Annotated in this window: 130 protein-coding genes, 2 tRNA genes and 1 pseudogene (2 of these 133 running past the window's edge); 48 read left to right on the top strand and 85 right to left on the bottom strand. The window is 72.3% G+C overall.

The window, feature by feature from the left end; all coding sequences use genetic code 11:
* The 5 genes in view from AB0F01_RS04175 to AB0F01_RS04155 are tightly spaced (at most 9 nt apart) and all read left to right on the top strand, a layout consistent with a single transcriptional unit that may run on beyond the window.
* Positions 1 to 1047: the 3' portion of a DegT/DnrJ/EryC1/StrS family aminotransferase gene (locus AB0F01_RS04175; RefSeq protein WP_362089714.1), read on the top strand. Its footprint begins 66 nt before the window's first position; 1047 of the gene's 1113 nt are visible here — the last part of the coding sequence; its start codon lies beyond the left edge, outside the window; the stop codon is at positions 1045 to 1047.
* Complete coding sequence (locus AB0F01_RS04170) at positions 1044 to 2069, top strand: Gfo/Idh/MocA family oxidoreductase (protein WP_362089712.1); 1026 nt, start codon at positions 1044 to 1046, stop codon at positions 2067 to 2069. Before AB0F01_RS04175 ends, AB0F01_RS04170 begins: the two co-directional genes overlap by 4 nt.
* Complete coding sequence (locus tag AB0F01_RS04165) at positions 2059 to 3645, top strand: glycosyltransferase family 4 protein (RefSeq protein ID WP_362089710.1); 1587 nt, start codon at positions 2059 to 2061, stop codon at positions 3643 to 3645. The genes AB0F01_RS04170 and AB0F01_RS04165 overlap by 11 nt, the downstream gene beginning before the upstream one ends.
* Positions 3642 to 5270 (top strand): glycosyltransferase, encoded by a 1629-nt coding sequence (locus AB0F01_RS04160; RefSeq protein ID WP_362089708.1) that lies wholly within the window; start codon positions 3642 to 3644, stop codon positions 5268 to 5270. The genes AB0F01_RS04165 and AB0F01_RS04160 overlap by 4 nt, the downstream gene beginning before the upstream one ends.
* Before the next feature lie 9 nt (positions 5271 to 5279).
* Complete coding sequence (locus AB0F01_RS04155) at positions 5280 to 6578, top strand: nucleotide sugar dehydrogenase (RefSeq protein WP_362089707.1); 1299 nt, start codon at positions 5280 to 5282, stop codon at positions 6576 to 6578.
* Positions 6579 to 6610: 32 nt separating this feature from the next.
* On the opposite strand, the gene AB0F01_RS04150 is transcribed toward AB0F01_RS04155, so the two are convergent.
* Together AB0F01_RS04150 and AB0F01_RS04145 are read right to left on the bottom strand one after the other, a co-directional pair.
* A complete protein-coding gene (locus tag AB0F01_RS04150) occupies positions 6611 to 7228 on the bottom strand; it encodes an acyltransferase (RefSeq protein ID WP_362089705.1) in 618 nt (205 codons plus the stop codon).
* Between the two features lie 179 nt (positions 7229 to 7407).
* The gene (locus AB0F01_RS04145) at positions 7408 to 7821 is read right to left on the bottom strand and encodes a Fur family transcriptional regulator (protein WP_362089704.1); all 414 of its coding nucleotides are present in this window, start codon (positions 7819 to 7821) and stop codon (positions 7408 to 7410) included.
* A 195-nt stretch (positions 7822 to 8016) separates the two neighbouring features.
* Between AB0F01_RS04145 and AB0F01_RS04140 the strand changes: the two genes are divergently transcribed.
* The 8 genes from AB0F01_RS04140 (at position 8017) to AB0F01_RS04105 (ending at position 19084) form a co-directional block, all read left to right on the top strand.
* On the top strand, positions 8017 to 9480 hold the full coding sequence (locus AB0F01_RS04140) for a catalase (protein WP_362089702.1): 1464 nt from the start codon (positions 8017 to 8019) through the stop codon (positions 9478 to 9480).
* Between the two features lie 145 nt (positions 9481 to 9625).
* Entirely contained in the window at positions 9626 to 10012 is a 387-nt protein-coding gene (locus tag AB0F01_RS04135; RefSeq protein ID WP_362089701.1) for an ankyrin repeat domain-containing protein, read from the top strand.
* A gap of 287 nt (positions 10013 to 10299) precedes the next feature.
* Positions 10300 to 10620, top strand: coding sequence for a 50S ribosomal protein L21 (gene rplU, locus AB0F01_RS04130; RefSeq protein ID WP_006132815.1), 321 nt, complete (start codon positions 10300 to 10302; stop codon positions 10618 to 10620).
* 14 nt (positions 10621 to 10634) lie between these two features.
* Entirely contained in the window at positions 10635 to 10889 is a 255-nt protein-coding gene (gene rpmA, locus AB0F01_RS04125; protein ID WP_362089699.1) for a 50S ribosomal protein L27, read from the top strand.
* 108 nt (positions 10890 to 10997) lie between these two features.
* Entirely contained in the window at positions 10998 to 12443 is a 1446-nt protein-coding gene (obgE, locus tag AB0F01_RS04120; protein ID WP_362089698.1) for a GTPase ObgE, read from the top strand.
* 1395 nt (positions 12444 to 13838) lie between these two features.
* Positions 13839 to 15335 carry a bifunctional cytidylyltransferase/SDR family oxidoreductase gene (locus tag AB0F01_RS04115; RefSeq protein WP_362089697.1) on the top strand — a complete coding sequence of 499 codons (1497 nt, stop codon included), beginning with the start codon at positions 13839 to 13841 and terminating at the stop codon, positions 15333 to 15335.
* Between the two features lie 175 nt (positions 15336 to 15510).
* Positions 15511 to 17586, top strand: a complete 2076-nt coding sequence (locus tag AB0F01_RS04110; RefSeq protein WP_362089695.1) for a hypothetical protein — start codon at positions 15511 to 15513, stop codon at positions 17584 to 17586.
* Positions 17587 to 17857: 271 nt separating this feature from the next.
* Positions 17858 to 19084: a glycosyltransferase family 2 protein gene (locus AB0F01_RS04105; protein WP_362089693.1), complete on the top strand. Its 1227-nt coding sequence runs from the start codon at positions 17858 to 17860 to the stop codon at positions 19082 to 19084.
* A gap of 291 nt (positions 19085 to 19375) precedes the next feature.
* Here the strand turns inward: AB0F01_RS04105 and AB0F01_RS04100 are convergent, their stop codons facing one another.
* Both AB0F01_RS04100 and AB0F01_RS04095 read right to left on the bottom strand, forming a co-directional pair.
* A complete protein-coding gene (locus tag AB0F01_RS04100) occupies positions 19376 to 21421 on the bottom strand; it encodes a hypothetical protein (protein WP_362089691.1) in 2046 nt (681 codons plus the stop codon).
* Between the two features lie 40 nt (positions 21422 to 21461).
* Positions 21462 to 22538, bottom strand: coding sequence for a polysaccharide pyruvyl transferase family protein (locus AB0F01_RS04095; RefSeq protein WP_362089689.1), 1077 nt, complete (start codon positions 22536 to 22538; stop codon positions 21462 to 21464).
* Between the two features lie 246 nt (positions 22539 to 22784).
* On the opposite strand from AB0F01_RS04095, the gene proB reads away from it, so the two are divergent.
* From proB to AB0F01_RS04070, 5 genes are all read left to right on the top strand, one after another.
* Positions 22785 to 23966: a glutamate 5-kinase gene (proB, locus tag AB0F01_RS04090; RefSeq protein ID WP_362089687.1), complete on the top strand. Its 1182-nt coding sequence runs from the start codon at positions 22785 to 22787 to the stop codon at positions 23964 to 23966.
* A 133-nt stretch (positions 23967 to 24099) separates the two neighbouring features.
* Positions 24100 to 24567, top strand: coding sequence for a hypothetical protein (locus AB0F01_RS04085; protein ID WP_362089685.1), 468 nt, complete (start codon positions 24100 to 24102; stop codon positions 24565 to 24567).
* Between the two features lie 292 nt (positions 24568 to 24859).
* Positions 24860 to 26146 carry a glutamate-5-semialdehyde dehydrogenase gene (locus AB0F01_RS04080; RefSeq protein ID WP_362089683.1) on the top strand — a complete coding sequence of 429 codons (1287 nt, stop codon included), beginning with the start codon at positions 24860 to 24862 and terminating at the stop codon, positions 26144 to 26146.
* Between the two features lie 97 nt (positions 26147 to 26243).
* Entirely contained in the window at positions 26244 to 26816 is a 573-nt protein-coding gene (locus AB0F01_RS04075) for a hypothetical protein (RefSeq protein WP_362089681.1), read from the top strand.
* Positions 26817 to 26903: 87 nt separating this feature from the next.
* Positions 26904 to 27980, top strand: coding sequence for a hypothetical protein (locus tag AB0F01_RS04070; protein WP_362089679.1), 1077 nt, complete (start codon positions 26904 to 26906; stop codon positions 27978 to 27980).
* 302 nt (positions 27981 to 28282) lie between these two features.
* Here AB0F01_RS04070 and AB0F01_RS04065 read toward each other — a convergent pair whose 3' ends face one another.
* Entirely contained in the window at positions 28283 to 29437 is a 1155-nt protein-coding gene (locus tag AB0F01_RS04065) for a M48 family metallopeptidase (protein ID WP_362089677.1), read from the bottom strand.
* 332 nt (positions 29438 to 29769) lie between these two features.
* Here AB0F01_RS04065 and AB0F01_RS04060 point away from each other — a divergent pair, with 332 nt between their 5' ends.
* The 9 genes from AB0F01_RS04060 to AB0F01_RS04020 all read left to right on the top strand — a co-directional run bounded on the left by AB0F01_RS04060 (position 29770) and on the right by AB0F01_RS04020 (position 34892).
* Positions 29770 to 29934: a hypothetical protein gene (locus AB0F01_RS04060; protein WP_362089675.1), complete on the top strand. Its 165-nt coding sequence runs from the start codon at positions 29770 to 29772 to the stop codon at positions 29932 to 29934.
* 69 nt (positions 29935 to 30003) lie between these two features.
* Entirely contained in the window at positions 30004 to 30717 is a 714-nt protein-coding gene (nadD, locus tag AB0F01_RS04055; RefSeq protein WP_362089673.1) for a nicotinate-nucleotide adenylyltransferase, read from the top strand.
* Positions 30718 to 30733: 16 nt separating this feature from the next.
* Positions 30734 to 32566 (top strand): LytR C-terminal domain-containing protein, encoded by a 1833-nt coding sequence (locus AB0F01_RS04050; protein ID WP_362089671.1) that lies wholly within the window; start codon positions 30734 to 30736, stop codon positions 32564 to 32566.
* A 188-nt stretch (positions 32567 to 32754) separates the two neighbouring features.
* Complete coding sequence (rsfS, locus tag AB0F01_RS04045; protein ID WP_362089669.1) at positions 32755 to 33207, top strand: ribosome silencing factor; 453 nt, start codon at positions 32755 to 32757, stop codon at positions 33205 to 33207.
* Complete coding sequence (locus tag AB0F01_RS04040; protein WP_362089668.1) at positions 33204 to 33869, top strand: histidine phosphatase family protein; 666 nt, start codon at positions 33204 to 33206, stop codon at positions 33867 to 33869. The genes rsfS and AB0F01_RS04040 overlap by 4 nt, the downstream gene beginning before the upstream one ends.
* A gap of 130 nt (positions 33870 to 33999) precedes the next feature.
* Positions 34000 to 34072, top strand: a tRNA-Ala gene (locus AB0F01_RS04035).
* A 200-nt stretch (positions 34073 to 34272) separates the two neighbouring features.
* Complete coding sequence (locus AB0F01_RS04030) at positions 34273 to 34446, top strand: hypothetical protein (protein ID WP_362089666.1); 174 nt, start codon at positions 34273 to 34275, stop codon at positions 34444 to 34446.
* A gap of 3 nt (positions 34447 to 34449) precedes the next feature.
* Complete coding sequence (locus AB0F01_RS04025; protein ID WP_004988233.1) at positions 34450 to 34683, top strand: hypothetical protein; 234 nt, start codon at positions 34450 to 34452, stop codon at positions 34681 to 34683.
* Between the two features lie 136 nt (positions 34684 to 34819).
* A tRNA-Ala gene (locus AB0F01_RS04020) sits at positions 34820 to 34892 on the top strand.
* Between the two features lie 110 nt (positions 34893 to 35002).
* Here the strand turns inward: AB0F01_RS04020 and AB0F01_RS04015 are convergent.
* Both AB0F01_RS04015 and AB0F01_RS04010 read right to left on the bottom strand, forming a co-directional pair.
* Positions 35003 to 36613, bottom strand: coding sequence for an NADH-ubiquinone oxidoreductase-F iron-sulfur binding region domain-containing protein (locus AB0F01_RS04015; protein WP_362089664.1), 1611 nt, complete (start codon positions 36611 to 36613; stop codon positions 35003 to 35005).
* On the bottom strand, positions 36610 to 37893 hold the full coding sequence (locus tag AB0F01_RS04010) for a cytochrome b/b6 domain-containing protein (protein WP_362089662.1): 1284 nt from the start codon (positions 37891 to 37893) through the stop codon (positions 36610 to 36612). The genes AB0F01_RS04015 and AB0F01_RS04010 overlap by 4 nt, the downstream gene beginning before the upstream one ends.
* A gap of 536 nt (positions 37894 to 38429) precedes the next feature.
* On the opposite strand from AB0F01_RS04010, the gene leuS reads away from it, so the two are divergent.
* The 3 genes from leuS to AB0F01_RS03995 all read left to right on the top strand — a co-directional run bounded on the left by leuS (position 38430) and on the right by AB0F01_RS03995 (position 43419).
* A complete protein-coding gene (leuS, locus tag AB0F01_RS04005; RefSeq protein ID WP_362089661.1) occupies positions 38430 to 41303 on the top strand; it encodes a leucine--tRNA ligase in 2874 nt (957 codons plus the stop codon).
* A 212-nt stretch (positions 41304 to 41515) separates the two neighbouring features.
* Complete coding sequence (locus AB0F01_RS04000) at positions 41516 to 42268, top strand: hypothetical protein (protein ID WP_362089659.1); 753 nt, start codon at positions 41516 to 41518, stop codon at positions 42266 to 42268.
* 305 nt (positions 42269 to 42573) lie between these two features.
* The gene (locus AB0F01_RS03995; RefSeq protein WP_362089657.1) at positions 42574 to 43419 is read left to right on the top strand and encodes a DegV family protein; all 846 of its coding nucleotides are present in this window, start codon (positions 42574 to 42576) and stop codon (positions 43417 to 43419) included.
* Positions 43420 to 43542: 123 nt separating this feature from the next.
* Here AB0F01_RS03995 and AB0F01_RS03990 read toward each other — a convergent pair whose 3' ends face one another.
* The gene (locus tag AB0F01_RS03990) at positions 43543 to 44007 is read right to left on the bottom strand and encodes a hypothetical protein (RefSeq protein ID WP_362089655.1); all 465 of its coding nucleotides are present in this window, start codon (positions 44005 to 44007) and stop codon (positions 43543 to 43545) included.
* A gap of 53 nt (positions 44008 to 44060) precedes the next feature.
* Between AB0F01_RS03990 and AB0F01_RS03985 the strand changes: the two genes are divergently transcribed.
* The 3 genes from AB0F01_RS03985 to AB0F01_RS03975 all read left to right on the top strand — a co-directional run bounded on the left by AB0F01_RS03985 (position 44061) and on the right by AB0F01_RS03975 (position 47312).
* On the top strand, positions 44061 to 44534 hold the full coding sequence (locus AB0F01_RS03985; RefSeq protein WP_362089653.1) for a MarR family winged helix-turn-helix transcriptional regulator: 474 nt from the start codon (positions 44061 to 44063) through the stop codon (positions 44532 to 44534).
* A gap of 559 nt (positions 44535 to 45093) precedes the next feature.
* Positions 45094 to 46188 carry a ComEA family DNA-binding protein gene (locus AB0F01_RS03980; RefSeq protein ID WP_362090226.1) on the top strand — a complete coding sequence of 365 codons (1095 nt, stop codon included), beginning with the start codon at positions 45094 to 45096 and terminating at the stop codon, positions 46186 to 46188.
* Positions 46185 to 47312: a ComEC/Rec2 family competence protein gene (locus tag AB0F01_RS03975; RefSeq protein WP_362089651.1), complete on the top strand. Its 1128-nt coding sequence runs from the start codon at positions 46185 to 46187 to the stop codon at positions 47310 to 47312. The genes AB0F01_RS03980 and AB0F01_RS03975 overlap by 4 nt, the downstream gene beginning before the upstream one ends.
* Before the next feature lie 7 nt (positions 47313 to 47319).
* Here the strand turns inward: AB0F01_RS03975 and AB0F01_RS03970 are convergent, their stop codons facing one another.
* Positions 47320 to 47523: a hypothetical protein gene (locus tag AB0F01_RS03970; RefSeq protein WP_362089649.1), complete on the bottom strand. Its 204-nt coding sequence runs from the start codon at positions 47521 to 47523 to the stop codon at positions 47320 to 47322.
* A 203-nt stretch (positions 47524 to 47726) separates the two neighbouring features.
* Between AB0F01_RS03970 and AB0F01_RS03965 the strand changes: the two genes are divergently transcribed.
* A complete protein-coding gene (locus AB0F01_RS03965) occupies positions 47727 to 47960 on the top strand; it encodes a helix-turn-helix transcriptional regulator (protein WP_362089648.1) in 234 nt (77 codons plus the stop codon).
* Positions 47961 to 48041: 81 nt separating this feature from the next.
* Here the strand turns inward: AB0F01_RS03965 and AB0F01_RS03960 are convergent, their stop codons facing one another.
* The gene (locus AB0F01_RS03960) at positions 48042 to 48605 is read right to left on the bottom strand and encodes a hypothetical protein (RefSeq protein WP_362089646.1); all 564 of its coding nucleotides are present in this window, start codon (positions 48603 to 48605) and stop codon (positions 48042 to 48044) included.
* A 164-nt stretch (positions 48606 to 48769) separates the two neighbouring features.
* Here AB0F01_RS03960 and AB0F01_RS03955 point away from each other — a divergent pair, with 164 nt between their 5' ends.
* The gene (locus AB0F01_RS03955) at positions 48770 to 49009 is read left to right on the top strand and encodes a winged helix-turn-helix domain-containing protein (RefSeq protein WP_362089644.1); all 240 of its coding nucleotides are present in this window, start codon (positions 48770 to 48772) and stop codon (positions 49007 to 49009) included.
* Positions 49010 to 49049: 40 nt separating this feature from the next.
* Here AB0F01_RS03955 and AB0F01_RS03950 read toward each other — a convergent pair whose 3' ends face one another.
* From AB0F01_RS03950 to AB0F01_RS03775, 36 genes and pseudogenes are all read right to left on the bottom strand, one after another.
* Complete coding sequence (locus tag AB0F01_RS03950) at positions 49050 to 49310, bottom strand: hypothetical protein (protein WP_362089642.1); 261 nt, start codon at positions 49308 to 49310, stop codon at positions 49050 to 49052.
* Positions 49310 to 49561: a hypothetical protein gene (locus tag AB0F01_RS03945; protein ID WP_362089640.1), complete on the bottom strand. Its 252-nt coding sequence runs from the start codon at positions 49559 to 49561 to the stop codon at positions 49310 to 49312. Before AB0F01_RS03945 ends, AB0F01_RS03950 begins: the two co-directional genes overlap by 1 nt.
* An 11-nt stretch (positions 49562 to 49572) precedes the next feature.
* Positions 49573 to 50493: a LysM peptidoglycan-binding domain-containing protein gene (locus AB0F01_RS03940; RefSeq protein ID WP_362089639.1), complete on the bottom strand. Its 921-nt coding sequence runs from the start codon at positions 50491 to 50493 to the stop codon at positions 49573 to 49575.
* Positions 50494 to 50556: 63 nt separating this feature from the next.
* Positions 50557 to 51057 carry a hypothetical protein gene (locus AB0F01_RS03935; RefSeq protein ID WP_362089637.1) on the bottom strand — a complete coding sequence of 167 codons (501 nt, stop codon included), beginning with the start codon at positions 51055 to 51057 and terminating at the stop codon, positions 50557 to 50559.
* Positions 51058 to 51069: 12 nt separating this feature from the next.
* Positions 51070 to 53796, bottom strand: a complete 2727-nt coding sequence (locus tag AB0F01_RS03930) for a hypothetical protein (RefSeq protein ID WP_362089636.1) — start codon at positions 53794 to 53796, stop codon at positions 51070 to 51072.
* Positions 53793 to 57008: a phage tail tape measure protein gene (locus AB0F01_RS03925; protein ID WP_362089634.1), complete on the bottom strand. Its 3216-nt coding sequence runs from the start codon at positions 57006 to 57008 to the stop codon at positions 53793 to 53795. Before AB0F01_RS03925 ends, AB0F01_RS03930 begins: the two co-directional genes overlap by 4 nt.
* 214 nt (positions 57009 to 57222) lie before the next feature.
* Positions 57223 to 57753, bottom strand: coding sequence for a hypothetical protein (locus AB0F01_RS03920; protein ID WP_362089633.1), 531 nt, complete (start codon positions 57751 to 57753; stop codon positions 57223 to 57225).
* Positions 57753 to 58229, bottom strand: a complete 477-nt coding sequence (locus AB0F01_RS03915) for a phage tail tube protein (protein ID WP_362089631.1) — start codon at positions 58227 to 58229, stop codon at positions 57753 to 57755. Before AB0F01_RS03915 ends, AB0F01_RS03920 begins: the two co-directional genes overlap by 1 nt.
* A 9-nt stretch (positions 58230 to 58238) precedes the next feature.
* Positions 58239 to 58670 carry a minor capsid protein gene (locus AB0F01_RS03910; RefSeq protein ID WP_362089629.1) on the bottom strand — a complete coding sequence of 144 codons (432 nt, stop codon included), beginning with the start codon at positions 58668 to 58670 and terminating at the stop codon, positions 58239 to 58241.
* Complete coding sequence (locus tag AB0F01_RS03905; RefSeq protein ID WP_362089628.1) at positions 58667 to 59017, bottom strand: hypothetical protein; 351 nt, start codon at positions 59015 to 59017, stop codon at positions 58667 to 58669. Before AB0F01_RS03905 ends, AB0F01_RS03910 begins: the two co-directional genes overlap by 4 nt.
* A 10-nt stretch (positions 59018 to 59027) precedes the next feature.
* Positions 59028 to 59345, bottom strand: a complete 318-nt coding sequence (locus AB0F01_RS03900; protein WP_362089626.1) for a hypothetical protein — start codon at positions 59343 to 59345, stop codon at positions 59028 to 59030.
* Entirely contained in the window at positions 59342 to 60025 is a 684-nt protein-coding gene (locus AB0F01_RS03895) for a hypothetical protein (RefSeq protein WP_362089624.1), read from the bottom strand. Before AB0F01_RS03895 ends, AB0F01_RS03900 begins: the two co-directional genes overlap by 4 nt.
* 2 nt (positions 60026 to 60027) lie before the next feature.
* A complete protein-coding gene (locus tag AB0F01_RS03890) occupies positions 60028 to 63471 on the bottom strand; it encodes a hypothetical protein (protein ID WP_362089622.1) in 3444 nt (1147 codons plus the stop codon).
* 16 nt (positions 63472 to 63487) lie between these two features.
* Entirely contained in the window at positions 63488 to 63934 is a 447-nt protein-coding gene (locus AB0F01_RS03885) for a hypothetical protein (protein ID WP_362089620.1), read from the bottom strand.
* Positions 63935 to 63936: 2 nt separating this feature from the next.
* On the bottom strand, positions 63937 to 64947 hold the full coding sequence (locus tag AB0F01_RS03880; RefSeq protein WP_362089618.1) for a hypothetical protein: 1011 nt from the start codon (positions 64945 to 64947) through the stop codon (positions 63937 to 63939).
* Positions 64944 to 65579 (bottom strand): FkbM family methyltransferase, encoded by a 636-nt coding sequence (locus AB0F01_RS03875; protein ID WP_362089616.1) that lies wholly within the window; start codon positions 65577 to 65579, stop codon positions 64944 to 64946. The genes AB0F01_RS03880 and AB0F01_RS03875 overlap by 4 nt, the downstream gene beginning before the upstream one ends.
* Positions 65564 to 66235, bottom strand: coding sequence for a hypothetical protein (locus AB0F01_RS03870; protein ID WP_362089614.1), 672 nt, complete (start codon positions 66233 to 66235; stop codon positions 65564 to 65566). The genes AB0F01_RS03875 and AB0F01_RS03870 overlap by 16 nt, the downstream gene beginning before the upstream one ends.
* The gene (locus tag AB0F01_RS03865) at positions 66226 to 67152 is read right to left on the bottom strand and encodes a glycosyltransferase (protein WP_362089612.1); all 927 of its coding nucleotides are present in this window, start codon (positions 67150 to 67152) and stop codon (positions 66226 to 66228) included. The genes AB0F01_RS03870 and AB0F01_RS03865 overlap by 10 nt, the downstream gene beginning before the upstream one ends.
* Before the next feature lie 49 nt (positions 67153 to 67201).
* Positions 67202 to 68077: a P22 phage major capsid protein family protein gene (locus AB0F01_RS03860; RefSeq protein ID WP_362089610.1), complete on the bottom strand. Its 876-nt coding sequence runs from the start codon at positions 68075 to 68077 to the stop codon at positions 67202 to 67204.
* A gap of 25 nt (positions 68078 to 68102) precedes the next feature.
* Complete coding sequence (locus tag AB0F01_RS03855) at positions 68103 to 68888, bottom strand: hypothetical protein (protein WP_362089608.1); 786 nt, start codon at positions 68886 to 68888, stop codon at positions 68103 to 68105.
* A 96-nt stretch (positions 68889 to 68984) separates the two neighbouring features.
* Positions 68985 to 70100, bottom strand: coding sequence for a phage minor capsid protein (locus AB0F01_RS03850; RefSeq protein WP_362089607.1), 1116 nt, complete (start codon positions 70098 to 70100; stop codon positions 68985 to 68987).
* Positions 70101 to 70104: 4 nt separating this feature from the next.
* Entirely contained in the window at positions 70105 to 70485 is a 381-nt protein-coding gene (locus AB0F01_RS03845) for a hypothetical protein (protein WP_362089605.1), read from the bottom strand.
* Positions 70482 to 71993 (bottom strand): phage portal protein, encoded by a 1512-nt coding sequence (locus tag AB0F01_RS03840; RefSeq protein ID WP_362089603.1) that lies wholly within the window; start codon positions 71991 to 71993, stop codon positions 70482 to 70484. The genes AB0F01_RS03845 and AB0F01_RS03840 overlap by 4 nt, the downstream gene beginning before the upstream one ends.
* Positions 71974 to 72210, bottom strand: coding sequence for a hypothetical protein (locus tag AB0F01_RS03835; protein ID WP_362089602.1), 237 nt, complete (start codon positions 72208 to 72210; stop codon positions 71974 to 71976). Before AB0F01_RS03835 ends, AB0F01_RS03840 begins: the two co-directional genes overlap by 20 nt.
* 123 nt (positions 72211 to 72333) lie before the next feature.
* Positions 72334 to 73008 carry an HNH endonuclease signature motif containing protein gene (locus AB0F01_RS03830; RefSeq protein WP_362090225.1) on the bottom strand — a complete coding sequence of 225 codons (675 nt, stop codon included), beginning with the start codon at positions 73006 to 73008 and terminating at the stop codon, positions 72334 to 72336.
* A 137-nt stretch (positions 73009 to 73145) separates the two neighbouring features.
* Positions 73146 to 74456, bottom strand: a pseudogene (locus AB0F01_RS03825) (PBSX family phage terminase large subunit); the annotation flags it as partial.
* Positions 74456 to 74932, bottom strand: a complete 477-nt coding sequence (locus tag AB0F01_RS03820) for a helix-turn-helix domain-containing protein (RefSeq protein ID WP_362090223.1) — start codon at positions 74930 to 74932, stop codon at positions 74456 to 74458. The pseudogene AB0F01_RS03825 and the gene AB0F01_RS03820, both read right to left, overlap by 1 nt.
* Before the next feature lie 122 nt (positions 74933 to 75054).
* Positions 75055 to 75564, bottom strand: coding sequence for a hypothetical protein (locus tag AB0F01_RS03815; RefSeq protein WP_362089600.1), 510 nt, complete (start codon positions 75562 to 75564; stop codon positions 75055 to 75057).
* A 123-nt stretch (positions 75565 to 75687) separates the two neighbouring features.
* Positions 75688 to 75867, bottom strand: a complete 180-nt coding sequence (locus AB0F01_RS03810; protein ID WP_362089598.1) for a hypothetical protein — start codon at positions 75865 to 75867, stop codon at positions 75688 to 75690.
* Positions 75868 to 75971: 104 nt separating this feature from the next.
* A complete protein-coding gene (locus AB0F01_RS03805) occupies positions 75972 to 76151 on the bottom strand; it encodes a hypothetical protein (RefSeq protein WP_362089597.1) in 180 nt (59 codons plus the stop codon).
* Positions 76152 to 76285: 134 nt separating this feature from the next.
* A complete protein-coding gene (locus AB0F01_RS03800; protein ID WP_362089595.1) occupies positions 76286 to 76888 on the bottom strand; it encodes a hypothetical protein in 603 nt (200 codons plus the stop codon).
* On the bottom strand, positions 76885 to 77397 hold the full coding sequence (locus AB0F01_RS03795) for a hypothetical protein (RefSeq protein WP_362089593.1): 513 nt from the start codon (positions 77395 to 77397) through the stop codon (positions 76885 to 76887). Before AB0F01_RS03795 ends, AB0F01_RS03800 begins: the two co-directional genes overlap by 4 nt.
* Entirely contained in the window at positions 77394 to 78044 is a 651-nt protein-coding gene (locus tag AB0F01_RS03790) for a hypothetical protein (RefSeq protein WP_362089592.1), read from the bottom strand. Before AB0F01_RS03790 ends, AB0F01_RS03795 begins: the two co-directional genes overlap by 4 nt.
* 168 nt (positions 78045 to 78212) lie before the next feature.
* Positions 78213 to 79313 carry a hypothetical protein gene (locus AB0F01_RS03785; protein ID WP_362089590.1) on the bottom strand — a complete coding sequence of 367 codons (1101 nt, stop codon included), beginning with the start codon at positions 79311 to 79313 and terminating at the stop codon, positions 78213 to 78215.
* Positions 79314 to 79333: 20 nt separating this feature from the next.
* Positions 79334 to 79711 (bottom strand): hypothetical protein, encoded by a 378-nt coding sequence (locus tag AB0F01_RS03780; RefSeq protein ID WP_362089589.1) that lies wholly within the window; start codon positions 79709 to 79711, stop codon positions 79334 to 79336.
* A gap of 286 nt (positions 79712 to 79997) precedes the next feature.
* Entirely contained in the window at positions 79998 to 80156 is a 159-nt protein-coding gene (locus tag AB0F01_RS03775; protein ID WP_362089587.1) for a hypothetical protein, read from the bottom strand.
* Positions 80157 to 80329: 173 nt separating this feature from the next.
* On the opposite strand from AB0F01_RS03775, the gene AB0F01_RS03770 reads away from it, so the two are divergent.
* The 3 genes from AB0F01_RS03770 (at position 80330) to AB0F01_RS03760 (ending at position 81307) form a co-directional block, all read left to right on the top strand.
* Positions 80330 to 80728, top strand: a complete 399-nt coding sequence (locus AB0F01_RS03770) for an AlpA family phage regulatory protein (protein ID WP_362089585.1) — start codon at positions 80330 to 80332, stop codon at positions 80726 to 80728.
* Entirely contained in the window at positions 80721 to 80852 is a 132-nt protein-coding gene (locus AB0F01_RS03765; protein WP_362089583.1) for a hypothetical protein, read from the top strand. Before AB0F01_RS03770 ends, AB0F01_RS03765 begins: the two co-directional genes overlap by 8 nt.
* Before the next feature lie 239 nt (positions 80853 to 81091).
* A complete protein-coding gene (locus AB0F01_RS03760; RefSeq protein WP_362089581.1) occupies positions 81092 to 81307 on the top strand; it encodes a hypothetical protein in 216 nt (71 codons plus the stop codon).
* Between the two features lie 94 nt (positions 81308 to 81401).
* Here the strand turns inward: AB0F01_RS03760 and AB0F01_RS03755 are convergent, their stop codons facing one another.
* From AB0F01_RS03755 to AB0F01_RS03680, 16 genes are all read right to left on the bottom strand, one after another.
* A complete protein-coding gene (locus AB0F01_RS03755) occupies positions 81402 to 81800 on the bottom strand; it encodes a helix-turn-helix domain-containing protein (RefSeq protein WP_362089579.1) in 399 nt (132 codons plus the stop codon).
* Positions 81797 to 82546: a hypothetical protein gene (locus tag AB0F01_RS03750; protein WP_362089577.1), complete on the bottom strand. Its 750-nt coding sequence runs from the start codon at positions 82544 to 82546 to the stop codon at positions 81797 to 81799. The genes AB0F01_RS03755 and AB0F01_RS03750 overlap by 4 nt, the downstream gene beginning before the upstream one ends.
* 97 nt (positions 82547 to 82643) lie before the next feature.
* Positions 82644 to 83021 carry a hypothetical protein gene (locus AB0F01_RS03745; RefSeq protein ID WP_362089575.1) on the bottom strand — a complete coding sequence of 126 codons (378 nt, stop codon included), beginning with the start codon at positions 83019 to 83021 and terminating at the stop codon, positions 82644 to 82646.
* Positions 83022 to 83024: 3 nt separating this feature from the next.
* Complete coding sequence (locus AB0F01_RS03740; protein WP_362089573.1) at positions 83025 to 83414, bottom strand: hypothetical protein; 390 nt, start codon at positions 83412 to 83414, stop codon at positions 83025 to 83027.
* The gene (locus AB0F01_RS03735; protein WP_362089571.1) at positions 83411 to 83731 is read right to left on the bottom strand and encodes a hypothetical protein; all 321 of its coding nucleotides are present in this window, start codon (positions 83729 to 83731) and stop codon (positions 83411 to 83413) included. The genes AB0F01_RS03740 and AB0F01_RS03735 overlap by 4 nt, the downstream gene beginning before the upstream one ends.
* Positions 83728 to 83850 (bottom strand): hypothetical protein, encoded by a 123-nt coding sequence (locus AB0F01_RS03730; RefSeq protein ID WP_362089569.1) that lies wholly within the window; start codon positions 83848 to 83850, stop codon positions 83728 to 83730. The genes AB0F01_RS03735 and AB0F01_RS03730 overlap by 4 nt, the downstream gene beginning before the upstream one ends.
* Complete coding sequence (locus tag AB0F01_RS03725) at positions 83847 to 84164, bottom strand: hypothetical protein (RefSeq protein WP_362089567.1); 318 nt, start codon at positions 84162 to 84164, stop codon at positions 83847 to 83849. Before AB0F01_RS03725 ends, AB0F01_RS03730 begins: the two co-directional genes overlap by 4 nt.
* The gene (locus AB0F01_RS03720) at positions 84161 to 84385 is read right to left on the bottom strand and encodes a hypothetical protein (protein WP_362089565.1); all 225 of its coding nucleotides are present in this window, start codon (positions 84383 to 84385) and stop codon (positions 84161 to 84163) included. The genes AB0F01_RS03725 and AB0F01_RS03720 overlap by 4 nt, the downstream gene beginning before the upstream one ends.
* Complete coding sequence (locus AB0F01_RS03715; protein WP_362089564.1) at positions 84382 to 85467, bottom strand: hypothetical protein; 1086 nt, start codon at positions 85465 to 85467, stop codon at positions 84382 to 84384. Before AB0F01_RS03715 ends, AB0F01_RS03720 begins: the two co-directional genes overlap by 4 nt.
* A 53-nt stretch (positions 85468 to 85520) precedes the next feature.
* The gene (locus AB0F01_RS03710; RefSeq protein ID WP_362089562.1) at positions 85521 to 85886 is read right to left on the bottom strand and encodes a hypothetical protein; all 366 of its coding nucleotides are present in this window, start codon (positions 85884 to 85886) and stop codon (positions 85521 to 85523) included.
* A gap of 74 nt (positions 85887 to 85960) precedes the next feature.
* Positions 85961 to 86308, bottom strand: coding sequence for a hypothetical protein (locus AB0F01_RS03705; protein WP_362089560.1), 348 nt, complete (start codon positions 86306 to 86308; stop codon positions 85961 to 85963).
* A 118-nt stretch (positions 86309 to 86426) separates the two neighbouring features.
* Positions 86427 to 86606 carry a hypothetical protein gene (locus AB0F01_RS03700; protein ID WP_362089558.1) on the bottom strand — a complete coding sequence of 60 codons (180 nt, stop codon included), beginning with the start codon at positions 86604 to 86606 and terminating at the stop codon, positions 86427 to 86429.
* Positions 86603 to 86980 (bottom strand): hypothetical protein, encoded by a 378-nt coding sequence (locus AB0F01_RS03695; protein WP_362089557.1) that lies wholly within the window; start codon positions 86978 to 86980, stop codon positions 86603 to 86605. Before AB0F01_RS03695 ends, AB0F01_RS03700 begins: the two co-directional genes overlap by 4 nt.
* Positions 86981 to 87134: 154 nt before the next feature.
* Positions 87135 to 87665 carry a hypothetical protein gene (locus AB0F01_RS03690; RefSeq protein WP_362089555.1) on the bottom strand — a complete coding sequence of 177 codons (531 nt, stop codon included), beginning with the start codon at positions 87663 to 87665 and terminating at the stop codon, positions 87135 to 87137.
* On the bottom strand, positions 87662 to 88504 hold the full coding sequence (locus AB0F01_RS03685; protein WP_362089553.1) for a hypothetical protein: 843 nt from the start codon (positions 88502 to 88504) through the stop codon (positions 87662 to 87664). Before AB0F01_RS03685 ends, AB0F01_RS03690 begins: the two co-directional genes overlap by 4 nt.
* Positions 88504 to 89019 carry an HNH endonuclease gene (locus AB0F01_RS03680; protein WP_362089551.1) on the bottom strand — a complete coding sequence of 172 codons (516 nt, stop codon included), beginning with the start codon at positions 89017 to 89019 and terminating at the stop codon, positions 88504 to 88506. Before AB0F01_RS03680 ends, AB0F01_RS03685 begins: the two co-directional genes overlap by 1 nt.
* 168 nt (positions 89020 to 89187) lie before the next feature.
* On the opposite strand from AB0F01_RS03680, the gene AB0F01_RS03675 reads away from it, so the two are divergent.
* Positions 89188 to 89361, top strand: coding sequence for a hypothetical protein (locus AB0F01_RS03675; protein ID WP_362089550.1), 174 nt, complete (start codon positions 89188 to 89190; stop codon positions 89359 to 89361).
* Positions 89362 to 89503: 142 nt separating this feature from the next.
* On the opposite strand, the gene AB0F01_RS03670 is transcribed toward AB0F01_RS03675, so the two are convergent.
* The 22 genes from AB0F01_RS03670 to AB0F01_RS03565 all read right to left on the bottom strand — a co-directional run bounded on the left by AB0F01_RS03670 (position 89504) and on the right by AB0F01_RS03565 (position 98992).
* The gene (locus tag AB0F01_RS03670) at positions 89504 to 89716 is read right to left on the bottom strand and encodes a helix-turn-helix domain-containing protein (RefSeq protein ID WP_362089548.1); all 213 of its coding nucleotides are present in this window, start codon (positions 89714 to 89716) and stop codon (positions 89504 to 89506) included.
* Positions 89713 to 89913, bottom strand: coding sequence for a hypothetical protein (locus AB0F01_RS03665; RefSeq protein WP_362089546.1), 201 nt, complete (start codon positions 89911 to 89913; stop codon positions 89713 to 89715). Before AB0F01_RS03665 ends, AB0F01_RS03670 begins: the two co-directional genes overlap by 4 nt.
* Positions 89910 to 90200, bottom strand: coding sequence for a WhiB family transcriptional regulator (locus AB0F01_RS03660; protein WP_362089544.1), 291 nt, complete (start codon positions 90198 to 90200; stop codon positions 89910 to 89912). The genes AB0F01_RS03665 and AB0F01_RS03660 overlap by 4 nt, the downstream gene beginning before the upstream one ends.
* Entirely contained in the window at positions 90197 to 91048 is an 852-nt protein-coding gene (locus AB0F01_RS03655; RefSeq protein ID WP_362089542.1) for a hypothetical protein, read from the bottom strand. The genes AB0F01_RS03660 and AB0F01_RS03655 overlap by 4 nt, the downstream gene beginning before the upstream one ends.
* Complete coding sequence (locus tag AB0F01_RS03650) at positions 91045 to 91683, bottom strand: hypothetical protein (protein ID WP_362089540.1); 639 nt, start codon at positions 91681 to 91683, stop codon at positions 91045 to 91047. The genes AB0F01_RS03655 and AB0F01_RS03650 overlap by 4 nt, the downstream gene beginning before the upstream one ends.
* Complete coding sequence (locus AB0F01_RS03645) at positions 91680 to 91922, bottom strand: hypothetical protein (RefSeq protein ID WP_362089539.1); 243 nt, start codon at positions 91920 to 91922, stop codon at positions 91680 to 91682. Before AB0F01_RS03645 ends, AB0F01_RS03650 begins: the two co-directional genes overlap by 4 nt.
* On the bottom strand, positions 91919 to 92200 hold the full coding sequence (locus tag AB0F01_RS03640; protein WP_362089537.1) for a hypothetical protein: 282 nt from the start codon (positions 92198 to 92200) through the stop codon (positions 91919 to 91921). The genes AB0F01_RS03645 and AB0F01_RS03640 overlap by 4 nt, the downstream gene beginning before the upstream one ends.
* Entirely contained in the window at positions 92197 to 92472 is a 276-nt protein-coding gene (locus tag AB0F01_RS03635; protein ID WP_362089536.1) for a hypothetical protein, read from the bottom strand. The genes AB0F01_RS03640 and AB0F01_RS03635 overlap by 4 nt, the downstream gene beginning before the upstream one ends.
* On the bottom strand, positions 92472 to 93224 hold the full coding sequence (locus tag AB0F01_RS03630; RefSeq protein WP_362089534.1) for an exonuclease domain-containing protein: 753 nt from the start codon (positions 93222 to 93224) through the stop codon (positions 92472 to 92474). The genes AB0F01_RS03635 and AB0F01_RS03630 overlap by 1 nt, the downstream gene beginning before the upstream one ends.
* A complete protein-coding gene (locus tag AB0F01_RS03625; protein WP_362089533.1) occupies positions 93221 to 94093 on the bottom strand; it encodes a recombinase RecT in 873 nt (290 codons plus the stop codon). Before AB0F01_RS03625 ends, AB0F01_RS03630 begins: the two co-directional genes overlap by 4 nt.
* Positions 94090 to 95016, bottom strand: coding sequence for a lambda-exonuclease family protein (locus AB0F01_RS03620; protein ID WP_362089531.1), 927 nt, complete (start codon positions 95014 to 95016; stop codon positions 94090 to 94092). The genes AB0F01_RS03625 and AB0F01_RS03620 overlap by 4 nt, the downstream gene beginning before the upstream one ends.
* Complete coding sequence (locus AB0F01_RS03615; RefSeq protein WP_362089529.1) at positions 95016 to 95315, bottom strand: hypothetical protein; 300 nt, start codon at positions 95313 to 95315, stop codon at positions 95016 to 95018. The genes AB0F01_RS03620 and AB0F01_RS03615 overlap by 1 nt, the downstream gene beginning before the upstream one ends.
* Positions 95312 to 95590 (bottom strand): hypothetical protein, encoded by a 279-nt coding sequence (locus AB0F01_RS03610; protein WP_362089527.1) that lies wholly within the window; start codon positions 95588 to 95590, stop codon positions 95312 to 95314. Before AB0F01_RS03610 ends, AB0F01_RS03615 begins: the two co-directional genes overlap by 4 nt.
* The gene (locus AB0F01_RS03605; RefSeq protein ID WP_362089526.1) at positions 95587 to 95943 is read right to left on the bottom strand and encodes a LuxR C-terminal-related transcriptional regulator; all 357 of its coding nucleotides are present in this window, start codon (positions 95941 to 95943) and stop codon (positions 95587 to 95589) included. Before AB0F01_RS03605 ends, AB0F01_RS03610 begins: the two co-directional genes overlap by 4 nt.
* Complete coding sequence (locus tag AB0F01_RS03600; protein ID WP_362089524.1) at positions 95940 to 96329, bottom strand: hypothetical protein; 390 nt, start codon at positions 96327 to 96329, stop codon at positions 95940 to 95942. The genes AB0F01_RS03605 and AB0F01_RS03600 overlap by 4 nt, the downstream gene beginning before the upstream one ends.
* The gene (locus AB0F01_RS03595; RefSeq protein ID WP_362089522.1) at positions 96326 to 96784 is read right to left on the bottom strand and encodes a hypothetical protein; all 459 of its coding nucleotides are present in this window, start codon (positions 96782 to 96784) and stop codon (positions 96326 to 96328) included. The genes AB0F01_RS03600 and AB0F01_RS03595 overlap by 4 nt, the downstream gene beginning before the upstream one ends.
* Positions 96781 to 97152, bottom strand: coding sequence for a hypothetical protein (locus tag AB0F01_RS03590; RefSeq protein WP_362089521.1), 372 nt, complete (start codon positions 97150 to 97152; stop codon positions 96781 to 96783). The genes AB0F01_RS03595 and AB0F01_RS03590 overlap by 4 nt, the downstream gene beginning before the upstream one ends.
* Positions 97149 to 97343, bottom strand: coding sequence for a hypothetical protein (locus AB0F01_RS03585; protein WP_362089519.1), 195 nt, complete (start codon positions 97341 to 97343; stop codon positions 97149 to 97151). Before AB0F01_RS03585 ends, AB0F01_RS03590 begins: the two co-directional genes overlap by 4 nt.
* Positions 97343 to 98053 carry a hypothetical protein gene (locus AB0F01_RS03580; protein ID WP_362089517.1) on the bottom strand — a complete coding sequence of 237 codons (711 nt, stop codon included), beginning with the start codon at positions 98051 to 98053 and terminating at the stop codon, positions 97343 to 97345. Before AB0F01_RS03580 ends, AB0F01_RS03585 begins: the two co-directional genes overlap by 1 nt.
* Complete coding sequence (locus tag AB0F01_RS03575) at positions 98050 to 98442, bottom strand: hypothetical protein (protein WP_362089516.1); 393 nt, start codon at positions 98440 to 98442, stop codon at positions 98050 to 98052. The genes AB0F01_RS03580 and AB0F01_RS03575 overlap by 4 nt, the downstream gene beginning before the upstream one ends.
* A gap of 92 nt (positions 98443 to 98534) precedes the next feature.
* The gene (locus tag AB0F01_RS03570) at positions 98535 to 98714 is read right to left on the bottom strand and encodes a hypothetical protein (RefSeq protein ID WP_362089514.1); all 180 of its coding nucleotides are present in this window, start codon (positions 98712 to 98714) and stop codon (positions 98535 to 98537) included.
* Positions 98711 to 98992: a helix-turn-helix transcriptional regulator gene (locus AB0F01_RS03565; RefSeq protein WP_362089512.1), complete on the bottom strand. Its 282-nt coding sequence runs from the start codon at positions 98990 to 98992 to the stop codon at positions 98711 to 98713. The genes AB0F01_RS03570 and AB0F01_RS03565 overlap by 4 nt, the downstream gene beginning before the upstream one ends.
* Before the next feature lie 193 nt (positions 98993 to 99185).
* Here AB0F01_RS03565 and AB0F01_RS03560 point away from each other — a divergent pair, with 193 nt between their 5' ends.
* Together AB0F01_RS03560 and AB0F01_RS03555 are read left to right on the top strand one after the other, a co-directional pair.
* Positions 99186 to 99644 carry a hypothetical protein gene (locus AB0F01_RS03560; RefSeq protein ID WP_362089510.1) on the top strand — a complete coding sequence of 153 codons (459 nt, stop codon included), beginning with the start codon at positions 99186 to 99188 and terminating at the stop codon, positions 99642 to 99644.
* A 15-nt stretch (positions 99645 to 99659) separates the two neighbouring features.
* Positions 99660 to 100202, top strand: coding sequence for a hypothetical protein (locus AB0F01_RS03555; RefSeq protein ID WP_362089508.1), 543 nt, complete (start codon positions 99660 to 99662; stop codon positions 100200 to 100202).
* Here the strand turns inward: AB0F01_RS03555 and AB0F01_RS03550 are convergent.
* Complete coding sequence (locus AB0F01_RS03550; RefSeq protein WP_362089506.1) at positions 100132 to 101673, bottom strand: recombinase family protein; 1542 nt, start codon at positions 101671 to 101673, stop codon at positions 100132 to 100134. The two genes, AB0F01_RS03555 and AB0F01_RS03550, sit on opposite strands and share 71 nt — an antisense overlap.
* 36 nt (positions 101674 to 101709) lie before the next feature.
* Between AB0F01_RS03550 and AB0F01_RS03545 the strand changes: the two genes are divergently transcribed.
* The 7 genes from AB0F01_RS03545 to tgmC all read left to right on the top strand — a co-directional run.
* Positions 101710 to 103371, top strand: coding sequence for a ComEC/Rec2 family competence protein (locus AB0F01_RS03545; protein WP_362089505.1), 1662 nt, complete (start codon positions 101710 to 101712; stop codon positions 103369 to 103371).
* 291 nt (positions 103372 to 103662) lie between these two features.
* On the top strand, positions 103663 to 104913 hold the full coding sequence (locus AB0F01_RS03540) for a helix-turn-helix transcriptional regulator (RefSeq protein WP_362090221.1): 1251 nt from the start codon (positions 103663 to 103665) through the stop codon (positions 104911 to 104913).
* A 122-nt stretch (positions 104914 to 105035) separates the two neighbouring features.
* Entirely contained in the window at positions 105036 to 105227 is a 192-nt protein-coding gene (locus AB0F01_RS03535) for a hypothetical protein (protein WP_362089503.1), read from the top strand.
* Positions 105224 to 105721 carry a DUF6415 family natural product biosynthesis protein gene (locus AB0F01_RS03530; protein ID WP_362089501.1) on the top strand — a complete coding sequence of 166 codons (498 nt, stop codon included), beginning with the start codon at positions 105224 to 105226 and terminating at the stop codon, positions 105719 to 105721. Before AB0F01_RS03535 ends, AB0F01_RS03530 begins: the two co-directional genes overlap by 4 nt.
* Positions 105722 to 106050: 329 nt before the next feature.
* Positions 106051 to 106260, top strand: a complete 210-nt coding sequence (gene tgmA / locus AB0F01_RS03525) for a putative ATP-grasp-modified RiPP (protein WP_362089499.1) — start codon at positions 106051 to 106053, stop codon at positions 106258 to 106260.
* Positions 106257 to 107207, top strand: a complete 951-nt coding sequence (gene tgmB, locus AB0F01_RS03520) for an ATP-grasp ribosomal peptide maturase (RefSeq protein ID WP_362089497.1) — start codon at positions 106257 to 106259, stop codon at positions 107205 to 107207. The genes tgmA and tgmB overlap by 4 nt, the downstream gene beginning before the upstream one ends.
* A protein-coding gene (tgmC, locus tag AB0F01_RS03515; protein ID WP_362089495.1) for an ATP-grasp peptide maturase system methyltransferase crosses the window boundary here: on the top strand, positions 107207 to 108227 show its 5' portion. It continues 101 nt past the right edge of the window; 1021 of the gene's 1122 nt are visible here — the first part of the coding sequence; it begins with the start codon at positions 107207 to 107209; its stop codon lies beyond the right edge, outside the window. Before tgmB ends, tgmC begins: the two co-directional genes overlap by 1 nt.

Raw genomic sequence — 108227 nt, 5'->3', positions numbered from 1 at the left:
GCGGTGCGCGTGCTGCGCAGCGGCCGGGTGGTGCAGGGGCCCGAGGTGGCCGCCTTCGAGGAGGAGTTCGGCGAGGTCGTCGCCGGCCGTCACTGCGTCGCGGTCAACTCCGGCACGTCCGCGCTGCACCTGGCCCTGCTCGCGCTGGGCATCGGCCCGGGCGACGAGGTCGTGGTGCCGTCGTTCTCCTTCGCCGCCTCCGCCAACGCGGTCCGGCTCGCCGGGGCCGACGTCGTGTTCGCCGACATCGAGGCGGACGGCTTCTGCCTGGACCCGGCGGCCGTCGAAGCGGCCCTGACCCCGCGCACCGCCGCGGTCCTGCCGGTCCACCTCTACGGGCACCCGGCCGCCATGGACCGGATCACCCGGCTGGCGGACCGGCACGGCCTGGCCGTCGTCGAGGACGCCTGCCAGGCCCACGCGGCCACCCTGCACGGCACCCCGGTCGGCGCCTTCGGCGACGCCGGCGCCTTCAGCTTCTACCCGACCAAGAACATGCACAGCCTCGAGGGCGGCATGATCAGCACCGCCGACCCGGCGCTGGCCCGCACCCTGCGCCTGCTGCGCAACCAGGGCATGGAACAGCGCTACGCCCACGAGCTCGTCGGCGCCAACCTGCGCATGACCGACGTCTGTGCCGCCGTCGGCCGGGTGCAGCGCTCCAGGCTGGCCGGCTGGACCGAACGGCGCATCGCCCACGCGGCGTACCTCACCGGGCACATCACCGCGGCGAACGTGGTCACGCCGGCCGTCGCCGAGGGGGCCCGGCACGTCTACCACCAGTACACCGTGCGGATCCGCGGTGACCGCGACGCCGCCGCGGCCCGCCTGGCCGGGGCCGGCATCGGCACCGCCGTGTACTACCCGACGCCGGTCCACCGGCTGAAGCCGTACTGGGAACCGGACCAGGAGGCGGGCCGGACCTGGGACCTGCCCCGGACCGACCGCGCCGCCGCCGAGGTCCTCTCGCTGCCCGTCCACCCCGGCCTGTCGCGGCGGGACCTGGAGCGCATCGTGGCGGCCGTGAACGCGCTGGAGGAACTGTGAGCACCGGACGACGCCTGCGGGCCGGACTGGTCGGCCTCGGTTCCATGGGGCGTCACCACGCCCGCGTCCTGTCCGGCCTGGAGGGCGTCGACCTCGTCGCCGTCGTCGACCCCCTGGGCGACAAGCACGGCGCCGCGCAGGGCGTGCCCGTCCTGGACACCGTCGAGGACCTCCTCGGCCTGGGCATCGACTACGCGGTGGTGGCCTGCCCCACCGCCCGGCACGAGGAGGTCGGCCTGCAGCTCGCCGGGGCCGGTGTCTGCGCGCTGATGGAGAAGCCGCTCGCCGACACGGTGGCCGGTGCGCGCCGTCTCGTCGACGCCTTCGAGTCGCGCTCTCTGGTCGCCGGTGTCGGCCACATCGAGCGCTGCAACCCGGCGCTGCGCTCGCTGCGCGCCCGGCTGGAGGCCGACGAGCTCGGTGACGTCTTCCAGGTGGTCACCCGCCGCCAGGGCCCCTTGCCGCACCGCGTCGCGGACGTCGGCGTGGTCAAGGACCTGGCGACCCACGACATCGACCTGACCAGCTGGGTCGCGGGCCGGGAGTACGTCTCCATCGCGGCGCACACCGTCTCCAAGAGCGGGCGCGCGCACGAGGACATGGTCTCCGCCGTCGGACGCCTCGACGACGGCACCATGGTCAACCACCTCGTCAACTGGCTGAGCCCGCTCAAGGAGCGCTTCACCTCGGTCACCGGCGAGCGCGGCTGCTTCGTCGCCGACACCCTCACGGCCGACCTGACCTTCCACTCCAACTCCGCCGTGGCCACCGAGTGGGAGGCCCTGCGGGCCTTCCGCGGCGTCGCCGAGGGCGACATGATCCGGTACGCCATCCCCAAGCGGGAGCCGCTCCTCGTCGAGCACGAGCTGTTCCGGGACGCGGTCCTCGGCGTGCCCGCCGACATCTGCACCCTGCGCCAGGGGCTGCGGACGGTGGAGGTCGCGGCGGCGGTGCTCGCCTCCGCGGCGGGCAACCGCAGCGTCTCGCTCACCCCGGAGGGGCTGACCAGCCATGACAGCTGAGAACCGCACAACGCGACGGTCCCGCAGGGGCCGGATCGTGATGCTCGTCGACAACGGGGTCACCGGCGACTCACGGGTGCAGAAGGAGGCCCGGTCGGCCGCCGCCGCGGGCTGGGACGTCGTCCTGCTGGGCCGGGCCCGCAGCCGGAAGGACGTGGACCGGACCTGGCGCCTCGGTGACGCCGAGGTCCGGCTGCTGGCCGTGCCGACGCCGCTGTTCCGGCGCCGTCACGAGTACCGCCGGGCGCCGCTGCGCTCACCGCTGGCCTACCGTCCCGGGCCGCTGGCCGCGTACCGCAGGCAGAAGGTCAAGGCGTGGCGCGCCGACCTCCACGTCCGCTCGGCCCTCGCCCGGCGCGAGGGCTCGGCGCTCGGCCGGCTGCGCCTGCTGCCGCCGCGCGTCCTCGCCCGGCTGCTGCACCCCTGGGTGGGCCTGCGGTACCGCGCGACGCAGCAGCTGGCCAGGCGGCGCAGGACCATGGACTCGGCGCTCGACCGCCTCACCACCGCGTTCTGGCGGACGACGATGGGGGTCAGGGCCTGGCGCCGGCTCGACCCGCACCTGTGGGACTTCGAGCTGGCCTACGGCAGGGTCGTGGACCGGCTGGACCCGGACCTGATCCACGCCAACGACTTCCGCATGCTCGGCGTCGGGGCCCGCGCGGCGCTGCGGGCCCGCGCCCGCGGCCGGGACGTCAAGCTGGTCTGGGACGCCCACGAGTTCCTGCCCGGAATCAGGCCGTGGGACCCGCACCCGCGCTGGCACGTCGCCCAGTGCGCGCACGAGAGCGAGTACGCCCGCTTCGCGGACGCCGTGGTGACCGTCTCCGACACCCTCGCCGGCCTGCTCCAGGAACGGCACGGCCTCGCCGAGCGCCCCACGGTCGTGCTCAACGCCCCCGAGGGCACGCCCTCCGCCGAGCGGACGGCGGAGCCGGTGCCGGACCTGCGAGGGCTGTGCGGTGTCGGCGACGACGTGCCGCTGGCCGTGTACAGCGGTTCCGCCGCCCCGCAGCGCGGGCTGGACATCATGGTGGAGGCCCTGGCGCTGGTGCCGGACGTGCACACCGTCCTCGTCGTCCCCGACACCGGGTCCGGGTACGTCAGGACGCTGCGGGCGCGGGCCGAGGCGCTGGGAGTCGCCGGCCGGCTGCACGTCCTGCCCTACGTGCCGCACCACCAGGTGACGCGTTTCCTCGCCGCGGCCGACGTCGGCGTCATCCCGATCCACCACTGGCCGAACCACGAGATCGCCCTGATCACCAAGTTCTTCGAGTACGCGCACGCCCGGCTGCCGCTGGTCGTCAGCGACGTGCGCACGATGGGCGCGACGGTCCAGCGGACCGGGCAGGGCGAGGTGTTCCGCGCCGAGGACCTGGAGGACTACACCCGCGCCCTGAAGTCGGTGCTGGGCGACGCCGGCCGGTACCGGGCCGCATATGAGGTGCCCGGACTTCTGGACACCTGGACCTGGGAGGCCCAGGCTGAGCGGCTGAACGGGATCTACTCGAAGCTGCTGACGGGTTCCGGCGCCCGGTCCGGCGCCGGCCGGAGAGAGGCGGGGACACGGGCATGAGCGGGGTACCGGATGTCAGCGTGGTCGTCGCGGTCTACAACACGATGCCGTACCTCACGGAGTGCCTGAACTCCCTGGTGGGCCAGAGCATCGGACGCGACCGGCTGGAGGTCGTCGCCGTCGACGACGGCTCCACCGACGGCAGCGGCGCCGAGCTCGACCGCTTCGCCGAGCGGTACCCGGACACCGTCCGGGTGATCCACCAGGAGAACTCCGGCGGCCCGGCCGCGCCCAGCAACCGGGCCCTGGACCTCGCCACCGGCCGCTACGTCTTCTTCGTCGGCGCCGACGACCACCTGGGCGAGGAGGCCCTGGAGCGCCTGGTGGCCTACGCCGACGCGCACGGCTCGGACGTCGTGGCCGGCCGGATGGCCGGCACCAACGGCCGGTACGTCCACCAGGCGCTGTACAAGGAGAACGCCCCGGACGTCCGCCTGGACGGCTCCGCCCTGCCGTTCACCCTGTCCAACACCAAGCTGTTCCGCCGCGAGCTGGTCGAACAGCACAAGCTGCGCTTCCCCGAGCACCTGCCGGTGGGCAGCGACCAGCCGTTCACCATCGAGGCGTGCGTGCGCGCCCGGAGGATATCCGTGCTGGCCGACTACACCTGCTACTACGCGGTCAGGCGCGGCGACGCCGGCAACATCACCTACCGGGCGGACCACCTGGCCCGGCTGCGGTGCACGGCGGAGATCATGGACTTCACCGCCGGGCTGATCGAGCCGGGACAGGAACGCGACGCCGTGCTGCGCCGGCACTTCACCTGGGAGCTGGCCAAACTCGTCCAGGACGACTTCCCCGGTCTGGACCGCGCCCTCCAGCGGGACCTCTGCGCGGGCATCGCCCGGCTCGCGGACGCCTACTTCACCGACGGCATCCGCGACGCGATGGACGTCCGGCGCCGGGTGCGGATCTGCCTGGCCCGTGCCGGCGCGGTCGACGAGCTGTGCGAGGCGATCACCTCCGAGAAGCTGCACGGCGCCCCGCCCTTCGTGCTGGACGGGGACCGCGCCTACGCCCGCTACCCGGGCTTCCGCGACCCCCGCACCGGGCTGGCCGACCGGTGCTTCGAACTGGTCGGGGAGGCCGTACCCGGCCGCCTCGCGCAGGGCACCGAGCTGCTCGCCTCCGGCTGGGAGCAGTCGGACGGGGGCATCGCCTACACGGCCTCGGTGCGGCTGCCCGTCCTCGGTGACGTGGACGGCGCGGTGCTGCGGCTGGTCCCCGGGCAGGTGCCGCCGTCCGCCGACCGGCCGGGGGCGCGGCGGCTGCCCGCCGGCCACCCGCTGCCCGAACCCGTGGGCGAGCATCGCCCGGAGCCCGCCGAGGGCGGCGCCGCCACCGTGCTGCACGCCCGCGTCCCGCTGGAGCGGCGGGACGCCGAGCTGGGCGTGCGGGTGTACCTGGACGTGGCCGGGTCGACGTACGAGATACCCGTGCGGGGCAGGGGCAAGCCCATGCCGCTGTCCCGCCGCTGGGGAGGCACCGGCGAGCCGCGGCGTGCCTCCGCCATCGTCGACGCCAAGGGCCGTGTGGTGGTCTCCACCGCCCGGATGCACCCGCCGAAGACGTCCAGGGCCTCCCGGGTGCGGGCCGCCTTCTCCCGTGCCGTCAAGAGGAAGTGACCCCCGGTCATGAACATCTGTGTCGTGGCGCTCGGCAAGATCGGGCTTCCGCTGGCCGTGCAGTTCGCCGCCAAGGGCCACCGGGTCGTCGGCGCGGACGTCGACGAGCGGGTCGTCGAGCGGGTCGGCGCCGGCACCGAGCCCTTCCCGGGCGAGCACGACCTGGACGTCCGGCTGAAGGCGGCCATCGACGCCGGGCTGCTGAGCGCCACCACCGACACGGCCGCCGCGGTGGCCGCCTCGGAGGCGGTCGTCGTGGTCGTCCCGCTGTTCGTCGACGCGGACGGCGTACCGGACTTCGGCGGGATGGACTCCGCGACCAAGGCGATCGCCCAGGGTCTGAGGCCGGGCACGCTCGTCTCGTACGAGACCACGCTGCCGGTCGGCACCACCCGCACCCGCTGGGCGCCGATGCTCGCCGAGGGCTCCGGACTGACCCCGGGGGAGGACTTCCACCTGGTCTTCTCGCCCGAGCGGGTCCTCACCGGCCGGGTCTTCGCGGACCTGCGCCGCTACCCGAAGCTGGTCGGCGGCATCGACGCGGCGTCCACCGCCCGGGGCGTCGCCTTCTACCGGGCGGTCCTCGACTTCGACGCCCGCGACGACCTGCCCCGCCCGAACGGCGTCTGGGACCTGGGCACGGCCGAGGCGGCCGAGCTGGCCAAGCTGGCCGAGACCACCTACCGGGACGTCAACATCGGCCTGGCCAACCAGTTCGCGCGCTTCGCCGACAGCCACGGCATCGACGTCCGGAAGGTCGTCGAGGCCTGCAACTCGCAGCCCTACAGCCACATCCACCAGCCGGGCATCGCGGTCGGCGGCCACTGCATCCCGGTCTACCCGCGGATGTACCTGTGGAACGACCCGGCCGCGACCGTGGTGCGCTCCGCCCGCGAGGCGAACGCCGCGATGCCCGGCTACGCCGTCGACCTGCTGGCCGCCGCCTACGGCGACCTGACCGGGGCCGCGGTGCTGGTGCTGGGCGCGGCCTACCGCGGGGGAGTGAAGGAGACGGCGTTCTCCGGGGTCTTCCCGACGGTGCGGGCGCTTCAGGACCGGGGGGCCGTCCCGTACGTCTCGGACCCCCTCTACACCGCCGCCGAACTGTCCGCCCTGGGCCTGACCCCGCACGCCGGTGAGGAGGTCACTGCGGCCGTCCTGCAGGCCGACCACCCGGAGTACCGCACGCTGACCCCCGCCGATCTGCCCGGCGTCCGGGTCCTGGTCGACGGCCGGCGCACGACCGACCCGGAGGCGTGGAAGGGCGTCCGCCGGGTGGTCATCGGCGGAGGGGGCGCCGACGCCTGAGGCCGGGGAGCGGCGGGCCGGTGGCCGGCGCGTCAGGGCCGTGGGTCCACGGGCGGTGCGGTGCGCTCGGTGAGGGCGCCGTCCGCCTCGTCGTACAGGGCGCCGGTCCCCGGGCACTCCCACACGCCGGGCTCCCGCTCGGTCAGCCGCACCCCGGCGCGCCCCACCCAGCCCGTCCGCCGGGCCGGGACACCGGCCACCAGGGCGAAGTCGGGCACGTCCCGGGTGACCACCGCCCCGGCGGCGACCATCGCCCAGCGCCCGACGCGCACCGGGGCCACGCACACCGACCGGGCGCCGACCGAGGCGCCCTCCGCGATCCGCACGCCGACCGCCGCCCAGTCCCCGGCCCGCTTCTGCCGGCCGCCGGGGTCCACGGACCGCGGGTTGCGGTCGTTGGTGAGGACCACGGCCGGGCCGATGAAGACACCGTCGCCGAGTTCGGCCGGCTCGTAGACGAGGGCGTGGTTCTGGAGCTTGCAGTCGTCACCCATGCGCACGCCCGGGCCGACGTAGGCGCCGCGGCCGATCACGCAGCGCTCGCCGAGGCGTGCGTCCTCCCGGATCTGCGCGAGGTCCCAGACACTGCTGCCCGCTCCGATCACCGCGCTGTCGTCGACCTGCGCGCTGGGCTGGATCCTGTGGTTCACGTCGCCGCCTTCCGCCGTCCCCCGCGCGGTGAGCATAAGGGGCGAAACGTGCGGGGTCGCGCCGCCGGGCGGTGTCGGCGGGGCGGCAGGGCGCGGCGCGGGCGGGGTGGTGCGGCGCGGGTGACGCGGGCCGTGCGGCGCGGCGTCGGCGGGAGGCCGCGGGCGGGTGGTGGACCGTCTCAGGCGGCGCAGTCCGGGCAGACGCCGTGGTACGTCAGTTCGACCTCGGAGACGGTGTAGCCGAAGCGCTCCGACTCCGGGAGGTCGGCCAGCGGGTCGCCGGTGGGGTGCACGTCGCGGATGGTGCCGCAGCCGTCGCACAGCAGGTGCTGGTGGCTCCGGTGGGCGTTCGGGTCGTAGCGGATGGCGCGCTGGTCGGTGGAGACCTCGACGAGTTCGCCGATCGAGACCAGCTCGCCCAGGGTGTTGTAGACCGTCGCGCGGGATATCTCCGGCAGCCGTTGCGAGGCGCGGGCGTGCACCTCGTCGGCGGTCAGGTGGACGTGCTCCCCGCCGAGGACCTCGGCCACGACGCGGCGCTGGGCGGTCAGGCGCCAGCCGCGGTCGCGCAGCCTCTGCAGAAGATCAGTCATGGGTCCAGCCTAAGCCGCGATCGGTCCCAGCTCAAGAGTCGATATGATTCTGAAAACGGCCTTGACTTAGACTGAGTCCAACATAGGGTGGGACCGACGGCGGGCCGCGCAGCAGCCCGCGCGGAGACTTCGGACGGCCGCCGGCCCTGCCGGGCCCGGCCCACCCGCGACGCATCACACGCCGAGGAGCGAGCTTTGACCGAGAACAACCAGAAGCCGTTGACCACCGCCGCCGGCGCGCCGGTCGCCGACAACCAGAACTCGCTGACGGCCGGTCCGCGCGGCCCGATGCTGCTGCAGGACGTGTGGTTCCTCGAGAAGCTCGCGCACTTCGACCGCGAGGTCATCCCGGAGCGCCGGATGCACGCCAAGGGTTCGGGCGCCTTCGGCACCTTCACGGTCACGCACGACATCACGCGCTACACCAGCGCGAAGATCTTCTCCGAGATCGGCAAGAAGACCGACCTCTTCGTCCGCTTCTCCACCGTGGCAGGCGAGCGCGGCGCGGCCGACGCCGAGCGCGACATCCGCGGCTTCGCCGTGAAGTTCTACACGGAGGAGGGCAACTGGGACCTGGTCGGCAACAACACCCCGGTCTTCTTCTTCCGCGACCCGCTGAAGTTCCCGGACCTCAACCGCGCCGTGAAGCGCGACCCGCGCACCAACATGCGCGACCCCGAGAACAACTGGGACTTCTGGACCAACCTCCCCGAGGCACTGCACCAGATCACCATCGTCATGTCCGACCGCGGCATCCCCGCCTCGTACCGGCACATGCACGGCTTCGGCTCGCACACCTACAGCTTCATCAACGCCGAGGGCGAGCGGTTCTGGGTCAAGTTCCACCACCGCACCCAGCAGGGCATCAAGAACCTCACGGACGCCGAGGCCGAGGCCCTGGTCGGCAAGGACCGCGAGTCGCACCAGCGCGACCTCTACGAGGCGATCGAGAACGGCGACTTCCCGAAGTGGAAGCTGTACGTCCAGATCATGCCGGAGGCGGACGCGGAGAACTACCGCTTCCACCCCTTCGACCTGACCAAGGTCTGGTCGAAGAAGGACTACCCGCTGATCGAGGTCGGCGAGTGGGAGCTCAACCGCAACCCGGCGAACTACTTCGCCGACGTCGAGCAGGCCGCCTTCACCCCGGCCAACGTGGTCCCGGGCATCAGCTACTCGCCCGACAAGATGCTCCAGGGCCGCCTCTTCTCCTACGGTGACGCCCAGCGCTACCGCCTCGGTGTCAACCACCACCAGATCCCGGTCAACGCCGCCAAGGCCCCGGTGAACACCTACCACCGCGACGGCGCCATGCGGGTCGACGGCAACCAGGGCTCCGTCCCCGGCATCGAGCCCAACTCCTACGGGCGCTGGCAGGAGCAGCCGGCCTACCGCGAGCCGGCCCTGGCCGTGGGTGCCGTCGCCGACCGGTTCAACTACCGCGAGGACGACGACAACTACTTCGAGCAGCCCGGCAACCTGTTCCGCCTGATGACGGCCGAGCAGCAGCAGGCGCTCTTCGAGAACACCGCGCGCGCCATCAACGGCGCCTCGGAGCAGACGGTCGCGCGCCACATCGCCAACTGCACCAAGGCCGACCCGGCCTACGGCGAGGGCGTGCGCAAGGCGATCGAGGCCCTGGCCGCCGGCACCCTCTGAGCCGCGCCCTCCGGGCCGGCCGCGGCACGCACGTGACCGCAACGCGCCCGGGCGCGGACCACCGCACGGTGGCCCGCGCCCGGGCGCGGACCCGTTTCCCCCACGGGCACGACCCCGACCAGCACCCCATCCGAAGGGACCCCCCATGAGCACCGGTGGCCTGACCGCCGAACAGACCGAGCGCGTGGTGGCCATCGCCATGGACCTGGCACGCGCCGGCGAGACCGAGGAACTGTCCGGGTTCGTCGAGCACGGGCTGCCCGTCGACGTCACCGACGCGGCCGGCAACACCCTGCTCATGCTCGCCGCCTACCACGGCCACGCCGACACCGTGCGCGCCCTGCTCCGCCTCGGCGCCGACCCCGACCTGCGCAACGACCGGGACCAGAGCCCGATCGCGGGCGCCCTGTTCAAGGGCGCGGACGAGGTCGTGCGGGTGCTGCTCGCCGCCGGCGCCGACCTGGACGCCGGCACCCCGAGCGCGCGGGCCGCGGCGCAGATGTTCGGTCGCGCCCACCTGCTGGCGGCCTGAGCCGCCGGCCACGGGCCGGGGCCGGGCGGGCGCGCCGCACGGCGTGGCCGTCGAGGGGCAGGGGCCGTCCACGCGCCACGGACCGTACGCCCGTCCGGGGCCCCGCGGCCCGGTTTGACCCGCCCAGCCCCGCCCCGTAACCTTGACCGTCGGCGTGTCGCCTGACCCGCCACATCCCCGTAAACCTCTTCCTTCCGGGTGCCGCGGTGCCCGGAAGAGGTCGTCCGTGTCCATGCCGGGCGGCTGGCCTGCGGGGGTGCCGTTCTTCGAGCGAAAGAGAGATCCGCGTGTACGCCATCGTGCGCAGCGGTGGTCGCCAGCACAAGGTTGCTGTCGGCGACATCGTTGAGGTTGACAAGATTTCCACCGCCAAGGTGGGCGACACGGTCGAGCTCTCGACCCTGCTCGTCGTCGACGGCGACTCCGTGACCAGCGACCCCTGGGTGCTGGCCGGCATCAAGGTCCAGGCCGAGGTCGTGGACCACCACAAGGGCCAGAAGATCGACATTCTGCGCTACAAGAACAAGACCGGCTACCGCCGTCGTCAGGGCCACCGCCAGCAGTACACGGCGATCAAGGTCACTGAGATCCCCGCGGCTGCGAAGTAAGGGACTGAGGAGAGATGGCACACAAGAAGGGCGCATCGTCCACCCGGAACGGCCGCGACTCGAACGCCCAGCGGCTCGGCGTGAAGCGCTTCGGCGGTCAGGTCGTCAGCGCGGGTGAGATCCTGGTCCGTCAGCGCGGCACCCACTTCCACCCCGGCGCCGGCGTCGGCCGTGGCGGCGACGACACCCTGTTCGCGCTGCAGCCGGGTGCCGTGGAGTTCGGCACCAGCCGCGGCCGCAAGGTCGTGAACATCGTTCCGGTCGCCTGATCGGACAGCTTGCGCGAGGCGGACCTCACTTCCCCCGGCGGGAAGGCGGGTCCGCCTTTCGCGTGTTAAGACAAGACACTCACCGGACGTCTCTGGAGGCACCCCACCATGACCACCTTCGTGGACCGCGTCGAGCTCCATGTCGCCGCGGGTAACGGAGGCCACGGCTGTGCCTCCGTCCACCGTGAGAAGTTCAAGCCGCTCGGCGGACCCGACGGCGGGAACGGCGGACGCGGCGGCGACGTGATCCTCACCGTCGACCAGTCCGTGACGACCCTCCTGGACTACCACCACTCCCCGCACCGCAAGGCCACCAACGGCAAGCCCGGCGAGGGCGGCAACCGCAGCGGCAAGGACGGCCAGGACCTGGTGCTGACGGTGCCGGACGGCACCGTCGTCCTCGACAAGGCGGGCAACGTCCTCGCCGACCTGGTCGGGCAGGGCACCTCCTACGTCGCCGCCCAGGGCGGACGCGGCGGACTCGGCAACGCGGCCCTCGCCTCCGCGCGGCGCAAGGCCCCCGGCTTCGCCCTGCTCGGTGAGCCGGGCGACCTGCGGGACATCGTCCTGGAGCTCAAGACCGTCGCCGACGTGGCCCTGGTCGGGTATCCCAGCGCGGGCAAGTCCTCCCTCATCTCGGTGCTGTCGGCCGCCAAGCCCAAGATCGCCGACTACCCGTTCACCACGCTGGTGCCCAACCTCGGGGTCGTCACCGCCGGGTCGACGGTCTACACGATCGCCGACGTGCCCGGCCTGATCCCCGGTGCCAGCCAGGGCCGCGGGCTGGGGCTGGAGTTCCTGCGCCACGTCGAACGGTGCAGCGTGCTCGTGCACGTCCTGGACACGGCCACCCTGGAGTCCGACCGCGACCCCGTCTCCGACCTGGACGTGATCGAGGAGGAGCTGCGCCAGTACGGCGGCCTCGGCGACCGGCCCCGGATCGTGGTCCTCAACAAGATCGACGTCCCCGACGGCCAGGACCTCGCCGACATGGTCCGGCCGGACCTGGAGGAGCGCGGCTACCGGGTGTTCGAGGTCTCCGCGGTCGCCCACAAGGGCCTCAAGGAGCTGTCCTTCGCCCTGGCCGACCTGGTCGCGCAGGCGCGTGCCGCCCGGCCCGTGGAGGAGGCGACCCGGATCGTCATCCGGCCCAAGGCCGTGGACGACGCCGGGTTCACCGTCACCCGCGAGGAGGTCGGCGGCGAGCCGCTGTTCCGGGTGCGCGGCGAGAAGCCCGAACGCTGGGTGCGGCAGACCGACTTCAACAACGACGAGGCCGTCGGCTACCTCGCCGACCGGCTCAACCGCCTCGGAGTGGAAGAGGCGTTGATGAAGGCCGGCGCCCGCTCCGGCGACGGTGTGGCCATCGGCCCCGAGGAGAACGCGGTCGTCTTCGACTGGGAGCCGACGGTGATGGCCGGCGCCGAGATGCTCGGCCGCCGCGGCGAGGACCACCGCCTGGAGGCGCCCCGCCCGGCCGCCCAGCGCCGGCGCGACCGCCAGGCCGAACGGGACGAGGCCGAGCGGGAGTACGACGGCTTCGAGCCCTTCTAGGGCGGCTCTCCCGGCCCTCCGGGAGACCCTGGGGGTTGCCCCTCCGGGGTCTCCCGGGGTTGCCGGGTGTCGCCCGCCGCTGACTCCGGTGACCCGTCGTGGCCACGGGCCGTTCCCGTGCCGCGGCGGGTTTCCTTTTGGGCTGCTTCTTGTCATGGACGCGCTCCGCCGCGTTCGTGTGCGGACCGCGCCGGCGGCGACCCACCCCTTGTCCACGAGGCTGACGGGGCAAGGGAGTTCGCCGATGACCGGAGCGCCGCGGCCCGACCGCCGACGCATCCTGACCGCCCGCACCTGACCCTGGTCAGCGACCTCCGGGCCGACTTCGCCGACCCGGGCCCACCGGCCGTCGACGCCGAGTTCGTCGGGGCCTCCGTCCCCGGCAACGGCGACCAGGACCAGGCCGCCCTCCGAGCCGAGCGGCACCCGCGCCGCCCGGACACCCCGCACCGGAAGCTGCTCGACGCCCTCCGCGGGCTACCACCTGTTCGACCTCCGCCCCGACCGGATCGACGCCCGTGTGCGCGTCGTGGACACCCTGCTGCGCCCCCGGGCCCGTTCCCCGCGCCCTGGCCCGGCTCCGGGCCGACGCGGGCAGGCCGGGCGTTTGCGTGGGGCAGCGGTGGCGGCGCAGCGGCGGGGCCGGCCGGACCCGCTCCTGCCCCCGGGCCCGCTCCTGCCCCCGGGCCCGCTCCTGCCCCCGGGCCCGCCGGGCCGGCGCCCCGGCATCCGAAGCCGCCCTCCGCCGCACTTCCGGGCCGCCCCGCCCCGCGCCCGCCCCGCAGGACGCGCCCAGGCCCCGCGCCCGGCGCGCCACCGCGAGCCGTGCCCCGCCCCCGCACACCCCGCACCCGCACCGTCCAGCCACGCCTCCGCCCGCGGTGCCGTGGGCCCGGGACCGTCCGCCCGCGGTCCCGAGCCCACGGCACGGCGGGCGGCCCCCACGCACCCGGCAAGGCTGAAAAGCTGCCGGATGCTAATAAATGAATTGCGCGGCAAAAGAGGCACGCCGCGACTCGCATTCCCCGCCCGAGCCGGACGAGCCGTCGCCAGGGTGTATGAAGATGTGGTGCACCACGTCTTCGCGGGACGTGACGATCCCGCAGCTCGCGCCCCTCGTCCGCCACCGGACGGCTGTCGTCCTCGCTGCTCCGCAGACGTTCCGGAGCATCCCCCTCCGGTGCCCTCACGGACGTCACACGCGTCAATCGAATGACTTGTGTGTACTTACTCACAGTAATTAATCGCAGATTCAGGGAACCATCACCGGCGGCCGGGGGTCTTCAGTGAATGAAGGGTCAGTGCGGATATGCAGAGGAGGACGCCCGCCTTGCACCGCGGTTACCACGAGTGGGACCATTTCGAAGTTCGCTGTCGCCCCGAGGTAGGTCACCTGTGTCCCAGCACATAGCCAAACCCCGTACCACCGCAGTGATCCTGGCCGGCGGTACCGGACAGCGCGTGGGTCTGTCGATCCCCAAGCAATTGCTGAAGATCGCCGGCAAGGCGGTCATCGAGCACACCCTGACCACGTTCGAGAAGGCCGACTCGATCGACGAGATCATCGTGCTGATGGCGCCGGGCTACGTGCCCGACGTCGAGCGGATCGTCGCCAAGGCCGGGTTCACGAAGGTCACCAAGGTCATCGAGGGCGGCTCGACGCGGAACGAGACGACCGAACGCGCCATCGCCGCGCTCGGTGAGGGACTGGCCCAGGGGGAGGACCTCAACGTCCTCTTCCACGACGCGGTGCGCCCGCTGCTGTCGCAGCGCGTCATCGACGACTGCGTGGCGGCGCTGGAGCGCTACCAGGCCGTCGACGTGGCGATCCCGTCCGCGGACACCATCATCGTCACGCGCACGCACGGCGAGGACGGCGAGTTCATCACCGAGATCCCGGACCGCTCCCGGCTGCGCCGCGGCCAGACCCCGCAGGCCTTCAAGCTGTCGACCATCCGCCGCGCCTACGAGGTCGCCTCCGACGACCCCAACTTCCAGGCCACGGACGACTGTTCGGTCGTACTCAAGTACCTGCCCGACGTGCCGATCCACGTCGTCGCGGGCGACGAGTACAACATGAAGGTCACTCAGCCCGTCGACGTCTTCATCGCCGACAAGCTGTTCCAGCTGGCGTCCACCGCCACGCCCGAGCAGAACGGCGAGGAGACCTACCGCAGGCTGCTCACCGGCAAGACCCTGGTCGTCTTCGGCGGTTCCTACGGCATCGGCCAGGACATCGCGCGGATGGCCGAGGGCTACGGAGCCACCGTGTACGCGCTGGGCCGCTCCACCACCGGCACCCACGTCGAGAACCCGGAGGAGGTCGACGACGCGCTGTCCAGGGCGTACGCCGAGACCGGGCGCATCGACTTCGTCGTCAACACGGCGGGCGTGCTGCGCATCGGCAAGCTGGCCGAGACCGACAACGCCACCATCGAGGAGGCGCTGAAGGTCAACTACCTGGCCCCGGTGCAGATCGCCCGGTCCGCGTACAAGTACCTGGCCGAGACCAAGGGACAGTTGCTGCTGTACACCTCCAGCAGTTACACCCGCGGTCGCGCCGAATACAGCCTCTATTCCTCGACCAAGGCCGCCATGGTGAACCTCACCCAGGCCCTGTCCGACGAGTGGGCCGGCGAAGGCGTCCGGGTGAACTGCGTCAACCCGGAGCGCACCGCCACGCCGATGCGGACCAAGGCGTTCGGACAGGAGCCGGCGGACAGTCTGCTCTCGTCCGAGGCGGTGGCCCGCACCTCTCTCGACGTGCTGCTTTCCGAGCTCACCGGCCATGTCATCGACGTGCGCCAGCAGGACCCGACGGCGGGTGCCCAGCGGGCGTCCGGCTTCGAACAGGCCCTGGCCTCGGTGCTGGACCGTCAGGACGGCGTGTAATAATTGCTCGCAAATAGGCTCCGGTAATTCAGGCCCCTGCGGTCTCCCGTAAACACAACGGGGTTTCGCGGGGGCCTGAATCCGTCCTTCATGAAATAACCACAGGCACAGAACCGGAACTCCCCCTCCAAGAGCAGGTTTCCCCGTGATAACCACTGCTATTCGCGTCGCTCGGGTGGGCAGCGCGGCAGAACTGGCCGCCGCGGTCCTCATGCTGCTGGGTTATCCCGGCCTCATGGTGGCCGCACTCGTCCCGAACGTGCCCGCCTTCGCGGCGGCGGCCGCCGTCACGTACCTGGCGGACCACTATCTGCATCTCAAGGGCAGCTATCTGATCAACCGCCTCGGCAAGGTGCGCGCCGGGCTGCCGATCCGCTTCCTGATCAGGCAGTTGCTGCTGGTCCTGCTGCTGGCCCGCCTCGACCTCGCGGACAACCTGATCTACTACGGGGCGATCGCCTGCTTCATCGCCTTCTACGGGCTCCAGGCCGCGCAGGGCGCGCTGACCACGCTGATCCGCAACCGGCGCCGGATGCCCGTCGCCACCCGCAACGTCGACCTGGCCGCCCGCATCCGCATCCCGGACGCGCCGCCGCAGCTGCTGCTGAACCGCTCCGGCGAGAAGATGCTGCACCTCGACCTCCTGGCGGTCGTCGGCATACTGGCCGCGGCCCACCTCGACTCGTCCCTCCTCGGTTTCGCCGGCATCGCCGCCACGGTCGCCCTCAGCACCCTGTACGTGCTGGTGCTGGTGCCGTACCTGCGCAGCGACCGGATCCCGCCGAACGCCGACCGGGTGCTCGAAGCCCTCGACGCCTGGCTGGGCGAGTACCGGCCCGAGACGGTGCTGTACTTCTCCGGCTCCAAGGACTCCGCCTACCAGGTCAACATGTGGCTGGAGACCATGGAGCAGCTGGACACCCGTCCGATGATCATCCTGCGCGAGCGCGTGATACTGGAGAAGCTGGCCCCCACCACGGTCCCCGTCGTCTGCGTGCCCGGAGGGGTGCACCTGATGAACATGGACCTGTCCACGGTGCGGGTGGCGCTGTACGCGGCCAACGTCGGCAAGAACATCCACCTGCTGCGCGTGCCCACCATGAAGCACGTCTTCATCGGCCACGGTGACAGCGACAAGATCGCCAGCGTCAACCCGTACAGCAAGGTCTACGACGAGGTGTGGACCGCCGGCCGGGCCGGCCGGGACCGCTACGCCATCGCCGACGTCGGCGTCCGCGACGACGACATCGTCGAGGTCGGGCGCCCCCAGCTGGCGCCGATCCGGACCTGGCAGGGCCCGCCCGGCGACCGCGTGCCGACGGTCCTGTACGCCCCCACCTGGGAGGGCTGGGACGACAACCCGGGCAACACCTCGATCCTGCTGGCCGGGGAGAACATCGTGCGCCGGCTGGTCCGGGCCGAGCCTCCGGTCCGGGTCCTGTACAAGCCGCACCCCTTCACCGGCACCCGCAGCGCCCAGGCGAAGGCCGCCCACCAGCGGATCACCGAGCTCGTGGAGCAGGCCGCCGCCGAGCGGGCCGCCGACCCGCGCTTCACCACCGACACCGCCGCCCAGGCGGAGGCCCGGGCGGACCTGGCGCGGATCGAGGCCCGGCTGGCGGAGCTGACCGCCGGCGGCGACCGGGGCGACGAGGCCGAGGCCACCCGCGACGGCCTGGCCGACATGGTCCGCCACGAGGAGACCGCCCGGCTGCGCGCCGAGTGGAACGACGCCTACTGGCGCTCCTTCCCCGACTGGGAGCACCGGGTCATCACCGGCCCCGAGCCGCTCCTGTACGACTGCTTCAACGTCTCCGAGGCCATGGTCTCCGACATCTCCAGCGTGGTGTCCGACTTCATCGCCAGCGGCAAGCCGTACGCGGTCACGGACTCCGCCGAGCTGGGTGCGGAGGAGTTCAAGCGGCAGAACACGGCGGTGCGGGCCGCGGTGATCCTCGACAACGACGCGGCCGGGCTGGACGGCCTCCTCGACGCCGTCCGCGACCCGTCCGCCGACCCGCTGGCCGAGGACCGGCGGGAGCTCAAGCGCTACCTGCTGGGCCCGGACGAGCCGCCGTCCCTCACCCAGTTCAACACGGCGGTGGCGCAGCTCGCGCTGAAGGCCGAGACCCGCAACCTCGGTCAGGAGTCCCGGATCAGCACCGGGGGTCCCGACGTCGAGATGGCGGACGCGGTCCCGGTCCAGCGGGCGACCGCGAACGGCGACGCGGACGACATCGCCGCGGGCTGACCGCCCCGACGCGCCCGACAGGGCCCGGTCCGGTAGGAGTTGACCCTCCCCGGACCGGGCCCTTCGTCATGCCCGCCCCCCACTGCCGCGCCCGCGCGGCGCCGCGTCACGCGGACCCGGCCGGACGCCTGTGACGTGGAGCACCCCCGAAGGGGTGCGAGGCAACCGCCCCCTTCGAACTCCCGTCTTGCAGGTAGCGAATGAAGTGATACGGGGGAAATGTTCCATTGATGAGGGGGAAGTCATGAGGGGGAAGTCATGAGGGGGGAACGTGACCGTGGCGCAGCCTGATGTCACCGTGGTCATCGGGGCGTACGAAGCGATGCCGTACCTGGTCGAGTGCCTCGCCTCGGTGGAGGCACAGACCATCGGCCCGGAACGCATCGAGGTCATCGCCGTCGACGACGGATCGACGGACGGCACGGGGGAGTACCTGGAGGAGTTCGCGGACCGGGCGCCCATGCCGGTGACCGTCGTCCGGCAGCGGAACTCGGGCGGTCCGAGCGGCCCGCGCAACGTCGGCCTGGCCCGGGCGACCGGCCGCTACGTCTTCTTCCTGGACGCCGACGACCGGCTCGGCGCCGAGGCCCTGGAACGGATGGTCGCCCTGGCCGACCGGGCGGGCACCGACGTGGTCCTGGGCCGGGTGGAAGGCGTCAACCGCAACGCGCCGAAGTCCATGTGGGGCAGAACCCTGGAGCGCACCGACGTGCACTCCTCGCGCATCAAGTACACGCTCAGCGCACAGAAGTTGTTCCGCCGCGCCCTGCTCGACCGGCACGGCATGCGGTTCGACGAGTCGCTGTTCACCGGCGAGGACGCCCTGTTCACCATGGAGGCGTACCTGCGGGCGGACGGCGTGTCCGTGCTCGCCGACTACACCTGCTACTACCTGGTGGGCCGCGAGGACGGCAAGCACGTGACGAAGAGCGGGAGTTACACCCTGCGCTTCGACTCCGCGCGCATGCTGATGAACCTGATAGCCGAGCTCGTGCCGGAGGGGCCCCGGCGGGACGAGCTGATGCTGCGGCCCTTCACCATCACCCTGCTGCCCCAGTTCGGGCCCCGGTTCCTCAAGGACACCGACCAGGTGCGCCGGCACAAGCTGGAGCTCGCCCGGCCGCTGATGGAGGTCCACTTCACCGAGGGCGTCGCCCGGCGGCTGAAGGTGGAGGAGCGGCTGCGCCTGCACCTGGTGGCCCGGCAGCGGCTCGAACCCCTCCTGGACGTCGTGGAGTTCCTCCGCGCCAAGCGGCACCCGCCGGCCGTGCTGGAGCGGCGTGGACGCCGCGTGTACCTCGCCTACCCGCACTTCCGCGACCGGGCGTCCGGCGTGCCGGACGCCGTCTACCTCGCGGGCCCCCGGGAGGCGCGCGCGGTGCCCGGCTACCGCGAGGACACCGGCGGCACCCCGCTGCGCCGCGTGCTGCGCCGGACCCGCCGCCTGCTGTCCGCCGGGGCGAAGCCCGCCCGGGACCGCACCACGGCGGCGGCGTGAGCGGACCGGGACGCACCGGTCGGGCGGGCCGCGTCTGCCGATCGCGGCCCGCCGCCCCGCTCCCGCGAGCGGTCCCGGGCCGGGCTGCCCCGGCCCCGCACGGCGCGACCGGCCCTCACGGCGCGACCGGCCCTCACGGCGCGGCGGGCACCGCCGGGGCCGGTCCGCCGCGACCGGGATGCGCGCCGGGCCCGTGCGACGGCACGGGCCCGCCCGTCCGGCACCGCCGCGGCCTCCGTCCCGGGGCCGCGGCGCTCCGGTGGCACCCGTCCGGCAGTGGGGCGGGTCGCCTCAGACCGTGGCCTGGGTCTGCGCGGGGGACTGACCGCGCTGGGTGGGGAGTTCCGCGATGAGGCGCTGGACGGTACGGGCGCGGTGCTCCTCGGCGGCCTTGCACAGGACCTGCACGGCGTCGTCGAAACGCTGCTGGGAGCTGGGCTCGGCCGGGCCGAGCAGGCGCACCTTCAGCTCGGCGCGGGCGGCGGCCAGCGTGTCGAGCTCCGGGTTGCGCACCGACTCCAGCAGGGCCGGGATCCCGGCCGCGTCCGGCGTCAGCACCGTCGCCGCCACCACCGTCGGGAACGCCTGCCGGAACGCCTCCTCGGACAGCCCGCTGGTGTTGGCCACGGCGTACGGCTTCTCGCTGGCCAGGAAGTCGCTGATCACGCTGGACACGTCACTGATCAGCAGGTCGGCCACGTCGAAGCAGGAGTACAGCGCGGGGCGGACGTCCGTGACGATCTGGTGCTCCCACTCCGGCAGCGACGCCCAGTACGCCTCCTCCCAGGCCGCCGTCGTCCGCGCGACCGCCTCGGCCCGGCCGGGCTCGGGCGCGGACTGCGCCCGCATCCGCTCCACCTGGTCGGCGGATTCGCGGTACGTGGTGGCGGTCAGCCGGTCCAGTTCGGCGGTCAGCCGGGCGAGCTCGCCCGACGGCGCGGGACGGGGGCCGTTGCGGCGACGGTTCGCGGCCCGGATCAGCTCCCGGATGCGCAGGTCGGCGGCGCCCGCCCGGGGGTCCACCGAGCCGGTCAGCGGGTGCGGCTTGTACAGCAGGCGGACGCCCGGGTCGGCGAGCAGCGCCCGCACCAGGTTCTCCCCGGCCTCGACCACCGACGTGTTGCCCGGGTTGCCGTCCCAGCCCTCCCAGGTGGGCGCGTACAGCACGGTCGTGTACGGCCCGGTGGGCGGGCCCGCGTACGGACGCACGGCGTCCAGCTGCGGGCGGCCGATCTCCACCACGTCCTTGTCCTCCACGCCGACCTCGGCCAGCGCGTACCGCTCGCGGGCCGCCGGACCGGCCACCCACACCTCGTCGTACGCCTTCGCGTACGGGTTGCAGGAGGACAGCTTGTCGCTCTCGCCGTGGTTGACGAAGGTGTTCTTGATCGTCGGGATGCGCAGCACCTGCGAGGTCTTGCCGGAGTTGGACGGGTGGATGAGGACCTGGAGGGTGGACTGCTCCAGCCGCATCAGCGTGGACACCTTGGGCAGGCACACGATGGGGATGTCGGTCGGAGCGATCCGCGGCACCATGAACCGCTCACGGAGGATGATCACCGGCCGGGCGTTCAGCTTGGCGATCGGCTCCAGCCACATGTTCGCCTGGTACGCCGAGGAGGGGCCGCCGGAGAAGTACAGGCCGACCGTCGGCTTGTACTCGGCCAGCCAGGCGTCGAACCAGTCGAGCACCTCCTGCTCGCCCGCCGGCCGCCGCCCGGGCAGCAGCCGGACCAGGAGCACGCCGAGGCCGACGAGTCCCAGCAGCACGGACAGGCCCACACCGGCCTGCGCGATCCATCCGGGGGCGTCACCGACCGCGGTGGAGGCGAGCCCGGCCGTGGCGGGCAGCCCGAAGATCAGCAGCCGGTGGCCGGGGCGGCGCAGCAGGGTGGCCGGGGCGGGCGACAGGCGCAGCGCGGAGGCGTCGATGTTGCGGGTCACGACGGGCAGCGTGCGGGTCCGGCGGACCAGGACCGACACGGCCTGGATGGCGCAGTGCAGGGCGTAGAAGACGAGCAGACCCGCGACCAGCGGCGCGTACGTGCCTTCCTGGTCCTGCGCGTCCAGCCGGAGCAGGCCCACCACGAGCAGCAGGTCGCGCAGCACCTGGCGGACGGTGACGTCCGCGTGGGACTTGGCGAACAGCGTCAGCAGGCCGGGCTGCCAGCGGTGGAGCGCGCCCTCCGCCGCCAGGGACACGGCGGTCGCGCCCAGCAGCAGCGGCGCGTGCGGCAGCAGCGCACCGACTGCCTGCGCGACCACGGCGGCCGCGGGGACGGCGAGCAGGAGGAGTTTGGCGGCGGTGTGCTGCCGTGGGGACGAGGGTTCGGGCACTGCGGTCGCTCCAGGTTTGTCGCAGGACGGGCGCCCCAAGTTAACGCGCGTCGGCCTGTTGACGACACGCAGGTGTCCTGAACACCCCGGAGTGACCGGTCCGTGCTAGGAGGCGTCCGTCACAGACCACCCGCGTCGAGCCTCCCGGTACGCCCCTCCGCGGAGGGGTGTCCCGCCGCGTGGACGCTCCGGTGGCCCGCCGTCGCCGGGGCCGGACGATCGGCCCGGGCGTGCCCGCGAGCAGTGCGGCGATGTTGCCGTGGATGCGCGAGCCGAAGGAGTAGTCGAAGTCCCGCAGGTCGTCGAACCAGGTCTGCGGGTCGATGTACACGCGGACCTTGTCCTCGTGGAACATCGGGTGCTCCGGGTGGGTCGGCATCAGTGTGATGCGGCCCGCCGGGGAGTTGACGTCCCGCCAGTGCAGTTGCTTGGCGTCGGTCAGGTTCTGGCCGATGTAGCGGAGGTTGGGGTACCGCTGGTGGGCCAGGTCGACGATGCGGTGCAGTCCGCCGCCGCGCATCGCCGTGTGGGAGCCGTTCACCGCGATCCGCGCGTCGGGCGTGAGGGTCTCGGCCTTCTTCCGCACGTCGAGCCGGTCGCCGTGCAGGAACATCGACGGGCAGCCGATGACCTCCACGTCACGGAAGCCCATCTCGTTGAGGTACCGCTCGGTGAACTCGCCCCGCACGCCGATGGACGCGCTGTGGTCCAGGACCGCCGAGCAGAAGGCGCGCACCGTGGGCTCCATGGCCTTCAGTCGGGCGGCGTCGTAGTCCACCCCGGTCTGCGCGCCCACGCCGAGGACCACGACAGGGATCCTGAGCTTCTCGATCAGCCGGGTCAGGCGCTGCAGGGCGGCCTCGAACGACGGCCGGAAGGCGTTGGCGAGGGGCACCACGAACACGTCGTACTCGTCGTTGATGCGCCCGGCCGCCGCGGGGTCCGCACGCATGCCGTTGGAGACGACCTCGGTGTCCGGCGTCGTGAGGATCTTGTGTGCCGCGTCACTGAAGATCAGGTTGCCTGAGTTGGTGGCGATGACATCCCGGTGAAGCGCGTCTTCCACGGGGATCACGTCGAACGGGCTCTTGCCCGAACGGAGCAGGATGCGTCTCACGGAGGGCCCTTCACGATCTTGAAATGGCACAGATTTTCACCATAGATTTGTCAGATCTTTAATTTCTAGAGGCAACCGATGACACGTTTTTCACATACGCGGTACGTGAGCTTCCGGTCACCCGCGGCGTACCCTCCGCCGCGGTCCGCCGCCCGTCCCGCGGGATGGACCGACGCGCGACGACGGGTCCCCTTCGCGTAGATTGCCGACCGGTGGCCGTACGCACATGAGGGGCAGTGGAACAGCGTGGCAGGGGCAAGACAGGCCGTGAGCGGAGCCCGCAGGATCGTCGTCAAGGTCGGGTCCTCCTCGCTGACCACCGCCTCGGGCGGACTGGACGCCGACCGCGTCGACGCCCTGGTGGACGTGCTCGCCAAGGTGCGCAGCCAAGGAGGCGCCCGCGGGGCCTCGGCCGACAAGGGCGGCGGGAGCCGGGCGGGCGGCGGCGAGCGGGAGATCGTGCTCGTGTCCTCCGGCGCCATCGCCGCCGGACTCGCCCCGCTCGGGCTGAGCCGCCGCCCCCGCGACCTCGCGCGTCAGCAGGCAGCCGCCAGCGTCGGCCAGGGCCTGCTGGTCGCCCGCTACACCGCCTCCTTCGCCCGGTACGGCGTGCGGGTCGGCCAGGTGCTGCTCACCTCCGACGACATGAGCCGCCGCGCCCACCACCGCAACGCCTCCCGCACCCTCGACAAGCTGCTCGCCATGGGCGCCTTCCCGATCGTGAACGAGAACGACACGGTCGCCACCGACGAGATCCGCTTCGGCGACAACGACCGCCTCGCCGCGCTCGTCGCCCATCTCGTCCACGCCGACCTGCTGGTGCTCCTCTCCGACGTGGACGGCGTCTACGACGGCGACCCCGCCAAGCCCGGCACCTCCCGGATATCGGAGGTGCACGGCCCCGGGGACCTCGCCCACGTCGAGATCGGCAGCGCCGGGAAGGCGGGCGTCGGCACCGGCGGCATGGTCACCAAGGTCGAGGCCGCCCGCATCGCCGCCGCCGCGGGCATCCCGGTGGTCCTCACCAGCACCGTCCACGCCGCCGACGCACTCGCCGGCCACGACACCGGCACCTTCTTCCACCCCACCGGCCGGCGCTTCGCCGACCGGCTGCTGTGGCTGAAGCACGCGTCCACCCCGCAGGGCTCGCTCACCCTCGACGACGGGGCGGTGCGCGCGGTCGTCGACCGCCGCATGTCGCTGCTGCCGGCCGGCATCGCGGGCGTCGACGGCGACTTCAGCGCCGGTGACCCGGTCGAACTGCGGGACACCGCCGGCCGGGCGGTGGCCCGCGGTCTGGTCAACTTCGACGCCAAGGAGATCCCCCGGCTGATCGGCCGCTCGACCCACGAACTCGCCCGGGATCTCGGGCCCGCGTACGAACGGGAAGTCGTACACAGGGACGATCTGGTGCTTCTGCATCCGTAATCGGCCGAAACATCCGCCCTCGGTGGTGGACGTTCCGCAAAACCGCCCCACGAGCACCGGCGGCCTGCTCAACTTTGTCCCAGGGACACATCCGCCCGACCCGCGGGCCGGTCCGTGCGCGAAGGAGGCCGTCGTGAGACGAGTACGCCCTGGGACGACGGCGTCCCGCGGTGGTGCCGGCTCCCGGGCGGCCGGCGAGGAACGCACCCTCACCAGCGTCGCGGCCGGGGACCGCTTCGACGGCGGGGAACCCCGCGACCTCCCGCGCCTGTGGCACGTCACCCTCAGCGTCTCCGGCGCCCGCGCCCCCATCGAGGACGTCCGCAGCGCCCTGGAGCAGCTCGCCCACGACCACCCCTTCCTGCTGACCAGCCGCTACGCCGACGACCACGCGGAGATCCGCTACTGGGAGGAGGCCCGCGACCTGCACGACGCCGCGGCCGTGGCCCTGCGCCTGTGGGGCGAGCACCGGCTGACCGCGGGCCTGCCGCCCTGGGAGATCGTCGGCCTGGAGGTCATCGACCGGACCACCTACCACCAGCGGGTCGCCGAGGGCCACGGCCCGGTCCGGGCACATCCCGTAGGGGTCCACCCCTTCTGACCCCGGCGGTCGGGGGGGACGCGGGGCGCGGTGCGGGACGCGGGGTCCAGGAACCCGCCCGGGGCCTCCGCACGTCGGGCAGGGACCCCTGTCGGCGCCGTCCGGGGAGCCGTCCGGCGGCCCTCCCCGGACCCCTCCGGCGGCCCTCCCCGGACCCCTCCGGTGACCCTCCTCGGACCCCTCCGGTGACCCTCCTCGGTCCCCTCCGGAGGGCCGTCCGGGGGCAGAGACCCGCGTCTCGTCGTGTGGGACAGGGTCCGGATCCGGCCCCCTTCCGCACTACCCTTCCCTCATGACCACGCTCTCGCCGCTCGATTCGATGTCCCCGGTCAATCAGGCCGCCTACCGGGCCAAGGGCGCCGCCGCCACCCTCGCGCCGCTCACGCGCGCCGAGAAGGACGACGCCCTGCTCGCCATCGCGGACGCGCTGGAGGTCCGCTCCGGTGAGATCGTCGAGGCCAACGCCCAGGACGTGGCCAAGGCCCGCGAGGCGGGTGTCGGCGACGGTCTGATCGACCGGCTGACCCTGACCCCGGAGCGGGTCCGCGCCATCGCCTCCGACGTGCGCGACGTCGCCGCGCTGCCCGACCCCGTCGGCGAGGTCGTCCGCGGCTCGGCCCTGCCCAACGGCATCGACCTGCGCCAGGTCCGGGTGCCGCTCGGGGTGGTCGGCATGATCTACGAGGGCCGGCCCAACGTCACGGTGGACGCCGCCGCCCTGTGCCTGAAGTCCGGCAACGCCGTCCTGCTGCGCGGCTCCTCGTCCGCCTACCGGTCGAACACCGCCCTGGTGCGGGTGCTGCGCGACGCCGTGCACGGCGCCGGGCTGCCCGCCGACGCCGTCCAGATGGTGCCGGGCGAGAGCCGCGAGAGCGTCCGCGAGCTGATGCGCGCCCGCGGACTGGTCGACGTGCTCATCCCACGCGGCGGCGCCTCCCTGATCAACACCGTCGTGCAGGAGTCCGTCGTCCCGGTCATCGAGACCGGCACCGGCAACTGCCACGTCTACGTCGACGCCCAGGCCGACCTCGACATGGCCGTCGAGATCCTGGTCAACTCCAAGGCCCAGCGGGTCGGCGTCTGCAACGCCGCCGAGACCCTCCTGGTCCACCAGGACATCGCCGCCGACTTCCTGCCCCGCGCCCTCGACGCCCTGGCCGACGCCGGGGTCACGGTGCACGCCGACGAACGCGTCATGGCGTACGCCAAGGACTCCCGGGCCACCGTCGTGGAGGCCACCACGGAGGACTGGGAGACCGAGTACCTCTCCCTCGACATCGCCGCCGCCGTGGTCGACTCCCTCGACCGGGCGGTCGAGCACATCCGCCTGTGGACCTCCGGGCACACCGAGGCCATCGTCACCGCCTCCCAGCAGTCCGCGCGGCGGTTCACCCAGCTGGTGGATTCCACCACCGTCGCGGTGAACGCCTCCACCCGCTTCACCGACGGCGGCCAGTTCGGCTTCGGCGCGGAGATCGGCATCTCCACCCAGAAGCTGCACGCCCGCGGCCCCATGGGTCTGCCCGAGCTGACCAGCACGAAGTACATCGTCACCGGCGACGGGCACGTGCGGCGCTGACCCGCCCGCGGGCGGCGCACTGGCCGGGCGGCGCGGGCCGGCAGCGGCCCGGACGGCCCGGCCCGGCGCGGACGAATTTCCGTACCGTCTGCCCAAATTGACCCCCCAGGTCTACTCTGGATCCGTGCCGGAGGACGTGGGGGGCACGCCGTTCCCGGACGGCTGGGAGCCCGACGACGACCACGACCGCGGGGTGACGGACGAAGAGTTCGCCTCCGTGGTCTTCGACGAGGACTTCGTCCGCGCGGCCCGGGTGCACGAGCCGAGCGCCGTCGAGCGCCTGCTCGCCGCCGCCCGGGCCAGAGCCGAGGCCGCCGAGGCGGAGGCCGCCCGCGGGGACCGGTACCCCGGCCGGTACGGCCACCGCGGCGCCCACGGCCCCGACGACCCGGACGACGACCCGGACGTCCTGGAGGACCCCTACGGCTCCCGCCCCTACGGAGGCCAGGCCCGCTGGCACCGCTCCGTCGCCTGGGTCCTCGCCCTCGTGATGGGCATCGGCATGGTCGCGCTGGCCTTCTCCGCCGTCTACCGGGGCGGCTCCGCGCACCGCCAGGACCCCGTACCGGCGCCCACCTCGACCGTTCCGGAGCGCGACGGCGCCGCCGCCCCCTCCGCCTCCGCCGACTACTCCCGGCCGACCGTCCCCGTGATCCCGCAGGGCCCCTGAGACCCGCCGCCGGCCCGGTGAGGACACGTCAGGACTTGCGGCCCGGCGGGGCGTTTACCCGGGCGCGCCGGGACCTACCCTGAAGGTATGGCAGGGCCTGCGGACCCACCCGAGGGAACCCCCGAGGGCGCCCCCGGTGGTGGTGAGGACGAGTACCGGTCCGTCGTCTTCGACGAGTCCTTCGTCCGTGCTGCCCGCCTCCAGGAGTTCTCCGCCCGGGAACGCATCACCGACCACGCGCCCGCCGTGCGCGACCGGCCCCCGCCGCGCCGGGCGGCCGGACCGTCCCGGCAGGCCCTGATCCTCGTCGTGCTGATCGCCGTCGCCTTCGGCACGGCCGTCTACATGGGCGTGCGCCACCCGTACCAGTCGCCCGCCGCCCGGCAGCCCGCCGACCCCCTGCGCATGACCGTCGTCCCCCTCGCCCCCCGGGGGACGGTGCCCGGGGCCGCGGACGCCGCGCGGCTCTACGCCCGCAGCCCGGCGGCGGGCTTCGCCGGCGGCGCCGAGGGCGTCACGCTGCCCGCCTCCCGGCGCACCGCGCACTTCTCCGACGGCCAGGTCGTGAGCGCCCTGACCACCGCGAAGGACTACATCGTGCGCTCGGCCCTCGACCCCCGGGTCCTGACCGGCGGCGACACCCGCCCGGTGCGGGTGCTGCTCGACCCCGACCAGCTGTCCCAGTTCGACCGCAGCTTCGCCCGGCCCACCGCGGACGGCCGGCACGCGCCCACCGGATGGCTCGTCCGCTTCGACCCCTCCCGCGCGGAGCTCGCCGACGACCGGGTCCGCGTCCGCGGCACGCTCCAGGCCGCCGAGACCGACGCCGGCACGCTGGAGGTCACCGCCGACCACACCTCCGTCTACGCGCTGCGTCCGGCCGGTGCGGGGGACGGGGCCGAGGTGTCGCTGTTCACCGTCCGGCGCGAGCTGCGCTTCCGCTTCGACCACGACGACCTGCGCGCGCACCAGGCCCAGCTCGTCCTCGCCCACGTCCAGGCGGGCCCGCTGTCCTGCGCCGAGGACACCACCGGCCACCTGCGCCCGCTGCTCGCCGGCCAGAGCGCCGACCCGGAGGGACCCACCGGCACCGACCCCTACGCCGTCGACGCCGTTCCCGCCCTGTGCGGTTCCCTGGCCGCGGCCGCCCAGCCGGGCCCCTGAGCCGACCCGCACGACCGGCACCACGACCCACAACCCCAACCTCGACCCGCCCCACGGCCCACACCACAGCCCGCCCCACGGCCCGCACCCGGGGGACGGCCCTCCAGCCCGCCGGCCCTCGACGGACGCGGATGCCCCGGGGGATGCCTACGGACGCGGGGAAGCCGGGCCGCGACGGACGCGCGGGAAGCCGGGGGTGCCGCCGGACGCGGGTCGCGGGAATGCCCCGACCCCGGACGCGCGAACGCCGGGGGCGGCCAGGCCCCCGGCGTTCCGGGTGTCGCGTCACCGCCCCCGGCGGCTCAGCTGTCGTCGCGCGGCGGACGGCTGCCGTTCGCGCCGCCCGTGCCGTCCGTACCGCCGGTGCCGTCCGACGGTCCCGCGTCCCCGGACTCCCGCGAGGGCTTCGAAGAACCCCCGGAGGCGAAGCCGCCGAAGCCGCGGCGGACGCGTTCGCCCAGGTCACCGGCGCCGCCCGCGATGTCGTTGACCAGCTTCATCAGCGGGTCCTTGGAGTTCCTCACCTCGCCGGCGTAGCTGCTCGCCGACTCCCGCCAGGAGTCCCGGACCGAGGCGTCCCCGTCCTCGTCGCGGCGCGGGTAGTGGCCGTCCATGATCCGCTGGAAGTCCCGGGAGGCATGCCACTTCTTCAGCTCGGCGGCGCGCACCGTGGTGAAGGGGTGCGAGCGGGGCAGCACGTTGAGGATCTTCAGCACCGAGTCGCGCAGGTCGCCCGAGGCCTCGTACTCGTCGGCCTGCTCCAGGAACGCGTCCACGTTCATCTCGTGCAGGTGGTTGCCGCCCGCGATCTTCATCAGGCCGCGCATCGACGCCGTCAGGTCCTGGCCGACCAGCAGCCCCGCCCGGTCCGCGGACAGCTCCGACTTGCGGAACCACTCGCGCAGCGCCGTCACGATCGCCATGATCGCGATGTTGCCGAGCGGGATCCAGGCGACCCGGACCGCCAGCGAGGTCAGGAACAGCAGGATCGTCCGGTACACCGCGTGCCCCGACAGGGCGTGCCCGACCTCGTGGCCGACGACCGCCCGCATCTCCTCCTCGTCGAGCAGCTCGACCAGCCCCGTGGTCACCACGATGATCGGCTCGTCGAGGCCGATGCACATGGCGTTGGGGTTCGGGTCCTGCTTGACGTACATCGGCGGGACCTTCTCCAGGTCCAGGATGTAGCAGGCGTCCCGCAGCATGTCGTTGAGGTGCGCGAACTGCCGGTCGGAGACCCGCACCGAGTCGGACAGGAACAGCAGCCGGAGGCTGCGCTCGGGCAGCAGGCCGCTCAGGGCCTTGAAGACGGTGTCGAAACCGGTCAGCTTGCGCAGCGCCACCAGGGCGGAGCGGTCGGCCGGGTGTTCGTAGGCCCGCGAGGAGATTCCGGGGAAGCGCCTGCGCTGCCTGCTCGGCACGTTCTCGTGCCCGTTGTGCTGATGGCCGTCGGACATCTTTCCCCCAGTGCGTCTGAGTGACCTGTGCGGATCCCGTGCCGCCCGTGTACTCCTCCGAGGCGAACCCCAGCTTAGGGCCTGTCGTCACCTTCCCGTCGTCCGCCGAGGGCGGGCCGTGCGGACGGGCGTCCGGCCGAGGAGACCGCACGCGGAACGCCGCCGGGCTCCAGGCACAAGGACGACACAGCCCCGCGGATGGTTGCCTGTCCCGCCCGTCGCCGAGGCGTCGCCGCACCACAACGGCGGAGTCGGCGTGATCACCGGAAGGGCCCCCGCTTACGATGTCCGGACGTCCTTGTCCCGCCCACAAGCGATAGGTCCTGCCGAAGATGAGCATCCAGAGCACCGCCGCCCAGTTGGTCACTCTCGCCGCCGAGGGCGGGGGCCACGGCGGCAACCACGAGAGCCTCAACCCCTACCTCGCCGGCGGCGGAGCCCTGTTCGTGCTCCTGCTGCTGCTGTTCATCACCACCCGCTTCAACCGCGACCGCTGAGCCCTCGGCGGCCACCGCCGCGACGGGCCCGGACGGGGCATCCGGAACGGGCCGGTAGGGTCTGCTCGCATGGAGCAGGACATGCCTACCGGCCCGGCGGACGGCACGGCCGGTGAGACGACACGCGGCGACGGCGGGCACCGCCCCGCGCCCCGCCGCGCGGCCGACGGCCCGGGCAGCGGCCCGGCCGGGCAGGGCAAGCGCCGTCTGGGTGTCATGGGCGGCACCTTCGACCCCATCCACCACGGCCACCTGGTGGCGGCCAGCGAGGTCGCCGCGCGCTTCCACCTCGACGAGGTGGTCTTCGTGCCCACCGGCCAGCCGTGGCAGAAGAGCCACCGCACGGTCTCCCCGGCGGAGGACCGCTACCTGATGACGGTCGTCGCCACGGTGGAGAACCCGCAGTTCTCGGTGAGCCGCATCGACATCGACCGCGGCGGCCCCACCTACACGGTGGACACCCTGCGCGACCTCAGCGCGCTCAACCCCGACACCGACCTGTTCTTCATCACGGGCGCCGACGCCCTCGCCCAGATCCTCACCTGGCGCGACAGCGAGGAACTGTTCTCCCTGGCGCACTTCATCGGCGTCACCCGGCCCGGACACCACCTGAGCGACGCCGGGCTCCCCGAGGGCGGGGTCTCCCTGATCGAGGTGCCCGCCCTCGCCATCTCCTCCACGGACTGCCGTGCGAGAGTCGCCAAGGGAGACCCCGTCTGGTACCTGGTGCCGGACGGAGTCGTGCGCTACATCGCCAAACGCGAGCTGTATCGCGGCGAGTGAGCCGAGAGGGGCACCGGTGAACGACGGATACGACGCGGGGTACGGGAACGGCGGGGACGGGTCGCAGTACGAGCTGGTCGGCTACGACGCCTACGGACAGCCCGTCTACCGGCAGGTCCATGCCCCGCAGCAGCCGCCCGCCCACGACCCGTACGGCTCCTACGACCCCTACCACCCGCAGCAGGCCCCCGCCCCCAGCGCCCCGTACCAGCGGCAGGACGGGCAGGGCCACGGCTACGACCCGTACGCCACCGGCACCGGACAGCAGCAGCCCTCCCACGACCCGTACGGGAACCGGGAGCACCGGCCCGCCCACGACCCCTACGGCACCCCGCAGCAGCCGCCCGCCCAGGACCCGTACGACCCGTACGGGTCCTACGACCCCTACGGGCAGGCCACGGCCGCCGGCGGCGCCCCGGCCGCCCCCTACACCGACCCCTACGGCCACCCGCAGGGCGCCCCCGGCGGCAGCGGGCAGCAGCCCCGGACCGCCGAGCAGACCGCGCACATCCCGCAGCAGGCCCGCCCGGTCGACGACGAGGACCTCCCGGCCTCAGGCGACGGCGACGGCGAACCGGAGTATCGCACCGAGCAGTTCGCCTTCGTCGAGGAGCCGGACGGCGACTCCGAGGACGTCATCGACTGGCTGAAGTTCACCGAGAACCGCACCGAGCGCCGCGAGGAGGCCAAGCGCCGGGCCCGCAGCCGCATCATCGCCCTGACCGTGGTGTTCGCCCTGGTCGTCGCCGGCGGCGTCGGCTACCTCTGGTACGCCGGGAAGCTGCCCGGCCTGTCCGGCTCCGGCACCGGTACCGGCACCACCACGGCCGCGGGCGCGCAGAAGCGGGACGTGATCGTCGTCCACCTGCACGACACCAAGAAGGGCGGCACCGCCACCGCCCTGCTCGTCGACAACACCACCACCAAGCAGGGCACCACCGTCCTGCTGCCCAACTCCCTCGCCCTCACCGCGGACGACGGCACCACCACCACGCTCGCCAAGTCCGTCGAGGACGACGGCTCCGGCGGCACCCGCGGCGCGCTCGACGCGGTCCTCGGCACCGACATCGAGGGCACCTGGCGCCTGGACACCCCCTACCTGCAGAACCTCGTCGACCTGGTCGGCAACATCGACATCGACACCGACGCGGACGTGCCCGACCCGTCCGCCAAGAAGAAGGGCCAGGCGCCCCTGGTCCGCAAGGGCAGCAGCCAGACCCTCAGCGGCAAGATGGCCGTCGCCTACGCCACGCACCGCGCCTCCGGGGAGGGGCAGAACGCCCAGCTGGAGCGGTTCGGCCAGGTCATGCAGGGCGTGCTGCGCAAGATGACCTCCGACCCGGACGCGGCGACGCTCACCGTCCAGACGCTGGGCCAGATCATCGAGCCGCCGCTGACCGACAAGGACCTCGGCTCCTTCCTGGCCCGGCTCTCCGACCTCGCCAAGGGCGGTGACCACACGACCGCCCTGCTGCCCGTCGAGGACGACGGCACCCTCACCGCCGAGGCGAGCGACGAGGTGGTCAAGAAGGTGCTCGGCGGCACCGCCAAGAGCCCCGACCAGGACGCCGCCGTCAGCGTCTCGGTGCGCAACGCCACCGGTGTGAAGGACCACACGGAGAAGGCCCGCGTGGTGCTCCTCAACGGCGGCTTCACCTTCCTGGAGGGCGGCACCGCGAGCGCCGCGGCGACCTCCGAGGTGGTCTACGCCGACGCCGCCGACAAGGAGAACGCGTCCGAGGTCGCCAAGACCCTGGGGCTGCCCGCCTCGGCCGTCACCAAGGGGGAGATCTCCGCCAACGCCCGCGTCGCGGTGGTCCTCGGCCAGGACTACGACCCCGGGTCGTAGACGGGCGTGCCGCCCCGGGGGCGCGGCGGAGTGCGTCCCCGGGCCGTGGTCGCGGCGGAGTGCGTTCCCGGGCCGTGGTCGCGGCCGGGGGCCCGGTGCACCCGCCGTGGTCACGCGTTATCGCGTGGGGTGCGCTGGGCGGTCCGTGAGACCCTGGGGGCAACCGACCACCGACCGAAAGCCGTGCAGTGACCGCAACCGACCGTTCCCTCCAGCTCGTCACCACCGCCGCCCAGGCGGCCGCCGACAAGCTGGCGCACGACATCGTCGCCTACGACGTCAGTGACGTGCTGTCCATCACCGACGCCTTCGTGCTCGCCTCCGCCCCCAACGACCGTCAGGTCAAGTCGATCGTCGACGAGATCGAGGAGCGGCTCGCCAAGGAACTCGGCGCCAAGCCGGTGCGCCGCGAGGGCGACCGCGAGGCCCGCTGGGTGCTGCTCGACTACGTCGACATCGTCGTCCACGTCCAGCACAGCGAGGAGCGCGTCTTCTACGCCCTGGAGCGGCTGTGGAAGGACTGCCCCGAGCTGGACCTGCCCGCCGACGCGGTGGCCTCCCGGGGCAAGGCCGAGGAGCACGCCCGGCAGCTGGAGGCGGAGGCCGCCGAGGCCACGGAGCCGGGTGGTGAGTGGCGGTGAGCGCCGCCACCGACACGGCCCGGGCCGGCCGGGGCCGTCGCGTCATCCTGTGGCGGCACGGCCAGACCTCCTGGAACGTGGAACGCCGCTTCCAGGGCAGCACCGACGTGGAGCTCACCGGGACCGGTGTCTCCCAGGCCCGCCGTGCGGCCCGGCTGCTGGCGGGCCTGCAACCGGACGCGATCATCGCCTCCGACCTGAAGCGGGCCGCGGCGACCGCGGCCGAGCTGGCCGCGCTCACCGGTCTTCCGGTGACCCACGACGAGGCGCTGCGGGAGACCTACGCGGGCTCCTGGCAGGGGCTGACGCACGACGAGATCATCGCCCGCCACGGCGACGAGTACCGCGCCTGGAAGCGCGGTGAGCCGGTCCGCCGGGGCGGCGGCGAGCTGGAGAGCGAGGTCGCCGACCGCGCCGCTCCCGTGGTGCTGCGGCACGTGGAGAAGCTGCCCGAGGACGGCACGCTCGTCGTGGTCAGCCACGGCGGCACGATCCGCACGACCATCGGCCGCCTGCTCGGTCTCGCCCCGCACGACTGGGAGAGCCTCGGCGGCCTCACCAACTGCTGCTGGTCCGTCCTGGGCCAGGGTGCCCGCGGCTGGCGTCTGCTGGAGCACAACGCCGGCACCCTGCCGGAACCGGTGCTCGGCGACGACGACTGACCGCCCGCGGACCGGCCCCGGCGCGGCCCGGGACCCGGATTTCACTTTCCGGCAGGTCGCAGGCTAAAGTTCTTCTTGTTCGCCCCGCCGAGCGGGGCGAAACACCATGTGAGCCGATCACATGGGGCAAGGGGCTATAGCTCAGTTGGTAGAGCGCCTGCATGGCATGCAGGAGGTCAGGAGTTCAATTCTCCTTAGCTCCACATCACGAAGATCCCGTCCTCCGTCAGAGGGCGGGATTTTTCGTCGCCCGCGCTTGAGCAGGAACGCTCCGCCGGGCGTATACCTCTACGAGGCGCCGGGCCGAGTCCCGAACGTATCCCGGCGTCGCTGACCGTATTGGCCCGGTCGTGGCAGAATCAAACGGCCGGAAGGGGGCGCGGCCCGACGGGAGGGAGTAGCGATGCCTGCGAGCATCTTCGGGGAGGGCGACCGCCTCCTCGGAGCGGTGGTGACCCGACGCACCTCGACCCGACTCGCCTGCCCTTCCTGCGGTTCCGCGCACGTCGCCCAGGTCCTCGGGGACAACGGTGGCATTTCCTACGTGTGCACGGCCTGCGGCCACAGCTGGAGCTGAGCGATGGGTGCACACAGGCGGAAGTGCGACTGGTGCGGCAGCGGGACGCCGATCGTACGGGACATGGAGCCGCTCAACCCCGAGTACCAGTACTGGTGCGAGGAGTGCGCGCGGGCGCTGATCATAAAGGGCGACCCCATCGAGACCTACCGGGAGCTCGAGGGCGAACCGATCTACGGCCGGCTGCTGGAGGAGCACTGCACGCTGAAGCGGTTCTACTCGTTCGTCACGGCCTGAGCGTCCTCGAGCGTCTGCGAGCGCCTTCGAGGGCATTTGGTGCATAGCCGAGCGAAGCGAAACCGATTTGGTGTTGGCCCGGGTGGACCGTGTAAAGTTGGCGTCGCCGCCGGGGAAACCGGGCGGAACACAGCACGGGGCTATAGCTCAGTTGGTAGAGCGCCTGCATGGCATGCAGGAGGTCAGGAGTTCAATTCTCCTTAGCTCCACAGAAGTCGAAGGCGGATCATCCTCCCGGATGATCCGCCTTCGGCGTTGTACGGGCTGGTGTGCGGGGCCGGCCGAGCGGCCCGGGGCGGTCGGGGCCCCGGGCCCGGTCTCAGCGGCCCAGGGCGCGCCGGCCGCGGCCCTGGGACAGCACCGGAAGATTGCGCGAGGGGGCCTTGGCGCGGGGCGCCTCGTCCTCGATGCGCAGCGCCAGCGCCGGGCAACGGCGCACCGCCCGCAGGGCCTTGGCCTCCGCGAACCGCGGGACCTCCGCCTGTGCCACGGTCGGGAAGCCGTCCGCGCCGAGCTGGAACACCTCGGGAAGGATGTCCGCGCACAGGCCGTGGCCCCGGCACAGCGTCCAGTCCACGTAGATCTTCTGGCGGCTGGGGCCGTTCTCCTCGCCTCCGCCGCCGGGGATGCCCGTAGGGGCCCTGCCGCCCTCGAACAGCGGCAGGACGCCCGCCACGGGCCGTCCGCAGCCGTTGCCGAGGACGTGGGCGGCGAGGTCGTCGGTGAACGCCTTGACGGTCGACTCCAGGAACATCGCGGAGCCGTCCGGGTGCGAGCACGCGCCGCGCCGCTTCACGTTCTTGGCGACCTGCTTGACGGCCTCCAGGGCGGCCGGACCGCCCCCGTTGAGGATGTCCTCCAGGCCGCGCGCGGCGGCCGGCAGACCCAGGTAGCAGGGGCCGCACTGGCCGGCGCTCTCCTCCGCCAGCCACTTCGCCACCATCAGCGACTCGCCCAGCGGACAGGTGTCCTGACTGATCGGCAGGATCGCCCCGGCGCCCAGCGAACCGCCCACCGCGTCCAGGGAGTTGCGGGAGACGATCGCCTCGTCGACGGTGGCCGCGTCGATCCACTTGCCGTGGTAGCCGCCGGTCAGCACGCCCTGCGGCACCGGGGGTGCTCCGGCCAGCTGGAGGACGTAGCGCAGCGGCACGCCCGTGGGCACCTCGACCACCATGGGGCGGGCCACCGCCCCGGACACCGTCAGCATGACGGTGCCCGGCTCGTCGTACAGGCCGGTGTTGCCGTAGCGCTCCGGGCCGATGCGGGCCGCGATGGCCAGTTGGGCGAAGGTCTCGGCGTTGGAGAGCAGCGTGGGGGCGCCGCCGACGCCGTTCTTCGAGGCGCTGGTCTTGCGGCCCGGCGGGATGGCCGGGCCGCCGTCGATCGAGCGGATCAGGGAGGCGGCGGCGCCGGTGACCATCCGCACCGGGTTGCGCTGCACGCGGGCGCGCAGCGCCGACCGGCGGCCGTTGTTCAGGCCGCGTTCGGCGAGCGCGGCCTCCATGGAGCGCTGGGTGGACTCCCGGGTGACCCCCACCACGAGCGTGCGGGCCCCCATCGCCTCGGCGCACAGCAGCGCGCCGTCCAGGATCAGGTGCGGGGCACGGTTGATCATCACCGTGTCCTTGCGGCAGGCCGGTTCGTCCTCACTGCCGTTGACGACGACGACCGGCCGGACGCCGCGCTTGATCGCCGTCTCGGCGACCGAGCGCAGCTTCTTGTGGAAGGGGAAGCCCGCGCCGCCGCGCCCCCTGAGGTTGATGCGTTCGGCGAGCTGGGCGAGCTGTTCGCCGCCCATGGGTTCGAGCGGCCCGTGCACCTTGAGGTGCATGGGGAGGTCGAGCCGGTCGACAAGGTCGAAGCCCGACGTGAGCTGGGGAAGGCCGACGACGCGGACTTCGGGGACGTCGGGCAGGGCCTCGTTCACTTAAAGCCTCCGGAAGGCGTGTTCCAAGGTTCGCCCGATCCCGGTGCGTCGAAGTCGTAGGTGGACGACGGCGACGCACCGGGGCGTGTTTCAGTGGCGGGACCGCTGTTGTACGTGTCATCCGGGTTGTACGTGCCGTAGAGGCCGTTCGTCTCACCGGTGTCGTACACGTCACGTGAACCGTACGGCGCCGCGGGCGAATTGTCGTAGGTCGGGATGTTGTATCCGGTGTCCTGGAGCGGGTCGTAGGCCGACGGCGGTGCCTCGCCGACGGGGGGCGGGGACGGGATCGGCCAGTTGCCGGAGGTGCTGGAGGGGCCGTCCATCCGCGGGACGGCCTCCGTCACCTGGAGGTCCGGCGGCAGTTCCATGCGGGCGGTCCGGTCCGCCGCGAAGGGCTGCTGCGGCACCGAGGGCGCGACGGGCGCGGCGGGCGCCGACACCGCGCGGTAGGCGGCGGCGAAGCCGTTCGCCGGTTCCGGTGCGGGCCGTTCCGCCGTCTCGTACAGCGATCCGGGGGAGCCGGTCGAACCGGCGAACGCGGCCGGGCCGCCGGTGCGCTGCTGCCGGGACCCGCGCGGGTCCTCGTACCCGCCGAGGGCGCTCTCGGCGGCCCGGGAGCGGCTCTCCTCCAGCCGGTCCCGGCCGCCCTGCTGGTCGAGGCCGGCGACCAGGCCGGAGAGCCGGTCGGCGATCTTGCGCTTGACCGGGCGCGGGGCGGCGCGCAGGACGAGCGCGGTCAGCACGCCGAGCAGGGACAGGCCGTACAGGATCAGGAAGACCGGCTTGGCCTCCCGGCCTGCGAAGAGTCCGTGCACCAGGGCGGCGCACCAGGCCGGGTAGGCCAGCATGTGCATCGCCCGCCAGCGCGCCGCGACCGGCGCCGGGGTGGCGAAGCGGTTGCGCAGCACACCGGTGATGCCCACGAAGATCATCAGGAAGCCGGCCAGGGTGCCCAGGCCGACCAGGAAGCTTCTCCCCATGACGGCCTCGTCGTCCGTCAGGGCGAGGCCGAACGGGATCACCGCCGCGATCCAGGAGACGTGGTCCTGGCCGATCTTGATGCCGATGTGCACGATCAGGAAGACGATCGAGGCGACCGCGGTCGACCGGTGGACCCCCTGGGCCAGGATCCGCTGGCGGGGGCCGAGCAGGATCCGGTCCTGCGCCACCAGCCCCCAGATCACCGAGCAGCTCAGGCAGACCAGGGACAGGACGCCCACGCCGAAGCTCAGGAACTCGGCGAGCCAGTCGTCCGCGGTGCTGTCGTGCGGATTCATGACGCACCTCCCGGCGTCACGACTCGGAGCGGGCACAGCAAATCCGCAGCCGACCCGCCCCGTGCGGGAGGTGGGCTGCTGTCCGGGCGACGGTTCATGGGGCAACTCCGAGGTATCGGTAAAGCGGTCCCGGGGCGAACTCTAAGCCCGCTCGTACCGATCAGTACGAGGTTTGAGTTATTGCGCTGTTACCAAAGGATCATCGGCTCGTTGTGATGCCCCTTAGCGTCTGTTACGCGAAGTAACCTTTGACTGAACTTCAGTAAATACGGCGGGACACCGGCCCGGGAGGCGGCTTTCCCCGGCTTTCCCCGGCCCTTCCGGCGCCCGGAACGGCGTCGCGACCGCCCGCGGGCCTGCGGTACCCTTGCGCCATGCGTGCCGTACGCCTCCTGCTTAGCGAGCCGCGCTGATCAGTCCCGACCGCCGGTGATGGACGGTCGGAATCGGCGCGGCGTCCCCTCCTGTGCGAGGGGTTTTTTCATTTCCGGCAGCCGCAGGCGCAGGCAGAGACGATCGATGGAGCTTTGAGGATCATGAGCGAGACGAACCCCGCGGCCGCGGAGGCCGCGCCGTACCGCTACACGGCCGCCCTGGCCGCCGAGATCGAGGCACGCTGGCAGGACTTCTGGGACGCCGAGGGCACCTACGCCGCCCCCAACCCCAAGGGCGACCTGGCGGGTGACCCGGAGCTGGCCGCCCGGCCCAAGAAGTTCATCATGGACATGTTCCCGTACCCCTCCGGCGCGGGACTGCACGTCGGCCACCCCCTGGGCTACATCGCCACCGACGTCTACGCCCGCTTCCAGCGCATGACCGGGCACAACGTCCTGCACACCCTGGGCTTCGACGCCTTCGGCCTGCCCGCCGAGCAGTACGCCGTGCAGACCGGCACGCACCCGCGCGTGTCCACCGAGGCCAACATCGAGAACATGACCGCCCAGCTGCGCCGGCTGGGCCTGGGCCACGACAAGCGCCGGTCGTTCGCCACGATCGACCCGGACTACTACAAGTGGACCCAGTGGATCTTCCTGCAGATCTTCAACTCCTGGTACGACCAGGACGCCCGCCGGGCCCGCCCGATCGCCGAACTGGTCGAGCAGTTCGCCTCCGGTGAGCGCCCCGTCCCCGGCACCGACCGCGCCTGGAACGACCTGAGCGAGGCCGAGCGCGCCGAGGTCCTGGGCGAGTACCGGCTGGCCTACGCCTCCGACGCGCCCGTCAACTGGTGCCCCGGACTGGGCACCGTGCTGGCCAACGAGGAGGTCACCGCCGAGGGCCGCTCCGAGCGCGGCAACTTCCCCGTCTTCAAGGCGAAGCTGCGCCAGTGGAACATGCGGATCACGGCCTACGCCGACCGCCTGCTGGACGACCTGGACGCCCTGGACTGGCCCGAGGCCATCAAGCTGCAGCAGCGCAACTGGATCGGCCGCTCCGAGGGCGCCCGCGTCGACTTCCCCATCGACGGGGAGAACATCACCGTCTTCACCACCCGCCCCGACACCCTGTTCGGCGCCACCTACATGGTGCTGGCCCCCGAACACCCGCTGGTGGAGAAGTTCACCCCGGCCGCCTGGCCCGAGGGCACCCGCGAGGCGTGGACCGGCGGCCACGCCACCCCCTCCGAGGCCGTCGCCGCCTACCGCGCGCAGGCCGCCTCCAAGTCCGACGTGGAGCGGCAGGCCGAGGCCAAGGACAAGACCGGCGTCTTCACCGGCGCCTACGCCGTCAACCCGGTCAACGGCGAGCGGGTGCCCGTCTTCATCGCCGACTACGTCCTGATGGGCTACGGCACCGGCGCGATCATGGCCGTCCCCGCGCACGACTCCCGCGACTTCGCCTTCGCGCGCGCCTTCGACCTGCCCATCGTCTGCGTGGTGGAGCCCACCGACGGCCGCGGCACCGACCCGGCCGCCTGGGACGACGCCTTCGCCTCCTACGACGCGAAGGTCGTCAACTCCACCGGCGACGGCGTCACCCTGGACGGCCTGGGCGTCACCGAGGCCAAGGCCCGCATCACCGAGTGGCTGGAACGCGAGGGCCACGGCGAGGGCACCGTCAACTTCCGCCTGCGCGACTGGCTGTTCAGCCGCCAGCGCTACTGGGGCGAGCCCTTCCCCATCGTCTACGACGAGGACGGCGTCGCCCACGCCCTGCCCGAGTCGATGCTGCCGCTGGAACTGCCCGAGGTCGAGGACTACTCGCCGCGCACCTTCGACCCGGACGACGCCGACACCCAGCCCGAGACCCCGCTGTCGCGCAACGAGGACTGGGTGAACGTCACCCTGGACCTGGGCGACGGCCGCGGCCCGCGCCGCTTCCGCCGCGAGACCAACACCATGCCCAACTGGGCCGGTTCCTGCTGGTACGAGCTGCGCTACCTGGACCCGAACAACTCCGAGCAGCTGGTCGACCCGGAGATCGAGCAGTACTGGATGGGCCCGCGCGAGGGCATGCCGCACGGCGGCGTCGACCTGTACGTCGGCGGCGCCGAACACGCCGTGCTGCACCTGCTGTACGCCCGCTTCTGGTCCAAGGTGCTGTACGACCTGGGCCACATCTCCTCGGCCGAGCCGTTCCACAAGCTGTTCAACCAGGGCATGATCCAGGCCTACGTCTACCGCGACAGCCGCGGCATCGCGGTGCCCGCCGCCGAGGTCGAGGAGCGCGACGGCGCCTACTGGTACCAGGGCGAGAAGGTCTCCCGGCTGCTGGGCAAGATGGGCAAGTCCCTGAAGAACGCGGTCACCCCGGACGAGATCTGCGCCGAGTACGGCGCCGACACCCTGCGCCTGTACGAGATGGCGATGGGCCCGCTGGACGTCTCCCGCCCCTGGGACACCCGCGCGGTCGTCGGCCAGTTCCGTCTGCTGCAGCGGCTGTGGCGCAACGTCGTCGACGAGACCACCGGCGAGCCGACCGTGGTCGACGTGGAGCCCGACGAGGACACCCTGCGCGCCCTGCACAAGGCCGTCGACGGGGTCCGCCAGGACCTGGAGGGCCTGCGCTTCAACACCGCCATCGCCAAGGTCACCGAGCTGAACAACCACCTGACCAAGGCGAACGGCCCGATCGCGCGGTCCGTCGCCGAGGCCCTGGTGCTGCTGGCCGCGCCGCTGGCCCCGCACGTCGCCGAGGAACTGTGGCGCAAGCTGGGCCACACCGACTCGGTGGTCCACCAGGACTTCCCGGTCGCCGACCCGGCCTACGTCGTGGACGAGACCGTGACCTGCGTCGTCCAGGTCAAGGGCAAGGTCAAGGCCCGGCTGGAGGTGTCCCCGGGCATCTCCGAGGACGAGCTGGAGAAGGTCGCGCTGGCCGACGAGAAGGTCGTGGCCGCGCTGAACGGCGCCGGCATCCGCAAGGTGATCGTGCGGGCACCGAAGCTGGTGAACATCGTCCCGGCGTGATCGTCGCGGGAGCCCTCCCTAGGGCTGCCGTCCGCGGTCGACCGTGTGCGGGACGCGGGTTGCCGACCGTGTGCGGGACGCGGCTTTTCGGGGTAGTCCCCTACGGGCAGGTTCGGGGTTCGGACGGAACTCCGCACCTGCCCGTTGCGTTTACCGTTGAAGAGCGGCGCGGAGCGTGCCGGAACAGGCCGAAGGGCCGGAGGAGGAGCCCCGTGGAAGCAGTGATCGCAGTGTTCGCCCTGCTTTTCGTGCTCTTCGTGGTACTCGGTGCCTACGCCACCGTGAAGGTGGTGGGCGCGGCCAAGCGCACCGCCGACCGCCACATCACGCAGGCCCGCCGCACGGTCGAGGACCACACCCTCAAGGCCAAGGCCCTCGGCCGTCCCGGCCCCGCCGGTGAGATCGCCCAACTCCGCCTGAAGCTGCGCACCTCCATGCGGGCCACCCAGGAGGCGCTGGAGTCGGCCGCCGCCGAGGACGCGTCCGTCAAGGAGTCCCTCGGCCTCTTCGAGCGGCTCAGCGCGCACGGCCGTGAACTGGACGACGAACTCCGCCGCCTGGAATCCGACCCCGACCGCGCCACGCTCGCCGCCCGCCTGCCCGACCTGCGCGAGCGCACCGAACGCATCACCCACTCCGCCGACTCCCTGCGCTGGGCGGCCCGCGACCGCGCCCGCCGCTTCGCGGACGACGACCTGGAATCGCTGAGCGCCCAGATCGACATGGAGGCCGGCGCGCTACGGCACTGGACCACCGCCGAGGAGCCCACCGCGTCCGCCGACCCGTACCGCGGGACCCCGGACACCGGCAGCACGCCGTCCGCCGGCTCCACGGCGCAGGACCCCGCGCGGCAGGCCCCCGCGCGGGACTCCCGCCCCGAGCCCGCGCGCCCCGCCATCACCCCGCCCGCGCCGCGGCCCACCTACCCGTGGCAGAAGCAGGCCCGCCCGGAGAGCACCACATGACGGGGCCCGCCGCGCGGCGGGGGACGCCAGGTGACCAGGACGATCCTCGCCGGGCCGCGGGGGGACGCCAGGTGACCAGGACGATCCCGAGGACGGGCAGCGGCCACGGGGGAAGTCGATCCGGTGAACCGGCAGCGGCCACGGGTGAGGTCGATCCGGTGAACCGGCAGCGGTGACTGGGAGGGACGCCCCCGGGAACGGGGAGCGGCGCGTTCCGGGGCAGCGGGGCGTGATCCGGACACGGCCGCGCCCGGCGCACGGGGCCGGGCTGCCACGAGCCCACCCCGGCAGGTAACCTCCAGCTCATGTCCCGCCATGTCGCGATCGTCACCGATTCAACGGCCTACCTTCCGGCCCGGACGATGGAGCGGCATCGCATCACGGCGGTCCCCCTGACCGTGGTCCTCGGCGACCGCGCCCTGGAGGAGGGCACGGAGATCTCGACCCGCTCCCTCGCCCAGGCGCTGCAGAAGCGCCGCCCGGTCACCACCTCCCGCCCCGGCCCGGAGGTCTTCGCCGAGACCTACCGCAGGGTCGCCGAGAGCGGCGCCGACGGCATCGTCTCCCTCCACCTGTCCGCCGAGCTGTCCGGCACCCACGACGCGGCCGTCGTCGCGGCCCGCACGGCACCGGTCCCGGTACGGGTGGTGGACACCGGCATGATCGCGATGGCTCTGGGCTTCTGCGCCCTGGCCGCCGCCGAGACCGCCGAGGCCGGCGGCACGGTGGACGAAGCGGTCACGGCCGCCGAGAAGCGCGCGGCCAACACCTCCGCCTACTTCTACGTCGACACCCTCGACTACCTGCGCCGTGGCGGCCGGATCGGCGCGGCCCAGGCCCTGCTCGGGTCGGCCCTCGCCGTGAAGCCGCTGCTGCAGCTGGCGGACGGCCGGATCGAGCCCCTGGAGAAGGTGCGGACCGCCTCCAAGGCCATCGCCCGCCTGGAGGAGATCGCCGCCGAGCGGGCGGGCGGGGCCGAGGTGGACGTCGCCGTCCACCACCTCGCCGCCCAGGAACGCGCGGATGCCCTCGCGGACCGCCTGCGCGCCCGGCTGCCCGGCCTGTCCGACCTGCACGTCAGCGAGGTGGGCGCGGTGATCGGCGCCCACACGGGACCGGGGCTGCTGGGGGTCGTCGTCTCGGCGCGGTGAGCGGGGCCGCCGGCGTAGGGGGCGGTGCCGGAGTTGTGGACCGGGGACCGGCCCACGCCGTATGCCGCAGGCTGCCGGGCGGGACCCCTGGTCACCCTCTCGCGAGGAGAGGCGTGTGGTCGGCTACTGGCCGGGCTCTCCGGCCGCCAGGGCGTCGAGGTGGGTGGCGACGCGCTGGAGCAGTTCCATCAGGACCCCGTACTCCTCGGCCGAGAGGCACTCCATCATCCGCGTCCTCAGAGCTCCGGCCCTCTCGGAGGCCCGCTCGTGGACGCGTCGCCCCTCCTCGGTCAGCGTCATCCGTCCGTCGCCCGTCTGCCCCGCCCAACCGCGCTCGACGAACCGCTCGACCTGCGACCGCATGGTCGGCTCGTCGGCTGACAGGAAGGCCGCCATGGTCTCGTCGAGCGCCGCGACGGTGATCGGACCGTACGACATCGTGTTGAGCACCTGCCAGGCCCTGCGGTCCAGGCCGTCCGCGGCCAACAGCCGGCCCATGGTCTCGGTGAGGGCTCCGTCGATGTGCTTCAGCCAGTAGCCGAGAGGCCGCTGCTCGCGGACGCTGGGCAGGCGGGTCGTGTCGGGCATGCCGATCACCCCTCATATGCATGTCTTATGGCAATAGTTGTAAGCTAACATGCATGTCGCAGAGGGATCAACAGGAAGCCGTCGCCGCGGTCGAGCGGGCGATGGTGGTCATTCGCCGCAGCCAGACCCGCAGATCGCTGGGGCGCCTTGCGCCGCCCGACGGAAGGAAGCCGATCGACCCCACCCTGTTCGGCGTGCTGGATGCCGTCGAGGCCCGTGACCGGGAGTGTGCCGTCAGCGATGTCGCCGCCGCCCTCGGCGTGGACCAGCCCCGGGCGAGCCGCCTGGTGCTGCGCGCCACCGAGGAAGGATGGATCACCCGCCGCACCGACCCGTCTGACGCCCGGCGTACCCTGCTCGCCCTGACCGACGAGGGGCAGGAGGAAGTCGACCGCGCGCACCGCTTCCGGCAGGAGGTCTTCGCCCGTGTGATGGCGGACTGGACGGACGCCGACCGGACCGAATTCGCCCGGCTCATCACCGCGTTCGTGACCTCGTACGCCCGGAGCGTCCCCGGCGCCGCATGAACTTCCCGTCTCCGAGGCCGTGGTCGTCGGGCTCGGCGTCGACCTCCCCGGGCCGTGCCGGGACTCCCGTGCCGGACTCCCGTGCCGGGACGGAGAGCTCGGGCAGGCTTGGAGACGGCACGCTGCCGTTCCCCGTTCGGGTGACGGAGTTATCCACAACCCGTCGGTGATCCACGGAATTCGACCAAGATCATCGCGATGCGGCCGGGTGCCCGATGCTCCTCGCATGGCACTTCGATCACGTTCACGCACAGCGGCGGCGAGCAGCGGTCCCGGCCGGGGCGCGACGTCCGACGGCCGGGTCCGGCACGGCGGCCCCACCGGGCCCGGACGGCGGGGCGCACGGCAGGGCGGACGGGGACGGCACGGCTACCGGCGTGCGGACCGTGCGGCATCGGCGGTCCTGCTCCGGCAGCGCGCGCGGACGCTGTTCGGTGAGCGGCAGACCGGTGACGCGAGCGTCTGCGGTGGGACCGGCGACGGCCGGGTCGCGGATGACCGAGCCGCGCCCGGGACGTCGATCGAGGGTGCGGTGCCGGACGGGGCGTTGGTCGACGGGGTGGTGCCGGACGGGGCGTCGGTCGAGGGTGTGGTGCCGGACGGGTCGTCGAACGCGGGAGCGGGCGCCGACGCCACCGTGGGGAGGTCGGCGAGGCGCGCCCCGCGCTGGGCGGTGACGGCGGCGACGGATGCCGTCACGCGGGCGGGGCGGGGCCCGAGCGCGGGCCCCGACGCACGCCCGGGAGCCCGTACGGGTGTGGACGCGGATGCGGCGGCGCACGCGGGGGCGAGGTGGCACCGGGACCCCGGCCCGGCGGTGAGGCACCCGGATCCCCTCGCGGCAGCCGATGAGGACGCAGCTGATGAGGACGCTGCCGAGGAGGCGGCTGACGTCCCCCGGCGCGGTGAACGGTTGGGACTCGCCCTGCGCGAGCGGCTGCCGTTGTGGATTCGGACGCGCTGCGGGCTGGAGCGGCGCAACGTGATCGCGCTGACGGTGGTCTTCGTGGTCGCGGTGGCGTTCGCCGCTCACCACTTCTGGTCCGGCCGGACCCAGCCGGTGCGGGCACCGGAGGTGCTGCGGGCCGCCTCGTCGCACCCGCCGGCGGCGGAGGTCGGAGCAGCGGCGGCCGAGGCCGGGCCGGGTGCCGCCTCCGGCACCCCGCCGCAGGCCGGCCCCCAGGCCCTCGAGATCGTGGTCGACGTCTCCGGCAAGGTCCGCGACCCGGGTGTGCACCGGCTGCCCGCCGGATCCAGGGTCGAGGACGCGCTGCGCGCGGCGGGCGGAGTACGCCCCGGCACGAAGACGGACGGGCTCAACCGGGCCCGGTTCCTGGTGGACGGGGAGCAGGTGGTGGTCGGGGGCCCGGCGCCCCCGCCGGGAGCGGGTGGCACGGGCGGTGCCCCGGCCGGCGCGGGCGGTCCCGGTGGCTCCGGTGGCCCGGGCGGCGCCGGACCCGTCACGCCGGTGTCGCTCAACACCGCCACCGCGGATCAGCTCGACACCCTGCCCGGAGTCGGCCCCGTCCTCGCGCAGCACATCATCGACTACCGCACCCGTCACGGCGGTTTCCGCTCGGTCGACGAACTCCGCGAGGTCAACGGCATCGGTGACCGCCGCTTCGCGGACCTGCGCAACCTGGTGCGGCCATGAGGCACCCCGTCCACGCCGCCGCCGGGAACCGGCTCGGCGCGTCCCGTCCAAGGCAGGAGGCGCCGATCGACCTCCGTCTCGTCGTGCCCGCACTCGCCGTCTGGGCCACGGCCGCACTCACCCTGCACGCCCCGCCCCGCTGGGTGGCTGCCGTGGCGGTGCTCTTCGGCACGGGTGCGGGCATCCTCCTGCTGCTGCGTCGCGGCCGACCCGGCCAGGGCGAGGCACCCGCCCGTGCCCGTTCCGGCCGGGACGGCGCACCGGCCCGTGCCCGCCCCGTTCGGGACGGCGCATCCGCCCGTGCCCGCTCCGGCCGGGACGGCGCACCGGCCCGTGCCGGCTCCGGAGCGGTGCAGCGATACGTTCCCCTCCCCGCCGGGGTCCGGATCACCGCCGCGGCGGTGCTGCTCGGCATCGCCACCGCAGCCGTGGCGGCCGGCCTGCACGGCGCCGACCTGCGGCGCGGCCCGGTCCCGGACCTGGCGCGGGAGTACGCGCGGGTGACGGCCGAGGTGGAGGTCACCGCCGACCCCCGGCGCGCCCGCCCGGGCTCCGGTGGTGGCGGTTCCGCCCCGCCCTCCCTCCTGATCGAGGCCGACGTGCGGACGGTGGAGCGGGCGGGCACGGCCCCCGTCGAGGTCCGCACCCCGGTCCTGGTGATCGTCGACGACCGCTCCTCCGGACGGGACGTTCCCGCCGCCCGGGCAGGCCGGGACGCGGAGGGTTCGGAGGGTTCCCCTTGGCTCGCGCTCCTGCCCACCACCCGGTTACGCGTTGAGGCGCGCCTCGCGCCGACCACGTCCGGCGACCGGTTCGCCGCCGTGCTGAGGACCAGAGGCGCGGGTGGGCCGGACGTCGTGGGAGAGCCGTCGGGAGCACAACGGCTGGCGGGGGAGCTGCGCGCCGGGCTGCGCGAGGCCACCGACGACCTGCCCGCCGACGCCCGCGCCCTGCTGCCAGGACTGGTCGTGGGCGACACCTCGCGGATCCCCCCGGACCTGGACGAGGCGTTCCGGGAGACCGACCTCACCCACACGCTGGCCGTGTCCGGTGAGAATGTGGTGTGCGGGGGTGCGTCACGGTGTGGTGCGGGTGTTGCTGGCGAGGAAGGATCAGCCGCCTGACCTGCGCCTATTCGTCGGTGATGTCGTCGATGATCTGAAGGGTGTCATCGAGGCGGCGACGCAGGCGCTCCACGAGGATGATCAGACCGGCCGCCGGTAGCTGCGCAAGATCTTCGGCTCGGGCGCTGTCGAGGTCGCGGCGGGCGTAATCGATGCGCGCGCGCTGGCCGTCGGTGAGGGTGCAGTGGCGGGGGTCCTGCTCGTCGCTCATGGGGGAGTGCACCTGTGGGGCGAGGGTGGGTGGGGGCTGCTCTTGACCATGGGGTGTGGGCGCCTGTCAGACAATAGGTCAACAGGGGCATCACTCGAACGAGTGTTTCATTCGACGTGGTCTTGTGCCCGACCGGGTGACGTGCTCAGAAATGTACCAACCGTGGTACAGACACCGATCACCGCCCCGACCAGCGTGTACGCGTGCCCTCCGATCCACTGCCCGACTGGGTACCCGCCCGCCGCCGACAGATCGGAGACCGCATCCGCGCCGCCCGCACCACCCGGCGCCTCTCCCAGGAGAAGCTCGGCGAGCTCGTCGGCCTGGACCGCAAGACGATCAACCGGATCGAGCTGGGCGTCCACGCCACCAGCATCGACCACCTGCTCCTGATCGCCGACGGCCTGGACGTGCCCCTCGCCGACCTCGTGGGGTGAGCGGCCCGCCCCCGACGGGGGGCGAGGAACGGGCCGCCCGGTCCCGCCTCCGACGCATCGGCGCAGCCGGAGACGGGAGCCTCAGTGCGCGCAGCGGCGCATCCGCACGTTGCAGTCCGACACCTGCGCGACGTCACCCGACCGGCGCGCCATGGCCCGCTGGCGCGCCCACCGCGTGCAGTCGTCGCAGCCCGGCACGGGCTCCGGGTCCGTGAGCGGCAGGCCCAGCACGGGCGCATCAGCCATGGTCGTCCGAAGCTCGACCGCGGCCGGCCCGCCCTCGAAGCTGTCGTGCAGCAGGCGGCGCACCACGATGGCGCAGGGGCAGTCGGGCCCGGCCTTGCAGGCGGCGCAGTCCTCGGCGTGCACGAACAACCACGTGTACGCCTTCGAGCCGACGCAGCGTCGGCAGCTGCGCGGGTACCACCGGTACTCGCCGTCGAGTCGCTTCTTCAGGCGGGGGCCGAGGTCGACTGCGGTCTGGGGGGTGAGGGTCCTGCCGTCCCACACGCACGCCGCGCCCCGCACCTGCGCCTCGGACAGCATCTCCATGCGGGGCAGGGGCAGGGAGGTGAGTACCTGCTGCCGGACGTCGGGCGTCGGCGGTGTGTCCTGGGTGGTGGGTGCCTGGCTAGGCTCTGCCATGTCGTCGCTCTCCCTCTGCGTGAGCGGTGGCCACGCCCCCGGCCGGTCGCACGGCGCGGGGGTCTTCTGTAGGTCAGGACTGTACGCCTTACATCCCTTGTATGCACTACATGCAGTGGATTGACCGCTCGCGGAGAGTGATCACTCTGCCTAGCGTGGCTTGCATGATCGACCCGACCTCAGAGGTGCCGCGCTGGCGACAAGCGCACGCGATCATCGTCGAGCGCATCCGCGCCGGGGAGTACCCGCCGGGCACCCGCATCCCGTCGGCCGTCGCCCTCTCCGAGGAGCTGGGCATCAGCACGCCCACCGCACAGAAGGCGCTGCGCCAGCTGCGCGAGGACGGCCTCACGTACACAGTGCCGGGCTTCGGCTCCTACGTGGCCGAGCGCCGCCAGGCATGACGAAGCGGCCCCGCCCTCCCGAAGGAGGACGGGGCCGCGGTCATCGGGCGAACAGAGAGATAGCGCCAGTGGCGGCGCCTGCCACACCGGCAAGGACACCGATCGTCGGCAGAGGCCACCGCGCGCGTTCGAGAGTGCGGATCCTGAGCTCGTGGTCAGAGATGTCGGACCGGATGTCCTTGGTCTCGTCGAGTATGCCGTCGATCTTGGCCTCGATCCGGCTGACCGTCTGAGCCAGGTCCCTCACCTCCTGATACATCTGGGCGCTGCTGATGTACACGCCCGGGTCGGGCGTGGCCACTAGACCCCCTTGGCGAGAGACGCGCTGTTGGTGACGTCGCGCCAGCGGGCCACCAGTCCCTTCAGCAGGGCGAGCGCGGCCCCGACCCCGCCAGCCGCGGCGGCGTACCACATGCTGCCGTCGAGCGGCTGCGTGATGACGATGCCGCCGATGAGCGCCTGGAGGAAGGTGGACAGGACGCGCTCCAGGAGGTCGCGGGCGTAGGCGCCGGCGGTCTTCACGACGGTCTCGGTGGTGGGGAAGCCGGTCATGGTCTGGTACCTCACTTCTTGGGCAGGGTCAGCTTCTGACCCGGGGTGATGGCGTCCGCGTCGCGGACGCCGTTGAGGGTGGCGATCTCCCGCCAGCGGGCGCCGTCGCCCAGCCTGCTGGCGGCGATGGACCACAGGGTGTCGCCACGGGCGACGGTGTACGTGGTCGTGGAGCTGGCGGGCAGCTTCAGCTTCTGGCCGACGGCCAGGCGGTCCGGGGCGCGCAGGCCGTTCAGGTCGACCAGGGCGGGCACGGTCGTGCCGTGTGCGCGGGCGATCGCCCAGAGGGTGTCTCCGGTGCGCACCGTGTACGTGCCGCCGGAGCCGCCGGTGGACGGCTTCGTCCCCAGCCGCTTCGCGACCCGGGACCGCATCGAGGTCATGGTGAAGCCGCGCGGGTCGACCTTGCCGGGCTGCCACTCCAGGTGCCCGATCACGCTGCGCTCGTTCCAGCCGTGGTGGCGGCACACCGCGGCGGCCGCGCGCTCGATGGCCTCCAGCTGGACCGCCGGCCAGGGGTCCTCGCCGTCGCCGAGGTTCTCGCACTCGAAGCCGTAGAAGTGCCGGTTGCCGTCGGTGTTCGCCTCGTCGTCGACGGGGAGGGCCTTCTCCCCGATGACCGCGCGGAGGACGTCGTCGTCGCCGGACCCGGCGTGGTTCGCGCGGCCGTAGCCGACCAGATACACGGTGCCGTCCTTCGCGATGACCCCGTGGCAGAGCGGACCTGGGAGGGCCGCGTACCCGTGCCGGCAGATGTCGACAGTGCGCTGAGTTCCCTTGGTGACGGTGTGGTGGATCATCACCCCGTGCACCGGCCCCCAGGGGCCCTTCGCGTTGCGGTGGTGCTCGCGCCAGTTGCCGACCTCGACAACCGTCAGCCCTTCTGCTTTCAGCGCGGCGAGAAAGGCGCTCGCGGACATGGGTGGTGCCATGGGTCCTCCAGGGCATGAAGAGGCCCCGGGCCGGAACGGCACCGGGGCGGGCGAACGGGTGGGTCAGGCCGCGGCCTCGTAGGTTCCCGCCAGGCGGATCGCCGACCCGGACGCCCACGTCCACGGAGTCGTCGCGTCGATGATCCCGGACGACGACGGCGCCGTGTCGTCATACCGGCGGCCCGAGCACTCCACCACGAACTGGCTCGCGCTGTTGAGGCGGGCGCGCACGGGCATGCGGGACGCCGGGCCCGACAGCTCGATCTCGCCCATGCCGGTGATCAGCATGGACGAGGACGCGGTGACCGGCGTGGAGAACTGCCAGTTGTCGCTGGTCGACCCCGCCCCGAAATTCGTGGTCACCCCGAAGCTGATCTCCAGGCGGAAGTGCACAGTGCGAGCAGCCACCGCGTACCGCGCGGTGACCGAGGCGTCCCCGAAGGAAGGCGTGGCCGCCCCAGACGTGGTGGACCAGACCGGCGTCCAGTCCTGCCACGTCGGGCTGATCGCGGCCAGCCGGGACGCGGTCAACCGCATCCCCGGCTGCCATGGTTCGTAAGGCATGCTGCTCTCCTCCTACAGGGCGGCGATGGTCGGGGTGGCGAGCCGCACGTCCGCGCCCGCTGAGTGCGCCTTGACGACGCCGTTGACGGAGCGCTGCACGGTGAAGCTCTGCGGTGACGTGCCGCCGGTCACCGCGGTCACGGTCATCACCTCGCCACCCACCAGGACGTCGAACGGAAAGTCGGCCGGGTACGTGCTGCTGGCCACCCACGCAGGGCCGGCCGTCACCGCCACGGACAGCGTCGTCGCCGCCTCGTCCACCGGCGCGGCCAGCTCGCTGCCGTCCGTATCCACCCGGCCCAGCACAGGGTCCTCCACCACACCCACCCGCCACGGCGACCCCGGCGCACACACCAGATCGACCGTCCAGGTGCGCACCCCGATCTCCTCGCGCACGCCCTGCACCATCAGATCCACCGGCCCCGGCGGCAGATGGTCCGGCAGATCGGTCAGCCGGATCAGGTCGCCCTCCGACAGGTCGAGGATGGTGGGGATCAGCTCCGGTGCCCGGTGCAGGCGGATCGAGACGACCGGATACCGGGCCTCGTCGACGGTGCCGAGGTGCAACAGCCACCAGGCCATCGGCTCCGTCTGATCGTCCGAGTGCAAGTTGAGCGTGACCGAGTCGTCGTACCGGCCGACCCCGACCGGCGGGTCCTCCACCGACAACGGCCCGGACGTCAGCTCCGCCCGGCCCGAACTCCCGCCCGCCCGCTGGACCGTCCAGTCGTTCCGCAACGTCGAGTCGTCGTCGATCGGCTCCAGCTCCGCCAGCCCCCGCTGCCGATAAGACAGCGTCAGCTTCGGCGTCTGGTTGTACAGCGACGCCCGCGTCCGGTACACCAGCCCCAGCCGCTCCCGGTCCTCCACCAGCATGCCGCCGTCAGCCTGCTCGCACTGCTCCAGCTGCTCCAGCAGAGTCGCCGGCCGCTGCGGCCCCATCAGCGCCGTCTCCGCCATAGTCCCAGCGATCGTGATGGGCAGACCCTCCTCACTGCCCAGACGGACGAGACGCGCGCCCGCGCCTTCCGCGGTGAAGCCGTTCTCCGCATTGGCGAAGGTCGGGTTGTCAGTGGCCTGAAAAACCGCCAGGTGCCCCAGCGCAGTGCCCTCCAGCCCCTGCCCGAAGGCCGACCGGATACTGGTGAGCCGGCCGACCGCGCCCGCGAAGCTGCCAGTGATGAAGTGGCCTACCCCAGGCGTGTCTGCGTTCAGCCACGCGATATCGACCAGTACGGTCCCACCCGACTGCCGGGCGAAGACCCGGCAGCGGTTCCAGTTCCCGAAGAAGGAGGGCTTGGTGCCGGCGGTCGCGGACAGTTCAAGCAGCTGCACGCCCTCGCTGTCCAAGACCTGCAGCCACACGGCGTTCGTGGCGACCTGCACCAGGTAGCGCGCGCCGGTCCCCGTACTGCGGATGTCGTACAGAGTGGTCCTGGCGACCGGGGCCTCCGGCACCCGGTGCACCAGCTCCATCTGCCAAGGGCCCGTCCCGGACGCCGGTGGCGGTACGACCGCCGAGAAGCTGCCGTTCGGCTGCACGACGGGCAGTGCCGTCGACCCGCCCAGCGACTCGTCCGCCGCCATGTCGAAGCCAGACACCTTCATCGGCGCCACCCCGGGGATGGGGCTGGAGCACTGGCTGGCGTCGGCCTCGTCTTCCATCGGCCAGTACGCGATGAGCGTAGGGTCCGACGGGATGCGGCGCCGCAAGGTCGACTGGAAGAGCTTCCGGCCCTGGTTAAGGCGGCGCAGGATCCCCGCCGCCTCACCCTCCACCGTGATGAGCCGCCCGGCCCGGTCCCAGCGCGGCGGCCAGTCGGAGTACTCGCCCGCGAAGCGGATCCACCGATCGGTTATCTGGGCGCCGTTGGCCAGCGTCCACGTCAGCCCCGCCCCGTCGACGAAGGACGTCGCGCCGGGCGTCTGGGCGGTGAAGTCGACGTCCGCCACGGCCGTCCCGTCGATGCCGCTCCGCAGCTGGAAGCCGTGCAGGTAGCCGTCGGGGGAGGCGAAGCCGATCGACGCCACGTCGCCCACCTGCAGCGGCGCCGTGCTGTCGAAGATCTGCGTCGCCGCCGTCGGGCCCACGGCAGAGCCGAGCTGCGTCCACGGCCCCGCCATCGTGGGCGCCGTGTAGTAGGTGAGCATCCGCGTCGCCGAGGTCCACGTGGCTCTCAGCGCGATCCGGCCCGAGGCGGGGAAGGAGACGGCCTCGGTGGAGCCGATCTGCTCCAGAGCGGTCCCGTCCGGGCTGATCCGCAGGACCAGGTCACCACTGGCACCGATCATCAGAAGCCACGACCGCTGATTTCCCGTGACGGAGTACTTGCCGCACAGCTCCAGCGTCTGCCCCAGCCGCTGGCGCAGGGCCACGTCGATGCGGATGTCGATGCTGCCCGTGATGCCGAGCGTCGGAGCGTCGGGGGTCGCGGCCCGGGCCAGCAGCTGCCCCTGGGGAAGCAGCAGCCGCGGGCTCCCCGCAAGGCTGATCCGGGTGGGTGTGTTCTTCCCCAGCAGCCCGAAGTACGGACTCCTCGGGTTGCGGGGTGAGTACAGGCCGTTCGGGCTGCGGAGGGTGAGGGAGCAGGAGGCCGGGTCGACCGCCTGCCCCTCACCGGACCGGCCCCGCGCATGCGTGATCCGGTCCTTCAGCTGCACGTGCCCGGTGACGTCCGTCCACGTGCCGCCGATCTGCATCTCCACCTGGGTGCCGAGCGGCTCCTGAGGGAATGTCACCCGCCCCTCCTTCCTGCGAGCACCAGGTCGACGTCGCCGCCGCCGCGCTTTCGGACGCTGCGGCGCAGGGACTCCGTCACGAAGTCGTCGCCGGCCCGGCCGGAGGACCGGATCTCGATGACCGTGCGCTGGGCTGCGGCCCTGCGCGCGCCCGCGCTGGCCATGTCCCACGAGCCCGGCGCCGGCGTGTCCACCAGCGACGCCATCGTCGAGTTGACCGCCGACCGCTGCCCCTCCACGCCCTTGATCAGGCCCTGCGCCGTGTACTGCCCGACCAGCGCCATCACACGCGACGGGGACTTGATGCCGAGCGCCTTCCTGATGCTCTTCGACATGTTCTTGGCGATCCGCAGCATGGCCGACTCGATGAACTTTTCCTCCTTCCGGAGGCCCTTGACGATGCCCTGAGCTGCGGCGATGCCCGCCTTGTACATGGCGTCACCGGCGGTCGTGCCCGCCTTCCCGGCCGCCGTCGTGAGGAGCTTCTGCTGCGCGTTGATCTGCTTGATCTGCGCGCTGCTGGCGTTGGCCAGAGCGGCAGCCGAGGACGCGCCGCCCGTCACACCAGCCTGCGCGATCTGCGCGATCAGATCCGAGCGAACGCCCTTCTTCCGCAGCGTCGCCAGATGCTTCGCGAAGGTCTGCGCGGCAGCCGTGTCCTGTCGGAGCCCGGCCAGGATCGTCTCGGCGGTCTGGTGCCAACCGCCGGTGTCCTGCTTGGTGATGTCCGCGTCGCTGAGGACGCCCTTCTTCACGTCGTCCGCGAGCTTCGTGCGCGCCTTCCGCAGGTCCTCCAGCTTCTTCGTCGCCGTCTTCATCTTCTTCGCCAGCGCGGTCTCCCGCTTGGCCAGGGACTGCAGCATGTCCTTGTGCGCCGCGATGATCGTCAGGGCCCGGGAGCGTCGGCGGCCCGGCGACATGGAGTCCCGCACGATGTCCGCCAGCTTCGTGGACGCCGCCTTGACCTGCTTGCCCGACCCGGTCAGACCGTCGATGAGACCGCGCGCGATCCACCGGCCCTGAGCCTTCGTCACCTTCGACGGGCTGGAGATGCCCAGCGCCTTGGCGATCGGCCCCGGGATCTTGCTCTTCGCGAAGCTGATCAGCTTGTCGCGCAGCCACCCGCCCATCGACGAGATGCCGTTCCACAAGCCCTGGACGACGTTCCGGCCCTTCTCCCGCAGCAGCCCCGTCAGCGACCCGATCCCCTTCGAGATCCGGGACGGCAGACCGGCCACCCACGTGACCATCTCCAGCGCCTTCTTGACCGACGTGTCCTTGAAGGACTGCCAGGCAGTGCGCGCCCGCTCGCCGATCGACGAGCCCAGGCTCGACAAAGCCCCGGCCGCCCGGGACGGCAGACCGGCCACCGTGGTGATGAAGGAGTCCCAGGCCCGGCCGACCGGGCCCGCGATGTACGTCGACCACAGACCCGAGAACCAGGTGCCGATCGCCGAGCCGAGGCCATCCATCACGGTCCCGGCCTGGCCCGCCTTCTCGCCCACCCACGTGGTGAAGGAGGTCCACCACTGGGGCAGGTTCTCCGTCAGGCCCTGGACCAGCGACGAGACGAAGCCCACCATCAGCGAGATCCCGGCCGCCGTGATCGCGGCAGCCACAAGCGCCGGCAGGGCAGCGAGTGCCATCACGATCGCCGACGCGATGAGCGCGATCTTGAGGACCTTGGTGGGGTTCTGCATGACCCACTCGCCGACCGCCTCGCCAGCGCTGGTGATACCGCTGATGATCTTCGGGGCGAGTTCCTTCGCCTTCTCCAGCAGCCGCTGCCCCAGGATCGGCAGGAAGGCCACCACGCGGTCGGCCAAGCCGGAGCTGTCGGCGTTCTTGCCCGCCTCCTCCCACATCCCGCCCAGCGCCTCGCCAGCGATCCGCTTCGCGTTACTGAAGGCCGGGATCACCGTGCCGCCGAGGAAGTCCACGACACCCTGCTGCAAGCCCCGCTTGAACTGCTCCACCTTCGTGCCCGCGTTCTCGCGCAGCGCATCGCCCATCTTGTCCGCGGCGCCCGCCGTGCCACCCATGGCCTTCGAAGCCTCGTGCAGGTTGAGCTTGAAGAAGGCAGAGCCCAGGTCCTCACCGGGCCCGCCGAAGAGCTCCTGAATCGCGACCTTCGCGACGTCAGACTCCGGGCCCAGCTCCACGATCGCGTCGTGGATCTTCGCCATCGCCTCTTCGCCGCGCTTACCGCCGGCCGACAGGTCCGCGATCATCTCGTCGGCGTTCAGACCCACGGACTGCAGCGCCTCGACCTGCGCCTTGCCACCGGACGTGACCCGGAGCTCCAGCTCCTTGAAAGCGTCCGCGACCTTGTCGGTGTCCTTCCAGCCCGCAGCGATGGCCTGCCGCATCAGACCGAAGGCGGTCCGGCCGGACAGCCCGCTCTTGGCGAACTGCACGCCGTACTCGGTGACGGTCTCGAGCAAGTCCTCGCCGTTCTTGTCGAGCCCGGCCATGCCCTTGGTGATCATGTCGAAGGCCTCGGTGGAGTCCTTCGCCAGGCCCGTCTTGACCGCGATGCCCGCAGCCTGCGCCGCCTGCGACACGTCCACGTCAAACGTGTTCGCCAGGTCGGCGGCCTTCGTCGCGATGGACTCGATCTGCGCGTTGGTCGTCCCGGGCGGGATCAGCCCCGAGCCCATGACGGCCTTGATCGTGTCCGCGCCGTCCTGGAACGTGTCGACGACCGCCGAGGTGTAGAGCTGACCGGCGATCTTCCCGTACTTCTGCGCCTCCGGCCCGGTCAGCCCCAGCTGCGCACCCAGCCGCCCCGTGATCCGCGACTGATCCATCGCCTCACCGAACGCCGTCATCAGCAGCGCGCCCGCGGCGGCGCCGGCGGCGAGCGCGGCCCCGCCCGCCACCGCCTTCAGCCGCTCCAGCTTGCTGCCCGCCTGGTCGACCGCCCCGTCCGCGCCCTCTCCGGCGCCGTCGGCGAGGCCGTCCCCGACCGCGTCACCCGCAGCCCGTCCCGAGGCGACGAAGCGCCCTTGTGCGTTGCGGAGGCGGCCGTCGGCGCCGCGGTACAGGCCTTCGCCGAGCCCTTCTCCGGCCTGCTGCCCGGCCCGTTCGGCGTCGTCGCCGATCTGCTGCCCGGCCTGCCGCATGGCGGTCTCCGCGCGGCGAAGGGCCGGGTCCACCGCGCGGTCGTCGACGGACAGGACGGCATTCAGTTCGCCGACGGTCAGCGCCATGGCTACCTCCTGCGGTTGCGTTGGGTCTTGCTGGTGTCAGGAGGTGGCGCGAAGTGCCGGTGCAGGCGGGAGTCGCAGGAGAGCAGGCCGAGGATGCGGACCTGGAGCCACCGCCATGTCCGCTCCCGGAGCACGCCGGAGTCGGCGTCGATGCCGTACTCGGAGTGCAGGTCCGCCTCGATGAGCGGCCACTGGGCGAGGAGCTTGTCCCAGGTCAGGTTCCGGAGCGTCCCTGACCGCGCCCGCGACGGCGTCGGGAGCCCGCCCTCGTACCACTCGTAGAGGCCGGTGACCGGGTCGTACTCGCCCCGCCCGACCCCGAGGTGCCGCGCCTCTCCTGCGCCCTCCGGGCCTCCCGATTCGGCGCTTTTCCCCCCGGCTGCTCACCGGTCCGCCAGAACTCCGCGGCCGTCTCCTTGTCGGAGATCACCCAGAACATGGCCGTGAGCGCGACGTGCTTGAACGTGCCCCAGGACACGCCGTCCGCGAGCATCTCGTCGTAGGCGTCACCGAGGCACATGCGGTACAGGTCCCGCTCCTCCTCGTCGTCCAGCACCGGAGTGTCCGGCCGCTTCTCCCCAGCGGCGAGCCGGGCCGCCAGCGTGGTGACACGCTCGATGCGGATGCCGTCCTCCGCGGGCGGGTCCTCGATCCGGTACACCCGGGTCTCCCCGCCCCTGATGCGGACGGGGAGTTCCAGGTAGTCGTCGAGGAAGGAGTCGAGCGCCTCGAAGTCTCCTGCCATCAGGACCCGGCCAGCGGGTTCTCGATCGGCGTGAGCGGGCCGTCACCAGTGAAGGTGATCTCCGTCTCGCCGAGCGCGGTGTATTCGCCCCCGGCCGGCTGCCAGTTGGGGATGGCCTTGCCCATGTAAGCCTCGGGCAGACCGTTCCGGTTCATGAACCGGAGCCTCACCTTGTTGGCGTCGCCGTACTCGAAGTGCGCCTCGCGGATGGCCTCGTGTACCTGGTTGTAGACCTTGACGTCCTTGTTCGCCTTCCGGCGGATCGTGACGCTCAGCTCCCAGGCTTGGCCGGTCTTCTCGTTCGCGGCCCAGCCGTCCCCGTCGTAGTCGCTGGCGTCCTCGATGTTCGGCTCGCTGGTCAGCTGGAACTCGCGGACGCCGGGGCAGAGCTGCCAGTCCGGCGCCTCGTCCGTGCCCATGTTGACTTCCAGCCGCCACTCGCGGGCAAGCTCAGTTTCCTCGGTGGGAGTGGACATGCGGTCCTCCTAGTCGATCGTGTGAGGCCCGGACCGCACGGTCCGGAAGTAGTAGTTCGCGGTGCGCTCCATGCGCCCGCTCGCGTCCTGGCCGATCCACGCCTCGGAGTTCCGCCAGGAGATTTCCACCCGCACCCCACGCGCGTCCCAGGAGCGGCGGTTGTGCAGGACGTCGAAGACGGCGTCGCTCAGGTCGAGCACATCGAGCGGGGCCGTGCCCGCCCGCATGCGCGCCTGGACGCCCGTGATGGAGTCCGTCGAGTCGTCGTCGGCCACCGGGTACGAGGTCAGGCCGATCACCCTGCCCGGCCCGTCCGGCAGCCGCCCGAGGACGATCCCCGTCCCGTCCGGCGGGAGCGGGCCCGTCTCGTCGTAGACGCCGACACCCTCCGCCGCGAGCAGCTCGGCGACACCGCGCAGCAGATCGGTCTCGTGGCTCACCGCAGCGCCCGCCTCAGCTGAGCCTCCAAGATCCGCTGCACCGGCCCCCGGCAGGCGTTCAGCGGCTGCTCCAAGTACTTGGCCTGCCTGCCCGGAGCGTGCCGCCACGTCAGCTCCTCATGCTGCCGGGCCGCATACGGCGTGTCGTAGGACACCATCGCCACCAGGTCGCCGGCGTCGACCGACGCGGTGCCCGTGTTCTGCAGGCCGCCCTCGTCGATCGGCACCAGCTCCTGCGACTCCGCCAGGACGAACTCGGCGCCGAGTAGCAGCCCGCGGGCGGCAGCGTCCCGCATAGCGCCCGCTGCCGCAGTCCCGTCGAAGCGCAACCGAAAGCTCTGCGGCATCGTGGCTCCCTCAGGTGAGTTGGATCTCCGTGTGGTCCGGCGTCGGCAGCCCGCCCCCGTCCCGGGACAGGGCGGCGATCACCGTGGTGGTCCGGCCGGACGGCAGCGTTACCCGCGACAGCGGCGGGGCCGTGGTCCCCGGAGCGCAGTAGGCCGTGGACGACGACGTGGTCTCCTCCCCGGCCGGCGTGCGCACGGCGCGGGTCTGCTCGTCCACGAACGCTCGGATCTCCTGCGGCGGCCCGTAGACGGGGCCGGTGCTGGACTCGCCCCGGTAGTGCTCGATCGTGATGCGGTGGCGCAGCAGCCACCCGGGGATGCGGCTCACCAGGGCACCGCCAGCGCGCCGATCCACAGCTTGTCGTGGAGGTGGGGGGCGCGGAGTTCGTCCAGGACTTGCGGGGCGATCTGGCGGGCTGCGGAGTCGTCGCCCGTCACCGAGGTGACCGACCGGCCCAAGTTGACCGAGCCGATGGTGACGGAGCCGTAGCCCACCCCGGCCGCGCCGGTGCTGTCGCCGATCTCCTCCCACCAGGCGACCTGCGCGCACACGGCCCGGCCGATCGCGGTTGCGACGTCCGGGTCGGTGGGCATGCCGTCGTCGTCGACGTCGTACCGGCAGACGAGCAGGAGCATCGAGTCGAGCATCCGGGACGCGTCCGCCAGCAGCCGGGCGGAGTCCAAGGGCGGGGCGGCGTGGAGGTAGTTGGCGAGGTCGGTCGTCGTTGCGTACACCCGGCCACCGGTGGTGGTCTCCGGGGGCGGGGCGACGGCGACCAGCTCGTGCTCGACGCTCGCTCCAGTCCCGGACACTGCCCAGGACAGTCGCCATACCCCGGCCGCCGTGTAGGTGAGCGGCGCCGTCCAGGTCTGCCCGCCGTCGGCCGTCGTGGCCACCGGTGTGGTGACCGTGCCGTCTGGCGCCGTCACTGACAGGGCAGCCTGGGTCGTCGTGTCGTAGGGAGCCACCACCAGCTGCGCGGTGACCAGGTCGCCTACGTCTGGCACGGTCAGCCTCCTCCGGTCGATGTGGCCACCAGGCGGGGCCCGCTGGTGGACGGGGTCAGGGTCGGCCCGCTGGCGGACGGGGTGAGGCGGTCGGCCGGCTGCTGGCGGCGGCCGGTCAGCGGCCGTGCTTCTGCGTGCTCGCGCGCCCAGGTGAGCCTGACGGCCGGGCCGATCAGGGCCCGATCCGTCTCGCTGGCGGTGCCGAGGTGCAGGCGGGTGATGCTGCCGACCTGCTCAGCGCCCTCGACCGCCACCGCGGTAGCGAGCGCCGCGGCCTTCCGGCTGCCCAGGGAGCGGACGGTGCCGGTCTCGACGGCCGCCGCGAGGGCGTGCCGCTTCCGTCCGGCCACGGGCCGCGCCGCCGCGGTCTCCAGGGCGGGCGCGCCCGTGCGCACCTTCCCCAGCTGCATCTGCACGGCCGTCGTCTGCTCCTCGCAGGGCACCGCGCCCCGGCGCTTCGCCCCGCCCGCGCCCCGGCTCGAGGCCGCCTCGGCGGCGGCCCCGAGGGCGGCGGTCTTGCGGCCCGTGACCGACTGCGCAGCCACACCCTCCGCGGCCGCGGTGAGCGCCTGCGTCTTGCGGCCGGTCACGGGCCGGGCCTCGCTGGTCTCCCGCGCCCGGTCGAGTGCGGTGATCGACCCGGCGGCCAGCGTGGACGCCTCCGAGTGCTCGGTGGCGGTGGGCAGTGCCCGGGTGCTTGACCCGCCGAGGGCGAGCGCGTCGCCCGTCTCCTCGGCAGGCACGAGCGCCCGGGACAGGCCGCCGGTCAGCGGCCCCGCAGCGGACGTGTCGGCCGCCCAGCCGAGCAGTGTCCGCTTGGCCCGACCCACCGGCCGGGCCTCACCCACCTCACCCGCCACGCCCAGCGTGGTGGTCTTCGCCCGCCCGAGCCCCCGGGCGGTGCTGGTCTCAGCGGCCAGCATCAGGCCGGACGCCCCAGCGAGCGACTGCGCGGCTTCCACCCCGGCCGCCGGCCCGAGCGCCTGGTCCTTCCGCCCGGCGACCGGCAGGCCGGCCGTCGCCTCGGAAGCCGGGCTCAGTACGACCCGCTTCACCGCGGCGAGAGGCCGCCCGGCCTCCACCCCGGCCGCGCCCGCGAGCGCGAGCGACTTCCGCCGGCCGACGGGCTGACCCGCCGACCATTCCCCGGCCGGGTCGGCGGTGGCAGCGCTTGCGCTGGCGAGCGGCACGGCCGCCTCCGAAGCCGCCGCCGTACCGAGCGCCCCGGCCTTCGCCCGGCCGAGAGCCTGCGCCGTGTCGGTGGCCGCCGCGCCCGGCAGCCCGGCGCGCCGCGCCCTGCCGAGGGACTGCGCAGCCTCGACGACGGCCGACGTGCCGAGTCCTGCCCGCTTGGCCCCGGTGAGCGCTCGCCCGGCCCCGGCCTCGGCGGCCTGGCTCAGCGCCCGGGCCCGCGCGCGGCCGGGCGCCAGCGCGGCGCCCACCTCGCTCGCGGTGCCAAGCAGCAGCGACCCCTGCCCGGCCATGGCCTGACCGGCGGCCGACTCCGCGGCGACACCGAGCGCCCGCGCCTTCCGGGCGCCGAGCGGACGGGCCGCACCGGTCTCCGCAGCCGGGACGAGGTCCTCCTGGCTGCTGCCTGCCGGGATGTTGAACGAGTCGAACTCGGCGAAGTCGTCCACGCCGCCGTCGCGGTGGGCGATGAGCTGCACCTGAAGGTCGACGTCCGCCACCCACGCAGGGCTGGCGATGGTCCGCTGGGTGGTCCACGTGATCCCGTCCGGCGACGTGTCCCAGTGCAGCTGGCCACCGGTCTCCCGGACCCGCAGCCACGCATGCGCCTCCGCGTCGTACGGAATCGCCACCTGATCGGGGTCGAAGTACGCGACCCGAGAGGCCATGATCAGCGTCCCGGCGACCGCCGACACCTCGAAGACCAGGTCGGTGCCCAGCGTGGTCGTCTGGATCAGCAGCTGCGCCCACGCCTCATCGGTCGCACCGCCTGCGGCAGGGGGCCACATGCGGACGTGGGCGGACGACTCCTGCAGCCGGTATGCGGGAGCGGACGCGAGCGCGTTGTAGTCGGTGTTGCAGGCGACGCGGGCCCGGCCGCCGACCTCCTCGAAGCCGCCGCCGAGGTAGCTGTTCGGCCACTTCGCCGGGTCCACGACGCCGTCGTCGAAGTCGTCGGTGAGCGCGCCGATCGGCGTGCCCGCGAGCCCGGTCAGGGCCTGGCCGGTGCTCGACTCGACGGCCGTACCGAGGGTCATGATCTTGCCGAGGGGGCGCGCGGTAGCCGTCTCCGCGGCGGTGCCCAGCGCCACCGTGGTGGCGGGCACGTACTCCACGAGCGCCCACAGGGTGCTCACCCTGCGGACGGTGGTCTGGGAGACGTTGCCCCGGTAGCCGATCTGCAGGCCCTCCAGGGCGGCGGGCGTCCAGGCGGTCCCAGTCTCGGGGTTGGTGTACGCGGTCAGGAAGTACGGCCGCGGGGAGACGCCCGAGTGCACGGCCCAGGTGGTCGACGCGACCGACACCGACCCGGACTCGACGACCGTCCCGGCGCTCGCCCCCTTGAGCCGGTAGACGATGCTCGCCGCCGTCGCCGCCGAGGAGGCGACCCGGCCGCCGACCTGCACCAGCGTGACCGCATCCCCCGAGCCGATCCCGGCCGCTGCCGGGGACTCGACGTTGAAGTCGTCGATCGCCGTCGTGCCCGCGGCCGCGGTCTGGTTGTAGGAGGTCGCGTCGTTGGGCGGGGTCTCGTTGACGCGGGTCCAGTTATTCGCCGCTCCGGCCGTGCCGCCGACCGCGGTCTCCCACAGAGCGCTGTCTCCGGCCGCGTTGGGCCGCAGGTGCACCACCGAGCCGGGCCCCGGCAGCCCGTTCTGTACCGAGCCCGTGGTGTCGTTGATCGCGACATCGTCGATGTACAGGTCGGTCGTCGTCGCCAACTGCACGCCCATGCGCACACGGGAGAAGCCAGCGATATTCGTGCACAGCGCGTCGGCGAACTGCACGCCGTCCAGGTAGCCCTTGAAGGCCGCCGTCCCGGGCGTGAGCGCACCAGCGACATCGGTGAAGTCCAGCTCGACCCGGTACCAACGCCCAAGCTCCAGCACGGGAGACGTGCCGGTGAGGGTGGTCTCGATGAAGCCATCCCTGAGGACCAGGGTGCCGTCGGGCTGGAGCCGGAGCAGGCCGGGGAAGTACCCGCCCTGCCCGATCCCGTACACGTTCGTGTTGCCGCTGGGGTAGGCGTCGACCCGCAGGTACAGGCGGTGCAGGGTCCGCATGACCACGCCGGTGGTGAGCTGGTGCTCGACGAAGGCCGTCGCGCCCGAAGGGTTGCAGCGCAGGGATGCGGTGCCCGCGCGGTGCACGGTGGTGGAGATGGACGGCGCGCCCGTGACGATCGGGCCGGAGTTGACGCCGGCCTCGGCGCTGGTGCTCTGGAGCTCGAAGCCGCACGTCCACAGCCGCGCCATCGTCCACCCCCGTAGGTCAGGCCGCCGAGGAGGCGCGCGCGAAGTCCGAGATGGTCAGCGTGAAGTCGCTGCCGTCTGGGGTCATGGTCACGTCGTGCTTCGTCAGCGGGATCAGGTCCGCGTCCGTGCCCCCGGTGGTGTCCGGGTCGTAGCAGATGACCACTGCGCCGATCGCGTTGCCGGTGGCGGCGGTCCAGGTGACGTCGGCCGCGTCCAGGTTCACGCGGTCGTTGGCGTCGTCGACCGTGACCGTCACCGAAGCGAGCGTCTTCCGGCCCATGGTGGCCTGCTCGTTGCTGGCCCCGGCGAGGATCGCGTCGAGGCTGTCGTAGTCCCGCATCGTGGCGTCGTCGACGAGGCCGGTGGCCTCCAGCGGCACCATGATCAGGGCGTCGTCCGTGCCGGGCAGCGACGCGTAGTGAGCCAGGCGACCGAGCGCCTGGTTGAAAACGATGTTGGCCATTGTCAGTCTTCCTTGCTGCCGTAGCGCTCGATGATCTGGGCCTTCGTGAGGGTGGCGATCTCCGCGACCTCGTCCGAGTCCTGGGCGAGTCCGGTGGCGTACTCCACCCACACCGCCTTGGGCTCACTCACCGGCGGACGCCCGATGGTCGACTGGGTGTCCGGCTCGGGTTCCTGTGGAAGTGCACTCCTGGTCTGCTCCCCCACCTCGTGCTGCTCCGGCTCGGCGGCGGGGATGCGGGACCAGTTCGGCAGCATCTCCAGCCGGGCATTCGGATGGGCGTACTCCACCTCGTCGCCCGTGTTCGCGTTGCGGTACCTGTACGTCATGGGTGATCCCTCCAGCGGGGTCGGGCAGAATTCGGCCACCAGCGCCCGCATCTGCGCGGCCTGGCCGGACGCCGCCTGGTAGCGGCGGTAGCGGGCAAGAGAGGCAGCTGAGCCGACCGCCCGGGAGCGGCGTGGGGCCGGCGGGTGCCACAGGTGGAACAGGTCGGCGGTGCCGCGCCACATCGGGCCGGCCAGCGTCTCCAGGGCGAGCGCCCAGGCCTGGTCCTCCTGGCCCCAGCCGGTGAAGTGCGGGTCCATGGGGACGCCCTCGAGGACCTCGCGGGCCAAGACGACGATGCCCCCGCCGGGCATCCCTGGGTGGGTCTCGGCGGTGGGCTGTCCCTCGAGCCGGGCGCCGCCGAGCACGACTTGGGTGGCCTCGGGGGTGAGACGGCGTACGAGCTGGTGGGGCATCGCCCACCGGGCTCGACCGGACGCCACCCGATTCACTGCGGCCGGGGTGCCGAGCGTCCACACGTCCGCGTCGGCGACGACCAGGACGTCAGCGTCGGTCTGCGCCAGCGCATCGGCCACCGCCGCGCCTTTGGACCAGGGCCCGTCGGGGCACGCGCCGGTGACGACTTGCCAGTCCGGCCACCGGGCCCACTGCCGGCGCACCCATGCCCATACGGTCTGGCGGGGGCCGCCGTCGGGCCGCCAGGGCACGAGGACGGCGACGCTCACGACGGTTCCCGGTAGAACACGACGTCGCGTACCTCGCCGCCGCGCTGGGGGAGGCCGGGGCCGCGGCCCCACTTGCTGACCCAGTCGTAGTCGCGGACCCAGCACGCCACCGCGGTGAATCCGAGGCCGGCCATCACGGCCACGACCTCGTCGTGCGGAGCGGCCATCGTGGGGTCGTCGACGGTGCAGGTCTCTACGACGACCATGCGGAGGCTGTCCCAGGGTGCGCCGGCGAGTACGTCGATTTCCCGGCCCTGAGCGTCGATGACGGCCGCGTCCGCGTCCGGCGCCAGGTCGTCGAGGCGCCGTACGTCGACGGTGATCGTCTTCGTGACGCGGTCGACGCGCTGTGGCGGCACGAGGGTGGAGAGGTTGGTGCGGGCCATGATGTGCAGCTGCTCGCGGCCGGGTGCGCCCCCGCACGCGCACTGGTGCACAACGGCATCCGGGTGCTCATGCTGAAGGCTCTCGGCGAGCCACGGGATCGGCTCGATGAGCGTAATCCGGGGGACGCCTGCCTGCCGGTAGAAGGGCATCTCCTGGCCCTCGTGGGCGCCCACGTGCACGAGGTGCTGGGGCACCCATCCGAGGTCTGTGATCAGCGCGGGCAGGGCCCTCATGACGTTGGCCACGCGGGCCCCTCCCGAGTTGCCGGGTGCCGCGCAAAGTCCGCGGCCGTGTCGATGTCGTCAGTCCAGTCGTGAATCTCGGTGAAGACCGCCGGATTGACCCAGTGCCGGTCGAGCGGCGTCCGCTGCCACGCACGCAGCAGCATCCACCCGGGCGGGCGGGTGATCACCCCGGCCGCGCGGATCTCGTGCACGCGCGCCAGCCGCTCGTCGAGGCGGCTGTGCTGGCTGGGCCACCAGGAGACCGCGAAGATCTCGCCGTACGGGGTGCCAGTGATCCGGGAGCCGTGGGAGCGGCCGAAGACCCTGTAGGTGCGGGCGCGCCAGGAGGTGATCGTCTCGATCGCGGCGTCGGTGAAGTACACGTCGCCGAGGAGCAGCACGGTCCGGCCGCGCTCGTTCCACAGGTGGCGGGTGGCCGCGTACTCCGAGGGTGCGCTGCCGTCCTGCTCGTGCAGCGTAATGCCGGGCAGCTTGTACCGGTGGTCTCCGGCGGGGGCGGTGATGTGTACGTCGTCGCTGATCTCCCGCGCCTGCCCGACGGTGCGGTACAGCAGCGGGACCCCGAAGTGCGCCCGCAGGGGCACCAGGTGCGACGGCACGTCCAGGTGCCCGCCCCACTTCGACTGAGACCCCGCACAGGCGATGATCACCCGCACCCGAACACCTCCTGCTGGATGTCCCGGAGCCGGTGCTCCCACAGATGCCGCTCCCCGACCAGCGTGATCGCCGCGTCGGTCATCTCCCGCCGGCGGGCAGCCGACAAGGAGTCGATCCGCTCGCCGAGCCCGACGAAGTCACCCCGCTCGTACAGCAGCATCACCTCGTCGGTGAACCCGAGCCCGGGCATCCCTTCCACCCGTGGGTGCGCGAGCAGGCCCCCGCGCCCGAGCGTGCACACCACGCGGTCCGACCAGTACCGGTCGGCCGGAGCCGAATCGCCGAGCACCACCTCAGCGGACGCGTACAGGGTGCCGAGATCGGCGCCCCACACGGGCCGGCCACGGCCGTACTGCTGGAACTGGAAGGCCCAGCGGCGGCGCGCCCACTTCAACAGGTTGGCGCGGTGCGGGCCGTGGATGTCGGGGGCGTAACCACCGACGAACACCACCCGGCCGGGGTAGTGTCGTCGGTCGGCCGGGGAGCGTCCGAGCCAGCGGCGGCCCAGCGGCGGCGGCAGCCACCGGTGATTCACGCCGCGCGCGAGGAACTCCGCCTGACGGCCACCGTCAGCGGTGAACACCCACTGGCAGGACCACCACGGATCCACGCCGATCTGCCGCTCACGGCGCGGGATACCCCAGTAGAGGTCGAGGTGCAGGGCGACCGTCGCGGTGCCGGCGTCCTCGATCTCGCACAGCATCCGGCCGATGTCACCGTCGGGCTGGTGGCCGTGGGTGCGCGCCCAGATCAGCATGTCCGCGCCCCTGCACGCGCGGACCACGTCGTCGGCTGGGATGCCGCGGGCCGGGAGGTGCTGCACATCCCAGCCCAGGTCCTGGGCTCCCTCGGTGAGGCAGTCCTTCCACCGGTTGAGGTGGAGCGGCCGGGGGGCGCCGAGCACGACCGTGCGCATCGGCGCCCCCCTTCACCCCGCCACCCATCCCTCGCCCGGGATGAGGCCCTTAGGAACCAGCGCCCTGCAGCAGGACGGCGCGGTTCGCGTCGAGGGTCTTCGTGCCGTACAGGCAGTCGACGGAGACGACGGTCTGCTTGTACTTGATGTCGTAGTCGTAGACCACGCGCAGGCCGAAGCCCTTGTAGTTCATGATCGTCGCGTCCTGGGCGCCCGGCGGCACCTCCAGCGGGCGCGTGACCAGCGCGAACGCCGTCCGGTGGAAGGCCACGCCCTCCTCCGGCTCGCTGACGTGCTGCGTCCAGTACGGGTCGAACCCGAACAGGCGGCGGCCCAGGTACGCCTCCCGCAGCGCCTCCGTAGACCCGCTCTCGTTGACCTTCTTCAGGACGTCGGAGTCGAGCCAGTCAGCGTTCGCGACCGGGCCGATCACCGCGTGCCGGTCGGTGGTCGGGACCTTCCGCTGGTTGAGGACCTTCCCGGCGTCGATGAGGATCTCCGGCTTGGTCAGCTCGCGGCCCGTGGTGGCGCCGGCGGTCTGCACGATGTCGTTGCGCAGCGCCAGGAGGTCGGTGTCGATCTTCTGGGCGATGGCTTCCATCGCGGGGTCGAGGAGCTGCGTGCCGAAGTCCTCGATCTCCAGCGTGAGCTGCTCCGTCGTCACGTTGAAGGACACGTCGGCGAAGTGGTTCAGGGTGACGTCGACGCCGGTCTCGGTCGCGTTCTGCGGCACGATGCCGGTGTTGCGGTTGAACTCGGCGGCGGTGAACGTAGCGGGCTTGCGCACCGTGATGGTGTCGCCCTGCTTGCCGCGGAAGTCGCCGTCGAAGTCGCGGTGCACGAGCTGCGCCATGACGGTGGTCTCGTACAGCGTGGCGAGAGCCCGCGTGGCGATGATCTCGGGGGTCAGGAAGGTGTTGGCCATTGCGGGCCCTCTCTATTGGAGAGGCTCAGGCGCGTGCCTTGCGGCGTGCCTCGCGCTGGGCCTCGATCGTGTTCTGGTTCTTGGGCTTCTCCGAGCTGCCGGAGAAGTCGCCGCTCGTGCGCGCGGGTGCGCTCGCGGCCTTGAGCTTGGGGTTGGTCTCGACGGCCTTCTTGATGGCCTCGGAGACCTTCTTCGCGAACCCGTCCTCGCTGGGGTCGAGCCCCTTGATCGAGTTGAGGAAGGTCCGGCTGTCCGTCAGGGCGTCCGGGTCAGCGCCGTACTTGCCCGCGCTCCGGTAGATCGCCAGCTCCACGGCCGTCTCGCGGTGAGCCGCCGTCGCCTTTTCGATCTGTGCGGTGAGCGCGGCCGGGTCCGGCGGCGTGTCCTTGTCGTCCTTGATCAGGCCGAGGGCCTTGCCGAGCTCCTGCACGATCTCCGTGCGGGCCTCGTCCGCGGCCGCCTTCTTCGCGGACGTGCGCGCCTTCGCGGCCTCGCCGTTCGCCGTCTTCAGCTCCTTCTGGAGCCGGGCGATCGTCGCGGCCGGGTCCTCGCCGTCCTGCTTCTTCGCGGGCGGCCTCGGCTTGGGCTTGTCGTCCTTGGCCGCGGCATCGTCCGGTCCGTCGTCGCCGGTCCCGCCGGCGTCGTCGTCCCCGGAGCCGTCGGCGCCGGTGTCGTCACCGCTGTCGCCGTTGTCGGATCCGGAGTCGTCTCCGTCCCCGCCGTCGGCGTAGAGGTACGGCGCGAAAGGGGCGTGGCCGTAGGGGTGTGCCCAGCCAGCTCCGGCCAGCCTGGGGAGGGTTCGCTTCTGCATGCGTGCACTCCTGGTGCGCGTCGGGATGTTCGGCCCCGCGCCTGGCGGGGGTTGTGCGCTCCGGCCCGCACCCGGCGGGCGGAAATCCTTCGGGCCTCAGCGGGCCGTGGTGAGCTGCTCGCGGTGGCGCTTGCGAGGCAGACCCGTCTCTCCGGTCAGCTCACGGATGCGGGCCTGGTACGCGCGCACCCGCGCCCGCGCAGCCTTCGCCGCCTGCTCGTCCATCGCGGCCTCCGTCCGGCGCTTCCACTTCCGGATCTGCCGCTCGTAGTACCGCTGCTGCTGCGTGTCCTCATACGTCCCCCGCGACGGCTGCGGCGAAGGGATCCGGGACACCCCCGGCAGGAACGCGGACACCGTGTGGCGGCAGTTCGGATGCATCAGCCCCGCCGACCTGGCCTCATCCAGCGACCCGGCCACCCGGACGGTCACCATCTGCCCGTCCTCGATGCCGTGCTCCACCTGCACCTCGCGCGCGCCCGGCGCGCCCGTGCGGGCAAGCACTTTCCGCTCCCACGGCCGGCACAAAGGGCACTCCTCTGGCGCCTGGGACACGATCACCAGCTCCACCCCGGCCGCCCCGAGCCGATCCGAGTGCGCCTCGACAGCGGCGCGGGCGGTAGCCGACCGCATCGCCATCTCCACGTAGGAGCGCAGCTCCCACGACCGGCCCCGGGAGTCGACGAAGCCGCGCACCCCGCGGTCCGCGAAGGCGTCGAACGCCGACTGGGCGGCCTGCCTCCGCGTCTGCACGCCCAACACCGGCGCTGCTGCCGCACGGGCGATGACCTCCCGGTACACGTCCATCGCCTGCCGCAGCATCCGCAGATGCACGGGCCCCGTGTCCGCGATCACGGCCTGCGCGAGCCGGTCCACCACCGGCGCCGTCGGCAGCGCGACCACAGCCGCGGCCGTCTGCCCGACACCGAGGGCCCCGAGTTCGGCGACCGCGGCCTGCTGCCCGCGGTCGTATGCCTCGGCGAGCGCCTGGTGCACGGCGCCCGACGCGTCCAGCTGGAGCGCGGCGATGACCTCTTCGATCGCGGCCTGCAGGTTGCCGACCGCGGCCAGCTTGAGCTCGACCCACACGGGGCTGTCGATGCCCTCCGCGAGCGCGCGCCGGATCCTCCCGATCAGCTCGCCCTCGGCGGCTTCGTACAGGTCGGCGACGGCGGAGGCGAGGTCTTCGGCCATGTCCGGGGAGACGGGCATGGGCTCACCCCCTGACCGTGAACCCCAGTTCGTCACGCAGCCGTCGCAGACGCTCCCACGCCCAGCAGCCCCGATCGAAGGGAGCAGCAGCCGCCGTCAGGTGCTCGTCGTCGGACTGCTGCGCCGCTGCGAGCAACCGCAGCCAGACGGAATCGACCCACATGGTCTTGCTGTGCAGACAACGCAGGTCGGCTGGCTGGTACTTACTTGCCGGACAACCGACCTCGACCAGCGGGTACGAGTACCGGCCGATCAGCAGGTCGCATTGCTGGTGCCCTTGGACGCCAGTGGCGACTGCTGCTTCAGCCTCCACGCTGGAGACGTACTCGCCTTCGAGTAGGGCTGGGTCGTGGGAGATGCAGAGGAGGCGGTAGGTACTGCTCACGGAAGCACTCCTGCCTGCATCGGGTCCTCCACGGCCATGCCCTGCTCCTGCTGGATCCGTTCCACCTCGGCGGCGACCATCGTGTCGTCCCACTCCGGGTGAGCCATCCGCACCAGCGTGTCCGTCGACGCCGCCTGCGCCCTCCTGAGCACGTCCGCGGTGTTCGCGAGGGTCAGCGGGTCCTCCTGCACGGAGTCCTCGAACTCGACCGTCGGCCGCTGCGGCACGCTGCTCCCGCCGAACACGTGCTGGTCGACCGCCAGCCACGCCTCCACCAGCTGCGCGAGCGCCGGCCGCCAGCGGAGGATCTTCCGCCCGCGGGTCGTCATGCTTCGGCGTTCCCGGGCGGTGATCTCGGTCGCGGTGACGGCGGCGTCCCCGCCGAGCCCGAACGTCTGCCCCGAGTACCCGGCGCTGCGGAGGATCTGGTTCACCAGGTCCTCGGCTGTGTCCCGGTGCTCGTTCACGCGGATCGCGAACTGGGCGACCGTCAGCGACATGCCGTCGCCACGGGCCAGCATGTTGACCCCGGCGAACGCCTCCTGATCCGGATTCCACGAGGCGCCGCGGCCCGGGCCCTGCGACTGCAGGTACGACTCGGGCACGACGATGCGGCCCTTGCCCAAGCGGATGTCCCGCATCCACGACGAGTAGGTCTCATCGAGGGCGTCCATCAGCGGCTCGACCCCGTCCAAGTCGGAGCGGCCGAAGTCCTTGAGCTTCGGCTGGCAGCGCCAGCGGCGGCTGCTCTGGTTGGGGATGTAGACCACGTCCAGGCCGTCGTAGCCCGTCGCGATCGCGCCCTCCGCGTCCACCAGGGTGGCGAACTGGGCGGTCGCCTCCGAGTCCTCCAGCGGCACCGGGCGGCCCAGGTTGTCCTTGGTGCCCTGGTACAGGCCGTGCATGATGGCGCCCGGCTCGTGCCGCTCCAGCCACCGCCACACCTGGCCGTCTTCCTCGCGGACGACTTTCCAGAACGTGACCGCGGAAAGGCGTCCCCACGTGAACTCGGGCAGGGCCCGGTCGGCGTGCTCGGCCACGATCCACGGCCGGTCCGCGACGTCCTGGTCGTACACCGGCCGCAGGTACACGCCACCGAGCGCGGCGCCGACCTCGGCCGCGGTCTGCAGGGTGGCGAGCATCCCGTCGTCGACCAGCTCGTCGAGTCGGTCCTGCGTCGAGTCGTGGTCGACGGTGAGCTTCGGCGGCTCGGAGAACAGCAGGTCGGCCGATCCGCCGCAGAGGTCGCCGGCGATCGGCACGTGCATCTTCGTGCGGCGTTCGCCCGGGGCGGTGGGGGTGCCCCACCACCAGCGGGCGATGCGGCCGACGACGCCGCCGGCGTACTGGAGGCGCTTGGGGTCGGGGCCGCCGCCGGTGGAGCCGCCGTAGAGCTGCTCCAGTCGGTCGGGGTCGCCGGACCACCAGGCGTCCCAGGTGTGCATGGCGTCGAGGGCGGGGCCGAGATAGGGGGGCGGCCAGGCGGTGTTACCCGTGGGCAGCGGCATCCGGCACCTCCCCTCCGTCAGCCCGGGTGGGCTGTTCCATGGCGTCGGCGATCTCGCGGAGCGCGTCAGCGAACGGCTTCCGGAAGTCCTCGACCTGTCCGTTGCGGACGTCGAGGTACAGGGTCCCGGCGGTGATGGTCTCGTCGCCCAGGCCGATGGTGATGGGCAGTTCGACCTCGTTGATGGCCGACAGCGGCACTTCCACGCGTACGGCCATCAGGCGGCCACCTCCAGTCGGGTCGGTAGGTACGGCCGCCACAGGGCCTCGGTCGTACGGACGCCATAGCGAAGGGCGTCGCAGTTGTGCACCACGACGCCCTCAGCGAAGTACTCCGGGCAGTCAGCGACCGTCAGGTTCCAGACCGGCACGCTCTCGCTCAAAGCGGTGACGCGTAGAACACGCACGCCCGCAGTAGCGGGTGCGGGCGTACTTGTTGACGCGGAAGACGCCCCCGCAGAACTCGCAGGAGCGGTCTTCGTCGTCGACTCCGGACGCCCTCCGCCACGCCGACTTGCATCGGTTGGAGCAGAAGCGTTCGCTGCCCTTCTTGGAACGGGTGTCGTAGGAGCCACCGCACTGATCACAGCTGCGTTCGTACGGTTCTCGCTTCTCCCAGGTCCGAGCCCCATGCTCGGAGTGCCAGGCGCGTCCCTCCTCAGACCCGTGCCACTGGGCAGCCAAAGGCCGGATCGATTCGAGGTGCTCCAGCTGGTCGAGCCGAATGATGCCTCGGCGCTCCCCGGCGTGGTGCTCCCGGTGTTCGTCTGCGGTGATGCACACGAGGTTCGCCGGGGCGTTGTTGAGGTAGTCCCCGTCGGCGTGGTGGATGTGGTGGCCGTCGGGAATGTCGCGCCCGTTGGCCGCTTTCCAGACCTCTTCGTGTAGGCGTCCGACCCCGCGCTGACGGTCGGCGATGCCTGGGACGTAGTACCGGCGGTCAGAGGCTCCCTTGGCGTCGGGGTAGCGACGGAATTTGATGCCGTTGAAGACGACGACGTCGACACGTTTTCCCATGTCTCCATTGTATCGCCGTATCGCAGAGCATCGAGGCGAACCCAGCCCTTCCCTGCCACCCAAACCGGATGGTTGCCCGTCCCCGTGAGAGTCCGACCGTTGGACAACTCGACCTCGTGCACAGCGGCCTGCTGGGCCGTCATGCCTGCGTCGATCACGGGCTTCCACCCCCGCCGGGTGAGCACCAAGTCGCCCGCCTGAACGGCCTCGATGGGGCGCTCTCCAGCGGAGGTGAGAACTGCGGTCCCGGCTACGAAGCAGGAGTGGTCGTTCTCCTTGATGGGCTTGTCCTCGCCGCGCTCCGCCGCCGAGTCGTCCCACGAGTAGCCAGGCAGCTCGTCGATCAGCCCGCGCGCGGACTCGTGCACCAGCAGATCCCCCGTCGAGAACAGGCTGCTGACCGTGCGGATGCCGTCCAGGACCGTGTTGTCCGCCGCCGTCACCCCCGTCACCCCGTCACGGTGCAGCTGCTCGATGTACGACGCCGCCGACGGGTCCACGATCGTCCACTCCGGCGACACCCCGAGCACGTTCGTCTCCGGCTGCGGCACCCGCGCCAGCCAGCTCCGGCGAGCCTTCGAGTACTCGGCGTCCGTCATCTGCCGGCGGGCGGTGCGGGAGTCGTGCCGGTACTCGGAGACGACGTAGAGGCGCCGGTCGGAGCCAACTCCGATGAGGAGGTCGGCGTAGGGGTTGACGGTGCCGTAGTCGATCGCGTCGCACAGCCAGCGGTCGATCCGCGGCAGCGTCCGGACGACGTGCCGCTCGGTGTCGAAGGACTCGTAGATGGCGCCCTCGGACTGCACCCAGTGGCCGGAGATGAACCGCCGGTACCAGAGGCCGACGTACTCCGCTTTCAGCGAGGCGACGTAGGCCGCGTCCAGCGCGGGGTTGTCGTCGAGGGTGAAGTGCCAGTCGCGTAGGTCGAGGTCGGCCGCCCGGTCGAGGAACTCCTTCTTCAGCCAGTGGCCTGGGTTGTCGGGGTTGGTCGTGGCCAGCAGCCGCGCCCCGGGCACGCTGAGGCGGCCAAGGAGCTGGTTCCAGAAGCCCCGCGGCACCAGCGTGGCCTCGTCGACGTAGGCCAGGCAGGCGGTGAGTCCGCGCAGGCGTCCCTCCGCGCGGGAGTCCGCCGCGCCGATGAGGTGCACCGTGCGGCCGAGGATCGTCGCCGTGGTCGCGCCCCTCGTGTGGACGACGAGCTTCGCCACGGGCCCGAACAGGGCGGCGTCCTGGAGCGGGTCGAGGACGTTGCGTTCGATCGTCTGCAGCGACCGGCCCACGATCACGATCAGCCCCGACGCCGGGGCCGCGGCCACAGCGATCAGGAACGCGATCAAGCTCGCGACGGTCTTGCCGCTCCGGATCGCGCCGTGCCACACGTTGATCCGCGCCGTCGCCGCAGCGATCGACCGGAGCTGCTTCCGCGACAAGGGCAGCGAGTCGAGCATCAGCCCTCCCCGCTGTCGTCCCCTCCACCGTCGAGGCCGGCCAACCGGTTGAGGCCCTCGGCGAGGGAGCCGAGCATCGAGCGTGCGGCGTCGACGCCGGGGTCGCCGTCAACGGCTTCGAGGCGAGCAACCTGGTTGAGGTACTGGGTGATCGCCCCGGCGAAGGCTTTCTCCTCTTGGCCTGGGACGTGGTCGAGGGCTTTCGTCTCGATGCCGTTGACGGTGCTGGTCGTGAACTTGAAGGCGCCTGCGTCTGCGGTGTCGAGGCGGTTGTGTAGCCGCTCGATGCGGGCGTAGGTCCGCTCGATGATCGCGATGCGGCGGGCCTTGGCGTCGATCTTCTTCGCCTCTGTGGCTGCCGCGGTCGCCGACCGGTCGAAGGACAGGTCCATCTCGCGGGCGAGGTTGGTGATCGTGCCGGCGCCCCGGTCCAGGGCCGCCGCGATGTCGTTGCGGCCCTTGCCCGCGGCGTGCATCTCGCGCACGCGCTTGCGCTCGGCGTCAGTGACAGGGCGGGGCTTCCTCGCCATGGGTCACCCCCTGGGCATGCAGAAGGCCCGGCCGTAGGAGTCACACGGCCGGGCCCTCAGATCGTTGGTCAGAAGTCAGGGCACAGATGCTTGTGGACCACGTCGAGGATCTGTTCCGCGATCTCGGTGCCGTGCCCGTTCGGATGGTTCGGGCTGGTGAACCGGTAGTTGGCGTGCTCCACGAGCTTGGCGCGGGACAGCTTCTTGCCGTCCTTCGTCATCTTGAAGCTGGAGCACTGGTTGAGTCCGCGGCTCACAGCCTTGTCGCCCTTGCCGTGGACGATGTCCGTGTCGATCGCGTCGAGGTCGGCGAGGTACGCCTGCCTGGTGGTGAGGTCGGGCTCAGGTGGCAGGCCGGCGCGTTCCCGGATGCTCTCGCGGGCTTCCGGTGAGATCGCGGAGGGGCTGGAGCTTGAGCGGGCGTCGTTGGGCGTGTCGCTGTCGTTCTCGCCGCCGAGGACGGAGACGAGGAAGATCACCCAGGCGACGACGATCGCGGGTAGGCAGCCGTAGCGGAAGCCTTTGCGGTCGACGAAGCGGCGCTTCGGGAGCGGCGGGTGGTGTGGTGGCTGGTGCATGGTTTCCCCCTGGGAGTGGTGCTGAGGGGGCATCATGCCGTGCCCGGCGTGATCGTTTCCGGGCATGCCAGAACTGGCCCCAGAGTGAGGGATCTTCCCGCGCATGTCAAGCAAGGTTGAGGTTCACGCCGTGGGTGCCGGGCTGTGCTCCTCGGCGAGGCGCAGCACCTCGCCGTTCGCCACCACCGTGTTCAGCCCGCACGGGCACGTCACGGTCGTGGTGCCGGTCAGCTCGACCACGAGCCAGCCGTCCTCGCCGGTGCGCTTGCTGTGGTGGGGCCGTGCGTTCAGGTTGTGCTGCACCGTGTGCTCCGTTCCCTGGGACGGTGAAGGCCCGCCTCGACGGGGGAACGAGGCGGGCCGGTGCCGGGCGTGACCCGACGTGCAGTCCTCAGTGTGGCAGGCGCTCAGCCGCGCCGCTGCTTCTTCGGCTGGTCCGCACGTTCCACCGTGATCTCCACCTTCTCGTGCTCGCGCTGCGCCTGCGTCGGGGGGAAGTAGCCACCGCGGCTCGCCTGATAGGTCGTCTCCTGACCCTTCAGACGGGGGTCGTCGGCGGGGATGGGGCGCTTGAATCCGAGTGCCATGATGGCGGTCCTGTCTCGTGGTTGGGATGGGAACCGGGGCGGGCGGTCAGCTGGCAGGCGGGCGCCCGCCCCGGGGTAGATGGGCCGGTAGATCCGGCGGTAGACGGCGGTAGATACGCCGGTAGACGTGCAGGTCAGGCAGCGGTAGACGCGGTGGGAGACGTCTCCTGGGCGACGGTCGGGGAAGGGGTGTCGAGGTCCCTTCGACGGACCCCCCAGGTGGGTACGCCGGCCACCTTCACGCGGCGGTCGTGGGGGATCTCCAGGGCCTCCAGAGCGGCCCTCAGATCGCCCACCTTCCGGCCCTCCCACTGCCCCCTCTCCTGGAGGTGGGCGAGGACCGTGCGGAGGTGCACTGCGGGGGCGTCCCCCATCACCTCCAGCAGGAGGGTCCGGACGGCCGTCGGGTCGAGGGCCGGGGCGGGTGCGGCGGGGGTCTCCTCCGGCGCCTCTTCGGCCTCGCTGGTGGTGGGGCGTCCGGCCCTCCAGGCGGCGGCCGTCCACCAGGTGGTGAGGAGCCACATCAGGGCGGGCAGGGCGCGCACCAGGCGGGCGAGGAGGTACGCGCCGAGGGCGAGCAGCGCCAGGCGGACGAGGATGCCGAGGGCGGCGCGCCAGCCGGTGAGGTCGTCGCGGCGTCCGCGCGCGCACCAGGCGGCCGCGCGCGCCCCGAGACGGCGGACGAGAATGCTGGAGCCGGTGCAGAGCCGGTTGGCGGGGCGGGCGAGGCGGCTCACAGCAGGCCCGCCCCCTCGACGACGGACACGATCCCGTCACCAGCCGCGTTGAGGGCGCCCGGCAGCCAGGACAGGGCCCCGGCGACCCCCGCGGTGAGAAGCAGGACGGAGCCGACGAACGCTCCCCCCAGAATCCTGCGCTGATCCTTCTTGCCTGCGGTCTTGTAGGCGAGGACGACGAGGGTCACGGCGATGACCACGACGACTGCTCCGGTGGCGGTGAGGCCGGTGAGCTGGCCGGCGGTGAGGCCGCTTCCAGTGCGCGCGCCGGTTAGGCCCTGCCCGGCTGTCTCCCCTGCGCTGTTGCCGACGCTGCCGGTGCGGGAGTGGGCCCAGCCGAGGACGCCTCCGGGGCAGGCCGCGGCGCAGGCGGCGCCGCCGAAGCCCTTCCCGAACGCGGCCAGCTGCTTGACCTCCCGGCCCCCGGTCCACCAGGGGTAGAGGTTGCAGGTCAGGATGATCAGGGCGAGGAGCAGTCCGCCCAGCGTGAGCTTGTCGGTGGCGGTCACAGGTCGACTCCGGTGAGCATGCGGATCGGGTCCCACCAGTGCAGGACCCCGAAGGAGCCCAGGGCGGCGGTGACGAGGAGGAAGCGGGGGACGGCGCGTCCGGTGTGCCGGTCGATGGCCCAGGCGGCGACGACGGCGACGGTGGCGATGACGTAGGCGGCGAGGACGCCGGCTTCGGTGCGGGCGTGGTGGACGGTGGCGGACCAGGCGCCGACGGGGCTCTGTCCGCCGAGCCACGGGGTGAGGGCGGCGAGGAGTGCGACGGCCATGCGCCAGGTGGCGAGGCGGTCCCAGGCGCGTTCCCACCAGCGGGGTTCGGGCTCCGGCTCGGGGGCCGGGACGGGGGTGAGGGTGACGTGGACCTCGATGGGCCCGGGCGGTGGCGGGGGTGGGAAGCCGTACCGCGGTGGCGGGTCGGCGGGCGGGGCCGGTGGTGCGGGGGGCGGGGTGCGCCAGGGTGGGGCCTCCCCTGGCTCCGGAGGCCGGGCCGGGAGCGGGGCGCCGGCCGGGATGATCCGGGACGGGACGATGGGCTGGTCGGTCATGGGAGTCCTCTGGGGTGCGTCATGGGAGTGGCCGAAGGGCCGGGCGCCGAGTCGTGCCAGGTAGTAGCGCGCGCGGCGCTCGTCGGCGCCTTGGCTGGTCATGCGGCCCTCACGGATCGGGTGGGCGGGGGCCGGGGTCTGCTCGCCGGGTCTGCATGGGTGCTGCTCGCCGGGTCACTCGCCGGGCCTGGTGACTGCGTCCGGCAGTCGCAGCGAGGGCCAGTACCGCGGGGGTGCTGGCGCTCACTGGTGGTGCCGGAGGCCGGGGTGCTACTCGGTGACGGGGGCGGTCTCCTCGTGGGTGAGGAGGGCGGCCCAGATGCGGCGGACGCGCTCTTCGCTGCCGACGAACCCGGCGTCACGGAAGGTGTGACGGGCCTGCCGGTAGGAGAGGGGCGGGTCGTCGGTGTAGCGGAGGTGGCGGAGCACGACGTCGATCTGCGTGTCGGTGAGGGGTTCGCCCGGCACGGGGGTCGGTACGCCCGCGACGGTGGCGAGGTCGGCGAGCGTGACGGCCGTGTCGGCGGTCGGGCTGGTGTGGGTGCTGACCTGCGTGTCGGTGGGTGTGACGGGCGGCGGGGCGGGCGTGCCGAGAGCGGGCTGGGAGGCGATGTCCGGGGCGTCGTCCGGCACGGTGGTGGGACGGTCCGTGCCGGGGGTGAGGGCGGGTGTGCCGGTGGGCGTGACGGTGAGGGTGAGGGGGCGTGCCGCGAACGCCGCGGCCTTTGTGCCGTGCTCCTTGTCGGCCTTCCGCAGCCGCTCCTCCGCCTTCGCGCGGGCCTTGCTGATCCGGGCCTCCGCCTTCGTCAGGGTCTCGGCGCGGGCGATCTGCCGCTGCATCTCGCCGAGGTGGCCGGCGGTCTCCGTCATCACGTCGGTGACCGCGGTGGTGCGGAGGTGGCGGGCGTCGGCGCGGGCGAGGGCGCGGGCGCGGCGGTCGGCGGCGTCCTGGGCGGCGATGGTGGCGGCGGTGTCGTCGTCGGCGAGGACGTGGGCGGCGAAGATCCTCAGGGCCATGAAGAGGGCTGCGGCGAGGGGCACGAAGGCGAACACCTTCGCGTGCCCGAGGACGAGGAGCGTGCCGGTGGAGACGCCGACCGCCACCCCGGACAGGCCGAGCATCACGGCCATGCCGATCCGGGACCGCTGCCGGATCGCAGCCTCCGACATGCGGAGGGCGCCGATCCAGAGGGCGTCGTAGACGAGGGCGATGGACCAGCCGGCGATCTGGCCGACGGTGCCGGTGAGGCCGAGGAGGGGGCCGAGCTGGCCGCCGACGGTGACGGCGACCAGGGTGAGCGCTGCGAGGGTGAGGAGGGTCTCGACGATGGCGAACACGTCGAGGCGGCGGAGATGGGCCAGGCGCTTCATGGTGCTTTCTCCGGGTCGGGTCAGTGGCGGGTGAGGCAGAGGACAGTGCCGTCGACCGGGCGGGCGATGGGGTCGCCGGGGATGCCGGTGCAGGGGGCGGGGCCGGGGTCCTGGACGACGCCGCTGATCCGGTACGCGCCAGCCACGCTGCAGTCGACGGGGGCGAGCTGCTCGGTGAGGCAGGTGCCGAGGCGCCAGCGGGAGGTCGGGTCCGCGGTGGTGGTGGGCGCGGACGGGGCCGGGACGGCGGTGGCCGTGGCGGCCGGGCGGGCCGGGCGGGCGTCGGTCCAGGTGGTGTCGGCGAGCATCAGGTAGGCGACGCCGGCGGCGGTGCCGCCTGAGACGGCGATCAGGAGCAGGCCGACGAGGAGGGTGCGGATCAGGGTGTGGCTGGGCATGGCGAGGTCTCCGGGTGGTGCCGCGCCCCGGGGTGGCGTGCGGTCGGGGCGCGGCGGTCGGGGTGGGTCAGGGGCGGCCGGTGTCGTACCAGGCGCCGCCCTTGCGGCAGACGAGCTGCTGTCCTTGGCGGACCATGGGCTTTCCGCAGCAGGTCATCGGCGGCCGTCCTGGGCGCGGCGGGCGGCTTCGGCGGCCTCCCCGGCGGCGCGGGCGGCCTCGATGCGCTGGCGGTCTGCTCGGCGAGCGCGCGGGCGGCGGCGCCCTGGTCGGCGGGGGTGGGCTGGCTCATCGCTGGCCGCCCTTCTGCTGCGGGAGCGGGTGGTCGGCGAGGTGCTTGGCGAGGTGGCGGCCGGCCTTCGCCTGCGCCGGGTGCCGGAGGGTGGCGCAGAGCTGGCAGGTGCGGGGGTCGTGCGGGTGGGCGTGCTGCTCGGTAAGGTCAGGCACAGGTCATTCCTCCTGGTAGTGCAGGGGGGTTGGCTGGCCCCGGCCGGGCTTCCACACACCGACCGGGGCCGTTCTGTTGGTGCCGTTCCACAGTGACAGAACTTATGGACATTGTCCAGAAGTTCGGGGAGGATGTAGCCGTGCCCACGAACCCTGAAAGCGAGGGGAGCCGCTTGATCACCCTGAAGCAGATCGAGCAGGAGCACGGGATCGGCCGGTCGACGCTGCACACGTACCGACGCCGGCCCACCTTCCCTCAGCCGGTCCCGGTCGAGGGCTCCACGAAGATCGTGTACCGCGCTGACGAGGTGGCCGCCTGGTTCGAGGCGAACCCGCCGCAGCAGGGCAAGCGGACCGACCTCGCACCCAGAGACGAAGGAGCGGCCATGCCGCAGACAGAGACGCAGCAGATGGAAGCGCCGGCGCTCAGCGCGGATGCGCGCGCGGTCCTGGCGATCGTGTGGAAGTGGATCGCCGACGCGAACGACGGGTTCGGTGGTGACGTCGGGGACCTCCAGTACGAGCTGGAGTCGGCGGGGTACGGCCCGGTCGAGGAGGCGCAGGATGGCTGAGCGTGAGGTCGGCGGGGACTGGCTGGCCGACTACCTGGAGTGGAAGATGCGGCAGCTGGAGACGGAGCCCTGGACTCCGCCGGATGTGGGCCAGTCCGGCCGTCCGGAGGAGGTGCGGCCGTAGCCCGCGCATGACGGAGGCCCCTGCCGTGGGTGTCGGCAGGGGCCTCTCTTGCTGTCCGGGGTCAGCGGGTGCTGAGCCGGTACTCGCCGACCGGCGGCACCTCCCCGGTGATCGCGTCGTCGTCCGGCTCGGCGGCCGCGGCCTGCTGCTCGTGCTCGTCGTGCTCGTCCATCCGGGCAGGATGGCAGACCGGAGCAGTCGGGCGCGCGCTCCACGTCAACACGGTGCACTCTGGGGGCATGGCTGCCGAGCGTCCCGTGATCGTGTACCCGCCCGACGAGCAGGGCGGGCGGCGCGTCCGGGTGGACGGGACGATCCTCGGGCTGGCGTACAGCGTGCAGGATGTCGCCCGGTTCATGCAGGAGGCCGGCCTGCAGAGCTTCGATGAGATGGACGTGGTCCGGTCGGGGCTGATCGAGTGGCGGGGTGGCGGGCCGGACGTCTGGACGCACTGACCTCCGTGGCCGTACGGTCGGGGTGCCACTTGGGAGGGGCGCCCCCAGTGACGGCCCGCCGCACCCGACGAGGGGGCGGCGGGCCGTGCGCGGGTCACGTCGGCCTCCGGAGGTCTTCCAGGGGGGCCTCGGCGTAGAAGGTCCGGACGGCCGCTGGGTCGGCGCCGAGGAGGGGCTGCTCCCCGCGCACCCAGGCGCGCACACTGTCGGCGTCCTCGGTGCGGTCTGGCGTCACCTGGTACGGCTCGGAGCCGAGCGGGACGAGGAGGTTGACGGGGGCGACGTCCAGCACGGCCGCGAGGGCAAGGAGTTCGACCACGGTCACGTTCTGCCGCCGTCCGTTCTCCAGGTTGGCGACCGTGAAGCGGTCCCACTTCATGCCTCGCTCCGACAGCCGGATCCCGAGGTCGGCGGCTGTCCAGCCATGGCGCCGCCGTAGCTCCCGAACGCGCCGTGCGATCACGGCCGTCGGGCCGACCGGTGCGGTGCTCATGCGGCGATCACCCCGCCCTCGGACCAGACCCGCCCGCACCCCGTGCAGTGGGCGAGCGGGGCGCGTCCTTCGCCGCCGTGGACGTCGACGGGCCCGCCGCAGCCCGGGCACGGAGCCGACAGCGTCCGCCGCTGCGCCGCGATGTCTAGGGCCCGCTCGACCCGGTCCGCGGCGCTGGCCGCGACCACGCCGATGCGCTGCTCCTCCTGCTCGGTGATGCGCCGGCATGGGCCGGGTGCGCGTTCGATGCGGGCGAGGAGCCAGAGGGCGGCGTGGGGTGCGGTGCGGGTGCCGGTCCAGCGCCAGCGGCGGGGGTCGACGCGGTCGGCGTGGGCGAGCTGCTGTTGCCGGGTGCGTTCGGCGGCGGCGATGCGGGCTTCGCGGAGGGTGCGGTAGTCGGCTTTGCGGGCGGCGGGGACGGTGATGGGTGCGCGTTGGGCGGCGTGCGCGATGTCGTCGGCGCACTGGACGAGGGCGGCTTCGACGGTGCGCATGGTGTCGAGGATGTGCAGGCGGATGGGGACGGGGCGGGTGCCGAGCTGGATCGGGTCGCGTTCGAGGGTGCGGAGGTGGGCGGCCTGGTGGCGTTCGTACTCGATCTGTTCGGCGTCGGCGGCGTCGAGGCGGGCGAGGTAGCCGCGCAGGCCGAGGCCGAAGGCGCCGAGCTGGGCGGGCTCGCCGAGGGCTTCGCGGAGGTCGGTCCAGTGGAGGGCGATGGTGCGGAGGTGGGTGGCGGTGGTGGTCATCGTGCGCTCCGTGGTGCTGGCGGGACGGTACGGTGAGGCCACCGGTGGGGGCGTGCCTGGCCTGGGGAGGTCGTGAGGGCGCGCCCCTTCGTCGTGCTCAGGAGAAGCTGCGGTCGCAGAAGTCGTAGCCGTCGCACACAAAGTCGGATGAGCGCAGGCTGTCGTAGAGAGCCCTGCCGTGGACGCGGCGCATCTCCGGGTCGTCGACGGCGTGGCTACGGCCGGTCTGCTTCTGCGCGATGAGGGCGAGCAGGTCGTCCAGGGTGGTGGGCTGCCCGTACTCGTCACGGATTTCGCCGGACCTCGCGCGCTCTAGCCACAGGCTGTACGCCTTCTCGCGAAGCCAGTCGGGCTCGGCTCGGAAGAGGAACCGCCAGCCGACGGAGGCTTTGCCGAGGTGGAGTTCCTCGGAGGCTGAGCAGTGCTCGCAGGCGTTCGGGCAGACGGGGGTGTGAACGTAGTAGTTGGTGCCCATGGATCACTGCTCCTTGGTCTCGACGCAGACGACAGTGGGCAGCTCCGCCCGGTCGGCTGGCTGCCCGGCCCCGTCGACCCCGAGCGCGGCAATCGCGGCCCGGTAGGAGCGCACCCGGGCCACGGTGTCCGCGTCCCAGCGGTGCCGTGCGGCGGTCTCGGTGAGCGGGTCGTCGCCCATGCAGTCGTCGTCGTGCGGGTGGTCGTTTTCGCAGGTCCAACCGATGAGGATGGCGTAGAGCCAGGCGTCGCGGCGGTCGCGGGCCCAGTCGCGGGAGTCGTGGACCATCGTGCGGTGGACGGAGTTGAGGGCTTCGCGGGCGGCGGCCAGTTGGTCGTAGAGGGTGTCGAGGGCGTCGTCGGTGATGGTGTCGACGGTGTGTCGGGCGGTCATGCTGCGGTCCTCGGGTCGTCGGGGCGGGTGCAGTCGGGGCCGTGGGCGCCGTCGGTGGTCTGCCAGAACCGGCAGCACGGCTGGGGGATGCCGAGGGTGCGGGCGTCTTGCAGGGCGGCGCGGGCGAGTTGTTCGTGGCGGGCTCTGATGCGGTGGTCTTCGGTGTCGTAGGTGGTGGCGACGTAGGCCAGGACGCCGGCGGCGGTGAGGCCGGGGAGGGCGTAGGCGGGGTGGTGGGTGGCGCTGTAGAGGGCGGTGGCGGTGGTGATGAGGGCGATGGTTCGGCAGGTGCGGGCGGTGCGGCGGGCGGGGGTCACGGGCGGTCCTTCCCGGAGATGCGGTTGTGGAGGGCGCGCCCTCCTCGGTGGAGGCCGAGGAGGAGCGCGGAGATGAACGGGGCGAGGACGATGCCGATGCCGAGCGCGCGGCTGATCACGCGGCTTCTCCGTAGTCGAGTTCGAGTGGTTGGGTGCGGGCCCAGAGCGGCGGCGTTGTGCGTGCGTCTGGCGGGCGGGGAGGGGGTGTTGCGGCGCTGGAGTCGCCGGGGCCGGGGTTAGGCGCTCCTGCGGGCGTCCAGGCGGCTTCTCGGGCGTGCCGCGCCGCGACGGCCGCCGCCACCTTCCGGACGGCGGCACGGGCGAGCCACGCCAGGCCGGCCAGGGCGAGCGCCCCTACCGCGGTGGCGGCGCACACCCAGACGACCGCGCCGACGATCACGTGCTGCGCGGTGGACACCATCTCGGCGATCACCGGGCACCCCCGGCCTTCGCGGCGGTGTGGCAGCGGCAGATGCACGGCGCTGCGCACGTCTTGCACTCCGCCGGCCGCTTCGCCCCCGCCCGCCCGGTCGCGTTCTGGCAGTAGGCGTGGTCGTGGTGGAGGCAGCCGGTGGACAGGTAGGTGTGGGTGCCGAGGCGGTGAGCCGCGCGGGTGAGGTGGGTGGCGAGGTGGCCGATGATGCGGGCGATCACTGCTGCGCCCCGTCCTGCCGCGCCCCGGCAGCGGGCTGGCCTTCGCGCTTCTGCCTCAGACCGGTCAGCTTCCGGACGCGCTGCTCCCACAGCCCCATCTGTCGGCGGGCACGCCGGAGCTGAGCGTCGATCGCTTCCACGCTGGCGTGCTCGGCGAACTCGGGGCGCAGGCGGTCGATGCGCGCCGGGTCTTCGGCGGACTGCGGCGTGGTGCCGGGTGTCTCGTCGGCCGGGCGGCTCGGGGCGGCCCCCGTTCCCGGGGCGTCGGTCGTGATGGTCAGCCGGTGGCTGTCGCTGTACTCGCCGCGGACGAGGTCGGCGATGCACAGGGCGGCGGTGTTGGCGGTGGTGGGGTCGGGGTGGTGGATGGTGATGTGGACGTGCCGGGCCCCGGGCTGCTCGTCGGCGGCCATGCGGCGCAGCAGTTCGGCGGCGGCGTCCCGGTCGCGGGTGTCCCACCACGGGCCGGGGTGCGCGGCGATCGCTTCGGCGCCTTCCTGGAGGACGGCGGCCCGGTCGGCGGGCTCGGGCAGCACGGCGGCGGGGCGGCGGCGCAGTCGGTCAGCGATCTCGCAGTGGCAGACCTCAGTCGAGGGCTCGACGCACCCATGGTCGGGGCAGTGCTCGACGACCCAGTCGGCTTCGCAGAGGACGGCGGCCCGAAGCTCAGCCTGTTCGACGTTGGCGACGGCGAGTACGGCGTCGAGGACGAGGTCCATCTCCCGTACCACGCGCTCCGTGCGCTCTCCGTCCCAGCCGTTGTGGCGCATGATCTCGTACAGCGGGGCCGCATACCGCTGTCGCCGGTCCTCGGCGGCGGTGTGGTCGGTGGGCGGGGCCACGACAGCAGACAGGGTGGCACCGCGCTCGACCATGAACGCGGGCGCCCAGTCCTGCCGGTAGTCGCAGTGCTCGCCGTAGGGCTGAGGACAGTGCCAGCCGTCCTCGCGGGCGACCAGTACCGGGGAGCCAGGCGTGTGATCCCCGCCGCAGGTGAAGGGGTGCATGCCGCCCATCTGCTGGAAGCGGTTCAGGGCGTCGACCTGCTCGGGTGTCCAGGGTGCGTGGATCAGTCGGGACATCGGGGTTCTCCAGGGTTGGGGCCGCCCCGCAGTCGGGGGCGGCCAGAGCGGGGTCAGAGGCGGGCGTTGATCTGGCGGGCGACAGCGAGGGCGTTACGGAGGTCTGCGCACGGCCAGTCCTCGTCGGCGCACCACTCGCAGCCATGAGGCATGCAGCCTTCGTGATGGCAGGTGGTCGGGGTGTGGAGGGCTTCGGTCTCCCTGAGGACCTTGGCCAGAGCGTGGGCGGCGGTCGGGGAGAACACGGCGGCGAGGTCGCCGGACGCGCCGCCCATGCCGTTGGTGAGCCCGTCACGCCACGCGGTGGCCTTGTCGTAGGGCTTCCAGTAGTCGTTGGTGTCGAGGTCTTCCTGGGCGGTGTCGGCGAGGTCCATGAGCGTCTGGGCGGCGGTGCGGAGTTCGTCGGCGGGTGTGGTCATCGGGTGTCTCCTGACGGGGTCGGTAGGGTCCACGGCAGGCCCGGGGCGATTGCTGCGCCCCGGGCCGCCGGCAATCACAGGCAGCAGCCGTCCTCGCAGCGCGCGGACCAGATCTCGTGACGCGGGCTGCCGTCGCCCTCCTCGACCTCCACGGGCGTGAGCCGGGCCGAGCAGAACCGGGCGGCCTTCTCACCCGCCAGGTCGAGCCACATGAACTGGCCTGCGGTCAGGTCGCGGTCCGTCTGGAAGAAGCAGTCCGCGAGCTCCGGGCGGCCCATCTCGGTGAGCTTCGCGACGAGGTGCGGCATCGCGTGCGCGGTGATCGCACGGTGGAAAACGTTCGGGTCCGTGTAGGGCAGGACGATCGGCGGGACAGGCCACGCCGGGCCGAACTCGACGCGGTAGACGGTGGGCTGGGTCACGGGTTCTCCTCAAGGTTGTGGGTTGTTACTCGCGGGTCAGGTGTGCGGGCATCCACCGAACCGGGCCCCCTGCGCGCGGGTGGGGTGGTGACCGGTCAGCCCGGTCGCGGGGTAGTGGTCAGGCGGCGGTGGGTGGTGCTTGTGGGGGTTCGAGTGCGTCGAGGGCGTCTTCGAGGTCGTGGGCGATGCGGCGCCATTCGGTGGCTTGGGGGGTTCCGGGGCGGGTTCCTGCGGCTACGTGGAGGGCTTCGATGAGGCGGTCGGTGGTGGGGATGTCGGGGAGGTCGAGGCGGATCACAGGGCGCCTCGCAGGGCGGCGAGGAGCTGTTCGTCGGTGCCGTGCTGGAAGAGGTCGTGGAAGTCGACGAACCCGGTGGCCTCTTCGCGCTGGCGGGCGTAGCTCCAGTCGCGGACGCAGAGCCAGATGACGGGCGGCTCCTGCTCGTCCCAGGGCTGCTGTTCGCGCTGGTAGCGGAAGACCATGCGGGTGTGTCCGCATCCGGCGCAGGTGGCGCGGTGGGCGGTTCCGAGGCGGAGGGCGTTCTCCTGGCGGTCCAGCTCGGCTTGGACGTCGGCCCAGGTGGTGCCGCATCCGGTGCAGTCGCCGGGGTTGGCGAGGGTGCCGTGTGGGGGGTTGACGGGGAAGGAGTGCTTGCAGAGGGAGACCTTCATGGGTTGGGTCCGTTCTTCTGGGTGTGGTGGGCGTTTCGTCGTGCGTCGTGGCTGGGGATGGTGAGTCGGCGTCCGGTGGGGGTGGTGCAGCGGGTGCCGGGTGGGGCGCCGCACCAGGGGCAGCGGATGGCCCATTCGGGGTGGTCGTGGGCGGTCACGCGGTGGCCTTCGCGGCGTCGATGCGGGACGGGTGGTAGCCGACCAACAGGCCGTTCTCGCCGCGGCGGCAGCGGCGGAGGGGTTCGGCCCCGCAGTACGGGCAGGCGACGGTGAGGGGGCCGGTCTGGCGGGTCTGGGTGGGGACGGTGCGGCCGACGCCGGCGAGGAGCTCGCGGACGGGGCGGGGGCGGAGCTGGCCGTCGGCGGCGCGGGTGCGCTGTTCCTTGACTGCGGCGAGGTAGGCGGGGACGTCGTCGGGGTCGGCGTCGGGGATGGCGGCGGGGAGGCCGGGGCCCTGGATGTCGGCGGCGGTGTCGGCGCGTTGGGCCTGGACGTGCTGGCGGATGTCGGCGGGCATGATCCAGCGGGTTTCGCGGCTGTAGTGGGCGGTGACGGCGTCTTTGGCGTCCTGGAGGTCGATGTCGTGGAGGACGGTGTGCCAGGCGAGGACGTCGGCTTTGCCGATGGTGCGGCGGTCGAAGGCGGCGGCGAAGGTGAGGAGTTCGGCGGTGTCGGCGGGGGTCATGCGGTGTTCCCTTCTTCGAGGGCGCGGAGTTCGGCGGCGAGGGCGAGGCCGGCGGCGACACGCTCGTCGGTGGTGGAGCGCGCTTGGCCGGGCAAGGCGATGACGTTGGAGGCCTTGCGGATCTCCGAGAAAGCGAACTGGAGGGTTCCTGCGCTGACGGGCTTGGAGGTGGATCCGAGGCGGTCGAGGGCCTTCCACAGTTCGTCGGGGTCGGTGCCGTTGGTGAGGGCGTCGGAGATGGTGGTGCGGACCTGGCGTCGGCTGTAGGCGTTGCCGGTGCGGTAGCGGTCGAGGAAGGCGTCGGTCATGCGGTCGGCGAGGTGCCTCTCGCCCGTCTGCGGGACGGCGGGGTGGCCGGACTGTGACGCGGGGGGTAGGGGGGTTCCTTTCCCTTCCCTGTTCCCTTCCCTGTTCCTTTCCTGGGGTGAGTCCTCACTGAGGTGTGCGTGAGTGTTCAGTGAGTCGCCGTTCTCCCTGGTCACGGGGTCGGGAGGGGACGGTTCGCCCTGTTCAGGGGCGGGGAGCTTGCTCGGCGAGGGCCGGTTGATCCTCTGGTGCTCCGACCAGTTCGTGATGGCGAGGTACCGCTTGCGATTGAGGGTGTAGCGAGTAATCAGTGAGGACTCAGTGAGTTCCTTCAGGTCGATCTCGATGTCGGCCGCGGTGCGGTCGTCGAGCGGCCAGAGGGCGGCCTTGATGAGCCGGGCGTCGTCGACGCAGCGGCCGGCGTCGTCGCAGTGGGTCCACAGGCCGATGAAGGTGAGGCGCGCCGTCAGCGGGAGGTCAGCGATGGTGAGGCTGGTGAAGAACTCGGGCTTGATCGTGCGGATGCGGGCCATCAGAGGTCACCGGCCTTCTCGTCGGCCTCGTCGCAGGCGATGTGGTAGGCGAAGTAGTCCACTTCCGCGTTACGCCCCATGGCGGCCGAGCGGGCGGCCTGCGTCAGGTGGGCGGGGGTGCGGCCTTCCCGCAAGGCGTCGGCAACGCGCACGTGGAACTCGTGGTCGAGGCTTGGGGGCGGGGTGTCGGCGTGAAGGGTGTGCCAGTTCGCGCGCCATGCCTCATATGCGCCCTGCGCTCCAGCCTGCTCCGCGATCCTCAGTGCAGCGCCCGTGCGGAACGTCTGCTGGTCTACGTCCGCGACGACCATCGCGTTCGGCATGCTGCTGGTCTTGCCGCTGTTGCAGTCCGCGCAGGCGGTGACCAGGTTGCTGGGCTTGTTACTGCCTCCGAGCGACGTCGGGATGACGTGGTCGATGGTGAGCTTCACGCCGGGAGCCGCGGCACCGCAGTACCGGCACGCATGGTTGTCCCTGCGGAAGATCTCGAATCGAAGGCGTTTGGAGACGGCCATGCAGGAGGTTCCTTCGGGTGTGCTGACGTAGTCGTCGTGAGAGCGCACTGAGCTGTGCGTGAAAGGGAGTTGAACACTCCCGTGTACGTACACGATCCTATCCCTCGTGTACGTACACGGCAACGTTCCGTCTAGCGATCGTGTGTGCACACGCGGTAGGCTCCGCGCATGGCAGAAGCGAGGGAGACCCACACGCCGGCCCGCCCCGTCCGCATCCCTGAGGACGACTGGGTGGAGTTCGGCAAGCTGGTGGGCAACAGGGAGAGGTCGCGCATCCTGCGCGAGTTCATCGCCTGGTACCTGCGCCGGCCGAAGGCGGTTCTGCCGAAGCGTCCTGACTGACACCGTCTCCTCCTCTCGTGTGGGCCCCGTTTCGGCGGGGCCTTCGTGCTGTCTGGGTCCCGGGGCCCGCGCTCGGGGGGAAGTCGCGCGGGCCCCGGGCGGGCGGCCGGGAAGGGGAAGGACCGGCCGCCGGTCGGTGGGGTCAGCGGAGGCTGCCGCCCGGGCCGCGGAGCCGCACCCCCGCCTCCAGCAGCAGAAGCCGCGTCGCCGAGTACGAGCGGCCGATCTGCCGTCCGGTCGACGCGATCGTGCAGCCCTGCGCGTACAGGTCGGCGGCCTGCTGCCGGAGCCGCTCACGGTCCGGGCCGCGGACGTGCTTGTAGCGGGCGGGCAGAACAGCGGCGGTGGTGGTCATGTGGTGGGCTCCTTGTCGTCGGTGGGGTCCGCGGCGCGGTAGGCGTAGATGGGCCCGGGCCCCGCATCTGGCCGTGGGAGGCCCTTGGCGGCCCACGGGGAGTGCGCGTCGCAGCGCCAGCCGGTGACGTAGAACCGCACCGGCCCGTTGTGGTCGTCGCGCGGGGTGTCGCACGGCTGCGGGACCCGGGAGTTCACGCCGCGCTCGCGGTGTCGCGACGGCGCTCGTAGACAGCCCGGCGCTCCTTCGGGGTGAGGCCCCCGCGGATGCCGTGCCGGTACGCGGCGCCGCTGCTGCCTTCCGCAGCGAGCGCGTCCTCGAGGCACGCGGCGCGGACGGGGCAGGCGTGGCAGACGGCCTTGGCGGTCGTGGTGACGTGGGCCCGGTCGGCGTCGCCGTTCTCGGGGAACCAGTTGGCGAAGCTGTACTCGGGCCGCGCGCAGAGGCTGTCGTCGCGCCACAGCGGCGCTCGCAGGGTGGTCATGCGGCACTCCCGAAGATCGCCTCGAACAGCTCGTCGGTGCGCTGCCGCATCGGCCGGTCCTCCAGATGCGCACCCGCCACACACGCCGGCACCCCGCAGCCCGGCAGCACCGGCCCGACCGGCTCCCGCCCGAACTGCGCCCGGAACACCAACGGCCGCAGCGAGTGGTTCCGGCCGTCGAGCCACACCGTCGGCGTGCTCTGCGCACTGCTCCCTGTCCAGCGGACGTGACCGCCGTCAACAGGGACGGCGTGGGCGGCCCACAGGTCCTCGAACGTGCGCGGCCGGACGAACGACGGGATGCCTTCCTCCGACCGCACCTTGGCGACCCGCAGCGGGTTGGTGCGCAGCTGCCGCGCGACCTCCTTGTCTGACAGGCCCTTCCTCAGCAGGGCGATGACCTCCTCCCGGGTGCCGTTCGGCTTTCGGCCGCGCCCGCCGCGGTGGTGGGCGGGTCGGCCGGTGACGGCGGTGTCGTCGATGTGGCTGGGCGAGATGCAGCCGGGGTGGGTGCAGGCGATGAAGGCGTAGCCGCGGGGTGGGTGTCCGGTGCGGATGGTGTAGGCGACGCGGAGGGCGCTGTAGTGGCCGCCGCTCCAGCCGAGGGTGGGGGTGCCCTTCGCGTTGCGGTTGCCGGTCCAGTCGATGTGGCCGTCGTCGCGGATGCTGACGCGCTGCCAGAAGGCGTCTTCGATGCTCCCGGCCGGCTTGGTGCCGCCCTTTGCCTTGGGCAGGCCGAGGAGGGTGCGGGCGCGGGTGACGGAGCCGGTGGTGATGTTGAGGCGGCGTGCGATGGTGCGGTCGCCGTACCCGGCGTGCAGCAGTTCGGCGATGTCTGCGCGGATCATCGGGCGGTCACCGCCTCGCGGTTCGGCCAGCGCACGGAGTCCAGGGCGCGGCGGCGGTCGTCGCCGACGACGGCCAGCGGCCAGCCCAGCCAGTGCAGGCCCATCGCCATGAGGACGTAGGCGTCGGCCTCGTCGTACTTCGCCGAGCCCTCCGTGTGGATGCCGTACGTCTCAGCGACGGCCTGGCGGACGACGGCCTTCAGCGGATCGCCCTTCAGCCGGAGGCCGGTGGCCGGGTCCTTCGGGGCGGCGGTGCCGACGGCGTAGATGATCCGGTGGTCCGGGTTGACGACTGCGTAGGGGATGCGGCGCTTCCACAGGTCGTGGCGGACCATCCACCGCATCGCGCTCAGGGCGTCGGCGCCGGTGTTGTTCTTGGAGAAGGCGGGGCCTTCGATGACGACGAAGTCGGCGTGCCGGATGTGGTCGGCGATCCCGGTGAGTTGCTGCTCGAAGCGGGAGTGCTGGGACTGGCCGCGGGCCTTGACGTGGTCGGTCCAGCCTTCGCCTGCGATGCCGGTGGTGCCCATGGCGACGTCGAGGCCGATGACCTTGAGGGGCTGGTTGTGGGGCCGGGGCCCGGCCGCCGTGGTGGCGGCCGGGGCCTGGTCGAGGTCGAACAGGGGGGCGGTCACTGGGTACGCCTCCTCTCTCGGTACTCACGGCACGCAGCCGAGTTCGCGGCCCGGCAGGCGTCGCACCGGCACCGGTAGTTCGCGTAGGTGCTGCGCTTGCCGTGGCCCGCGCGGTCGGCACCATCGGGGTGTGCGGCGCGACGGGCGTTGGCGTCGGCCTGGTACAGGCGGTTGGCGGTGCGGCAGTCGGAGCAGCGGCAGCCGTCCTTGTAGCTGCTGGCGCGGCCGTGGGCGGTCACTGCGCCCCCTCTCGGGACTCGTAGATGCGGGGATCGGTCGACGGTTGACGGCAGTCGAAGCAGATGAACTGCCGTGTCACCCGGGTCCGGAAGTGCTCCGTGACCCGGTGCTCGGTGGAGCACCAGGCGACAGCGCGCTCCATGGCCTCCACTGGCGGCTGTCCCGGCCGCGCGGAGCGGTGCCGGCCGGTAGGGGTGGGCCAGGCGCGGGCGACCAGGACCGCGCCCACCCCGATCGCGGCGACCGCGCCGCCGAGCGCGGCCTCGAACCCGCTCACGACCCGGCCTTCTTCCGGTCGGAGCGGGTGGCCTGCCAGTGACGGCCGGCCCGCACCGCGGGCGTGTTCAGGCCGAACGCGCTGTCGAGGCGCTCCTGCAGCCGGTCCGCGCGGCGCTTCTCCGCCTCGTAGTCCTCGGCCAGCTTGTTGTGCGCGCGCACCACTTCGTCGTGCCGTTCCTCCGTGGCGAGGACACGGCGACGGAGCGCCGCGATCTCGTTCTGCGCGGCGGCCAGCTCCTGCTCGTGCCGGCGGCGGCTGACGAACCACATCACGCCCCACCCCCCGCACGCTGCGCCGGGATCAGCGGCCACGAGCCGTCGATCACCTTGTTCGGATCGCCGCCCTGCTCCGGGCTGGCCTTCGTCCGGAACCACTCCTGCAGGCCGGCCTGCTGCTCCGCCCGCCACGCCTTCTGCGCCGCGAACAACTGGGCCGGGCCCATCCCGTTGAGCTGCGGGTAGCGGTCGAACTGGGCTTCCGCGATGAGGAGCGCGGCCAGGGCGTCGGCCTCGGCGGTGTGCCAGTCGTCCAGCTGGACGCCGTACCGCTCGCAGGTGGGCTTCAGCTTCCGCTGGCCGGAGCCCTTCACGTACCGGTCGCACTGCTTGTCGATGACGTGCGGGTCGATCAGCGGCAGCGGCCCAGGGCCGACGCGTTCGGCCATCGTGGGGAGGCCGTTGCGCAGCAGGTCGTGGTGGAGGATCGTCCAGTCGAAGGACTGGTTGTACGCGATGACCGGCATGCCCCAGCCGATGGCGTGCGCGAGGTGGGTGGCGATCTCGTCGAGTGCCGTCTTCGGGTCCTGGCCGTCGGCCTGCACCATGGCGTCGGTGACGCCGTGGACCTCGGAGGCCCCCTCCGGGATGGGCACGCCGGGGTTGATCATCCAGGAGAAGACGCGGTCTGGCCGGCCGCCGCCGCGGACGATGAACGCGGCGGTGACGATGCGGTCTTCGAGCGGGTTCGGGCCCGTTGTCTCGGTGTCCCATGCCGCCTTGCGGACGGTGGCGAAGGTGCTCACTGGCGGGCCCCCGATCCGGGCGCCGCAGCCTGCGGCCAGCCGCCGGACGGCTCGTCATCAACGAACTCCGCCTCGATGGCCCCCTCGTCCTCCTCGGCGTCCTGCTGCGTCTGGCCCGTCAGCGGGGCGGACGGCACCGGCGCGGCGGGCCCCTGCTGCTCCGCGGCCACCTCCGCCTGCGCCCGCAGCTGCTCCCGCATGTACTCGGCGCTGGTCGGCACCCACTTCGTCAGCCGGTGCGCGGCCGTCTTCATCCACATGGCCTCTTCGTGCTTCTGCCACGGGGAGTACGGCGAGTCCGAACCCTGCGACATCGCCTTGGCCTTCGTGACCTGAGCCCGGTTGAGGACGACCACCTTCGACGTGGCGCCGTCCTTCATCACCGCGTAGGCGTAGACCAGACGGAGCGGGCCGCGGTCCTCGGCATCCCAGTCGATCTCGTGCACCGGCCGCTCATCCCGGCCCGGCGAGTAGCGGAAGATGTCGGACTGCCGCACCACCTCGACGATCACCGACGAGACGGCACCCGCCCGGTAGATCAGCTCGATCTCGCCCTGGTAGCCGCGGATGCCCTGGACCTCCAGGCGGCCCCTCTGCTTCCTCGGGACGAGGTAGAACTGCTCGGTGCCCGGGGTGAGTCCGAGCTGCGCGGCGTCCATCAGTGCGCCCATCAACGCGGCCGGGTTGTTCTGCGCGGCCTGGGCGAGGTTCCGGTCGCGGCGCAGCACACCGACAGCGAGACGGACGAAGGTGTCGGGCTTGACGTGGGACGGCATGACCTGCGCGAGGTCGGCCTTGTAGTGCTCGACCATGGCGCCGGGGCCGGTGTCGCGGACGGCGACGGCGTTGGAGACGGTGTTCTCGGTCATCGGGCGTTCCTTCGGGTGCGGGCAGGCATGAGGGAGTAGGTGCGGCCGTCGCGGACTTGGCGGGTGGCGATCCGCTCGCGCTCGCAGACCGCGCGCCGGCCGGTGCCGATCTGGTCGAGCAGCAGGCCCTTGCAGGCGGTGAGTTCGTCTTCGGCGGCCCAGAACGCGTCCTGGGCGGCGTGGAAGCGGTCCCGGAGGGCGGTGGGGATCTCGACGTCGACGTCATCCAGCCCTTCAGGCAGTTCGCGAATGGCCTGGTAGGTCGCGGAGTGGCCGTCGATGTCCGGCCGTACGTCGTCAGCGAGCGACCGCATGAAGTCGGCGCCGGCCTGCCGCTGCATCAACGCGTCGGCGGGGTCGTACTCGACGGCGTACTCCCGGTACTCCGAGCCCGCGATGAGGACGGCGACGTGGCAGGTAGTGAGTCCGAGGACGTCGAGGTAGTGCAGGCACTGGGCCCGGTAGTAGACCGGGATTTCGTCGGTGCCTTCCTCGCCCCACCCGATGTCGTCGCGGGCGGTCTTCGCCTCAAGCAGAGCGGCAGGCTCGTCCGTCCCCGGGACGTACAGCAGGCGGTCCGGGTTGGCGATCTGCCAGGGACGGCCGGCCGCCGCGTAGGTCGGAGACTGGTGAACGATCCACTCGGGGTGCTGGTCGGCGAACTCGGTGCAGATGGTGGGCTCGTGCTTCTTGCCCCAGTACATGACGGGGTTCTCCTCGGGCGGGGCGATGAGGCCCTTCTTGCGGTGCCAGAGGGAGAAGCGGGACTCGTAGGGGGAGAGGCCGAGGACGGCTGCGATCTCGCTGCCGCCGATCCCGCCGGCGCGGGCGGCGTGCCACTGGGGTGTGCCGGGTTCGAACCATCCGAGGACGGTCGGCCCGGCGGCCGGGGCGTGGGCCCCGGCCTGCGCGGTCGTCGTCATCAGGCAGCACCACCCACACGCTCGCCACCGTGCTCCGCGATCAGCGCCCGCACCAGATGCGACGGCACCCCCCGGAACTCGCCCGACCCATCCGCGTACCGCTGCCACGACTCCGGCGGCAGCACGTACTCACCGAGCAGAACGTCGAACCAGGCGTACTGGCCATCGACAGGGTGGGACCCGTCGGGCGCCTCAGCAGAGGTGACAGACAGCCAGTAGCCAGGCCCGTCAGCGAGGCGGATCAGGTGAGGCAGGGCGCCGGTGCCGTGCTCCATGAGGGTGTCGAGGGCGGTGCTCATCGTGCGTGGTCCTTCCTGACGCGGGGCTTGGTGTCGGTGCCGGGGGCGCGGTAGCACTGGTTGGTGGCCAGGCCAGCGAGCGCCCAAGGGGCGAAGCCCGGCCAGCCCTCGTGCGCGGGGCAGTAGTCCTGGCCTTCCGCCCCGTTCCACCCGGCCGCCCGGGAGGTGTGCCGCAGCACGGTGTACGGGGTGAGGCGGACGCCCGTGCCGTGAAGGAAGCGGGCAGCGCAGCCGGGCTTGTCGCAGGTGAGGGTGCGGACGAGTCGGCGGCTCATGCGTCGGCCCCCTGCTCCCTGTCCAGGCGCAGCAGCCCCAGCCGCACACCAGCAGCCACCGCCTGAGCAGCCGTCGACACCTCAAGCCGCTGGTACAGGGCCCGGCGGCGGGACTTCACGGTGTCCACCGCGATGTCCAGCCGGGCCGCGGTGTCCGCCAGGCTCTCCCCGCTGGCCAGGGAGAGAAGCGTGTCTTGGCTGCGGACGGACAGGACGACCGTGCCGGGGCGGGTGGTGGTGGCCATGGCGACGCGGGTGGCGAGCTGCCCGGCCTGGCGGATGGTGAGGGGGAGGTGGAGGTCGTCGGCGGCGTCGATGATGTGTCGGGTGAGGTCGCGGATGTTGGTGCTCATCGGGTCCCCGTGGTGCTCGTGCGGGTGTAGTAGGTGACGCCCGGCTCGTCGTGCCGGACGAGGTGACCGGCCCGGGCGAGGCGGGCCAGGTCCCCGCCGGCGGTGCCCTTGGCGACCGCGTAGCCGAGAGCGGCCAAGGTGCGGCGGGCGCGGCCGGCCTTCCAGCGGCCGCCCTCCGCGCGGATCGCGGTGAGGAGGGCGGTCTGGCGGGTGGAGTCGTCCCGGCTGATCCGGGCGGCCGTGCGGGCGGCGGATGCCTCCAGGGTCAGGAACCGCAGGACGGCGGCCTTGCTGACGGTGGTGGCGGTGGTGGCGGACATGCGCTGGCGGAGGGTGTGGGCCACCTCGTCGATGACCTGGGCGCGGATGTGGGCGGGGATGCTCATGCCGCACCGCCCTCGGTGACGTCAGCCGTGCCGACGTACAGGTGGATCTCGTAGTCGTCCTCGCCGTAGGCGCAGGGCTCCCACTGTCCGCGGAAGTGCCGCCAGCCGAGGGCCGTGCGCTCGCCGTCCTCCGGGTGGGTGGTGACGGTGTCGACGCGGAACTTCCAGTCGGTGCCGTCGTCGACGTGGGTGTAGGTGTGGCCGGGCTGGAAGAAGTCGGTGCGGAGGTTGTTCGGCCGGACCGCACCACGGGCGACCTTCGACGCGAGGCGGGCGATCACCTCGCCGTGCTCCTCCTCGCGGGACTTCTTCAGCAGCCAGGCGACGAACTGCCTGTCGCGGTCGGCGAGCACCTCGGCGCGGTAGCGGTCCGCCAGCACCTCAGCGTGCTCGAAGGCCGGTTCGTTGGGCAGGTTGACCAGGCAGTAGCCGATCAGCTCGTCGCGGGTGCTCATGCGGCACCCCGCTGACCCGGCACCCGCCGCACAGCGAACCGCCCCAGACGGCGGGCCACCACCGTCAGCTCACCCAAAAGCCGCCGCACATCCGGGACCAGCACGTCCACCTGCGCGGTGTCCATCCCGGCCGCGTCCTCCACCTGCTCGACCGCCGCGTCCAGCTCGCCCTCGCGGGCCGGGCGGCCGACAACGTCGGCGAGCTCGTCCAGAGCCGCGAGCACCTCGTCCCGGGCCTGCGGCTCCGCCCAGTGCTGCACGAGCTGCACCAGCGTGTCGGTGCGGATCTGGTCGACGCGCAGCACGCCGGCCAGCTGGTCGACGCGGGGCTCGAAGGAGAGTTGCGGCTTGGAGGAGTGGGTCGTCATCGACGGCCTCCCGTCGGGATGAGGTGGATGAGAACGACCAGCCACAGCACGGCCTGCCCGATGGCCCCGCGGGCGGGGGCGAGGGAGGGGCGGGGGTGGTCGAGGGAGAGGATGAGCAGGGCGCCGGGTAGGAACGCGGCGACGCCGATGGCGCCGGCGGTCAGCCACTCGGAGACGGAGGCGGCGGGCATCAGACGCCACCGCCCGGGGTGGCCGAGCATCCGTCGGCGTGCCGGTCGAACCGCTTCGGGCAGCCGCACGGGTGCCACGGGTCCTCGGTGTCGTCCCACGGGGCGACCAGCGGGATACCGAAGATGGCCCGCAGCTCGTCCTGTGACAGGTAGTCCTGCGAGACGAGGGCCGGGGTCCGGCCGGGCTGCCACTCCTGTCCGCGCTTCAGCCTGGCCACGAGGGTCTCGCGCTGCGCCTCCAGCTCGGTGACCCGGGCCCGCAACGCCTTCGTAGCCGCAGACTCCTCCCACAACGAGAGATTCGACGGCAACGCCATCGACGCGACACGACGCGCCAACATCCGAGCCTTAACCTGCTCGTCTGACGGACGCTCCCAGCCGTGCATACCGACACCGCCGATGTACCGACGGCCGTGCACCCGCTTCGCCGCACCGCAGTGCGCGCAGCCGAACGGCTCCGACACGCGCTCCCGCATCAGATCCCGCTCACGCACTGCACCGGCCGCGACCCGCACAGCCCGGGCCACCTCGTCCTGCAACGCGACGACCTGCCGGGCCAGCTTCTCCAGCTCCTGGGCGCCGCCCTCCGGGACGAGCATCCCCATCCCGTGCAGCGTCGCCACAGCCTGCGAAGCCAACTCCTCAGCAGACAGCTGCCACGCCGCCCACACGTGCTTCCTGGCCTCAGCCAGCAACTCCTCGCGCTTCACGCCGCCACCGCCGCAGCGATCTCGTGGATGACCGACTCAGTCGACGGCAGCACCACAGTCACGTGCACCGGAATCTCCGGGAACAGCGCCGGCGAGTCCGTCCACGTCCGCGTGCGCAGCGTCCACACCGTCTGCCCCGACGGCAGTTCCACCGTCGACACCGTGCCGCCCTGCACGAACAGCCACTCGGCGAGCACGTCGATGTCCGTTGCCGTCACCAGCACCCGGTCGGCCTCTGCCCGCACCGCGATGTGCGAGGAGGCGGGCAGGCCGTGGTAGCTGACGGTCGTCTCGTAGTTGGACGCGTTCCGTTCACGGGCGGCCTGCCGGTCGAGGAACGACAGGGTCTCCACCGTGGTGGTCGGACGGGTCTGGGATGATGTGGTCACGGGGACCTCTCCTTCGATGGGATTGATCGGGGTCGCCGAGTCGTGGGGTCGCCAGGCCGGTCAAAGCGGGCGGCCCTTCGGCGTTGATGGGGTCAGGCAGCCTCAGCCGCCGGACGGGACACAGCCCGCACCGCACGGCCAGCCGGCCGGGCGAGGATCGGGCGCAGTTCGTCGATGACCTCCGGGCCCGGGGCCGGCGCCTGCGCCACGCGCTCGTGGATCTGCGCGATGACCGCGTCGCCGAGGAGGGCGCGGCGCTGCTCGCGGGTCATGCCGCGGCTCCGACGGGGACGCGCTTCATGAGACGGCGCAGGTCAACGTCATATGCCTCGGCGATTCGCATCGCTGAGTTCAAGTCAGGTTGTGCTGTACCGCTGAGGATCCGGTACACGGACGACTCGGAGATTCCGGTACGGCGGCTGATCGCGTAGCCGCTGCTGTCGCCGTGGTTCTTCGCGATGTAGCGCAGCTTGGCGGTGTTGAGGCGGAACACGTATTCACTCCCTTCGGTGCAGGGGTCGGCGCTGGTAGCAGGGCGTTCCTTGCTCACGAGGGAGACTCAACCACACTTCGCCCTCCCTATCAAGGGAGCTTGCTTGTGAGGGAGGGGTGAATGTTGGAATCGCACGCGCGTTCGAGAGGGTGGGTGAGGTGCATCGATGCAGGCAGATGGCCAAATGGCCATCCTTGCGAGCGAGGGAATTTCTAGCTACTCCCTACATAGGGAGGTAGAGTCGTTGCACATGACGGACGCCCCCCAGTCGGCACGCGCCCAGCGCTTCCGCGACATCGTCGTGCCCGCCGCCCAACGCGCCGGCTACACAGGCCACGGCGCCAAGGCCCGCTTCGCACGCGACACCGGCATGCCAGACAGCAGCGTCACCCGCCTCTGGCAAGGAAAAGCCGTACCGGACGCCCGGTTTTACGCCGCCATCGCCGACGCCACCGGCCTGGACCTGGGCACCCTCCTCGTTGAAAGCGGAACACTTTCACACGAAGCACTCCGATCACTGTCCGAAACCGATCGATCGCAGGTACGCTCTCCCCTCACCGTGGAAGAAGCGGCCGACCGACTCGGCATCAAGGACGACGTAGGACGCCAGATGTTCTACGCCACCTACGAGCGACTCAAGCGCCTGGAGGAAGGCCACGACACCGCCGCCGATCGCCGCGACCACGGAGGGACGGCAGCACAGATGTGACGCGGGGGGAATCGCATGGGGCTTACGAGCGGCGCACGCACCACCATCACCATCGCAGCAGCAGCCATGCTCAGCGGACTGGGCACCCTCGTCTACAGCATCATCCGAGACGACCTGGCCCCCGCCATCGCAGGCGCCAGCCTCCTCACCGTCGCCTTCCTCGCCATCGCCCTCACCCTCATACACCGGTGGACCGTCGACACCACCGACGAACGCCGCGCGCTCGCCGCCGCCCAACGCCAGGCCGGCGACGAACGCACCCGCTACATCGCCGCCCAGGCCGCCCTCGAGAACGAGGCATCCCGCCTCAACCGCGACATGATCGCCGAACGCCGCGCCCTCGCCGCCCGCCTGACGGCCGAACGCGAAGCGCTCCAGGCCGAGTTCGAGGAGCGGCGCGCCGCCCTCATCAGCGAGACGATGGAAGCCACCGTCCTCATGATGCAGAGCGGCAAACTCGCCGCCGAGACACCCGCCACCGGCACCCTCATACCCTTCCCGGAGAAGCTCCCCCACCAGGCCGCGCGGGCCCGCGAACATGGCGTAGTTGGGCCCTGAACCCAGCCTCCCCAGCGAACACCAGCGTGACCCGGCCCGGCTCGACCGACCGCACCCCACGCGCCCGAGCCCGATGCAACCGCACGTTCACACAGGTCCGCACGACCGCACGCCGCTGCTCCACCGACAGCGCCTCCCACCGCTCCTCCACATCCCCCGCACCCACCAGACCCTGCACCACCGGCGGCGCGTGCACCACCTCCGTCGCCGCCCTTGCCTTGACGATCTGCGGCACGAGCGCAGCCTCCAGCGCCACGAGCGACGCCACCGACAGCAGCGGCTCACCCGTCCGCTCGTCCACCGTCGCCGCCTGCCCCCGCGCCTCCTCCAGCTGCCGCTCCAGCACGGCCAGCCGGGCCCGCGCCTGCGCCGCCCTCGCCTGCTGCTCGTCCGTCCGGAACGCATCCGCGGCCCGCGTCGCCAGCCACTCCAGCAGCGCCTCCTCCACGTAGCCGTCCAGCAGCTCCACCCGCATCATCGTGTGGTAGCCCTCCGAGCACTGATACGCCCGCCGGCCACGCGTCTTCACCACCCGCAGATGCGGATCCGTGCCGCACTCCCCACACCGGGCGATGCCCGACAGCAGGTACTTCACCGTCCAATCCTTCGTCGTCCGCCGCGCCGGGTCCCGCACGATCTGCTGCACCTGGTCGAACAGGGCCGGCGGCACGATCGCCGGCCACTCCGCCTTGCGCAGCACCTCCCCGCGGAACACTCTCTGCCCGGCGTAGCCCGGGTTCCTGAGCATCGTCGGCAGGTGGTACAGCTGCCACTCCACCCCGGGCAGCCGCTCCCCCCGCGCGCGGAGGTCCTGGACGATCGAGTACTCCGTCTCACCGGCGGCGATGCGTTCGAAGATCTCGCGGACGATGGGCCCGCGGTCGGGGTGTTCGTACTGCTCGATGAGGTCGCCGGTCTCGGGGTCGTAGCGGCGGGCGTAGCCGTAGAGGATCCGGCCGTGCGGGGTGCCCTTCTTCGCGGTCGCCCTCGTGGTGCGGAGGTTGCGGTCGCGGATGCCTTCAGCCTCGTCTTCGGCGGCGATGGCGTCCTGCGCGGTCGCCTTCCGGTCCTCCCGCTTGCTGAGGTCGTAGACCTGCCCGTTGTAGCAGAGCAGGACACCGGCGCCCATGCACGCGTTGCGGAGCCGCACGTATGCCTCGATGTCCCGGTAGTAGCGGGACGCTTCGAAGGCCACGACGATCCTGCCGCGCCCGGCTTCGATCGCGTCGATCAGCGCCTCGAAGTCGCGGCGGGCCCGCCGCGCGTGGCGGGACGCGGAGCGGTCGACGTCCTGGTCGAAGACCTCGGCGACGGGCCAGCCGTGCTGCTCGCAGAGGTCCCGGCCAGAGGCGATCTGGTCGGCGACGGAGCGGCCCTTCTTCTTCGGGTCGCGGGAGGCGCGGCCGTAGAGGAGGGCGGTGAACTCCACGCCGGGGTGGACGAGATGGAGGTATTCGGGCGCGATGGGCATGCCCCGCAGCGTAGCAACGCACCCCCCTACACGACATTGTCCGGCGCCAACTTCACGATCCTCCTGGCCCTGTTCCTGGGCCCTCCCGGCCTGGCGCAACAGGCCGAGCGGCGCGGACTCGCCCCCCGGCTCGGCCTCACCCTGCGGGGGACGGCGGTGCTCGGCGCCGCGCTCTCCCTCGCCTTCGTGACCGTGTGCCGCCCCGACCCGAGCGTGCTGCGAGCCGCCGCCTGCGGCTCGGTCGCCCTCCTCGCGCTCGCCACCGGCCGCCGCAGATCCCTGATCCCGGCCCTGGCCGCGGCGGTCCTGCTGCTCGTCCTCCACGACCCGTGGCTGTCGCGCAGTTACGGCTTCCTGCTCTCCGTCCTGGCCACCGGAGCGCTGCTCACCCTGGCCCCTCGCTGGAGCGCCGGACTGCGGCGGCGCGGTGTCCCGCCCCGGCTCGCGGAGGCGCTGGCCGCCGCCGGTGCCGCGCAGGCCGTGTGCGCGCCCGTGGTGGCCGTGCTGTCGGCCCGGGTGAGCCTGGTCGCGGTGCCGTGCAACCTCCTCGCCGAGGCCGGGCTCGCCCCGGCCACCGTGCTGGGCTTCCTGGCCCTGGCCGCCGCCCCGGTGGCCATGCCGGTGGCCAAGGCGGCGGCCTGGTGCGCCGGTTGGCCCGCCGAGTGGATCGCGGGCATCGCCCGCACCGGAGCCGCACTGCCCGGCGCGGGCGTGGACTGGCCGGGCAGTTGGGCCGGGGCAGCCCTGCTGGGCCTCGCCACCCTGGCCGTGCTCTTCGTCGGCCGCCGTCTGCTGGGCCACCCGTGGTGGTGCGCGTTCTGCGCGCTGCTCCTGGTCCTGGTCGTGGTGAGGCCGCCCCCGCTGACCCGGGTGATCACCGGCTGGCCGCCACCGGGCTGGCGGATGGTCATGTGCGACGTCGGCCAGGGGGACGCGCTGGTCCTGGCGGCGGGCGAGGACACCGGCGTCGTCGTGGACGCCGGACCCGACCCTGTCCGGGTGGACCGCTGCCTTCGCTCCCTGGGCGTCACCGAGGTGCCGCTCGTCGTCCTCACCCACTTCCACGCCGACCACGTGGCCGGCCTGCCCGGAGTGCTCCGCGGGCGCTCGGTCGGCGCCATCCAGACCACGGGGCTGGAGGAACCCGCCGGGCAGGCCGCCTTCGTCCGCCGGACCGCAGCCGCCGCCCGCATCCCGGTCACCCGGGCCGCCACCGGGGAACGGCGACGCACCGGCGGACTCTCCTGGGAGGTGGTGTGGCCCCCGCCGGCCGCTCCCGCGGCCCCACCCGGACAGCCGTTCCAGCCACCGCCCCCGGCACCGGTGCCCGAGGGCCCGAACGACGCGAGCGTCGCCCTCCTCGTCCGCACCGGAGGCCTGCGCCTGCTCCTGCTCGGCGACCTGGAACCCCCGGCCCAGCGGGCCCTGGCGCGGTCACCGGCAGCCGGCTCCCTGAGCGGCGTCGACGTCCTGAAGGTCGCCCACCACGGCTCGGCCCACCAGGACCCGGCCCTGCTGCGCCGGGTGGCACCGAGGCTGGCGCTGATCAGCGCGGGCGAGGACAACCCCTACGGGCACCCCGCCCCGAGCACGGTGACCGCCCTGCGCGCGGGCGGCGCGGAGGTGCTGAGCACGGACCGGGAGGGGGACCTGGCGGTGGTGGGCGCGGGGGAGGAGCTGCGGGTGGCGGGGAACTGACGAGCGGGCGGGGCCGGTTCGGTCGGCCAGGACGGCGCATCGTGAGCGTCCATCGCCCCACCAGTGCCCTTCTCAAGGGACCAGCGCTTCCGGGGCGGTGTCCTCCGAGACCCTCCCAAGAGGCCCAGGACACCCCCAACCGCGCATCGGTCCGGGCTCGATGCATGCTCGTGTGCAGGCGCGTCGGAGACCTGCCCCGCAGTGGTCCGGCATTCAGCCCGGAAGGCCCACAGGAAACGGCCTTGCCCCTAGTCTTGCAGTGACGAAGCTGCGAGGAGGAACAAGGCCGTGATGCCTCGAGACGCTACCCCCGATCCATACGCCGACTCCCTGCGATTCGGTCAGCGAGTACAGATCCTGCGTGAGCGCCGCGGCATGACGCAGACTCAGCTGGCTGACCTGGTAGGCGTGTCACCGCACACCCTGCGAAAGATCGAGAACGGCCAGCAGAAGACCCCCAGCCTTGACATGGTGATGCGCATCGCCGAAGCGCTGAGGGTGCGCGACCTTGCGGATCTGACCGGCCGGCCGGAGACCCACGTCGATCTGTTCATCGGCCCAGGGCACCCCCGCTTGGCTGCCGTAAGGGCCGCCGTCGACAGCTTCCCGCTCACCAGCAGCGCGGAGCCGCCTCCTGTCGCGCACCTCGAGGCACGGCTGCACGCAGCCTGGCGGGAGCGGCACGCGTCCAAGAACCACCGCGAAGCGATCGGTCGGCTGCTGCCGGACCTGATCCGGGACGCGCAGGCCCTTGTGCGCCACGCCGACACCGGCACGGAGCGCCGCCGCGCCCAGGCTGTCCTCGCGGAGGTCTACAGCCTGAGCCAGTTCTTCGTCGCCTACCAGCCGGACAGCTCCCTGCTGTGGCGGGTGGCGGAACGCGGCATGGTTGCTGCCCAGGAGAGCGGGGACCCGCACGCCATCGGTGTCGCCTCGTGGCTGCTCGCGCAAGCTCACAGGGACAGCGGGCCACGCCACTTCGAAGCAGCCGACGCGGTGAACCGGGAGGCGGTGTCCTACTTGAAGCCGCTGCTTGCGGACGCCGCCGACGATGTCCTCGCCATCGCGGGCGCTCTCGAGTTCGAGCTCGGATACACCGCGGCCCGCCGCCGCGAGACCGGCACGGCGTGGAGGCACTGGGACAAGGCCAACGACATGGCCAAGCGCCTGCCTGCCGACTACTACCATCCCGCCACCAGCTTCAGCAGGGCCATCATGGGCGCGCACGCCGTCACCGTGGCGGTGGAGCTCCACCAGGGCGGCGAGTCCGTGCGGCAAGCCGCGCGCGCGGACCAGAACGTCATCAAGTCCCGGCCGCGCCGCGCTCGCCACCGCATCGAAGAGGCCCGCGGCTATCAACTGGACAACCAGCCAGAGACCGCCGTCGCGTCGCTGGAGAAGGCTGCCGAGGCCGCGCCGGACACGATCCGCTACAACGGCTACGCCCGGGCGATCCTGCTCGAAGAGGTCGAGTCGACCCAGGCGGCTCGTCGGCGTCGTGCCGCTGAACTGGCCTCGCGCATCGGCATCCTTGCTGCCTGAGCGTAGCGACCGGATTACGGTCGGCGGTTGGGTGTTGGTGCTCCTACGTTCATAAGTGTCCGTCCCCGACGAGGTGGTGAGACCTCGCCGGGGGTGCCAACGCTGCAAGGAGCGCCGACACCATGAACCGTACAGCCCTGACGAAAATGGGCGTCAGGATGACCATCCAGGTCCTGCGCGTGGACCGGCACGGCCGGGTCCTCGAGGACCGCGGCACCGTCGTATCCGCGGGCACCGGCGAGACGGCGCCGCCGGCCAACTGCGCCTGGCCGCCGTGCAGGTGCCCCCGCCACCGCCAGGCGGTGACCTCGTGACCGCCACCCAGCCGCAGACCCCCGACTGCCCTATCACCGGCATCGGCTCGATGCGCAGCAACGCCGCCTGGTTCCTGGACCAGGTCACCCTGCCCCGGCACGGCCTGGTGGCCCTGTTCGCCCAGGACTTCACGCGCAACCTCAACGACCTCATGCCGTGCGTCGAACAGCTCGCCGCGCTGCGCGGCGCCGACGACGTGCCCGCGCAGGTGGCGCTCGTCGGCGTCGGTGAGGCCCGCCGGCGTCTGACCGAGCCGGAGGCCGCCGGCCTCAGCGGGGAAGTGGCCCGCGTGAGACGGCTCGCCCGCTCGGTGCGCTGCCTGTGCGACCACTACGACGCGCTGACCGCGGTCCGCACCTGCGTGGCCTGCGACCGGTCGATCGAGAACGGCGACGACACCGTGCCGTACGACCAGATCTCGCCCACCGCCGGTGGCGGCCGGTCCGCCCTCATCCACGCCGGATGCGCCAAGAGGGCGCGCTTCAGCCGCTGACCGCGGCCCTTCCCCCGCCCCTGGTGTGACGGGGCCCCACGGCGACCGCAGGGTCAGGGTCGCATCCCTCGAACGTCTCTCCCGTCGTGGTCCTCAAGCTGCGACGGGAGGGTCTCGCCCGTCCCGTCGGAAAGTACGCAAGCCTCCGGCGGGGTGGGTTCCGAAGATCCCCGCCAGGACCCCTAACCCTGGCAAACCCGGCCCTGAGGGCGGGTTCATTCCCAGTGCAGGAGAGAGGAAGAACCGTGTTCGTGCACTCTGATCGCTTCCCGGTCTCGTCGCCGCTTCCGTCCGGCGTGCCCACCGTCGCCCCGTGGGGTGTCAGCCGTATGGCTCCCTACCCGACGATGGCGCCTGGCTACGCGCGCGCCGAGCTCGACCCGACCTCCCAGACCGCCCGGTTCTACGACGAGACCGGCCAGGCCATGGAGATGGGGAGGCACAACACCAGCACCGGCACCAGTCCGTCCACGGGGACCAGCCCGGACGGCAACGGCTCCACGCAGGACAGCGACACGGGGAGCGACAGCGACCAATGAATGAGCCGCGTCCGGTGCTGGTCGTCACCAGCCTGTACGACCCCACCGCCGACGTGGTGATCAGCGAGCTGCACGACCGGGGCATCCCGGTCGTGCGGCTCGACTCCGGGGACTTCCCCGCATCACTGTCGATGGAGGCAGAGATCACATCGAGCGGCTTGCAGGGGCGCCTTCGCACTCCGTCCCGCACGGCCGACCTGGCGAACGTGCGGGCGCTGTACTACCGGCGCCCGTCCGGCTTCGCCTTCCCCCATCTGGGCGCTCAGGACGCCCAGTTCGCCGTCACCCAGGCCCGGTACGGGCTCGGAGGCGTACTCGCCTCGCTGCCCGGCTGCCTGTACGTGAATCATCCACACCGGGTGGGAGACGCGGAGTTCAAGCCCTCCGGCCTGGCGGCCGCGGCGGCGGCCGGCCTCCTGGTCCCGCCCACCCTCATCACGTCCAGTCCGGACGCCGCCAGGGCCTTCATCAAGCGGCACGGCCCGGTCATCTACAAGCCCCTGCACAATCCGGTGTACCTGGTCGACGGCGTCTCCAACGTGGTGAAGATCGCCGAGGTCGCCGCCGACGGCATCGACGACAGCGTGGCCGGGACGGCGCACCTGTTCCAGCAGCGGGTCGACAAGGCCGCGGACGTGCGGGTCACCGTCATCGGCGACGAGGTCTTCGCCGTCCGCATCGACTCGGACCTGCTGGACTGGCGCACCGACTACAGCTGCCTGCGCTACAGCGTCACCACACCCCCGCGCGGTATCACCGAGGCCGTGCACGCATACCTGTCCCACTTCCATCTCGTCTTCGGCGCTTTCGACTTCGCCGTCGACCGCCAGGGCCGATGGTGGTTCCTGGAGTGCAACCCAGCCGGCCAGTGGTACTGGCTGGAGACCGAGACCGGCCTGCCGATGCTCGCGGCCATGGCCGACCTGCTGGAGAGGACGATCCGCTGATGACCGCCATGAAGTCCGCCGCCCTGCGCCGGGCGCTGGCCGACCGGCTCGCCGCGGGCGGTTCCCTGCGTACCGAGCCGTGGCGGCAGGCCGTCGAAGCCGTGCCCCGGCACGAGGTCCTGCGCGGCGGCTTCTTCGACCGCTCCGGGGATGCCTGGCGGTCGGTGCCGGCCGGCACCGACGGCTGGCTGGAGCGCTGCTACGCGGACGAGTCGCTGGTCACCCAGATCGCGGGCACCGTCGTGCCCGGTGACATCCGCGGTGAGATCCTGCGCGAGCCCACCTCGTCCAGCACGCTGCCGAGCCTGGTCGTGCGGATGCTGGAGGACCTCCGGGTGGAGGACGGCGACCGGGTGCTGGAGATCGGCACCGGCACGGGCTACTCCACCGGGCTGCTGTGCCACCGGCTCGGAGACGAGCTGGTGACGTCGGTGGACGTGGATGCCGAGGTGTCCCGCCGTGCCGGTGACGGCCTGGCCGCGTGCGGCTACTTCCCGGAGCTGGTCGTCGGTGACGGCCTGGCCGGGCACAGGGACGGCGCCCCGTACGACCGGCTGGTGGCGACCTGCGGGGTACGGGAGCTGCCGCACACGTGGGTCGAGCAGACCAGGCCGGGCGGCACCGTTCTGGCCACCGTGGGCGGCTGGATGCATGCCTCGGAACTGGCCCGGCTGACCGTCGACGACGAGGGGGTGGCCCGCGGCCGGTTCCTCGGAGGGCAGGTCTCGTTCATGCTCGCCCGGCCGCAGCTGCCGCCGCCGCTCGGCATGCTCCCCGACCTGGAGTCCGGGGAGGAGCGGCCGGCCCGGCTCGGTGCCGATGCCCTGGACGACTGGGACGCCCGCTTCGTGGCCCAGCTGGCGGCCCCGCGTGCACAGCGCCTCAGCCTGACACCGGCCGGCACGACGCGGCACGTCCTCGTCGACGTGGAGGCCGGCGCCTGGGCGGCCCTCACCCAGGACGGTGGCCAGTGGACCGTCCGTCAGGGCGGCCCCGGGCGGCTGTGGGACGAGGTGGAGG

The organism is Streptomyces sp. NPDC029526 (assembly GCF_040637405.1).
Classification (GTDB): domain Bacteria; phylum Actinomycetota; class Actinomycetes; order Streptomycetales; family Streptomycetaceae; genus Streptomyces.
This window is presented reverse-complemented; position numbering and strand designations above follow the sequence as displayed.

Excerpts from the sequence above, each read along its gene's own strand:
- AB0F01_RS03670 (WP_362089548.1), bottom strand. The coding sequence starts at position 89,716 with ATGACCACCACCGCCGCTGTTCTGCCCGCCCGCTACAAGCACGTCCGC.
- AB0F01_RS03785 (WP_362089590.1), bottom strand. The coding sequence starts at position 79,313 with ATGAAGCGCCTGGCCCATCTCCGCCGCCTCGACGTGTTCGCCATCGTC.
- AB0F01_RS03655 (WP_362089542.1), bottom strand. The coding sequence starts at position 91,048 with ATGATCCGCGCAGACATCGCCGAACTGCTGCACGCCGGGTACGGCGAC.
- AB0F01_RS03755 (WP_362089579.1), bottom strand. The coding sequence starts at position 81,800 with ATGAGCACCGCACCGGTCGGCCCGACGGCCGTGATCGCACGGCGCGTT.
- AB0F01_RS03970 (WP_362089649.1), bottom strand. The coding sequence starts at position 47,523 with ATGAGCGACGAGCAGGACCCCCGCCACTGCACCCTCACCGACGGCCAG.
- AB0F01_RS03975 (WP_362089651.1), top strand. The coding sequence starts at position 46,185 with ATGAGGCACCCCGTCCACGCCGCCGCCGGGAACCGGCTCGGCGCGTCC.
- AB0F01_RS03935 (WP_362089637.1), bottom strand. The coding sequence starts at position 51,057 with ATGCCTTACGAACCATGGCAGCCGGGGATGCGGTTGACCGCGTCCCGG.
- AB0F01_RS03740 (WP_362089573.1), bottom strand. The coding sequence starts at position 83,414 with ATGACCGCCCGACACACCGTCGACACCATCACCGACGACGCCCTCGAC.
- AB0F01_RS03550 (WP_362089506.1), bottom strand. The coding sequence starts at position 101,673 with ATGCCCATCGCGCCCGAATACCTCCATCTCGTCCACCCCGGCGTGGAG.
- AB0F01_RS03600 (WP_362089524.1), bottom strand. The coding sequence starts at position 96,329 with ATGAGCATCCCCGCCCACATCCGCGCCCAGGTCATCGACGAGGTGGCC.
- AB0F01_RS03990 (WP_362089655.1), bottom strand. The coding sequence starts at position 44,007 with ATGCCCGACACGACCCGCCTGCCCAGCGTCCGCGAGCAGCGGCCTCTC.
- AB0F01_RS04155 (WP_362089707.1), top strand. The coding sequence starts at position 5,280 with ATGAACATCTGTGTCGTGGCGCTCGGCAAGATCGGGCTTCCGCTGGCC.
- AB0F01_RS03860 (WP_362089610.1), bottom strand. The coding sequence starts at position 68,077 with ATGGCCAACACCTTCCTGACCCCCGAGATCATCGCCACGCGGGCTCTC.
- AB0F01_RS03780 (WP_362089589.1), bottom strand. The coding sequence starts at position 79,711 with ATGCCCAGCCACACCCTGATCCGCACCCTCCTCGTCGGCCTGCTCCTG.
- AB0F01_RS03760 (WP_362089581.1), top strand. The coding sequence starts at position 81,092 with ATGGCTGCCGAGCGTCCCGTGATCGTGTACCCGCCCGACGAGCAGGGC.
- AB0F01_RS03855 (WP_362089608.1), bottom strand. The coding sequence starts at position 68,888 with ATGCAGAAGCGAACCCTCCCCAGGCTGGCCGGAGCTGGCTGGGCACAC.
- nadD (WP_362089673.1), top strand. The coding sequence starts at position 30,004 with ATGGAGCAGGACATGCCTACCGGCCCGGCGGACGGCACGGCCGGTGAG.
- AB0F01_RS04060 (WP_362089675.1), top strand. The coding sequence starts at position 29,770 with ATGAGCATCCAGAGCACCGCCGCCCAGTTGGTCACTCTCGCCGCCGAG.
- AB0F01_RS03885 (WP_362089620.1), bottom strand. The coding sequence starts at position 63,934 with ATGGCCAACATCGTTTTCAACCAGGCGCTCGGTCGCCTGGCTCACTAC.
- AB0F01_RS03830 (WP_362090225.1), bottom strand. The coding sequence starts at position 73,008 with ATGGGAAAACGTGTCGACGTCGTCGTCTTCAACGGCATCAAATTCCGT.
- AB0F01_RS04135 (WP_362089701.1), top strand. The coding sequence starts at position 9,626 with ATGAGCACCGGTGGCCTGACCGCCGAACAGACCGAGCGCGTGGTGGCC.
- AB0F01_RS04010 (WP_362089662.1), bottom strand. The coding sequence starts at position 37,893 with ATGAATCCGCACGACAGCACCGCGGACGACTGGCTCGCCGAGTTCCTG.
- AB0F01_RS03820 (WP_362090223.1), bottom strand. The coding sequence starts at position 74,932 with ATGCACGCCGCGGGCAAGGGCCGCAACGACATCGCGGCGGCCCTGGAC.
- AB0F01_RS03685 (WP_362089553.1), bottom strand. The coding sequence starts at position 88,504 with ATGGCCCGCATCCGCACGATCAAGCCCGAGTTCTTCACCAGCCTCACC.
- AB0F01_RS03615 (WP_362089529.1), bottom strand. The coding sequence starts at position 95,315 with ATGAGCACCGCCCTCGACACCCTCATGGAGCACGGCACCGGCGCCCTG.
- AB0F01_RS03790 (WP_362089592.1), bottom strand. The coding sequence starts at position 78,044 with ATGACCAGCCAAGGCGCCGACGAGCGCCGCGCGCGCTACTACCTGGCA.
- AB0F01_RS03535 (WP_362089503.1), top strand. The coding sequence starts at position 105,036 with ATGAACCGTACAGCCCTGACGAAAATGGGCGTCAGGATGACCATCCAG.
- AB0F01_RS03690 (WP_362089555.1), bottom strand. The coding sequence starts at position 87,665 with ATGACCCCCGCCGACACCGCCGAACTCCTCACCTTCGCCGCCGCCTTC.
- AB0F01_RS03605 (WP_362089526.1), bottom strand. The coding sequence starts at position 95,943 with ATGAGCACCAACATCCGCGACCTCACCCGACACATCATCGACGCCGCC.
- AB0F01_RS03915 (WP_362089631.1), bottom strand. The coding sequence starts at position 58,229 with ATGTCCACTCCCACCGAGGAAACTGAGCTTGCCCGCGAGTGGCGGCTG.
- AB0F01_RS03590 (WP_362089521.1), bottom strand. The coding sequence starts at position 97,152 with ATGACGACCCACTCCTCCAAGCCGCAACTCTCCTTCGAGCCCCGCGTC.
- AB0F01_RS03750 (WP_362089577.1), bottom strand. The coding sequence starts at position 82,546 with ATGACCACCACCGCCACCCACCTCCGCACCATCGCCCTCCACTGGACC.
- tgmB (WP_362089497.1), top strand. The coding sequence starts at position 106,257 with ATGAATGAGCCGCGTCCGGTGCTGGTCGTCACCAGCCTGTACGACCCC.
- AB0F01_RS03945 (WP_362089640.1), bottom strand. The coding sequence starts at position 49,561 with ATGACCGGCTTCCCCACCACCGAGACCGTCGTGAAGACCGCCGGCGCC.
- AB0F01_RS03710 (WP_362089562.1), bottom strand. The coding sequence starts at position 85,886 with ATGACCACACCCGCCGACGAACTCCGCACCGCCGCCCAGACGCTCATG.
- AB0F01_RS03960 (WP_362089646.1), bottom strand. The coding sequence starts at position 48,605 with ATGGCAGAGCCTAGCCAGGCACCCACCACCCAGGACACACCGCCGACG.
- AB0F01_RS03555 (WP_362089508.1), top strand. The coding sequence starts at position 99,660 with ATGGGGCTTACGAGCGGCGCACGCACCACCATCACCATCGCAGCAGCA.
- AB0F01_RS03995 (WP_362089657.1), top strand. The coding sequence starts at position 42,574 with ATGTCCCGCCATGTCGCGATCGTCACCGATTCAACGGCCTACCTTCCG.
- tgmA (WP_362089499.1), top strand. The coding sequence starts at position 106,051 with ATGGCTCCCTACCCGACGATGGCGCCTGGCTACGCGCGCGCCGAGCTC.
- AB0F01_RS03560 (WP_362089510.1), top strand. The coding sequence starts at position 99,186 with ATGACGGACGCCCCCCAGTCGGCACGCGCCCAGCGCTTCCGCGACATC.
- leuS (WP_362089661.1), top strand. The coding sequence starts at position 38,430 with ATGAGCGAGACGAACCCCGCGGCCGCGGAGGCCGCGCCGTACCGCTAC.
- AB0F01_RS03675 (WP_362089550.1), top strand. The coding sequence starts at position 89,188 with ATGGCAGAAGCGAGGGAGACCCACACGCCGGCCCGCCCCGTCCGCATC.
- AB0F01_RS04165 (WP_362089710.1), top strand. The coding sequence starts at position 2,059 with ATGACAGCTGAGAACCGCACAACGCGACGGTCCCGCAGGGGCCGGATC.
- AB0F01_RS04065 (WP_362089677.1), bottom strand. The coding sequence starts at position 29,437 with ATGTCCGACGGCCATCAGCACAACGGGCACGAGAACGTGCCGAGCAGG.
- obgE (WP_362089698.1), top strand. The coding sequence starts at position 10,998 with ATGACCACCTTCGTGGACCGCGTCGAGCTCCATGTCGCCGCGGGTAAC.
- AB0F01_RS03680 (WP_362089551.1), bottom strand. The coding sequence starts at position 89,019 with ATGGCCGTCTCCAAACGCCTTCGATTCGAGATCTTCCGCAGGGACAAC.
- AB0F01_RS03865 (WP_362089612.1), bottom strand. The coding sequence starts at position 67,152 with ATGCGCACGGTCGTGCTCGGCGCCCCCCGGCCGCTCCACCTCAACCGG.
- AB0F01_RS03850 (WP_362089607.1), bottom strand. The coding sequence starts at position 70,100 with ATGCCCGTCTCCCCGGACATGGCCGAAGACCTCGCCTCCGCCGTCGCC.
- AB0F01_RS03905 (WP_362089628.1), bottom strand. The coding sequence starts at position 59,017 with ATGCCGCAGAGCTTTCGGTTGCGCTTCGACGGGACTGCGGCAGCGGGC.
- AB0F01_RS04160 (WP_362089708.1), top strand. The coding sequence starts at position 3,642 with ATGAGCGGGGTACCGGATGTCAGCGTGGTCGTCGCGGTCTACAACACG.
- AB0F01_RS03840 (WP_362089603.1), bottom strand. The coding sequence starts at position 71,993 with ATGCCGCTGCCCACGGGTAACACCGCCTGGCCGCCCCCCTATCTCGGC.
- AB0F01_RS03925 (WP_362089634.1), bottom strand. The coding sequence starts at position 57,008 with ATGGCGCTGACCGTCGGCGAACTGAATGCCGTCCTGTCCGTCGACGAC.
- AB0F01_RS03595 (WP_362089522.1), bottom strand. The coding sequence starts at position 96,784 with ATGAGCACCCGCGACGAGCTGATCGGCTACTGCCTGGTCAACCTGCCC.
- AB0F01_RS04030 (WP_362089666.1), top strand. The coding sequence starts at position 34,273 with ATGCCTGCGAGCATCTTCGGGGAGGGCGACCGCCTCCTCGGAGCGGTG.
- AB0F01_RS03715 (WP_362089564.1), bottom strand. The coding sequence starts at position 85,467 with ATGTCCCGACTGATCCACGCACCCTGGACACCCGAGCAGGTCGACGCC.
- AB0F01_RS03625 (WP_362089533.1), bottom strand. The coding sequence starts at position 94,093 with ATGACCGAGAACACCGTCTCCAACGCCGTCGCCGTCCGCGACACCGGC.
- AB0F01_RS03805 (WP_362089597.1), bottom strand. The coding sequence starts at position 76,151 with ATGGCACTCGGATTCAAGCGCCCCATCCCCGCCGACGACCCCCGTCTG.
- AB0F01_RS03940 (WP_362089639.1), bottom strand. The coding sequence starts at position 50,493 with ATGGCACCACCCATGTCCGCGAGCGCCTTTCTCGCCGCGCTGAAAGCA.
- AB0F01_RS03765 (WP_362089583.1), top strand. The coding sequence starts at position 80,721 with ATGGCTGAGCGTGAGGTCGGCGGGGACTGGCTGGCCGACTACCTGGAG.
- AB0F01_RS04080 (WP_362089683.1), top strand. The coding sequence starts at position 24,860 with ATGACCACGCTCTCGCCGCTCGATTCGATGTCCCCGGTCAATCAGGCC.
- AB0F01_RS04025 (WP_004988233.1), top strand. The coding sequence starts at position 34,450 with ATGGGTGCACACAGGCGGAAGTGCGACTGGTGCGGCAGCGGGACGCCG.
- AB0F01_RS03985 (WP_362089653.1), top strand. The coding sequence starts at position 44,061 with ATGTCGCAGAGGGATCAACAGGAAGCCGTCGCCGCGGTCGAGCGGGCG.
- AB0F01_RS03815 (WP_362089600.1), bottom strand. The coding sequence starts at position 75,564 with ATGCACCAGCCACCACACCACCCGCCGCTCCCGAAGCGCCGCTTCGTC.
- rpmA (WP_362089699.1), top strand. The coding sequence starts at position 10,635 with ATGGCACACAAGAAGGGCGCATCGTCCACCCGGAACGGCCGCGACTCG.
- AB0F01_RS03745 (WP_362089575.1), bottom strand. The coding sequence starts at position 83,021 with ATGGGCACCAACTACTACGTTCACACCCCCGTCTGCCCGAACGCCTGC.
- AB0F01_RS03955 (WP_362089644.1), top strand. The coding sequence starts at position 48,770 with ATGATCGACCCGACCTCAGAGGTGCCGCGCTGGCGACAAGCGCACGCG.
- AB0F01_RS04145 (WP_362089704.1), bottom strand. The coding sequence starts at position 7,821 with ATGACTGATCTTCTGCAGAGGCTGCGCGACCGCGGCTGGCGCCTGACC.
- AB0F01_RS03695 (WP_362089557.1), bottom strand. The coding sequence starts at position 86,980 with ATGAAGGTCTCCCTCTGCAAGCACTCCTTCCCCGTCAACCCCCCACAC.
- AB0F01_RS03835 (WP_362089602.1), bottom strand. The coding sequence starts at position 72,210 with ATGGCCGTACGCGTGGAAGTGCCGCTGTCGGCCATCAACGAGGTCGAA.
- AB0F01_RS03570 (WP_362089514.1), bottom strand. The coding sequence starts at position 98,714 with ATGACCCGCGAGCAGCGCCGCGCCCTCCTCGGCGACGCGGTCATCGCG.
- AB0F01_RS03540 (WP_362090221.1), top strand. The coding sequence starts at position 103,663 with ATGCCTCGAGACGCTACCCCCGATCCATACGCCGACTCCCTGCGATTC.
- AB0F01_RS03585 (WP_362089519.1), bottom strand. The coding sequence starts at position 97,343 with ATGCCCGCCGCCTCCGTCTCCGAGTGGCTGACCGCCGGCGCCATCGGC.
- AB0F01_RS03660 (WP_362089544.1), bottom strand. The coding sequence starts at position 90,200 with ATGACCACCCTGCGAGCGCCGCTGTGGCGCGACGACAGCCTCTGCGCG.
- AB0F01_RS03610 (WP_362089527.1), bottom strand. The coding sequence starts at position 95,590 with ATGAGCCGCCGACTCGTCCGCACCCTCACCTGCGACAAGCCCGGCTGC.
- AB0F01_RS03635 (WP_362089536.1), bottom strand. The coding sequence starts at position 92,472 with ATGTGGTTCGTCAGCCGCCGCCGGCACGAGCAGGAGCTGGCCGCCGCG.
- AB0F01_RS04070 (WP_362089679.1), top strand. The coding sequence starts at position 26,904 with ATGGCAGGGCCTGCGGACCCACCCGAGGGAACCCCCGAGGGCGCCCCC.
- AB0F01_RS03920 (WP_362089633.1), bottom strand. The coding sequence starts at position 57,753 with ATGGCAGGAGACTTCGAGGCGCTCGACTCCTTCCTCGACGACTACCTG.
- AB0F01_RS03620 (WP_362089531.1), bottom strand. The coding sequence starts at position 95,016 with ATGACGACGACCGCGCAGGCCGGGGCCCACGCCCCGGCCGCCGGGCCG.
- AB0F01_RS03890 (WP_362089622.1), bottom strand. The coding sequence starts at position 63,471 with ATGGCGCGGCTGTGGACGTGCGGCTTCGAGCTCCAGAGCACCAGCGCC.